The sequence below is a fragment of the Rhizobium sp. CFBP 13726 genome, from assembly GCF_014841925.1.
GTDB classification, from domain to species: domain Bacteria; phylum Pseudomonadota; class Alphaproteobacteria; order Rhizobiales; family Rhizobiaceae; genus Neorhizobium; species Neorhizobium soli.
Map to the genome: position 1 here is coordinate 451,709 of NZ_JACYUU010000003.1, position 115,343 is coordinate 567,051.

Consider the following 115,343-nt stretch of genomic DNA (forward strand, 5'->3'; position numbering starts at 1 on the left):
ACTGGGCCGGCGGCGGCGTCTGGGGCAACACCAACCAGCAAACCGTCGATCCCCCACGCGACAGTCCGGGCGTCATGAGTGAGCAGATGAACCTGCTGCTGCCGTATGTTGGGTGTCGTGGCTAGGCGGGGAGGGGGAGGTGGCCTTCTACGACTTCAGGTTCTCCGGCGAACCAAAGTGGTCGCACGCGAAATCGACAATGAAACGGCTGGTAGTTTGCGCACGCGACGAAGCGAAACTTCGCGTCGCGCTAGGTCGTACGACTGTCCGAAAATTACTGGCAGACTAATTATAATGGATGGAAGGAAAAGTGGTGCTGCTAGAGAGATTTGAACTCTCGGCCTCTCCCTTACCAAGGGAGTGCTCTACCCCTGAGCTATAGCAGCATCTGCGGACGTTCGGGTTCGTGTCGTCAGCGAGGGGGCTATTGCCATAGGTTCGGGGCAAGTGCAAGCAGCAAAATCTAACTTCTTGGAGAACCATCCGGGAAAACGCCCGGGGCGCTTTCGTGTGTCGGGCTTTTTCTTTAAGGAGAAGCCATGTCTAAAAAACCAGAAACCTTGGATAGCCAGGCGCCGGCCGCACCGTTGAGCGAAGCCGAGCGGCGTGAGCTGGATCGCAAGCAGCGTGCCGCTGCGAAATTGCGGGAAAACCTGATGCGGCGGAAAGGTCAGTCGCGCGCGCGGCGCGCCGGCGAGGCGGACGAGACGCAAGGTTTGCTGGCGTCTTCGCCCTCTGCCGCAAAAACGGACGAATCATCATAGTCTTTGCAGTGCATAAACGGGTTGTGGCACGATTTGCTCTCATCCGCAGTTTTCATCACGGATTGAAGCGGGACAAGGTTTGGTCTAGAGACGCAAACCCGGCCGCTTGAGAGAAAGAGTTACCACACCATGGATCGCATCAGAATTTCCGGCGGCAACGAGCTTCACGGCACGATCCCGATCTCGGGCGCCAAGAACGCCGCGCTGCCGCTGATGATTGCGTCGCTTCTGACCAGCGATACGCTGACGCTCGAAAACGTGCCGCATCTGGCCGATGTCGAACAGCTGTTGCGCATCCTCGGCAATCATGGCGTTGATGTCTCCGTCAACGGCCGCCGCGAAAGCCAGGCCGAGAGCTATTCGCGCACGATCAATTTCACCTGCCGCACCATCGTCGATACGACCGCTCCTTACGAGCTGGTCTCCAAGATGCGCGCCTCGTTCTGGGTGATCGGCCCGCTGCTGGCGCGTGAAGGCAAGGCCCGCGTGTCGCTTCCGGGCGGTTGCGCCATCGGCACGCGTCCGGTCGATCTGTTCCTGGAAGGCCTGCAGGCGCTCGGCGCCATCCTCGAGGTCGATGCCGGCTATATCAACGCGTCGGCCCCCAAGGGTGGCCTTGTCGGCGCACATTACACTTTCCCCAAGGTTTCGGTCGGCGCCACGCACGTCATGCTGATGGCGGCAACCCTTGCCCGCGGCACCACCGTCATCGACAACGCCGCCCGCGAACCGGAAGTGGTCGATCTCGCAAAATGCCTGACGGCCATGGGCGCCAAGATCAGTGGCGCCGGCACGCGCACCATCACCATCGAAGGCGTGGCCTCACTGTCGGGCGCCCGTCACCGCGTCCTGCCGGACCGGATCGAGACCGGCACCTATGCGATGGCGGTTGCCATGACCGGCGGCGATGTGGTGCTCGAAGGCACGCAGGCCTCGCTGCTTGAAAATGCGCTCGATACGCTGCGCCTTGCCGGTGCCGAGATCACCGAAACCGAAAGCGGTCTGCGTGTCGTCAGGAACGGCAACCGGATCCAGCCGGTCGATATCGTCACCGAACCCTTCCCGGGCTTCCCGACGGACCTGCAGGCACAGTTCATGGCGCTGATGACCATGTCGTCAGGCGTTTCGCATGTCACCGAAACCATCTTCGAAAACCGCTTCATGCACGTGCAGGAACTGGCCCGTCTCGGTGCGCGCATTTCGCTGTCCGGGCAGATGGCGCGGATCGAAGGCGTTTCGCAGCTGAAGGGTGCGCCAGTGATGGCAACAGACCTTCGCGCATCGGTGTCGCTCGTCATTGCCGGCCTTGCGGCCGAAGGCGAAACGATCGTCAGCCGCGTCTACCATCTTGATCGTGGTTTCGAGCGTCTTGAAGAAAAGCTGACACGCTGCGGCGCCATCGTCGAACGCGTCAGCGACTGAGCAATATGGCCTGAAGAGGCCGCATGTTTCGAGGGATGAGGGGCGGCCAGGGGGATACCTTGCCGTCCCTTTTTTCATGCCTATGTCAGGTATTGTCATCCAACACGCCCCGCCTCATTTTCATGATCCGGCTTTTCCATCGGAGATATTTTTATGACTGATGCATCTTCCAACGTCTGGTTCATCACCGGCTGCTCCTCCGGCTTCGGCTTGGAACTCGCCAAGCTGACAATTGCAAAGGGCTTTCCGACCGTCGTCACGGCCCGCGACAAGGCGAGGCTTGCTGATCTCGTTGCAGGCCACGACAATGCGCTCGCCGTTGATCTCGACGTGACCGACGAAGGCCAGATCGCAGCTGCTGTCAGCGCTGCCGAGGAAAAGTTCGGGCGCATCGACGTCCTCGTCAACAATGCCGGTTACGGCTACCAGGCCTCGATCGAGGAAGGCGAGGAAGACGAGATCCGCGGCATGTTCGATGCCAATGTCTTCGGCCTTTTCGCCATGACGCGGGCGGTGCTGCCCGGCATGCGCGCCCGTCGCAAGGGCCACATTCTCAACATCACCTCCCAGGCCGGCTTTATCGGCTTCCCGGGCTCCGGTTATTATGCGGCAAGCAAGCACGCCGTTGAAGGCTTTTCTGATGCGCTGTCCGCCGAAGTTGCAGCGCTTGGCATCAAGGTCACTTGCGTCGCACCGGGTCCGTTCCGGACGGATTGGGCCGGCCGTTCGCTGAAACAGACGCCTGTCAAGATCGACGAGTATCAGGATACCGCAGGCGCCCGTCTGTCGCAGACGGCAGGCTATAGCGGCCAGCAGCCGGGCGATCCTGTCCGTGCTGGCGAAGCCATGATCAAGGTCGTCGAGGCGTCCAACCCTCCGCGGCATCTCGTGCTCGGCGAAATTGCCTATACCGGCATCACCGCCAAGCTTTCGGAACGCCGCGACGAGATCGTTGCCTGGAAGGACACGACGCTCTCTGCCGACTTCCCGAAATAGTTGCTTCTTGCCATGCGCCATCCTATCTCCAGACCATCAAACAACGGGGCCCACATCGCGGCCCAGGAACGGAATGGACGCGCATGACCGAGCTCAAGCTTCTGGCTCTCGATACCGACGATCTGGGGATCGTGTCTGCCCATATGCAGGATGCGGTGTTCAAGCTGTCCGACGTGCAGTGGTCGGCGTCGGAAAAGATATTCTCGCTGGCTGCCAACAGGTTTGATTGGGAAAAGGCCGGCGAGAAGAAAAAGGGGTTCGAGCGGCACCGTGCAGCGCTCGTCCTCAAGCGCGTGGAAGCAGTCCGTTCGACCGGTATCGACCGCAACCGCAAGGATGATGTCCTGTCGCTTCTCGCCGTGCGCTTCATGGCCAAGGGCGAGGGGCCTGATGGCACCGTGGAACTGATGCTTTCCGGCGGCGGCACCATTGCTCTCGATGTCGAATGCATCGAAGTTGCTCTTGCAGATATCGGCGGCGCATGGGAAACCGCAACGAGGCCGCGCCATCCTTGACCGGCCTTGTGATCATGGCATGGAACGGGAAGGAATATCCGCTTGGCACTCTGGCTTGAGCAGACAGCACCGGACTTCGAGACACGCTTTTCCGCTTTTCTTTCGACCAAGCGGGAAGTCTCCGAGGATGTGAACGCCGTCGTGCACGCCATCATCGATGACGTGCGCGCCCGCGGCGACGCGGCACTTGTCGACTATTCAAAACGCTTCGACGGCATCGATCTTGCAGCGACCGGCATCCGCGTGACCGATGAGGAGGTCGACAAGGCCTTCGCCGAAACGGACCGCAAGGTGATCGACGCGCTGAAGTTCGCAGCCGAGCGGATCGAAAAGCATCATGCCCGCCAGATGCCGAAGGACGATATCTACGAAGACGCGATCGGCGTTGGCCTCGGCTCCCGCTGGACAGCGATCGAAGCCGTCGGCCTCTACGTGCCGGGCGGCACGGCATCCTATCCAAGCTCCGTGCTGATGAATGCGGTGCCGGCAAAGGTTGCCGGCGTGCCGCGCGTCGTCATGGTCGTGCCGGCCGGTGGCGGCACCATCAACCCGGCCGTCCTTGCCGCGGCACGCATCTCGGGCGTTACGGAAATCTACCGCGTCGGCGGTGCGCAGGCCGTAGCAGCGCTTGCCTATGGTACCGATACGATTGCGCCGGTCGCCAAGATCGTCGGTCCCGGCAACGCCTATGTGGCGGCCGCCAAGCGCCAGGTCTTCGGCATCGTCGGCATCGACATGATCGCCGGCCCATCCGAAGTGCTGATTCTGGCCGACAAGGACAACGACCCCGACTGGATCGCCGCCGACCTTCTGGCGCAGGCCGAACACGATGCCGGTGCCCAGTCGATCCTGATCACCGACGATGCCGAATTCGGAAAATCGGTCGAGGCAGCCGTCGAGCGACAATTGAAGACACTGTCGCGCGCAGAAACGGCCGCCGCGAGCTGGCGCGATTTCGGCGCTGTGATCCTGGTCGAGAATTTCGAAGCCGCGTTGCCGCTGGCAAACCGCATTGCCGCCGAACATCTGGAATTGGCCGTTGCCGATCCGGATGCGCTCATGGCCGGCATCCGCAATGCCGGCGCCATCTTCATCGGTCGCCACACGCCTGAAGTCATCGGCGATTATGTCGGCGGCTCCAACCACGTTCTGCCGACGGCACGCTCGGCACGCTTTTCGTCCGGCCTCGGTGTGCTCGATTTCGTCAAGCGCACGTCGATCCTCAGGCTCGGACCCGATCAGCTGCGGCAACTGGCGCCGGCCGCCATCACGCTCGCCCATTCGGAAGGGCTCGATGCACACGCCCGTTCGGTCGCCATCCGCATGAACGCCCATCCTCCGCAAGACGAGGGCTAGGGATGGGACAAGGGCACTTCCGGCTCTCGGATGTCGTCCTCGACGACTCGATCGGGCGCTCGACGCCCGATGTCGAACATGAGCGGGCAGTTGCCATCTTCGACCTTGTCGAGGAAAACGCCTTCGAGCCGGTCGGCCATGCAGGCGGCCCCTACACGTTGAAGCTTTCGCTGGTCGAGGCAAAGCTGATGCTCACCATCACGGGCGAAGCGGGCGAGGGGGTTGCGGTCCACATCCTGTCGCTGACGCCGTTCCGGCGGATCATCAAGGACTACTTCATGATCTGCGAAAGCTATTACGAGGCGATCAAGACCTCCACGCCATCGCGCATCGAGGCGATCGACATGGGCCGCCGCGGCATTCACAACGAGGGCTCGCAAACCCTGATGGATCGTCTCGACGGCAAGATCCGCATCGACTTCGATACCGCAAGACGGCTGTTCACGCTCGTCTGCGTGCTCTACTGGCGCGGCTGAAGACCATGGCGGCCGATGACGAACCGACAAGGAAGCAGACGATCGGCATTCCGACCGCGATCCTCTTCATGTGCGGTTTCAACTCCATCCGTTCGCCGATGGCGGAGGCCATTGCAAAAAGCCTGCTGCAGCCCGATATCTACATCCAGTCGGCGGGCGTCCGTTCCGGCGAGCACGATCCCTTCGTCGATGTCGTTCTGGAAGAGGTGGGCCTTTCGCTCAACCGCAACCGGCAGCACAAGCCGCGGACGATGGATGACCTTGAGGATGATTTCTTCGATTTGATAGTGACGCTGACGCCGGAGGCCCATCACGCGGCGCTGGAACTCACCCGTTCGAACGCCGTCGATGTGGTCTATTGGCCGACCATGGATCCGACGGCTGCGACCGGCACGCGCGAGCAGGTTCTCGACGCTTATCGCGAGGTGCGAGAGCATCTGTGGAAGCTGATTGACCGACGGATGAGGCCCATTCGCAGGCCACCTCCGGCAGGCGATTGACGGTCTTCAAGAATCGCTGTCAAGCGAGGTTCACAAACCGGACGCGATTGTGTAGTTTCCGCGCAAATTTCGAGGCGGCTGATCAGATTTCGGCCTGCCCGACCTTCAACACAGAAAGAAAACCAATACATGGCTAAAGAAGAAGTTCTTGAATTCCCGGGCATTGTCGTCGAACTGTTGCCGAACGCGACCTTTCGCGTGAAGCTTGAGAACGAACACGAAATCATCGCCCACACCGCGGGCCGCATGCGCAAGAACCGTATCCGCGTTCTGGCAGGCGACAAGGTTCTTGTCGAAATGACCCCTTACGACCTGACCAAGGGTCGCATCACCTACCGCTTCAAGTAAGAATTTCTCGCGGCAAAGACGGGTCCCCATGGCGATCGAACAAAAGCTCATCCTGGCCTCAGGCTCGCCGCGTCGTCTCGATCTTCTCAATCAGGTCGGCATCGAACCGGCCCGGCTGATGCCGATGGATATCGACGAGACACCCAAGCGGGTGGAGCATCCGCGTTCGCTTGCGCGTCGTCTTTCGACGGAAAAGGCGGAGGCCGCCTTCGCCGCCGTCAACAACGATCCCGCCTGGCGCCACAGCTATATCCTGTCTGCCGATACGGTCGTGGCGGTCGGACGCCGCATCCTGGAAAAGACGGAGTATACGCAGGACGCCAGTGCCGCCCTGCATCTTCTGTCGGGCCGCGGCCACTGGGTCTATACCGGCATCTGTCTTGTCACGCCGGGCGGCCAGTTCCGCCAGAAGGTGGTTGAGACCAAGGTGCGCTTCAAGCGACTGTCGACCCGCGAGATCGAGAACTATATCGCATCGGGCCAGTGGCGGGGAAAAGCCGGGGCTTACGCGATCCAGGGCATCGCCGGCGCCTTCGTGCAGAAACTCGTCGGTTCCTATTCCAACGTCGTCGGCCTGCCGCTTCATGAAGTGACGGGTCTGCTGGCTGGCGAAGGTTTTGACGTCGCCGGCGCATGGCCGCAAGGCTGAAGACCTAAGAAGGAGGCCTGATATGGCTGAAACTTCAAACAAGGACATCACGACAGGCGGCAAGGTGGAGCCTTTGCGCAAGGCAAGGCCCTGTCCCGAATGCAGCCGCCCTTCCGCGCGCGAACACTATCCCTTCTGCTCGGACCGCTGCCGCAATCTGGATCTCTCCCGCTGGCTGCAGGGCAGCTACGCCATCCCCGTGGCCGACGATGAAAGCAAAGCCGACAACTACGAGGACTAGATCCTCGTCCGGTTCGGCCTTTGATTTCGCTCATGAAATCAGGTTTTTCACAAACCTTTCAAAAAAGTCGTCCGGGGTGCTGGACATGGCCGAACAAGATGTTATAACCCCGCTCGCTTCCCGGGGATACAAACCCCGGCCGGTCAACCAAGGACCGGAACGGCTTGCATAAAGCCCGGATGCCCGGATAGCTCAGTTGGTAGAGCAGCGGATTGAAAATCCGCGTGTCGGTGGTTCAAATCCGCCTCCGGGCACCATTATTTCTTCGAGAAATACAGTGTCTTAATGTAAGTTTGACATTCAGCTCGGTGTCTACTCATGTTGCGCACTGTTGCGCGCCAATTCCCTTGATTTCCGGGCAGTTTCCTCCACACTTGGCTAGTCCACGCAACATGGACGCAACACGCCATGCGAGGAATAATGGCTGACCATCTCGGTATCCAATGAAAGTCTCCGATCAGTTCCTGAGCAGAGAGGAAGCGTCCGCCGCAAGATCGGATCACCAGAGGCAAGCGGACGACTGGCTATCGAAAATCATAACTTCGGTCTCCACCGGGTCTGGCGCTGGGCTCATAACGCTTTCGACGTACATTGCGACGAAGTCTCCTTCATTTTGGGCGCAGTGGCTGTTGCTAGTGTCAGCGACCGCGTTCCTAGTCGCACTAGGCTTCGCAGCATCTACGATGGCTGCAATGTTCAACCACGAGACCTACAAAGCACACGCATACCAAAGTCTCGTAGACCGCTTTGACTTTGATAAACATTTCAAGGCTGCCGTTCCTGAAAAAGACGCGAATGTTTTCCTCAATGGTCACAGCAATCAGGAGCACGCGGGCCACAACTATGCAGACCGAGCGCACGAAAGCGCCTCGCGTAGCCTTATAAGGGGCGTCCTCTTCCTGTTGTTCGGTATAGTCACGACACTAGCTGCCATTGTTAGCGACAACGCCGATTTTTCGGCCATCTCCGGCGCAGTTAGCTGGATTTTCCGCCGGATGTCATGCTGATGGACAAAGCGCAGCACGAGGCGCGCTGGAACGCGTTCATGAAATCAATAAACAACGAGGCAGCCTCTGGTACCGACAGAGGCTTGGTACTCGTGTGCGGGTTTGCATGAGCGGCATATGGGATCGGTTTGTGAGCGCCGCATGCAGCACTGGCGTAGCCCATTGGCCGGCTTGTGCGCCAACGTGGCAAACATACATTTCTCCAGAAGCTTTAACCAATATCTTTGCGGCCGTCTTCGGTGCTCTTATCGGAGCCATCGTCGGCGGCATAGCAAGCTTTCTCGTACAGAAGCTCTCTCTTCAAGAACAACGGGAAGATAGAGCGAGCGAGGAAGAAAAGCTTCTAAAGGACAGACTTAAACTGACCATCATGACTACCATGCGCATCATGGCAGACATGCAAAATGTGCAGCAACAACTCATCAATTACCGGAATATGAATCCGCCTGATTTCAAGCTATGGCAGGCTGCGCACACGCTACAATTCACACCCGCTTTTCGTCCAGAACTGACGCAACTCGAAGCGCTCATGCGTCTGAACTCGCAGGAGTTGATTAATGTTTCTATGTGGCTTTACAGTGAATACGGGTCGATGTTTTCGCTGGTTGAGCGCTACAACCACCTGCGCGAGGATTATATCGAACGACGGTGGTCGCTCCCCAGCGATAGAGTCGATGCGATGATTAGCAATCTGCAGAACCTCGCCTCTTTTATAGACAGCAATTCACAACATATTATCGTGCAGACGAGCTACCTTCAGCAGCTAATCGGAGAAAAATCGAAGCTCTATTTCGGAGATCTCGATTTTCTTAAATTAGAGAAGTGACGCCAAAAGAACTGCAATAACCGTTTCTACTGGCTACGGTTTTGAGAACTAGGCAGTACAACGGTGTTTGTGTAGCCATCAGCTTGTCGCCGTATGATCTTCAGGTCCCCCGAGATCCGCGCAAGTTCGAGCGTCAAGCGCACTGTTCCTTTGCCGAAGCCGGCCAGTTTGGCCACCTCCGGGCACCCTTTTTTTTCGAGAAAATGCCTGTGTTGATCGAGTCCAGTTGAAGGCGATTTTTCTCGTCTTTGCAGATCCGGGCATCTCTACCACTCCGCTGTTGTTCGTCAAAAACGCGACTCCACAAGGATCGGCCGACTTCTTTGGTGAGCGGCCTCCCGTTCCCCACCACTGGCCACGAGATCAGGCGCTGCAAAAACACGTTTCGTTAACAATTTCAATTAGCTACTTTAGTAACAAACATTTGAAACGGTGGGAGCTGATCGAATGCTCTGATCGAACTGCAGCATGATGCCGCTATAAAAAACTAAAAGGCAGATTGCGGTTTATGCTTGCAAAATTGAGGTCTATTTTTTCCTGCACCCGGGGCAATTTCGGGGTGCTCACCGGCCTTATCATGGTTCCTTTGATCGGTAGTGTCGGTTTGGCAATCGATTTCGGACGCGCTTTGGAGGCAAAATCCTATCTCGATGCCGCTGCGGATGCTGCGGTACTTGCTGCAGTCTCCGAAAAATCCGCAGCGGTCGCAAAAGCCATGAAAATGGCCGAGGATGGTACTGTCGCCATCGCGGACACCGAAGCCAAGAAAATCTTCAAATCTCAGTTGTCGGCCAGATATGGGGACAACATGGAAGGTTTGTCGAGCCTGCTGATCGACGTCAAGCTGGAGCTGGTAAAGTCCGACGGTGTCGTCACATCGAGACTGAAATACGCCGCCACTCTACCCACGACCTTTACGCGGATCCTCGGCAATGACGAGATGGCGATTTCGGGGCAAGCGACCGCAGCCTACCTGATACCGAGTTTTCTGGATTTCTACATGCTGCTGGACAACACGCCATCGATGGGGGTCGGCGCGACTGCCGAAGACGTGGCGAAACTGGAAGCTGCAACGAAGAATGGATCGGATGGGAAAGGCAAGGACGCCAACTGCGCTTTTGCATGCCACATCGTTTCGACGAGCGGTGTCGCCGACAAAAACAGCTATTACTATCTCGCCAAAGAAGTTGGCGCGACCATCCGCATCGACGTTGTCGCGGAGGCGGTCTCCGCGCTCATGACAACGGCGCAGGAGACTCAGACCGTTTCAGGCCAATTCAAGATCGGTGCCTATACGTTCGGACAAACCTCTGCCGATGCCCAGTTATACACCGTTTCCGAGCCGACGAGCAATTTCACCTCAGTGGCAAAGGCCACGAAGATGATTGAGCTGATGAGCGTTCCGAGCCATTCGTCGCCGAACGGGCAGACCGACTACAATGAAATACTGTCCAAGATCGGCCAAAAGATCAAAACCGTCGGTGACGGGAGCAGTTCGGCGGATAGACAGCCAATCGTTTTCCTTGTCGCGGACGGCGTTGGAGACGCATACCGTTCCGATTGTACAAAGAAGCTCTCGTCATCCAACGGCGATCGTTGCATGGAGCCGTTGAATGCCAGTCATTGCAACGCCCTGAAGGCGCGCGGAATAAAGGTCGCAGTCCTGTACACGACCTATCTGCCTCTGCCCAAAGACGGTTTCTACAAGAAGTGGATCGCACCCTTTCAGAAGGAAATTCCAACGCAGATGCAATCTTGCGCCACGGAAGGCTACTATTTCGAGGTCAGTCCGACCGATGGCATAAGCGAGGCAATGGATGTCTTGTTTCGCAAGATCGTGGGCCGTGTACGGCTGACAAGCTGACGGGCCTGATCATTCCGATCTCGGTCCGGTTCACTCCTGGCCTAACCCGCCCTCACTCCACGAACACCCGCACGGTTGCAGCCCGGCCGGCGGAATCGATCACCGTCAGTGTCGAGAAGCCCGCGCCTTCGGGTAACCAGTTGTTGGTGCGGCGGCGGGAAAGATCGGTGAGGGGTTTTCCGTTGGCCAGCCAGCGGAACGGCGGGCGGCCGCCCTGCAGTTTCAGCACCAGCGGCGAGATCTCGCCGGTTTGGGCGCCGAGATCCACTTTGGCACCCTCGGGCGGATAGACGATCTGCGGAGCGGCCTCGCGGGTCGAGGCGCTGATCAGACCGCTTGCTGTCATCGAGAAGCGCCGCTGGCCCATCGGCAGGTCCGATTGCGCCAGCCGGGCCGTGGCTGATGGTGGCGATGGATGCGGTGTGATCGCGACGCCGGAGCGGGCGAATGCCTCAAACAGGATCGGCGCCGCTGTCTGGTAGCCGGCAATGCCCGGCACGGCACCATTGTCCGGCCGGCCGACCCAGACACCCAGTACGTGGCGTCCATCATAACCCACCGACCAGGCGTCGCGGTATCCGTAACTCGTGCCGGTCTTGTAGGCGATGCCGAGGCGGCGGCTTCCGGTTGGCGGCAGCACATCCGAAAGGATGTCCGTTACATTCCAGATCGCCTGAGGCTCCAGCAATGGCTCGCTGTCCAGCCGTGCCGCGATGGTGTCGATACCGTTGCCGAGGCGAACCGGCTGGCCGCCATTGGCGAGAGCAGCATAGGCCTGGACCAGATCCCTCAGCGTGATGCCGACCCCGCCAAGCCCGATGGCAAGGCCCGGCGCCTCGTTCGGCGGAAGCACCGGATGCACCGCTGCCCGTCTGAAGCGGATCATCAGGCGCGACGGGCCGACGGCATCGAGCAGTCGGATCGCCGGAACGTTGAGCGACAGCTGCAAGGCCTGGCGCACCGTGACATCGCCCTGATAGCTCATGTCGAAATTCTTCGGCCGATAGCCGAAGAAATCCGCCGGCCGATCCTCGATCATCGTTTCTTGCGCCACCAACCCCTGTTCGAAGGCAAGTCCGTAGATGAAGGGCTTCAGGGTCGACCCCGGCGACCGCAGCACCCGTGTCATGTCGATCCAGCCGGCGCGGCTGGCATCGAAATAGTCGGCCGAACCGACCTGGGCGACAATTTCGCCCGTCACTGCATCCGCCATCACCATGGCGAGCGATGCTTTCGGTTCGAGCTTCGCCGAAGCTTCCCTCGCGACGTCTTCCAGCTTCTGCTGAATGCCGCGTTGCAACGTGCTCTGGTATCGCGGCACCCCGGGCTGTTTGCGGATTGCGGCTTCCGCCATATGCGCGGCGAGCGCCGGCAATTGCAGTCTTCGCCGGGGGAGGCCGTCATGGGATGCCCGTTCCGCTTCCCCTTCACCCGTCAGCGACGCAACGGCCGGCCTTGAGAGAACGCCTTGACGGGCCCGCATGGCCGATTGCGGGTGCCGGTCCGGCCGCCGCGTTTCCGGCGATTGCGGCAGGGCGACAAGCAGAGCGGCTTCCGCCACCGTCAGTCTCCCCGGCTCCTTGCCGAAATAGGCAAGGCTTGCAGCCCTCACGCCCTCGAGATTGCCGCCATAGGGCGCGTAGGTGAGATAGAGCTCGAGGATCTCCTGCTTGTCGAGGCGGCGCTCGATCTGGATGGCGCGGGCGATCTGCAAGAGCTTTGCCGAATAGGACCGGGCTTCCCGGGGCTCGATCAGACGCGCGACCTGCATGGATAGCGTCGAGGCGCCGGAAACGATCCGCCCGTTGACGAGAAGCTGGAACGCCGCGCGGCCCATCGCCTTCAGGTCAATGCCGCCATGCTGGTAAAACCGCTGGTCCTCATAGGCGACAAGCATCTTCAGGAAGCGCGGATCGACATCCGCGATCGAGGTCTTCAGACGCCAGCGGCTTTCGGATGTGGCAAATGCACGGAGCAGCAGCCCGTCCGCGTCAAGCACCTCTGCCGATACGGTTTGCGCCTTGTCGAGCGGCGGCGGATAGGCGCGGTCTGCAGCGTCAAGCCCGATCGCCAGCCCCGCCGCGAGCGCGACGCAAAGACCAAGGCCCAACGAATACGTCCATCTGCGTCTCATGGCATTCTTCTTGTCGTCCTGCCGCTGACTGCCTCGACTTCACTCTGCAAGGTGATCATCATTCGAGGCTCCCCGGTCGCAATCTAATGCTGCAAGCTGCCGCCCGATGAGGCGGACGGCAGCCACCTGCCTGTCGTCTCTCACGGCGCTGCCACCACCTCCATCTTGCCCATCGCCGTCCTTGCGGAAAGCTGCGGGCGGTACATGTCATCCACCTGTGCCGCCGGATGATCGTAGGTGCCGGGTGTCACGGCGCGCACCACATAGGCGAGCGTGATCTTGCGGTTGTCACCCTCGGCGCGGTTGAAGGCTGCAACGAAACGGTCGTTGCGGAACTCCGTATGCGCGGCCTGCACCTCCTCGATCCAATCGAAATTGGCAAGGCTGGCGCTGTTGACGATGCTTGGGTTATCGATCTCGAAACCCGCCGGCAGGAGATCGGTCACGACAATGCGCGACGGCCAGTCGTTTGTCTCCGTGACGTTGAGAACGACGACATAACGCGTGTTCTGCTGCGCCGTGCTGACATTCGCCTCCTCGCCGTCCATCGTGTAGTAGGTGCGCGTGATCTCGAACCCATCGCCGCCGGCAGCTAGCGGCTGCGCCGGGGCGGCAACCGTGGTGATGGCGGCAGACAGCTTGTCCTTGCTGTCGTTGCGAACCGTCAGCGGATGGTCGAGCAGCACGTCGCCTGGCATCTGCGACATCAGCGTCCCGATGTGGGCCGCGCCGTTGACGCTGAGACGCAGGTCTTCGTCGCCGTTCTGCAAGGCCCGGGCCGCCAGCAGCATCCAGGTCTGTTCCTGCGTGCTTGTATGTTTCTTCGCCACCCATTCCTTGGCAACGACATTGGCAAGTGCAGGCACGATCGGCGGCACCGGCCGACTTTCGGCGGCCAGCGCCAGAACCGCTGCACCATCTCGCAGCGAGGAGCCGTAATCCGAACGGCTGAGGCTGACTTTCTTGATCTGCGCATCTTCCGACATCTGCAGCGCGTCGTTGAAGATGGTGCGCGAGCGCTGGGCATCGCCGTAAAGCGAAAGCGCTGCAGCGATATGCGCCTTGGCAAGCGGTGTCGGGAAGTCGCCGAGCATCGTATCGGCATAATAGCGCAGGTCGCTGATCGCAGCCTTTCGGTTGCGCGCCAGCACGTAGAGCGCATAGGCGATCTGATTGCCCTGGTCGGCGACATTGGTTGTGTAGGCCAGAGTGTTCTGCAGATTTTCAAGCGCCTGGACGAGCGGCTTTTCAGGCACGTCGAAACCCTGTTCGCGGGCCCGCGACAGGAAGTCGGTAACATAGGCATCCAGCCAGAGATCGGTGCCGGCACCATCAGGTCCCCAAAGCCCGAAACTGCCAGCCGATGCCTGGAAGGAGAGCACGCGGAAGATCGCATCCTGCACGCGCTTCTTGACCTCGGCATCATCGGCAAGCCCGTTCTGAACTGCCATCTGGCTCAGATAGAGAAGCGGAAGTGCCCGGCTTGTCGTCTGCTCGGCGCAGCCATAGGGATAGCGGTCGAGGCTCATCAGCAGCGCCGGAATATCGAACGCGTTGGAGCGGCTGACATTGACGCTGACCGAGGCGCCCTGAAGCACGCTGTCGGCAAGAAGGTTGGAATCCACCGTTACGCTTGCGCCGGGCTTCAGATCCACCAGCCGGCGCTCCGTCACCGGCATGGCCGCCGGGCGAACCGGGATGTTGAGAACCTGATCGACCGACAGGCCGGAAGCATTCGAGACCCGGATCGAAACAGTGCCGTCACCCGGCCCGATGCCCACCAGCGGCAGCGTCACACTCGTTTTTCCGCCGGCCGCCAGTTCGACCGGCTTGATCGCGCTCTGGCCGACCGCAACAGGGTCGTTTGTCGTAACGCCGAGATCATAGGTGCCTGCGGGTCCGTCGGTGTTGACGATGTCCAGTCTGAGGTTGCTGTCGTCTCCCGGCGCAAGAAAGCGCGGCAGGCTGGCGGTCACGACGATCGGATCGCGGATGATGACGTCTTTCACCCCATGACCGACCCCGGATTTCGACCAGGCGACGGCCATCACCCGGGCAGTACCGTTGAACTGCGGGATGTCGAAGGAGACGTTCGCCTTGCCTTCTGCATCAAGCTTCACCGGGCCCGAGAAGAACGCGACAAGCTTTTCCTTCGGCGGGCTTGCCTGCAGTGCCATGCTGCCGCCATCACCACCGGTGCGCAGGCGACCGGTAGCACCAAGCGAGCCATCGATCAGCCGGCCGTAGATGTCACGGATTTCGAGCCCGAGGCGGCGCTGGCCGAAATACCAGTCGTCCGGCGCCGGTGGCGCGTATCGGGTGAGATTGAGGATGCCGACGTCGACGGCTGCAATCGTCACATAGGCATTTTCGTTGGCGCCGGCACCGGTTACGGCCACGGAAATATCCAATGGCTGACGCGGCAGGGTCTTGTCCGGTGCCGTGATCGCGACCGCGAGATCGCGCGCTTCCGGATCAACCTTCAGCCAGGTGATGCCGATTGCCCGCATCGGCATGCGGTTTTCACGCGCCGCGCCGGGGCGGTACAGCGTCGCAGTCACGTAGGAACCGGCCCCCCATTCGGCCGTGACGGGGATCTCGATCTCTCCGCCGGTCTCCGCAAGGCTTGCCGTCTTCACCGCAATCAGCTGCTCGGAGCCTGCCAAGATCATCAGTTCGCCGGCATAGCGCGAGGAAACCTTGAGCTTGGCTGTGTCGCCGACCTTGTAGCTCGGCTTGTCGAGGGCGATCTCCAGCGCGTCGGGGGTCTCGGTCGAGGTGGCGGTCACGAACCAGCCGGCATCGAACTCGGTGCTTGTGGCCGGGCCGCCGACATCGGCTGTCTCGACTTCCAGCCGGTAACGGCCCCACGCGACCGGAACCGAAATCCGGCCACCGTCGGCAGACACGTCGACGCTGCCATTGGCGACCTGCTTGGTGCGGGTGATCGGCTCGTAGCGCCAGGAACTGCCCTCACGATACCACTGATAGTCCTGCTCGACTTTGACCAGCTTCCAGGCCAAGCCTTTCGCGGCCTGTTTCGCTCCGGTCTCGTCCACGAGAATGACGTTGAAACTGCCGACAGCGCCCTCGGGTAGGTCGCCTGAGAACTCCGGCTTGATGCCGATCCGCGGTCCATCCGCCTTGACCGGCAGCGACAGGGTGCGCTCGATCGCACGGCCACCGGTTTCCTGCATGCGCACGACGATATCGGCATTTACAAGCTTGGTGGTCGAGGGAAGCTCCGCGACATCTGCTGCAAACGATGCCTTGCCGTCTTCATCGGTATCGTCGAGTGCCTCGAGCGGAATGCGGACGGTTTCCGCCTGTTCCTCATCTGCAAGGCCGAACTGGTAGCCGGGGAACGCGGCGTTTTCGCGGGTCGGCTTGAGGGCGATCTCGCCTTCAAGGCCAAGTCCCGCCGCCGGTGCGCCATAGAGGAAACGTCCGTCAATCTCGACCGTAGCGGGTTCGCCGACCACGATTTCCTTCGCCGCGCTGGTCATGTCGAACTCGATGCGATCGGGCACGAAATCATCGACCAGAAACGTCTTTTCGCCGATCGCCGAGCCTTTGGGATCGGTAAAGACCTGCATTGTCCAGGTCCCGCGCATGGACGTGTCCTGCAGCGCGAGATCGAGCGTATAGCCACCGAGCGCGCCTGTTTTCACCACGCGGCGATCCTCAACGCCGTCAGGGCGCAGGAAGACGAAGGTGAGCGGCAGGTTGTCGATCGCGGTCGCATCCACATTGCGGGCAAGGGCGCTTGCATGCACCGTCTCGCCCGGCCGGTATATGCCGCGTTCCGTCCAAGGCAAGAGATCGATCGCGCCGGGTGCCGGCCGGCCGGTGACGCCGCGATCGGAGAGATCGAAACCGGCGCGGGTCATGTCGAGAAACACGTAGTCCTGGCCGCTGTTTTGCGCCGTCAGCACCGCCGGCACCATGGCCGCCGTCCCGCGCATCAGGCCGGCCGTAAACTCGGCACGGCCATCGCCATCGGTCTTTGCGGTACCGAGCACTTCGTTATTCTTGGCAAGAAGCTGCAGATCGACGCCGGCAATCGGCTTGGCCGAACCGAGCGAGCGGGCAAACACACTGAGGCCGTCGGTGCCGGCATATGTGGTCAGCCCGATATCGGAAACGACGAACCATTGGGTCGCCTTGTTATCCCACTCCTGCGAAATGGCGTTGGCGGCCGATGCGGTCAGCACATAGACGCCGGGCTTGCGGTTCGGCAGCGCCTCGTCGACCGGGAAACTGGTTGCCACATCCTTGTTGAGTTCGCGGTTGGTTTCGGGCCCAAGATCGATCGTGCCCTGCCAGACGAGTTCGCCGTTTTCCTGCTCGATGCGGTCGGCGGTGTAACCGCTCATCTGGGTCAAAAATTCCGAATCCGTCAAAAGCGGCGCGATATTGCGGTCGCCGATCCGGTAGAGCTTGAGAGCGGCCTTTTCGGTATTCACCGAGACGATTGGAATGCCACGCCGGGCCGTGGATGGCAGCACGAAACTGTCGCCGGTAAACCGCACCGTAGGCGAACGATCCTTCACGTAGAGGTCGAGATCGACCTGCGCTGGAAGCGGTTCATCGACGGAGGAGGGAAGGCCGCGCCGCAGCGACAGCTTGTAACGCTGGCCGTGGGTCAGACCCTCGACGCAGATCTGGCTGTCCTTTGCCTCCATCGCCTTCGGCGCCTTGCCGTCCAGCGTGACGAAGGGCGCATAGTCGACGCCCGCCTTCACCAGAGGATCGGAAAACTGGACGCAGGCACGCGGATTGGCGCTGTCTGCATCGACCGTGTTGCCGGTCACGCGAAAACCGTGGCGCTCGCGAAGGTCGTTATAGGAAGCCTGCACCGTGCGGGCGCTGACCAGCGCGAGGCTCTGCTTGTAGGCGGAAAGCGCCTGGCGGTAATTCTGCTGCTTGGCAAGCGCTGCGCCGAGAACGGCAAGCGCATCGGCTCTTGCCTGGGTCGTGCGGGTAAGAAGATAGCCGTTGATGGCGCCAAGGGTCGCATCGCCGTCTGCAGAGCTGTTGCCATTGGCAGTGGAGGCGGCGCGGGCAAATTCGATCCAGAGTGCGCCATCATCCGGCGTCAGCGACAGGGCGCCTTTGTAATTATAGATCGCATTATCGAAGCGGCCTGCCAGAAGTTCGGCCTGCGCGTCGGTCTTCAGTCTTTCGACATCCCGGCCCTGCTGGTTGTCGCCAAGCGTCAGGCCATCCTTCTGCTCGCGGGCCTGCTGAAGCAGTTCTTCCGTCAGAAAGGAGAGCCGCGGCGCCGCTCCGATATCCGGTTCCGCCGCCACTTCGACGATCTTGCCGGCGACCGCGCCTATAAACGGATTGAGCTGAGCGTGGTCGGACTTGAGAAAGCACCACTTGGCTTTGACATTATAGGTAAAGGCGCGGCACTGGTTGTCGCCGATACAGGCGGTTTCGCACTGACCCTGGCTGACATTCTTGACGGTCCGCAGATCAAAACCCGAATAGTCCCCATCCGCCGTGGTCTCTATCCGCCGCTCCGCCGCCGAAAGAGGCAGCGCCAGAACGAAAGACGAAAACAACAATGCGGAAAGTCCGAAGATCGCGCGCCTAGACATCAAAAGTCCCCCCGGTGGCTGTCGTCCAAGTTATGTTGTCGGATCTGAGTAAGCACTTGTCAACGGAAGTAAAGCCAACCAGCAGATGCAGTTTTGACTAATTCTACGCTGATCGATTCGACAACGTTTGATCCGAGGTTGAGGCTATCGAGATGACAGCACACGGTTTTCCTCGTCGCGACAATCTACGCCTCGGTATCCGGCCGCATAGCCCTGAGCGGGGGAGGCATTTCCACCAGATTGACATCCGCTTTCGGAGCCCACTCCCGCACGAGATGCACCCCCACCACAAAAAGACTTGTTCGCCACCGAAAAATCCGTGACATCTACCCTATCGAACAGGAGGCTTTCATGGACCACGCCAGCAAGACGAACGCGCTCAATCTTGACAATTTCTGGATGCCGTTTACGGCAAACCGCCAGTTCAAGGCGACGCCGCGTCTGCTCGCGCAGGCGGATGGCATGTATTACACCGATGTCGACGGCAACAAGGTTCTCGACGGCACGGCGGGGCTGTGGTGCTGCAATGCCGGCCATGGTCGCAAGAAGATCGCACAGGCCGTCGAACGCCAGCTCACCACCATGGATTTTGCCCCGACCTTCCAGATGGGTCATCCCATCGCGTTCGATTTCGCTACGAAACTGGCGGAGCATGCGCCGGGTGGTGCCGCCGCCAAGCTGGATCGTGTCTTCTTTACCGGTTCCGGTTCCGAATCTGTCGATACCGCACTCAAGATCGCCATTGCCTATCAGCGGTCGATCGGGCAGGGGACCCGCACCCGTTTCATCGGTCGCGAGAAGGGCTATCACGGCGTCGGCTTCGGCGGCATTTCGGTCGGCGGTCTCGTCAACAATCGCCGTGTCTTTCCGCAGATCCCGGCAGACCATATGCGTCACACGCTCGATATCGAGCGCAACGCCTTCTCGAAGGGATTGCCGGCGCATGGCATCGAGCTTGCCGACGATCTCGAACGTCTCGTCGGACTGCACGGGGCGGAAACCATCGCAGCCGTGATCGTGGAGCCGATGTCAGGCTCCGCCGGCGTCATCCTGCCGCCCAAGGGCTATCTCGAAAAGCTGCGCGCAACGGCCACGAAACACGGCATTCTTCTGATTTTCGACGAAGTCATCACCGGCTTTGGCCGTCTCGGCATGCCGTTTGGCACGGACTACTTCGGTGTCGTGCCGGATCTCGTCACCACCGCCAAGGGCATTACCAACGGGACGATCCCGATGGGCGCGGTGTTTGCCAGCCGCACCATCTATGACGGACTGATGGCAGGGCCTGAGAACGCGATCGAGCTGTTCCACGGCTATACCTATTCCGGCCATCCGGTCGCCTGCGCCGCCGGTCTGGCGACCATGGAAATTTACGAGGAAGAGGGCCTGTTGACCCGCGCTGCCGGTCTTGCCGGCGAATGGGAAGCGGCGCTGCACTCGCTGAAGGGCTTGCCCAACGTCATCGACATCAGAAACCTCGGCCTGGTCGGCGCTGTGGAGCTGTCATCGCGCGAAGGTGCGATGGGCACGCGGGCCTACGATGTCTTTGTCGATTGCTTCCAGAAGGGACTGCTGGTCCGCGTGACCGGCGATACGATCGCGCTGTCGCCGCCGCTGATCATCGAAAAGGAGCAGATCGGCACCATCGTTTCGATGCTGGGCGATGCGCTGAAGCGCGCGGCCTGACGGTCAGCTGCAAAAAATGCAGCCGGTGGGTTTCACCGGCTGCACTTGATTTCATGTGTCTAACATCGACGCACGCTAGACCGTTTACGGTTCAGGGCCTTGCTGCTGGCGCGATGTCGGTCTGCGACGGCTGCAGCGTATCGCTCTTGCCCGACACTGGGGCCTGGCCGGTCAGCCGCTCTTCCGCGGGAGCGGTTGGTGCGGCAAGCGCCGGTTCTGTCGAACCCGCCGGCTGCGTACCCACTGCCGCGACCGGTGCCCGATCCGTCTTGTCGGTGGTCGCGGCCTGCTGTGCGGTTGCCGCGGTCTGGTCGGTGCCGATCGGCTGCGGAATGACCGTGCCGTCGGCATTGGCGACCCGCCAGACCGCGTTGCCGGAATCGTCGGCAACCAGAAGCGCCCCCGTTCCATCGATCCCGACACCGACAGGTCTGCCGCGCGCCTGATCGTTCTCGATAAAGCCTGTCACGACGTCCTGTGCCTTGCCAACAGGCTTGCCGTTTTCGAAGGGCACATAGACGACCTTGTAGCCGTTGAAGTGATCCCGGTTCCAGCTTCCATGTTCGCCGATGAAGGCACCGCTTGCGAAGGCGGACGGCATGGCGGAATTGGCCGAAAATGTCAGGCCGAGTGCTGCGACATGGCTGGACAGCGCGTAGTCCGGCGCGATCGCCCTTTCGACCATGTCCGGCCGTGGCGGGTGAACGCGAACGTCGACATGGTTGCCGTAGTAGCTCCACGGCCAGCCGTAGAAGCCATCTTCCTTCACCGACGTCATGTAGTCCGGCACCAGGTTCGGACCGAGTTCATCACGCTCGTTGACGACGGTGTAGAGAACGCCCGTATCCGGGTTGAAGGCAAGACCATTCGGGTTGCGTAGGCCGGATGCGAAGACGCGTGCCGCCCCCGTCTGACGATCGACTTGCCAGATCGCGGCGCGGCCCTTTTCAGCCTCGAGCCCGTTCTCCACGATATTGGAGTTCGAGCCGACCGAGACGTAGAGCATCTTGCCATCGGGGCTGAGCGCCAGATCCTTAGTCCAATGGTGGTTGATTGGCCCGCCAGGAAGCGGGGTCAGCACCTTTGGCGGCGCGGTAATCTCGTTCTGGCCGAGTTCATAAGGGTAGGCGATCACGGCGCTGGCCGAGGCCACGTAGAGCGTATTGTCCACCCAAGCCAGGCCAAACGGGGAATCGAGCTTGGTCAGAAGGTCGTGCCGTTCATCGACCGTGCCATCGCGATTGGTATCGCGCAGCAGAGTGATGATATTGGTTTCCTTCTCAGCGCCAATATCGCCGTGGGCGATCGACATGATCCAGCCGCGGATGAAATCCTTCGGCCTCGAGGTCGGCTCGCCTGCCGGTGCCTTGGATTGCACGACAAGCACATCGCCGTTCGGAAGCGTGTGGACGGTGCGCGGGCTCGAAAGATCCTTGGCGTAAACGGTAACCTTTAGGCCTTCAGGAACCTTCGGCGTTTCGCCATCCTTCCAGCCGATCACTTCCGCGACTTTCAGGTCGGGGATGAGCGGGTGCGATGGTTCCGGCAGGACAGGATCGAAGCCAATCTGCGAGTTGACGTCGAAGTCATTGCTTTGGGAAAAGGCCGGCAAGGCGGTGCCGAGCGACAGCGAAAGCGCGGAGGCAAAGAGAATGCGGGACGGCTTCATGGATCAGATCCTCCAGGCCAGGCGGGAATACTTGCGGGCGGAAATCGCGGCGGCGAAAACCGAGAGAACGAATGTGACGACAGAAATCGCCAGTCCGTAAGGCACAACGGCCGTCCAGCCGTCGCCGGCGTGAACAAGGCTGTTGAGGAAAGCCAGCGCCAGAATGACGATATAGATGACGATGGTGAGAAATGCCGGGCGCAGCGGCCGCGTTCTTGGACGAAGCATATCCAGCAGGCCAGCGACGATTGCAACGCCGCCGAAGACAAGGCCGGCAAACAGAAGCCAGGAGGAAAAGTTCTGCCACATCAGGTGACCATCGCTTAGCCAGAAGGCCAGGTCGGTCCCGAATGTCAGGGTGAAGCAGACGAAAGGAAAGGGAACGAAGAGGGACTGCAGCGGATAGGCCGCAGAGTCTCTGTTATCGGAAGAAAAAACAGTCATGAAAACGCTCCGGGAGGCAAAGAGCCAGGGAATGGACGCCAACCCGTGACGAGGCCCTTTGTTCCCTTGGCGCTATCGAGTGGTTAGGTTGGATCATGAACCGCAGAAATGGTGAGGCACGACATGGCACTGGCAGCCGGATTTTTCACGCGGTCCGCGGTGGATGTGGCGCGCGACCTGATCGGCGCTGAATTCGAGCTTTCGGGCGTCGGCGGCGTCATCGTCGAGACCGAGGCCTACCAGCCGGATGATCCGGCATCCCACAGCTTTCGCGGGCCGACGCCCCGCAACCTTGCCATGTTCGGGCCGGCCGGTCATGCCTATGTTTACCGTTCCTACGGCATACACTGGTGCGTGAATTTCGTTTGCACGCCGGGCAGCGCGGTGCTGATCCGGGCCTTGCAGCCCGTGAACGGCATTGCCGAGATGGAACACCGGCGGGGCAGGGCGGAGCCCCTGCTGTTATGCTCCGGCCCCGGACGCGTCTGCCAGGCGCTGGGAATCGGTATCGAGCATGACGGCCTGTCGCTCATGGAAGCGCCTTTCCGGCTTGCACCGCCGGTAACGCCGCCCTTGGTGGTCGCGGGACGGCGGATCGGCATCTCGCGTGGTATCGACCAGCCCTGGCGGTTCGGCCTTCAGGGATCGCTGCATGTCAGCCGACGCTTTACCGGCAAGGGAGGGCTGCCGGGGGACCCGACAGCCGCACGGGATTGACCTGCGGTGCCTATTTCCGACCGAGCCGGGTCAGCAGTCCACCGGTTGCCAGCCCCACGAGAATTGCACTCGCGACGAGAAGCAGTCCGTAGGACATGATGTTGTCCGACAGCCAGTTCGTTGCGATCAACCGTGCATTCGAGAGTGAAAAGTTTGCAGTCGGCGTGAAGTGGAACCAGTTGACCGGAACAATCACCGGATCTGCTTCGGAAACATCGTGCACGGACACGCGTCCGTCGAGCTGGTTCCACGCTTCGCGTGCCGAAAAGGCCTCCATCCCGGCGGAAAGCTCATCGCCCGTCGCGCCGATCACCGCCGTCCAGGTGCCGGTCTGGGTCGGATCGTTTTCCTGTGCGATGATCATTCCGGCGGTTTTCGGGGGCACATAGATCGCGTCACCGGCCGGCGCAAACCGCAGCATCGGTGCGGAGAGGTCAAAGTTCCGCTTGGCCCAATCCGCCACGGAAGAAAGCTGCCGGCCGAAGAAGTTGTTGCCGTTGCGATCCTGCCAGTCCTGGAGCGTCAATGACGCCCGGTCGGCCGGGACGTGATCGCTGTTCTCACCCCAGCTACCGCGGCTTTTCTGCTCGATGCCGAGATCCGTCAGGATATTGGCTGGAAATTCGGAGATCGCGCCGACAAACAGCGCATTGCGCCCGGCTATACGCGCCGTTGAAATCGTCACCGAGACCGGTATTGCCCGATGTGACGCGGTCGCGATCTTGCCAAGGAAAGTCGCCGCAGATCCGAGGGTCTTTTCATCGATCCGGCCGAGGAACAAAGGAACGGACTCGGTGCCGGTCGAGTAAGGAAAGCCGGTGCCCGACGTAGCGCCGAGATTGGGGACGCGGGCAATGCGGGCGAAATCCGGCATCTCGAACTGTGAAGTACCGAAGAGAGCAAACCGCGTGCTTTCATTCGCAGTGGCGCCCGGCGCGCAGGCCTTGTCCGACGCGGTCAGCAGCGCAGCTTCGAGCGTGATCGTGTTGACCCCAGGCTTGAAGTGACGCAGCGTCAGCTTGATCGGCAGGTGGCGCAGAATGGCGCCTCCGTCCGAGGTGATCGGAACGGTTGAGGCAATATTCCCATTGACGAAGACGTCGATGTGACTGCCCGGAAGAACGTCCGACACATAGGCGGCATCCAGCAGGATGCGCGCTTCGCCATAGGCGTTCGCGTAGAAATCCGCCGGAACGCCGATTGTGAACTCGGTACGGTAAAGCCGCCCGGAAAACTCTTCGCTGCTGACCCCGAGAGAATTGAAATCAATCGATTTCTCGGCAAACAGGAATGGCGTATCGATGCCGCGCCAGCTCGAGGTCGCCAGTGTATCGCGGCGCTGGATGCTGCCGCCATCGGTGGAGGCAACGAAACTGTCGATAAGGCCCTGAAGCGCCGGCCAGCTGGGTCCCGACAGGACCAGAGCGGAGGATCCGTGCCCGGGGTAATCGGTAAAGCTTGCAACGGCTGCACTGGAAGCGGCTGCCGCCAGGTTCGGAAGGATCGGTCGAAGCTCGTCCGGTGTCCCCACGAAGACCGCAAGTTCGCCGGGCCTCAGATCGGGCGTGATGGTTTTCTGGAAGGAAAACGACTGGTTCGGCATGCCGCCCACCAGCGATAGTCCCTGCGCAAGCCGCATCAGAACATCCGTCGCGCCCAGCTGGTCGAGCGCCGGCACGATCAAGCGGAACCGTGTCTTACCGCTGCCGTCGACGCCGACTGCCCTGACATCGTCCAGTCGGTTGAACCGGTCGCTACGCTCGTCGTCGAACGCCAGGAACGTCCGCTTCGGGTCGATGTCGGTCCAGAGTTCGAACGTGGATTCGACCGTGCAGTCGGTGCGGTGACGCTGATTGGCCGCGAACCGTACCATATTGCCGCCCGCCTTCAGAACGCCCGGCGGTATGTCGAGCACCCTTTCGAACGGCTGGTCGGGCGATGCAATCTTGTCGCCATAGATCTCGACGTCGTTGATCGTCACGGAAAGGCGCGAGGCCTCCGGCGCGACGACGATCGAGTTCTGGTACGTGAGGTGCAGCTTTGCACCCGTCGCCGCCTGCTCCTCGGTCAGGTAGACGGACCAGGAACGCTGCTGGACCTCGCCGTTCAGGCGCAGCGACGGGGCAGGGATGAGGTAGCGCCGCGCCGTTTCGGTCGAAGCCTTGGCTGCCGCCTGAGGAGCAGGGGCCGTTACCGGAGAGGGAGAAGCGGTGGCCGCCGGTGCCGGTGCCGCGGGCGTTTTCGGAGCGGCTGGAATGGGCCGTTGAACCTGTGGCACAGGTGCCGGAGCCGGGGTCTGCGGTGAAGGCGGCGCGGTCGGGGTTACACCTTGGCGGGATCGCTCCGGACCCATGTCGAATGGCGATGATGCGGGTGCTGGCGATTGAGCGGGTTGCTGCGCAAGCGACGAGACCGACAGGGCGCCGGTCGATGCCAGCATGGCCGCGACGAAGAGAAGGCGGGGGAAGCGTGTATTGGTGATCATGTCGCTCAACCTTCCTTCGTCGTCTGGCTCTTGCCCAGATCCTTCAACAGGTAGCCGAGGCCGCGGGTCGTCTGATAGGCGGCAAGACCCAGGAACCAGATCGTGCCGCGCAAGAGACCGGGGTTGTAACGTCGCGAGGTCTGGAATTGTGTCCACTGGCTGGAATTGGCGAATATGAGATCGGCGATCAAACGGTGATCGGTGGATTTCTGGGGCATGTAGCGGCACCCCGCCGTTGTCACGTCGCCGACCGTATCGAAGTTGCGGATTTCGATCGGCAAATCGCTGATCGGCAGGTCGCTGAACGGCTGGAACCGGAGCACACCCATGGCACCGTTCGCGATGTCCCTGGCGCCTTCCGTATAGATCTGCAGTGCTGCACCATTGACCGAAACATCCTCGATCGTCGCCGTGAACCAGCGGTCGCCGATCCCGAATTCGCAACGCCGGCTGACGCGGATACGGCGGGACGACTGCTTCTCTCCACGTTCGGAAACAACGCCGAGCGCACAGCCCGCAATGATGATGTTGAGAAGATTCCAGCCGCCCACGACCAGCGTCACGTCCGCCTTGAACGGCTCGGTATAGACCCGGTAGATGCTGATGAAGAAGGCAATGACGAGAACGCAGAAGATCACGAAGAACGGCCGGCTGATCTCCGAAAGTCGGCTGACGGACACGGACTCGTCCTTCGCCGTCACCTTGAAGGTCGGCTTGCGCGGATTGAGCATGACCGAAACGACAGCCGGCAGCAGGTGCACGGTCTGGACGTATTCGTAGAGCTCCGAAATCCACGGCCAGCGGAACGACCCATAGAGGTAGTTCTGCATCAGCATGTTTACGATCATGTAGGTCAGCGAGTAGACGAGGAACTCGCCGCCGGACGAGGTGAAGATCTGCAGATCGAAGAACAGATAAAACAGCGGCGCAAACAGGAAGATCGTCCGCGGGAAGGGAAACAGCCAGAATAGCGTCGAGGACATGTAGCAGAGGCGCTGCGGGAAGGAGAGCCCGCGCTTGAGCGGCGGGAAGCGGAACCGCAGGATCTGCATCATCCCTTGCGCCCAGCGCGAGCGCTGGCCGATGAAGCTGGCGAAGGTCGCCGGCTGCAGGCCGGCAATCAGTGGGCGGTCGACATAGATGCTGTGCCAGCCGAGACCGTGCAGATCGAGCGCGGTTTCACAGTCTTCCGTGATGCTGACGCCGCTGAAACCGTTGGAGACTTCGAGCGCCTTGCGATTGAGAACGGCCGCGGAGCCGCAGAAAAAGGCGGCATTCCACTTGTCGAGACCACGCTGGATGATGCCGTAGAACATCTCGTTCTCGCTCGGCATCTTCTCGAATGTGCGCAGGTTGCGCTCGACGGGATCAGGATTGAGGAAGAAGTGCGGTGTCTGCACGAGGAAGAGTTTCGGCTCCTTCTCGAAATAGTGGACGGTTTCCAAGAGGAAGTCGCGCGTCGGAGCGTGATCGGCGTCGAACACGGCGATCAGATCGCCGCTCGAATGGGCAAGCCCGTTGTTGAGATTGCCTGCCTTGGCGTGTTCGTTGCGCTCGCGGGTCAGGTATTTGACGCCGAGGTCTTCGCAAAGCTGGTTGAGGGCCTTGTAGCGCGCATCCGCAGCCCGTGCATCCGCCACGTTGTCGGCGCGGCGCTTCTGCAGCGTGCTGCCGTCATCGAGCAGCCAGACGGTCAACTTGTCGGCCGGGTAATCCATGTTGCGGCAGGCTGCAAGCGTGTTGGCAAGCAGCGTCTCGTCCTCGTTGTAAGACGGCACGAAGACGTCGACGCTCGGAAGCGGTCCTTCCGTGCGGCCATGCGGCTTTCGCGCCGGCAGCGGCATGGCAACGACGAAGAGGCTGAGCGCCAGCATCATCACGCTGTACATCTCGGCCAAGTAGACGAGCATGCCGGGAATGAAGTTCTCCAGCTGGTTCACCGGCGGCAGCGTGCTCGTCGTGCGCCAGTAGACGTAGCGCATCACCATCGCGGTGCCGAAGGCGAGAGCCACGAGACGCCATTTGCCGTCGGCGTTGAGCATCTTGATGATGATCATCACCGTGACGATCAGGACGCTCGCGATCAACTGGGTGCGCGTGTTGATCGGCAGGGTGACCAGGGTCACGATCATGATCGTGGCGAGAACCCACACGATGGCAGAAATAAAAGTACGCATCGCCGGATTACCTTTGCGGTTCGATCGACCGGATTACGGTTGGCAGGATCACGACGGGATTGCCGGCCTGACGCTCAGCGACATACGACATTGGCACCCTCCGCCTGTGTCGAGCAGGAAGGCGAAGGAACCGTGACGCGCGGAGCGGCTGCGGGTGTCAGTGACCTCGGGGACGCAGCAGCGTCCGAGGGTGCTGACGGACTGAGGCCTGCGGGAGAAAGGGCGGAAACGCTGGGGATCCTTGGCCCCACCGGCTGCATGACAGGCTCCATCATGCTGCTGGCAACCGGTGCTACGGCTGGCCGGACCGGCGCCGCAGGGGCTGCGCGGCGGATCATCGGCGCAGCTTGTCGTTGCGGCAGGACCGGAACGATAGCTTCCGTCGAGGCAGGACGCGGGTAGGTCGGAGCGCCGGTTCGTCCGATTTCAGGCGAAAGCGGGCTCGCATCGCCATAGGGATTCCAGCCGAGCGAGTCGACGGAGGCGTTGATAGTGAAATTGTACATGAAGGCGAGAAGCGCCTGCTCCGTCGCGCCGGCCTCGCAGATCCGCACGCGGATCTGGATCGAGCCGTAATTATCGACCGGCGACATCTTCTGCGCCTGCGAGCGGATCTGCTGCCATCCGTAGAGGCAAAGATCGCTGCCCCTGCCGCGCCCGAACGCATAGCCGAACGGGCCATAGCTGTTCTGGACGTAAAATTGCGACCGCACCATCCTTACACCGGGAAACCCGGATGCCATTTCGCGGGCCGTGCCGCTTTGCGAGACCATTTTCGACGTCAGCCGGTTCGAGCTATAGCTGAACGCGCTCTTCGTGCCGAAGAACTGCGCCTTGATGAAGTTCTGGCCGGGCGTGAGTGCGGATGTGAAGAGCGGAATTTCCTGCTCGATGGCGTTGTCGTAGCGCCGCTCGATGACGCCGACGATACCGGGGCCGGATGGCGGGGGCATGACCATGGCTTCTTCCGCCTGCACGGTCTTCACCAGGGCGCCCGGCTGGATCGGAGCTCCGCCGCAACTTGCCAGGACGAGAGGCAGCAATCCTGCGATGGCAATTGCGAAGCTTCGGCGGTCGCTGCGTACGAACCGGCGAACTTCGGCAAATGATCTTTTCGTCATGGGCACTCGCATATAATGGCGCATCTACTGGACAGTCATCGTCCGATCGCTTCCGTCTCGATTTCCGCTTCCACAAAAGTCTACGCAACGAAGCGAATCGCGAGTCTTGCTTACAATTTGCTAAACAAATCTAAATTGTTCGTTAACCATATCAGCTCATTCTTACACATCATGGCGTTCATGCCATTGATACGCCTCGTTGCGGGGCAACAGGTCGGGGTTAGGATCGGGATCGGAAGTCCATGAAGGTTATGATGATCTCATTGACGGTGGTAGGTATCGCCGCTGTTGGATTCTGGAGCCTCGATAGACAATCCTCCAATGTCGACATGACGCAGCTGACCGGCGCCATCAGTCCCGACGCGCCCGCATGGGCAGACGGTATGCAGCCGCGTCCCAAGACCGAGCGGCTTACGGCTCAACTGCTCTCCTCCGACGAACCTTCCGCGCAGTCTCCGGGTGCAGCAGCGCTTGTGATCACGCAAACGCTGCCGAACGGATCCGCCACCGAACCGGCCGATACGCCTTCCCCGGCGCGTTCGGGCATGCCCTTGATCGCACAGTCCCCGGCCGCATCGTCGCCACCACCCTTGCAGCGTCCCGAAAACTTGACGGCGCAGCGCGGCAACACGCCGCCTCCGGTCGTCGTGGATGAAAGCGCCTTGCGATATTTTGCTGCCCGTGGCGACACGGCACGGCTTCAGGCCGAGATCTCGCGCCTGCGCGCGCTCTATCCGACCTGGTCGCCGCCCGCTGATCCGCTGGCTGTGCGCGCAAGCGGTGATCCACAGCTCGAAAACATGTGGCAACTCTATGCACAGTCGCGCTTTGCCGACGTGCGTAAGGCAATCGCCGACCGTCAGACTGCCGAGAGCGGCTGGCAGGCACCGGACGATCTCCTCGACCGGCTAAAGCTTGCCGAGGCACGTGTCAGCCTGACCGGCGCCTCCGACAGCAAGGATTACGACGTCGTCATCCGCATGGCGGCCGAAAACCCGAGCCTTCTCACCTGCAGCGAAATCGACGTCTTGTGGCGGGTGGCGGAAGCCTTTGCCGAGACCGAGCGACAGGGTCGCGCCCGGGATGCCTATCTCTACGTCCTGGACAATTGCGAGGACACCGCCGCGCGTGTCGCCACGGTGCAGAAGGCGAGTGAACTTCTTTCCTCCACCATGCTGGAAGATCTCCTCGCCAAGGAAAAAACTCCCGCCGGTGGTCAGCCGGAATTCGAGGGTCTGAGAAACGATCTCGCGCGCCGGTTTGTCAACGAAGCCGGCGACGATGCGAAACTGGTCGTCGGCCAGCAGTATGTCACGCGTCTCGAACAACTCGCGGAACGCGAGGGGCTCGCCTCGGACGCGCTGCTGCTGGGCTGGTATGCCTATCGCAGAGACAATCTCGGCGGTGCCGAGCGCTGGTTCCGGCGCGCCTATGGCAAGGAAGAGACGGCCTCCGCTGCTGAGGGGCTGGCGCTCACCCTGGTCCGCCAGAAGTCGCCGCTCGAAGCGGAAAACGTTCTCTATCGTTTCCGGGAAAGTTCCGAAGGCACCAAGGCGGCCTATCTTTCCGCCGTCGCCAATCTTCTTGCACTCGATCCTCCGCCCATGCTGCAGGAAGAGGTTCTGGCCCGCATGGCGCCTGTCGTGATCGCCGCCCGCGATGCCGACGCGGCACAACAGTTCGGCTGGTATGCAAGAGCAATGCGGCAGCTTCGCACAGCCGCCGAGTGGTTCGGGGCAGCACTCGCCTGGAAGCCGGATGACGAGCCCTCCGCCTACGGTCTGGCGCTGACCCGCAACGACCTGGGCGACCGGGCCGGTGTAGCTTCTCTCCAGCGTGCCTGGGGCGATCGTTCAGAGCGCATAGCAAATCTCGGCAGACCATCGGTAGCGGGCGTCGACGACCGGACAGGTTACCGTCGCCAACCGCCGCTGCCGAGCGTCAGGCCCGAGGATCGCACTGCAGAAGCCTATTCGCAGCAGGACGGACAACCCTATCAGCAACCGTCGCAACGCAGCGTTCAGCAACCCAACCCGCAGCGTGCCGCTGCAACCCGGCAGCCTGTTGCCGTGCAGCCGTCGGTCCGCCAGGCAACCAGATCCGCTCAGGCAAGCTCCGGGCCGCCATCGCGCGGTTGTGCTCTGACGGAACTCCGCCAGACCAATCCGGACCAGGCGCTATCGCGCGGCTGGTGCCTGATGGATCTGAACAGGCCGCTCGAAGCCGTCAAGGCTTTCGAGGTCGCGCAAAACAGTGCGTCCGACGTGGTCCGCTCCGATGCGTCCTATGGTCGAAGCCTTGCCTATCTGCGGGCAGGCCTGACGGATCAGGCATCTGTTGCCGCCGCCGCCGCCAAGCAGACCAACTCCCGCGCCGTGGAGCTTCAGAGCGCCATTCTTGCCAATCGCGCCCAAAGCTCCTTCAACCTCGGTCGCTACCGGGAGGCGCTCATCGCGCTCGATCAGCGCGCCCAGATCACGCCGGAACAGACGGATCTGATGATCCTGCGCGGCTACGCCTACCTCAATGTCGGTCGCAAGCCCGATGCGCGCAGAATTTTTCAGGCTCTTGCATCGACCGGAAGCAAGGACGGCCAACGAGCGCTGGCCGAACTGATCTGGCCGCCGGATAATTGAAACACCGCCGCAAGGTGAACTTCCAGATTAGATCCATTTGATTTTACTGCAAGTTTTAAAGCTTTTGGTTGAGCTGTTCTGCGCCTCTGTTTGTTGTCACCTTTGCGGACAGTCCGAGCGATGGCCGGTTTCTGACTTTGCTTGAAAGAGCATTTCACACCGCCCGTGTTAACCTTCGGGCAAGGAATTAACCATACATATTAGATAGACGGCGAATGGGATGTCCCGAGGGCTCCCAACAGGCATGAAGCCGCCAAGCCGTACCGGTCTGAATCCGGTATTTCTCATCGACAGATTACGAAATGCTTCGCGGTATAAGCGTCGCCACCGCAGACAGGTCATGGCCTGTCCCGGCACGCTCCCGCCCGTTTCGGATTTGCCTCGCTGGGCGGCAATACACCAACTCGTCGGGTTGGTCTGACTTTCATGCGGGGACGGTTTTGGTGCAGGACACGCCGACAGAACAGGGGCGACGGAGCCAGGCGGGCAGCCTGAGCGAACGCTTGGCCTTTGCTGGCCTCGACGGGGACCTACGCGACTTGCTGCGCCGGTGCCGGCCGCAGCTCGAACCGCATCTCAAAGCCGGATTGCGCGACTATTTTCACCGGCTGCAGTCCGTTCCCGAGGCTGCCGGTATCTTCGAAAGCGAACAGCAGATCGAACGCCTGCATGACCTCCAGGCGTCTCACTGGAGCGTGCTCAGCGACGCGCGCTTCGATGCACTGTACGCCGAACGGGTCAAACTCCTCTCCGATACCGAAAGCCGCATGGGTCTTGATCCGCGCTGGCACCTCGCCGGTCATTCGGTGATGCTAGAGCATCTGATCACCGGTGCGGTCGCCGGCATGTCATCCCGCTCCATTCTTCCGGCAAGTCGCAAGCGCGAACAGGAACTCAACGATCTCGTCAGCGCAATCGTGCGTCTCGTCATGGTCGACGCGGAGATCGCGGTGTCGTTGCGCTTTAACGAATTGCGCCTCAAGCACCAGCGTGCCCTGACCGAGCAGCGCCAGGCCGATCAGGCGCAGGCCGTTGAGACGTTCCTCTCCGTGGTTTCAGCGCTGGCCGATCGCGATCTGACCGCCAAGGTTCCGGACGACATGCCGGACGCCTATCGCGAACTCGGCGACATCCTCAACAGCGCCATCGGCGACCTCCGCACGACATTCGAGACCGTCGGAGAGACCGGAATCCAGGCGGACATGCTGACCGACGCTCTTTCCGAGAGCGCACGCACGTTCGCCAGAACTTCCGAGAATCAGTCCGCCCGCTTGCAAAAGTCCGGCGAAACGCTTTCGTCGATCGCTGCCGGTGTCCGCCAGAGTGCCGCCGGCACGGCTGCCGCCGAAAAGGCAACGGCCGCCACACGCCGGTCAGCGGAAGACAGCGGCAAGGTCGTAGGTCAGGCGATCAGCGCGATGGCGGATATCGAAGCGTCAGCCGAAAAGATCGGCCAGATCATCGGCACGATCGACGAGATCGCATTCCAGACCAATCTCCTCGCCCTCAATGCCGGCATCGAAGCCGCCCGCGCCGGCGACAGTGGCCGCGGCTTTGCGGTCGTCGCGCAGGAGGTGAGGGCGCTCGCCCAGCGTTCCGCCGAAGCCGCCCGCGAGATCAAGACGCTCGTCAACGGCACCAAGACGCAGGTCGATGCGGGTGTCGAAATGGTTCACCGCACGCAGGGCGCCATCGATGGCATCGTCCAGCAGGTGTCGGCCATCAACGACACGATTGCGGGCATAGCTCGCGATACCGGGGTCCAGGCGGAAGGCCTCGACGTCGTCACGGCACATGTCAGTGATCTCAGCCAAGAAGTCGCATCCAATGCCGTTCTTGCGCGTCGCTCGGGCGAAGGCGCGGACGAATTGCAGACGGTGATCCTGGAGCTTGGACGCACGGTTCGCGAATTCCGGATTGCGCGACAGGGCCGTTACGATGACGACCGCTCAAGACCGGCTGCACGCCGGCCGGAAATTGCCACCGACATCTCCCCGCGGGCCGCGGCGGAACGCATCGGTTCCTCAGAGACATTTTACTCCAAACGACAAGGAATAAGCTGATGGCGGCCAAGAAAGCCGGTCCGGGAAGTTTGAAACTGTCTTCCGTGCTGGACCTCAACGAGGCGTCCGCGCTGCACGCCAAACTGCTGTCCATGCGCGGTAGCGACATCGTCATCGATGCGTCCGGTGTCGAGCGTCTCGGCGTCCAGTGCGTCCAGGTCCTCGTCGCCGGCGCAAACGCCTGGGATGACGACAAGAAGTCCTTTGCCGTCCAAAAGCCTTCCGATGCCTTCGTCAAGACGATGCAGCTCATCGGCCTCGATACACAGAATTTGGTTGCTAAGGAGATTTAGCGATGAAGAAAAAAGTCCTGACCGTGGACGATTCACGGACGATCCGGAACATGCTTCTGGTCACTCTCAACAACGCCGGTTTCGAAACCATCCAGGCTGAAGACGGCATCGAAGGTCTCGAAGTCCTCGAAGGCTGCAACCCCGATGTGATCGTCACCGACATCAACATGCCGCGCCTCGACGGCTTCGGTTTCATCGAAGGCGTTCGCCGCAACGACAAGTACCGCGCCATCCCGATCCTGGTCCTGACCACGGAAAGCGACGCGGAGAAGAAGAACCGCGCCCGCCAGGCCGGTGCCACAGGTTGGATCGTCAAGCCGTTCGATCCCGCCAAACTGATCGATGCCATCGAGCGTGTAACCGCCTGAGCCAGGAAATCCTCCCATGGATATGAACGAAATCAAAGAGATCTTCTTTCAGGAATGCGAAGAACAGCTCGCTGAACTGGAATCTGGTCTGCTGAAGCTGAACGACGGGGACCGCGACCCCGAAACGGTCAACGCCGTCTTCCGCGCCGTTCATTCCATCAAGGGTGGAGCAGGCGCCTTCGGCCTCGATGATCTCGTGGGCTTTGCCCACGTCTTCGAGACGACGCTCGACTGCGTCCGGTCCAACAAGCTCGAGCCGAACCAGGACGTTCTGAAGGTGATGCTGAAATCGGCCGACGTGCTCGCCGATCTCGTCACCGCGTCCCGTGACGGCGGTGGTGTGGACGAGGCGCGATCACGCGGCCTCGTCAAGGAACTGGAAGCCCTTGCCCATGGCGAAATGCCTTCGGCCCATGCCGAAGTCGCAAAGCCTGCAAAGGCCGAGGCACCGAAGCCGAGCGATGACAGCGGTTTCCAGCCGATCCCTTTCACCTTCGATGGTTTCGACGACGACGTCCCGGCAGCAAAAGGGTCGGTCTACGAGATCGGCTTCAAGCCGCGCCACGATCTCTATGCCAAGGGCAACGAAGCAGCCCTCCTGCTGCGCGACCTGTCCAAGCTCGGCGAGATGAGCGTCGGCTGCGACATGGAGCAGCTGCCGACCCTCGACAAGCTGGATCCGGAAGCCTCCTATTTCAGCTGGAAAATCTCCCTGACGACCGAAAAGACCGAAGCCGATATTCGCTCGGTGTTCGAATTCGCCGAGTGGGACTGTGATCTCGACGTCAAGCTGGCCGCAGCAAAGCCAAGCGACGAAGAACTGCCGATGGTTCCGGTACCATTCGATCTCTCGTCGCTCGACGATGAGCTCGGCTCCGACACGAAGGCTGCCGACGAAGCAGCCGCCGTCGTGGCGACTGAAGCTGCCGCCAACGTCAGCAAGATGGCTGCCGCCGCGGCACGCGTCGAAAAGAAGGAAGCCGCAGCACCCGCGCCGGCTCCGGCCCAGGCCGCTGCCACAGCGGCCGCCGGCCAGACGATCCGCGTCGATCTCGATCGCGTCGATCGCCTGATCAACCTGGTCGGCGAGCTTGTCATCAACCAGGCGATGCTCTCGCAGAGCGTCATCGAAAACGATGCCAGCGGCACCTCCGCCGTCAATATGGGTCTCGAAGAGCTGCAGCAGCTGACGCGCGAGATCCAGGACTCGGTCATGGCGATCCGCGCGCAGCCGGTCAAGCCGGTCTTCCAGCGCATGTCGCGTATCGTCCGCGAAGTCGCAGACATGGTCGGCAAGCAGATCCGTCTGGTCACCGAAGGCGAGAACACCGAAGTCGACAAGACGGTTATCGACAAGATCGCCGAGCCGTTGACCCACATGATCCGAAACGCTGTCGACCACGGCATCGAAAGCCCCGAAAAGCGCGAAGCCGCCGGCAAGGATCCGGAAGGCACGATCAAGCTTTCGGCCAAGCATCGTTCGGGCCGCATCCTGATCGAACTGATCGACGACGGTGGCGGCATCAACCGTGAGCGCGTCAAGCAGAAGGCAATCGACAACGACCTGATTTCGCCGGATGCCAATCTGTCGGACGAGGAAATCGACAACCTCATCTTCGCGCCTGGCTTCTCGACGGCAGACACGATCTCCGACATTTCCGGCCGCGGCGTCGGCATGGATGTGGTCAAACGTTCGATCCAGGCACTTGGCGGCCGTATCTCGATCTCCTCGCGCCCGGGTCTGGGCTCGACCTTCACCATGAGCCTGCCGCTCACGCTCGCCGTCCTTGACGGCATGGTGGTAACGGTTGCCGGCCAGACGCTTGTCGTGCCGTTGACGGCGATCGTGGAGACATTGCAGCCGGAAGCGTCTGCCATCCACTCGTTTGGCGCAACGCAGCGGCTCATCTCGATCCGCAACTCGTTCTGCCCGCTGGTCGATGTCGGCCGCATCCTCAACTTCCGCGCCACACAGGCAAATCCGGTCGAGGGCGTGGCACTTCTGGTCGAATCCGAAGGCGGCGGTCAGCGCGCGCTGATGGTCGATGCCATCCAGGGTCAGCGTCAGGTCGTCATCAAGTCGCTGGAAGCCAACTACACCCATGTTCCGGGCATTGCCGCCGCCACCATCCTTGGTGATGGCCGCGTCGCTCTCATCCTGGATGTTGACGCAGTGGTCGCCGCGTCCCGCGGGCAGTCGCTCAGTCCGGAGATGTCGCTCGCTGCGACAGGTTGAACACAATGTCCTACGCTGTGAAAAATCTGACGCAGGCAAGCCGGGAGCTGATCGCTTTCCGGATCGGCGATCAGGAATTCAGCGTCAACATCATGTCTGTCCGCGAAATCCGCGGGTGGACGCCGGCAATGCAGCTGCCGCACGCTCCCGCCGATGTGCGCGGCGTGATCAATCTGCGCGGCGCCGTGCTGCCGATCGTCGATCTGTCGGCGCGGCTTGGAATTAAGGATGCCGAACCGACGGCGCGTCACGTCATCATCGTTGCGCAGGTCGGGAAACGGATTGTCGGCCTGCTGGTCGAGGCCGTTTCCGATATCCTTACGATTACAGACGAGAATATCCAGCCTGTGCCGGAGATTTCCTCCGACCTGGCGAAACAATACGCGAAGGGCATTCTGGCGTTCGATAAGCGGATGATCTGCATGATCGAGCTGGATCATCTCTTCCCCGAGACGTACCTCGAAAAGGAAAGCGAAGCCGCATGATGCCCCTGGGCGCCATAGAAGCCAGACAGTCGCCGGACGAAGTCCTCGCCAGCGGGGAATACCCGTTGACGCGCCGCGACCTGTCGGAGATAGCGGCGATGATCTACGCCGATGCCGGGATCTACCTCAACGATTCCAAGGCGTCGCTCGTCTATTCCCGCTTGTCCAAGCATATCCGCAACCTCGGACTGCGGGGCTTTCGGGAATACTGTACCCTGGTCGCCTCCGTCGAGGGCGCTCCGGCACGCCGGGAGATGCTGTCGCATCTGACGACAAACTTCACGCGTTTCTTTCGAGAGAACCACCACTTCGAGCACCTTCGGGACGAAGTCCTGCCCGGGCTGATCCAGCGTGCCCGCAATGGCGGACGTGTGCGCATATGGTCGGCGGCCTGTTCCGATGGGCAGGAGCCCTATTCGATCGCGCTGACGGTGCTGGGCCTTCTTCCCAACGCTGCCGACTATGATTTCCGCATCCTGGCAACCGATATCGACCCTAAGATCCTGGCTGCCGCGCGGGCAGGAGCCTATGACGAAGGTGCCCTCGAAACTGTTTCCCCGGCCATGCGCAAGCAGTGGTTCCGCGAGGTCGACGTCGGTGGCCGCCGCAAGTTCCAGGTCGATGATCGCGTCAAGAAGCTTATCACCTTCAACGAACTGAACCTGATGGCGCAATGGCCCTTCAAGGGCGGTTTCGACATCATCTTCTGCCGCAACGTCGTGATCTATTTCGACGAACCGACCCAGGTGAAAATCTGGTCACGCTTCTCCCAGCTTCTGCCGGAAGGCGGCCATCTCTATATCGGCCATTCGGAGCGGGTATCGGGCGAAGCGAAGAACACGTTCGATAATATCGGCATCACGACCTACAAATATATGGGCAAGAATGCCGGGAGGAAGGCATGATCGCACCGGCCAGAGTTCTCGTCGTCGACGATAGCCCGACCATGCGAGGCCTGATCACGGCCGTCCTCAATTCCGATCCCGATGTCAGCGTCGTCGGGCAGGCCAGCGATGCGATGGAAGCGCGTAGCGCCATCAAGCAGCTCAATCCTGATGTCGTGACGCTGGACATCGAGATGCCGAACATGAACGGCCTCGACTTCCTCGAAAAGATCATGCGTCTGCGTCCGATGCCGGTCATCATGGTCTCGACCATGACCCAGCGCGGCGCCGACGCAACGCTTGCCGCGCTCGAAATCGGTGCGTTCGACTGCGTCGGAAAGCCGGTGCCGGGAGACGTTCGCCCGTTCATGGATCTGGCTGAAAAGGTAAAGGCCGCGGCACGCTCTGCACGCCGACAGGTCAGTGCTCCGGTCTCAATGGTCCCGACGCCGGCATCAGATTACCGCAACGGTCGCAAGGTTGTGGCGATCGGATCTTCTACCGGTGGCGTTGAAGCGTTGATCGCAGTGCTGCAAAAGTTTCCGCTGAACTGCCCACCGACTGTAATCACTCAACATATGCCGTCCACGTTTACGAAAAGTTTTGCTGAACGGCTTAATCGTATCTGCGCTCCTGTGGTGCAGGAAGCGACCGATGGTGCGCGTCTTGAGATCGGCAAGATCTATCTCGCGCCTGGTGGCGACCGGCACCTTCAGGTGGTCAATCCGTCGGCGCCATGCTGCCGGCTGGTCGAACGCGATCCGGTGAACGGCCACAGGCCCTCGGTCGATGTCCTGTTTGATTCGGTCGCGGAGTTGGCTGGTCGCAATGCGGTCGGGGCTATCCTGACGGGCATGGGTCGCGACGGGGCTTCGGGACTGTTGAGGATGCGTAGCGCAGGCGCTCGCACGATCGGCCAGAACGAAAAGACATGTGTGGTCTACGGCATGCCGAGGGTCGCCTACGAAATTGGTGCAGTCGAGCAGCAGCTGCCGCTCGGCTCCATCGGAGACGAAATACTGAAACTAACTGCCGCCCGAAAAGAAGGTACCGAATAATGTCCCTCGCTGAAAAAATCAAAGTTCTGATCGTCGACGATCAGGTCACCAGCCGACTGCTGCTCAGCGACGCTCTGACACAGCTCGGTTTCAAGCAGATCACTGCCGCCGGCGATGGTGTGCAGGGCATGAAGATCATGGCCGAGCAGCCGCATCACCTGGTGATCTCGGACTTCAACATGCCGAACATGGACGGTCTGGGCCTGCTGCAGGCAGTGCGCACCAACCCGAACACCAAGAAGGCAGCGTTTATCATTCTGACGGCGCAGGGCGATCGCGCTCTGGTTCAGAAGGCTGCTCAGCTCGGCGCCAACAACGTGCTCGCCAAGCCATTCACAATCGAAAAGATGAAAGCTGCTATCGAGGCGGTGTTCGGAGCCCTTAAATGAACGACCCGGCAGGTGCCAAACGCGTCCATATTATCCAGGGCGAATTCAAGGTCGAAAGCGATCCCAATGTGGTTTTGTCGACGATTCTTGGCTCGTGCGTGGCTGCCTGCCTTCGTGATCCTGTCGCCGGTGTCGGCGGCATGAACCACTTCCTGCTTCCGGGCTCGGGCGGGGCAGCGTCGTCGGGGGGCGACGCGACCCGCTACGGCGTGCACCTGATGGAGTTGCTGATCAACGGTCTCCTGAAAAAGGGTGCCCGTCGTGACCGGCTCGAGGCAAAAATCTTCGGCGGCGCAAAGACGATTGCCAGTTTCTCCAATGTCGGCGAACAGAATGCGGCCTTCGCCGTGGAGTTCCTGCGTGACGAAGGCATTCCGGTGGTGGGGTCCTCGACCGGAGGCGATCACGGCCGCAAGCTGGAATTCTGGCCGGTCAGCGGCCGTGCCCGGCAATATCCTCTCACAGGCGCCGAAACGCAAAAGACGGTTGCGCTGGAGCAGCGTCCTGTCCGTACGCCACCAAAGCCCGTCGAAAGCTCGATCGAATTCTTTTAATTCTTACGCCTGGGTAAAGACGAGGAAATTCATGACTGAAATCACCGCCCCGATACGCGATTCCCTTGAGGAATCTCTGCCCGAGGTACTGATGCGCCTCGTCTCGGAGCTGCACGATGTCGCCTATCTGATCGAGCGTATCGAACCGCAGGTGTTGGAACTGGGCGGCCCGGGCCTGCTTCATTCACCCGACAGCGTGAAAGTGCTGCAGGGCATCGATCTCGCGGTGCAGAAAACGCGGGGTCTCGCAGAGTTCATCGATACCGTCACCGCGAGCATTCCGAGCGACTGGATGGTGGATCTGTCGACGGCTCTCAGCCTCGTCAAACTTGCCGACATGCAGAAGGCGCTGGCCAACGGGATGCGCCACGGCCACTCCCAGCCGCTCAACAAGGCCGCCGGAGACTTCGATTTCTTCTGACGTCACAGACTGTCTCTGACCCTGCTGCCAGGCCGCGCAATCATCATGCGGCAACCAGACACGACGTTTCGAAACGCTCGCGCAAGCTTCGCTCCCTAGGGTGATGCTGGGCATAGGCTCGAGATGTTATCTGGCGGCGTGGGACAGAATGAATCTGTTATCTCAATTTCCAACAATATTCAAAAATCTGGCCAGTCTTGGCCAGACACGATTGATCGCGCTGGGCGCCGTCGGCGTCGTTTCGATAGCGATCGTTCTGGCCGCTGCCCTTTATGTGAACAAGCCCTCCTATGAGGGACTGTATGTCGGTCTGGAAACAGCCGATCTCAATCAGATCAGCATCGCCCTTGCGGAAGCCAACATGCCCTTTGAGGTTGGCTCTGATGGCGCAAGCATCCAGGTGCCTGTCGGTATGACCGGCAAGGCGCGTCTGATGCTTGCAGAACGCGGTCTGCCCAACAGCGCCAATGCCGGCTACGAGCTGTTTGACAATGTCGGTTCGCTCGGTCTGACCTCCTTCATGCAGGAAGTCACGCGGGTGAGGGCGCTCGAAGGCGAAATCGGCCGTTCGATCCAGCAGATCTCCGGCGTGTCGGCCGCACGCGTCCACATCGTCATGCCTGATGCCGGCAACTTCCGTCGCGGCGAGCAGAAGCCGACGGCGTCCGTGATGATCCGTGCGAACGCATCCGCCGGTCGCAAAGCCGCTGCGTCTATCCGCCATCTCGTCGCCTCGGCCGTCCCGGGCCTCGAAGTCGACGACGTCACGATCCTCGATTCAACCGGCCAGCTTCTCGCCTCGGGTGACGATGGCAGCAACAGCCAGATCAGCCGTTCGCTCGGTGTGGTCCAGTCGGTCCAGCAGGAAATCGAAAACAACATCGACAAGGCGTTGGCACCCTTTCTCGGAATGGATAACTTCCGCTCCAGCGTGACTGCCGCCCTCAACACCGACAGCCAGCAGATCCAGGAAACCGTTTTCGACCCGAACTCCCGCGTTGAACGGTCGGTGCGCTCCACCAAGGAAGCTTCCAAGTCGCAGCAGGCCCAGAACGACAGCGCGACAACGGTCGAGCAGAACGTTCCCCAGGCCGCTCCTCAGGCCGGCGGCGACGGCGCTCCTAAATCCTCCGACCAGTCGGACAAGAAGGAAGAGCAGACCAACTACGAAATCAATCAGAAGACCACGGCGACAGTTCGCAACGGCTATCAGATTGAAAAGATTTCGATCGCCGTCGTCGTCAACAAGGGCCGTATTGCCAAGATGGTGGGCGAGCCCGCGGATCAGGCAAAGGTCGACGCCTATCTTGCCGAAATGCAGAAGATCGTGTCTTCGGCTGCCGGCATCAGCAGCGACCGCGGCGATGTCGTCACACTCACGGCCATGGATTTCGTCGAAACCCAGCTTCTCGACGAGGCCGCTTCGTCTGGTCCGGGTATGATGGAAGTGCTCAACCGTAATATCGGCGGCATCATCAACTCGCTTGCGTTCGTTCTTGTCGCCTTCCTCGTGGTCTGGCTTGGCCTTCGTCCTCTGGTGCGCACCGTCGGTGGCAACACCAGCGTCCCGGCCGGAGAGCTTACCGCCGATGCGGCCGGCCTCGAACTTCCCGACTTCTCACCGGGTGGCGCAAGCCCGGCGCTCATGGATGGCTTCGGCGCCGACTTCGGTTTCGACAGCTCGGACGATCTTATGGGCGGTGCCGACGACGGCGGCTTCAACCGCCGGGTCAAGGAAGGTCCGGAAAAACGTCTCTCCCGCATTGTCGAGATCTCCGAAGAGCGGGCCGCGAAAATCCTGCGCAAGTGGGCGATCGACAAAGCAGCCTAAACTGCCTTCACAAACATATGATCACAACAGGCCGGGCTCGTCCCGGCCTTGCTGCGTGGGCATTGCCATACAGTTGGCGCATTTTAGCCTCATTGATGAAGCCTTTATGGATGGAAGTGGGCAAAATCGGCGCTCGCGGCATAGCATTTCCAAAAGCGATTCCTACAATGGCCCTGATTCGTACGGCAACGTCTAGGCTTTGCACATGTGAAGTCTGATTCGGAATGGACCGGTCACGCCAGGGTATCGGCACCCGGAACTGCCTTAATTCTGGAAGCGGATGCCATACGTCGTTTGAACATACCGGTGTCGCCCTTCGGGGAGAGGAGCCGGTGGGGAGCAGATAACGGTGGAGTTGCCTGAAGCAGAGATGACGATCGACCAGCGCGCGTATCACGATGGACCTGGGTCGAAAATTATCTCCCGTGAACAACTGGTAAGACGGCTTTCGATCTTGTCGAGATCGAACAACGTTCAGGCTATCATGCGGCTGCTCGCAGACTACGTTGGCGCTTCGCATTTTCTTCTCGCCCGCTACGACCTCGTCCAGGAACACGGTCTCGATTTCATCGTAACCTCCAACTGGCCATTCGATCTCGTCCGACGGCTCGGGGCGGATCTGGCGAGTGGTTATGCGCGTTCGACGGAACTCGAAAAGTGTCTGTCGCTGCTGACCCCGAGCTTCGCGCTCCTGCCCGATGACATCACGCCGCCGGACGACATCAGCCGCCAATACTGTTCGCTGACATTCTGCGTCGGCAAAACCCGTTTCTCTCTGATGCTGCTTTTCCTGGAAGGCATCATCCTGTCACAGGAAAGACTTCGCGAAGTCGGACTGTTTGCATCCTATGGCGCAAGCTTTGCCGAGGCGCGCGATGCCAAGGCCGAACGCGACTTCGAACTGACGGAACGCGAGCTGGAATGCCTGTTCTGGATCGCCGAGGGCAAGACCAGCGATGAGATAGCGGTGATCCTCGGGATCTCCCGCAATACGATCAACAACTACATCACCAGCGTGATGCGTAAGACGGCAACCAAAACGCGGTCGGAAGCGATCGCTTATGCCGTACGCAACAATCTGGTTTAGGAAGGCTTGGGGCAACAATGGGCTTTTCCCGCGGTGGAACGTCAGATGGACCGGGCAGCATCCAGTATCTGCGTCTTCAGCGTGCCTCCAGTCGTTCGGACATATTTCCCAAACTCGTCGCCATGCAGAGGAACCTCAAGGCGCGGCACTTTGCTGTGTTTCGTGTTACCGGCGCCGGGCTTCCCAACAAGCGCAAGCTGGTCTGCGAGCTGGACAACTGGGGCGCCGGAAGCGGGGAGCATCAGGGCGTACTCGTGAGCTCCTACGGCGATATGTTTCTCGATCATATCGAAATGTCGATCCTGCCGATCGTGTGGACCGGCACGGAAAAAGGGGCCTATAGCGAGGCCGGCGATTTTTCCTCGCTCGTGCGCAAGATCGACGACCGGATCATGCCATCGTCAGGAATTGCATTCCCGGTGCGGTTGGGTGCTCTCGGGAATGGCTACGTCACGTTTTTGTCGGGCTCGCTGGAGCTGGGCAGCAATCTGATCATCGACCAGCACGTCAGAAGTTGTCAGGTCATGATGGACCTTCTGGCACTCGATGAGCGTCGAAGCGTGCCGGCCGAATCCTTGAGCGAACGGGAAGTGGCGTGTCTTCAACTGGCCGGCGACGGTCGTATCAGCGAAGAGATCGCCGAGAAGCTTGGCCTCTCCGTTCACACCGTCAACGCCTATCTCGGCTCCGCGACGATCAAGCTCAATTCCGTGAACCGCATCCAGGCGATCGCCAAGGCGATCCGCCTCGGCTACATCCACTGAAGTCTCTATTTCGATGAAAGCTGGGCGACGGCAAGCAGCGTATCGGAGCTGATGCGTGTCGTGCCGGTGGTTGTGAGCAGCGTCAGCGCCGGCGATGTCGTCGAACTGTTCTCGGAATCGTAGAGCGCCGTGTATTGCTTGATCAACTTGGTCACGTAGTCCGGATCCTGAAGCTTCGAGATGTCGACGTATTTCTCGATCATGCTCGCCTGCTGATCCGTATCCATGTTGGATATGTAGTCGGACATGCTGAACGTCGTCTTGAAGAACTCGAAAAGCGCCGTGTCACCAAGGATCGTATAAGCGCTCGTAACGTCCGCCGCCTTGCGCTCGAAATACAGCGCCAGCCGCACGCCCTCGTTGGATTCCCCCTCCTGCTCTTCAAGCGTCTGTTGCTTGTAGTTATTGACGGTCGCCAGCACGTCGCCGCGCTGCTGGATCGTGCCCACGGGCTGCGCAGAAAGGTTGCCTTCGCTATCGAAGTTGAACGATGCGACGATCTCAGCAAACACGCCGTTGGCAAGACTGTTCACATAGCTTTTGGGATTGTCGAGATCGGACGAGAACATGTTCTTCAGCTCGTCCTTGGTGACCGATTTGGGATCGATCCCCTTCGATTCGAGCACGAAGGACACCAGGCGGTCGTCGGCAATTAGCTCGGCGGCCGTGGTGATCGTCTGCATCTGGGTATTGTAGTAGTCGATTTCCTTGTCGGCAGCTTCCTCAGCCTTCTCGCGAGCGCTGCCCTTGAGAAGTTTGAGCTGTTCCGTCTTGTAGTCTGTCGCGAAATTGCTGATGACGCTGGCTGACTGGACGAGGAGAGGCGTGTCGATATCGCCTTCCGCGTCGAAGTTGAACGCCTTGACCAGATTGACGTACCGGTCGTCTTTCAGCTGGTTGACATAGCTCTTCGGGTCGTTGGGATCACTTGCCAGAATATCCTTGAGCCGGCTCTTGCTGACATCGGCCGGATCGATCCCGTAGGCGCGCAGCGCGACGTCCCAGATCTCCGTCACATCGTCATTGGTATCGTCGTCGTCGTCTTTATTCGAACTTAGAAAGTCATCGACGCTTTTCACCTCGGCGATGCGCGTCTGATAGTTGGTGACCGCATTGGTGACCGCATCTTCCTGGTTGGCCTTGAAGGCCGTCTGGTAGGAGGTGCTGGTAGACGCCAGCTGGGTCTGGTTCTGAGCGGTCTCGCCAGCGGCGATCGAACCGTCGCTCTGGAAATTGAACATCGCCTTGACGCCCGTATAGCCGAGCGTCGCTGCAGCCGAATCGCTGGTCAGCAGCGACCGGATCGTGGAGGTGAACTGCACTTTGACGCTGAAGGCCGTGGTCAGATACTCGACCATCCGGGGGTCGTCGACCAACTCGTCGACACTGGTCATCGAGGCAATATTGGTTTCCCAATAGGTCTGGTTGGCGGCCGCGAGCGTATCGGATGGGAACGTCGATTTGTTGTAGACGTAATCGAGCCTCAGCGATTCGATCTGGCCGCTCGTCTGGGCGCTGTCGCCGTCTGCGACCGTGCCGTCAGCCTGGAAGTTGAACGCTTCGGCTAGCGCCACGAACTTGTCGCTGCCGGTCTGGTTGGCAAAGCTGTTCGGGTCTTCGAGATCGCTGGTCAACACCTGCTTCAGATAGCTGGTGGACGTGTACTTGGCATCGAGCCCGAATGAATCGAGCACATATGTCTTCAGCCGGCTGTTCGACAGGAGGTCGTCGACATCGGTGATATTAGCGATGGCCTTGCTGTAATAGTCGACCTCGGACTGGATATCCTTTTCTTCCTGATCGAAGGAATCCTGATACGCCTTGACGAGATTATCTTCCTGAACCGAAGTCTGCGCCTCGGCGGTCTTCGTGCCGAAGTTGAAAGCTGCCGCCATGGTCGCATAGCGCTTGTCGGTCAGCGAATTGGCAAAGCTTGCAGTATCGCTGAGATCGCTCTCCAGGACCTTCTTCATGAAGGCCTTTCCGTACGTCATTTCCTCAAGGCCATAGGCCTTCATCGCATAGGAATACAGTCGATAGTCATCGACGAATTCGTCGGCTGTCGTCACCTTGTCGATATTGGCTTCGTAATATTCGGTATCGCGAGCGACCGTGCCCTGGTTGGCGACGCGGTCAAGCGACGACTTCATGTCGCGGTTGACGATCAGATAGCTCGTATAGGTCGACAGCGTCGTCGAAGTCATGGTCTTCACCCTTAAAGATCGGGCTTCATTCCCGGGCATCGCCGCTTGATTCGGCAGTCAAATGCCGAATCAAGCATATGTACCAGAGACCCGGTTAAGCGGAGCTTTACGATCCGCGGTACGACGCCTTTTAGTTCGCCGTGGCGGCCATGCCGGCCAAACCGCGCATGGACGGTACGAAGGCTGCGTCCTGAAGACTGCGCTCAAGAAACCGGGTGTTCTCGTCAGGATTGGCCGAGGGCGAAAGGAAGCTGATGTAGTTGATTTCGACGCTCGCCTTTTCGGCCTGAAGCGTCAGCTGAGCATGGATCGTCACGCCACGCGGCTTGATCTCCAGGTCCAGCGTGACCGATGGGTGCGTATCCCAGTCGAGATGATAGTCGCCACCGACGCCGAAATTCACGGTGCCGGGATGGAAATACAGCTCGGCCGCCGAAGAGACGAGGTCCGAGATATTGGCATGATACTCAAGCCGCAAAAGCGAAATGAGATCGGCCGCATCGATGAGCCGTAATTCGGATGCAAGCGGGCCGATGGCCTTTGCGAGAATTTCTTCACGTACGGCGGAATAGGAGCATTTTTTCATTCTGTCAGCGCATCCGTTTGTTCTGACGACGTCCCGCATAGATCCGATGGATCAGTTCAGCGACCGCCTTATAAAAAACCGATGGGATGACGCTATCAACCGAGACTTGCGCAAACATGGAACGGGCGAGCGGTGGGTCTTCAAAAATCGGTATTCCGTGCTCCTGAGCAATTTCGCGGATTCGCATCGCAATCAGATCCTGGCCCTTGGCAACCACGACCGGAGCTTCCGATTCCTGCGCGACATAGCGCAATGCGATCGCATAATGGGTCGGGTTGGTGATGATCAGTGTGGCGCGCGGAACGCTGTTGATCATGCGCCGACGGGCGCGATCACGGGCAATCGAACGCTGCCGGGCCTTGACGAAAGGGTCGCCCTGCGACTGCTTCATCTCGTCCTTGATTTCCTGCTTGGTCATCCGAAGCTCGGTAAACCAGTGGAACCGCGTCCAGGCGATATCCAGTGCAGCAACCAGAAACGTGCAGGCCAGGACGACGATGATCATCTTCTTGATGATTCGCGCCAGAATTGGGAACAGCGTCTGCGGGTCGGAAAAGATCGAATCGAGCAGTTTGAAATACTCGTTGCGCAGCGACAGGTACATGATGATGCCGGCGGCGACGATCTTGATCAGCGACTTGCCGAAATGGACCATGCCCTGCATCGAGAAAAGCCGCTTGAACCCGGACATCGGCGAGATCCGGTTCCACTGCGGCCTGATTCGTTCGAGAATGAACGACGGCATGTGCTGACCTGCCGACGCAAGCAACCCGAAGCCCATGAACAGGACGGCTGCCGGAAGCATGAAATAGGCGCTCTGAAGCAGCACATAGGCGCAAAGCGACACCAGGTCCGCGCTCGAATCGATGCGCCACTGTTCGGGGCGTTCGACCAGATCTTTAAGAACCTCAGCCAGATGCGCGGTATTTTGCGGGAGGAAGAAGATCAGGTAGATGTAGAAGGCAAGCGTCGAGGCGAAGATCGCCACCTCGGACGAGATCGCGATGTTGCCCTTGTCCATCGCGTCCTGGATTTTTTTACCAGTCGGGTCTTCGGTTTTGCTGTCTTTATCCTGATCGTCGGACAAGAGCCAACTCCTGCTTCATCGGCAGCAAGCTTAGCAGAAGCACGGCGCGGTGGCATCTGTCCGCCCGTGCCGCGCCGCAAGGTTTACCGGTTTCTCACAGATGCTTTGAACTCAACGGCCGTCGAGCGGTTCACCGCGACGCGGTGAACCTTACTTATGCGACATAGCGGGCGATCACGGCGGAGATCTGGTCCGGGCTCAACGATCCCATCTGCGTATCGATCAACGCCGCAAGCTGGTCGCTCGTCAGATGCGAGATGTCTGCCGTCGAGATGCCGGAGATCCCCGAGGCACTGATGAGCGAGATGTCTTCGGCCGAGAATGTCGCAAGGCCCGCATCCGTCAGTGCGGAAATCTGTGCCGACGTCATTGCGTTGACCTGCAGCGGTGTGAGGGCCTCTGCCTGTGCCGTGGTGAGCGACGCGATGACCAGCGTGCTCAAGCTTGAGATCGCACCGGTGCTGAAGGCGGCAATCTCCTCGGTGGTGAAGCCGAGAATGTCGTCGGCGCCGATGCCCGATGCCTGAAGCGCGCCCAGCGCCCCGACCTGATCGACCGACAATGCGGCGAGCTGATCGGTGTTCATGGCGACGATCTGGTTGTAGCCGAGGCCGGCCACCTGGCTGGTCGTCAGCGCGCCGATCTGGATCGTGGAAAGACCTGCGATGATGCTGACCGGCAGTCCCTTGATCGAAGTCGGGTTGAGAACGGCCAGCTCTTCGAGTGTGAACGTGCCGAAATCGTCTGCCGAAATCCCCCCAAGTCCGTTGGCGCTGAGGCCCGCAAGCTGTTCGGTCGAAAGCGCGTCGATCTGCTGCGAACTCATGGCGTCGATCTGCAGGCTTGTCAGGCCGCCGACGCTGCCGGCACTCAAGGATGCAATCTGATCGTTAGAAAGCGCGGCAATAAAGCCGGTCGAAAGGCCCTTGATTGCGGATGAGCTGATCGCTGCCAGATCCGCCGTCGAGAAGGTTTCAAAATCTTCCGACGAGAGCCCCATCAGCGCGCCGGAACTCAGCGCCGCGATCTGGCTTGTCGTGAACGCGTCGATCTGCTCGGTATTGAGAGCCGCGATCTGAAAACTGCCGAGACCGGAAATGCCGCCGGCACCGATCGCTGCGATCTGTTCGACCGAAAGTGCTGCGATATAGTCTGTGCCGAGCGAGGCCATCTGCTTGGAGGTCAGGGCGCCGACCTGGTCGGTCGTCAGCGCTTCCAGGTGATCGACGCTGATGGCGTTGATCTGGCTGGTGGAGAGACCCGAGATCGCAGCCGGGCTCAAGGCCGCGATCTGCTCCGTCGTGAAGGCGCCGATCGTTGCCGTCGAAAGTCCGCCGACGCTGGCCGAGCTGATGGCCGCGAGTTGCTGGCTCGAGAGAACGGCGAGATCGCCGGTGTCGAGCGCTGCAATCTGCTTGGACGTGAAGACCGCGATCTGCGTGGTCGTCAAAGCTTCGATCTGCATCGAACTCAGGACGGCGATCTGCGCCGTCGAAAGTCCTGCAATGCCGCCGGTACCGAGCACGGAGATCTGCTCGACCGAAAACGCCGACAGCATTGCTGTGGAAAGGCCAGGCATCGCCTTCGAACTGATCGCGGCAATGTCACTGGTCGAGAACGCTTCGATATCGTCCTGGCCAAGCGCGGCAAGCTGTGTGGATGTGAGCATGCCCACCTGATCGGAGGTGAATGCCTCCACCTGATCGACCGTCAAGGCGGCAATCTGGGTCGCCGAGAGGCCTGATATCGCGCCTGTGTTGAGCGCCGCGATATCGTTCGGCGACAGCATCGCCAGATCGTCCGTGCCGAGCACCGCAAGCTGGCGGGACGTCATCACCGAGAACTGTGCAGTCGTCAGGGCTTCCACCTGCAACACGCTCAGGGCATTGATCTGGGCGGTCGACAGGCCTGCAATGCCGTCGGCGCTGAGAGCCGCGATACGGTCGGTCGAAAGTGCCGCAATCATCGACGTCGACAGGCCGGGCACGGCCTTGGACGTGATGGCGGCGATGTCTGCAGTCGAGAATGTCTCGATGTCGTCAAGTCCGAAGGCTGCGATCTGGCCTGAGCTCAAGGTGGCGATCTGGCTGGATGTCAGTGCCTCCGACTGGCTCGTGCTGAGCGCTGCGATCTGGACCGTCGAGAAAGCGGCGATCACCGACGGGTTGAGCGCCGAAATGTGATCGGCCGAGATGGCAAGAATGTCGTCGGTGCCGAGCGCTGCCACCTGCCTCGATGTCAGGGCCGAAAGCTGGCCGGTGGTGAGTGCGCCGACTTGATCGGTGCTGAGGACATTGATCTGGGCCGTTGTCAGCCCGGCAATGCCGCCGGTGCCGAGTGCAGAGATCTGATCGGCGGAGAAGCCTGCAATCGTCGCTGTCGAGATCCCCTGCATGGCCGACGAACTGATCGCCGAAAGATCGCCAGTGCTGAATGTCGCCAGATCGTCCGTGCCAAGCGATGCGATCTGCGTCGAACTCAGCATGGCAACCTGAACGGACGTCAGAGCTTCGATCTGATCGCTGCTCATGCTGCTCATCTGGGCCGTTGTCAGCCCCGCGATGGCGGCCGTGTTGAGCGCTTCGATCTGATCGTGGGAGAAGGCAGCGATCCCGGATGTGCCGAGCGCCGAAATCTGCCGCGAGTTCAGGTTCTTGATTTGGCTCGTGGTCAGCGCAGACAGCTGATCCGTGCTCATCGCCCCGACCTGAGCCGTCGTCAGGCCGGCGATATTGGCGGTGCCTAGCGCTTCGATCTGGTCTGCCGAAAAGCCCGCGATGGTCGCGGTCGACAGACCCTGCATCGCAGCCGAGCTGATCGCGGCGATATCAGCTTCCGAGAAGGTCGAAAGATCGTCGGCGCCAAGCGCTGCAATCTGCGATGAACTGAAGGCGCCAACCTGGGTCGCAGTGAAGGCCTCGACCTGAGCGGTGCTAAGGACGCTGATCTGTGCGCTCGAAAGCCCCGTAACGCCGCTCGAACTCAGAGCGGCGATCTGGCCGGCCGAAAGGGCCGCGACATCTTCCGTATCCAGCGCTGCGATCTGCTTGGAGTTGAGAACCGCAATCTGGGACGATGAGAGCGATCCGATCTGGTCGCTTGTCAGAGACTGGATCTGCTTCGTCGACAGCCCGGACAGTCCGGCTGCACTCAGCGCTGCGACCTGATCGGTGGTCAGTGCTGCGATCACGGCGGTCGAAAGCCCGACGATGAGGTCGGAGCCGATCGCTGCAATATCCTGCGTCGAGAATTTGCCGATATCGGCAGTGTCGAGCGCCGTCGCCTGCCGGGAATTGAGGGCCGCGACCTGCTTGCTTGTCAGCGCCTCGATCTGCGCCGAGTCCATGGCGTCGATCTGCCGGGTGCTGAGACCGGCAATGCCGGCTGTGCTGAGCGAATCGACCTGGTCGACCGACAGTGCCGCGATCATGTCGGTGGAGAGGCCGGCAATGGCGTCCGAGCCGATCGCGGCGATATCTGCGGTGGAGAATGTGGCGATGTCGTCGGTGCCGAGCGCTCCAAGCTGCTTGGAGCTGAGCGCGCCGACCTGCGAGGCCGTCATGGCTTCGACCTGCGCCGTGCTCAACGCACTCAGCTGGCCGGTCGAAAGCCCGGCGACACCCGCCGCGCTAAGCGCCGCGATCTGGGACGTCGTCAGTACGGTCACGTCGCTGGGGCCGAGAGCACCGACCTGCGCCGAGGTCAGTGTCGCGAGCTGCTTCGTGGTGAGGACCGAAACCTGGTCGGATGTCAGCGCATCCACCTGCTTCGTCGTCAGTCCGGAAATGCCGTTCGTGCTGAGCGCCGCGATGGCTGCGGTCGAAAGAGCAGCGATCACCGATGTTGAAAGCCCGGCAACCGCGCTGGAGCTGATCACGCCGAGGTTCTTGGCGGAAAACGCCTCGATATTGTTGGAGATGATCGCCACGATCTGCGACGAGCTCAGAACCGCAGCCTGGCGGGTGGATAGCGCTGCGATCTGATCCGAGGAGAGCGCGGCAATCTGGCTCGTGGTCAGTCCGACAACACCGGTGGAACTGAGTGCGTTCACCTGGCTCGAGGAAAGAGCGGCAATATCTGTAGTCTCAAGAACAGAGACCTGCAGCGAGGTCAGCGCCGACATCTGCTTGGTGGAAAGGATCGCGATCTGACCAGCGCTCAGGGCATCGACCTGCCGTGTCGTCATGCCGGAGATACCGGCTGTGCTGATCGCCACGATCTTCTCGCTCGACAGGCTGGCGATCGTTGACGTGGACAGACCCGAAATTGCGCCCGAACCGATCGCCGAAATCTCCTTGGTCGAGAATGTCGCGATGTCGTCGGTCCCGAGTGCAGCAAGCTGCGAGGATGTGAGTGCACCGATCTGATTGGAATTCAGCGCTTCGGCCTGATCGACCGACAGAACGGCGAGCTGTCTGGTGCTGAGACCCCCAACGCCGGAGGCGCTTAGGGCTGCGACCTGCATGGAAGATAGCCGTGCGATGTCGGCGGTATCAAGCGCTGCGACCTGCGTCGATGTCAGGGCCGCCATCTGCTTGGAGCCGAGCACCGTGATCTGTGCGGATGTGAGAGCCTCGACCTGATCGACGCCAAGCGCTGCCACTGCGGAGGCGCTCAGTGCGGCGACCTGCGCCGTGGAGAGAACCGCAATGTCGCTCGCGCCGAGCGCTGCGATCTGTGTCGGTTTCAGGGCGGCGATCTGCTGGGTGCTCAACGCTCCGATCTGGGATGTCGCAAAAGCTGCGATCTGGCCTGTACCAAGTGCCGCCAGGGCACCTGTCCCAAGCGCTGCGATCTGGCTTGCGGAGAGCGACGAGATCGCATCCTCCGACAGCCCGCCAACCGCGCTCGATCCGATTGCTGCAATATCGAGCGTCGAGAAGGTGGCGATGTGATCATCGTCGAACGCCGAGAGCTGTTTCGACGACAGGGCGCCGACCTGTGCCGACGTCAGGCTTTCGGCCTGCCGGGTCGACATTGCACCGATCTGGTCCGCGACCAAGCCCTTGATGGCACCTGTTGACAGTGCTGCCACCTGGTTCGTCGACAGTGTCGCGATACCGTCTTCCGTCAGCGCAGAAACCTGCTTGGAAGACAGGACCTTTACCTGAGCCGCCGAAAGCGTAGCCACCTGATCCGTCGACAGTGCCGCAATCTGCTGCGTGCCGAGGTTGGCAATCGCGCTCGTCCCGAGAGCGGCGATCTGCGCTGTCGTGAGTGCCGCAATGATATCGGTGCTGAGGCCGCCGATGCTCTTGTTGGTGAGCGTCGCGATTTCTGCGGCCGTAAACGTCGCGATTGCCTCGGGGGAAAGCGCTGAAAGCTGTTTCGAGGTCAGTGCCGCGATCTGCAGGGTGGATAGGATATCCGCCTGCTCGGCCGAAAGGCTGGCGATCTGGGTTGTCGAAAGCTTGGCGATCGCACCCGTGCCGAGAGCCGCGACCTGGCTGATGGAAAGTCCTGCGATCGCATCCGAACTGAGGCCGCCGATACCCTTGCTGCTGATCGCGGCGATTTCGGCGGTGGTAAAGGTCGCGACTGCCTCCGGCGACAGTGCGGCAAGCTGCTTCGAGCTCAGCGCCTTGATCTGGACCGAAGACAAGGCCTCGGCCTGTTCGACCGAAAGGGCGGCAATCTGGTCCGTGCCGAGGTTGGAAATGGCGGACGTGCTGAGCGAAGCGATCTGTCCGGTTGTCAGCGCGGCAATGTTCTCGACGGTCAGCCCCGCAATGCCACGATTGCTGATGGCAGCGATATCGTCGGTCGAGAAGGTGGCGATTGCCGAATCGCTGAAGGCTGCGATCTGCGACGAGGTCAGGGCCTTTACCTGGACCGAGGAGAGCGCTTCCGCTTGATCTTCGGAAAGTGCTGCAATCTGCACCGTCGAAAGCTTGGCAACGGTCGCGGTTCCGAGTGCTGCAATCTGCTGCGTGGAAAATTCGGCTATGGTGCCCGTGCTGATGGCGGTGATCTGCGTTGCGCTGAGCGCTGCAATCTGTGCTGTCGCCATGGCAGTGAACTGATCGACCGAGAGCGCTGCCACCTGCGTTGCCGAAAGCTTCGCAACCGTCCCCACGGTCAGGGCGGCGATCTGCTGTTCGGACAGGGCTGAGATCACGTCGGTTGTCAGACCGGAGACCGCCTTGCTGCTGATCGATGCAATGTCCGCCGTCGAAAACGTTTCGATCGCTTCTGCGCTCAGAACCGCGAGCTGGATCGAGGTCAGCGCTTTTACCTGGACCGAGGATAGCGCTTCGGCCTGGTCGATGGACAGAGCAGCAATCTGATCGGTGTTGAGACCGACGATCGCCCTTGTGTTGAGCGCCGCAACCTGATCCGTCGACAGCGCCGCGATATCGTTGCTGGTCAATGCGCCCATTTGCGACCCGCCGAGAGCGGCAATCTGGATTGTCTTCAGCGCTGCAAGGTGATCGGCGGAAAAGGCATCGATCTGGCTCGTGGCCAGATTGGAAATCGCCGCTGTGTTGAGCGCTGCAACCTGTTCTTCCGACAGTGCGGCGATCAGCGTCGATGTCAGGCCGCGCACACCTTTCGCGCTGATCGCAGCCATGTCGGCGGTCGAAAATGTTGCGATCTCGTCGGGTGTAAGGGCCGCGATTTGTTCCGAGGTGAGGGCGCCGACCTGGACGGAGGTCAGAGCCTCGGCCTGATCGTCCGAAAGGCTGCTGATCTGTGCGGTCGACAGTGAGGAAACCTGTCTCGTGCTCAGGCTGGCGATTTCGTTCCCGTTGAGAATGGACAACTGGTCCAGCGTCAGGCCGATGATCGCATTTTGCGAAATGGCATTGAGCTGCACCGTGTTCATCACGTCGACGTCTTCGACATCAAGGGCCGCAATCTGCGAGGACGACATCGCAGCGATCTGCTTGGTCGAAAGCGATGCGACATCTTCCGTGGTCCACGCAGCGACGCTTGCCGTTGAGAGGGACCTGACCTGAGAGGCACTCAGGGAGGAAATGGTCGAGGTCATACGCTATGATCCTTGATGCGGCATTTGATTTTAAAAATGGATTTTGAGCCTTTGAGACTGCCGAAAACCCGGACGCTCTCGATCGAGAACAGCCGGGTCAGGACAGTTCAGCCCTTGTTTTGTTTCCAGAAACGGTCGTCGTAGGGAATCGGCGCATATTCGTTCTGATATGCCAGCTTCGATGTGTAGCGCTTCCGGTAGGCATCGGCAGTTTCGAACTCGATCCCCTCGAGAACGAGCTCCGCGCCGACTTCGTAATAGATGTCGAGATTGCGAAGATCAGGCACCGGCGTCTCCCCACGCTCGGCCTCGCCCTGCATCTGCCAGTAGAGTTCTTCCAGCCGACGCGCGAGGCCGGGCATGTCCCGAAGCGCGCTCGTGTCGCGCTTGTCCCAGAGCGACGTTCTGATCGCGCGCAGGCTCTCGCGGTCATGCGCAAAGCCGATGGCGCGCGCGACATACTCCTCCGGTGTGGCGCAGATCATCTCCGGAATGCCGGCGGCGGCAACAATGCTGCCGCAGAACCGCGAGGCAAAGCCGTTGCCCGAAACGGTGAGGATCGGAAGACCCATGGTGATGGCGTCCGAGGCCGTCGAATGCGCGCCGTAGGGGAATGTATCGAGGAAGAGATCGGCACAGGCGATGCGGGCAAGGTGATTGGCGTTCGGCGCTTTCGGCGCGAAGATCAGCCGTTCTGCCGCGATGCCCTGCTTTTCTGCCAACTGACGCAGCCGCACATTGGCATCCTCGTCCCCCGCGAGCAGCCAGAGGACGCTGCCGGGCGTTGCAGACAGGATCTTCATCCAGCGATTGAAGCAGTCCGATGTGATCTTCTGCATGCCGTTGAAGCAGGCATAGACGAAGGCGCCGTCCGGCAGTCCGGCATCGATGCGGCTCGGCGTCGGGGCGATTACGCGCTTGCGGTCGATCGGCTGGTTGCAGGCGATCCGCAGCACTTTCTCGGTGTAGAAGATCTCGTTTTCCGGCGGCACGATGTGACCGTCGGCAATCATGTACTCGTGGAACGGGCTGCCGATCGATCCCGGATAGCCGCAGAAATTGACGATGACCGGTGCCGGACGGTAGGCGAAGATTTTCGCACGGGCCATTTTCGTATAGCCGTTGACGTCGATCAGGATATCGATCTCGTCGGCGCGGATCGTCTTCGCCGCTTCCGCATCGCCAAGTGCCGCAATATCGCGCCACTGGTCGGCGACCGCCTTGATCCGGTCCTGCGTCGCGTCATTGGTGCGGGCCTCGCCGCAATAGTAGGCGTAGATCTCGACGTTGTCCTTGTCGTGCAACTCGAGCACTTCGCGCAATGCAAAACCGACGGCATGGTCGCGAAGGTCTGATGACAGGTAACCGATGCGCAGGCGCTGCCCGGTTCCGGTCTTTTTCTTGGCCGCCTTGCGCGGGAAGGCGCTGAGGTCGAACGGCCCGCCGATAAGCTGCTTGCTGTAGCGATAGGCCTTGGCCAGCTGGAACATCGGATCGTCCGAATAACACGACAGCGTCAGGGGCGACATGGCGTCGAGAAGCTGGCGCGGCGTCACATGCGGCGATGTCGTAGTCAGAACCGGCCATTTGCACTGGCGCTGGCGAATCGAACTCCAGTGCTGGCCGGCCTCCGTCTTGTTTGGCTGCAGTTCGATCGCCTGCCACAGGATGGATTCCGCATCATCCAGCCGACCTGCGTTTTCGAGCACGCGGCCGGTATGCTGCATGGCCATCAGGCGGTTGTTGATGCGGTCAGGAATGACTTCGTCGGTCAGATCGATATAGGTGCGCCATTTCTGGAGTGCCTGATTGATGAGGCCGGAATCTTCGAGCGTACGTCCCAGATTGATATGGGCCGGGCCGAAAAGCGGATCGAGCCTGTTGGCCGCCTGCAAGGCGAGAATGGCGCCGGCATTGTCGCCCTGCTGTCGCAGCGTCACGGAGTAGTTGAAATAGGCGACATGCAAAAGCGGGTGGGTTTCGTTGAAGGCGGTCCACACCTTGTAGACCTCGACGGCGCGCGCCTGCTGGCCGCTGGAATTGAGCGCTTCTGCAACCTGGAACAGATCGCCGAGCGAGAGTTGCTGGTTCTGCGCCTTCTCCAGAATACTGGCGAAGGGCGAAGCCTGGGCAGTTGCAGGTGCGATATTGGCGTTCATGACCATCCCGTTCCAAGGCAGCGATGCTGACGATTGACGCACTCCACGCGTCTTATCCTTGTAATTATCGGGGTTAGCTTGCGTCGGGCTTGTTATTGCGGTCGCGAAGCAGGGTGAGGGCAATCCAGACTTGCATGCCCTGCGGTCAACCAAAAAGGCGGCGCAGTCTAAGCTGCGCCGCCTTTGATGATGGAGCGTATCGCCTTCGCTGGTCGTCAGACCGACGAGTATGCGGCAATGACAGCTGCGACCTGTTCGTCGCTCAGGGCCTGGATCTGACGCGAGTTCAGGGCATTGAGCTGTGTCGAGGCCAAGCCGGCAATGTCTTCTGTAGACAGGCCGGAGATGGACTTGGTGCTGATCGCGGCGATCTCGTCAGTCGAGAAGGCTGCAATTTCGTCGGTCGACATTGCGGCGATGCCGCCAGAGGTCAGACCGGCAATCTGCGAGCTGGTCAGTGCAGTAACCTGATCCAGGCTGAGCGCTGCAACCTGATCGGTTGACATGGCCGAGAGCACCTTGGAGCTCAGCGAACCGATGTCGGCCGTTTCGATTGCACCGATCGCGGCGGTGGACAGTGCCGAGATCTGCCTGGAGGTCAGCGCGCCGATCTGGGTGGAGCTGAGGGCTGCAACCGTATCAGTGCTTAGAGACGCGACCTGGTCGGTGGACAGGGCCGCAATCTGCTTGGAGCTCAGCGAACCAACGTTAGCGCTGAGAGCAGCAAGCTGATCCGTGGAGAGACCGGAGATTGCCTTCGTGCTGATGGCCGCGACTTCGTCAGTGGAGAAGGCTGCGATTTCGTCGGTCGACATGGCAGCGATGGCACCCGAGCTCAAGCCGGCGATCTGCGAGCTGGAGAGAGCCGTTACTTGATCGATACCGAGAGCTGCGACCTGGTCTGTCGACATAGCCGAAAGCTGCTTGGAGGTGAGGGCAACGACACTGGCGGTCGAGATTGCGCCGATCGCGTTGGTGGACAGAGCCGCGATCTGAGTGGACGTCAGTGCGCCGATCTGGTTGCTGCCGAGCGAAGCGATGACATCCGTGCTCATCGATGCAATCTGGGCAGTCGACATCGCCGAGATCTGCTTGGAAGTCAGGACAGTCACATCGGTCCCGAGGGCAGCCAGCTGATCCGTGGACAGGCCGGAGATTGCCTTGCTGCTGATGGCGGCGACTTCGTCAGTCGAGAAGGCTGCGATTTCGTCGGTCGACATGACAGCCATGGCACCCGAGCTCAGGCCGGCGATCTGCGAGCTGGTCAGGGCAGTTACCTGATCGACACTAAGAGCTGCGACCTGGTCTGTCGACATGGCCGACAGCTGCTTGGAGGAAAGGGCAACGATGTTGTCTGTCGCGATTGCGGCGATTGCGGCAGTGGACAGAACGCCGACCTGCGTGGACGTCATTGCGCCGATCTGGCTGCTGCCGAGTCCGGCGATGACGTCGGTGCTCAGCGATGCGATCTGCGCGGTCGACATCGCCGAGATCTGCTTGGACGTCATGGACGTGACGTCGGTGCCGAGGGCAGTAAGCTGATCCGTGGACAGGCCGGAGATTGCCTTGCTGCTGATCGCGGCAAGTTCGTCAGTGGAGAAGGCTGCAATTTCGTCGGTCGACATGACAGCGATGGCACCCGAGGTCAGCCCTGCGATCTGCGAGCTGGACAGAGCCGTCACCTGGTCGACATCAAGAGCTGCGACCTGGTCTGTCGACATGGCCGAAAGCTGCTTGGAGGTGAGAGCAACGATACTGTCGGTAGCAATCGCTGCGATGGAGCCGGTCGACAGAACCGCAATCTGAGTGGACGTCAATGCGCCGATCTGGCTGCTGCCGAGCGATGCGATGACATCCGTGCTCAGCGATGCGATCTGGGTGGTCGACATTGCCGAGATCTGCTTGGAGGTCAGGACAGTCACGTCGGTTCCGAGGGCAGCGATCTGGTCGCTGGACAGGCCGGAGATTGCCTTGCTGCTGATGGCGGCGACTTCGTCAGTCGAGAAGGCTGCGATTTCGTCGGTCGACATGACAGCCATGGCACCCGAGCTCAGGCCGGCGATCTGCGAGCTGGAGAGAGCCGTCACCTGGTCGACATCCAGAGCTGCAACCTGGTCCGTCGACATGGCCGAGAGCTGCTTGGAGGTCAGGGCGGCGATGTTGTCTGTCGCGATTGCGGCGATAGCGGCGGTGGACAGAACTGCGACCTGAGTGGATGTCAGCGCGCCGATCTGGCTGCTGCCGAGTCCGGCGATGACGTCGGTGCTCAGCGATGCGATCTGGGCGGTCGACAGTGCCGAGATCTGCTTGGACGTCAAGGAGGTGACGTTGGTGCCGAGAGCGGTCAAGTCGTCAGTGGAAAGGCCTGCAATGGCCTTGGTGCTGATAGCGGCGAGTTCGTCGGTCGTGAAGGCTGCGATTTCGTCCGTCGTCATTGCGCCGATTGCGTCGGAGCCGAGGCCGGAGATCTGAGAGCTGGTCAGCGCGGTGGTCCGGTCGAGATCAAGTGCGGCGATCTGGTCGGAGGACATCGCGGAGAGCTGCTTGGACGTCAGCGAGGAGATGGTGTCGGTCGCGATTGCGGCGATCGCGGCGGTCGACATAACGCCGATCTGGCTGGATGTCAGCGCAGCGACCTGGTCGGAACCGAATGCAGCGATCGTGGTGGTGCTAAAAAGTGCGATCTGGTCCGTGCTGAGCGCCGAGACCTGCTTGGAGGTGAGGGCCGACACGTTGCTGCCAAATGCAGCGAAATCGTCGGCGTCGAGAGCGACGATAGCCTTGGTGCTGATGGCGGCAATTTCGTCGGTCGTGAAGCTCGCAAGTTCATCCGTCGACATCACGGCGAGCGACGCGGAGCCGAGAGCCGCGATCTGCGTGCTGCTGAGCGCGGTTACCTGATCGGCATCGAGAGCTTCGATCTGGGTGGAGTACATCGCGGCGAGCTGCGAGGTCGACAGACCCTGCACATTGCCGGTCGAAAGGACACCAAGCTGGTCGGTCGACATGCCCAGCACCGCAGCGGCCGAGATGGCGCTGATCTGTGCGGACGACATGACCTCGAAGTCGCCGGTTTCGATCGCAGCGATCTGCGACGATGAAAGTGCTGCGATCTGAGTGGAGCTCAGAGCGGCGACGTCATCCGTGCTCAGCGACGCAATCGTCGTCGTGGACATCGCCTTGATCTGGTTTACGCTTAGAGATGATACGATAGAAGTCATTATGTGCGCCCTCGGAGTTGGTTGATCACGTACGCATTCCCCTGTCCCTGGCTGCGTAATGAACGAACAGTTCCTACAGCGACCCAGGCGCGCAAAGGCGCCTGCCGGCAATCATGCCCACGTAGCCGGGCGCACTCAGCGACCACAACTCGGACCTCATGACGGACGAAACAATATCAAGTGAGACATGGCTCCTGCGAGCCTGCGTATTGGAAGGGCATCATGCTTCCAGAGCTGTTCGACAGCTCTGACCCCCTACGCCGGTGGCCGAGAAAGATTCCATACAAAGCCTCCCCGCGTTGCGTCTGACGCATGGGGGAATGGGACCTGTGTTTGAACTTTCGCGATCACTAAAGATGTAATGGAGTACCGCTTAATTTTGGGTTAATGCCGAGCGAGACTTCAGGAGTTTACTACGCCCGGCAAGAACTCAATGGAACCTGATTTGCCGGTTCACTGTCGCAGGAAGCAGCGACCTAAAGTTCCACTGAATTGGCGGTCTTTTCGTCAGCGACGAACAGCATCGCGCAATCGAACCGCAAGATATTGTCGACGCGACAAAGTATAGCGCGGCCATTTTCACCAATTCCGGTGCAGCCATCCGTTTCCCGCAAATCCGGGCAACCCTTCTTGCAGACTATGCCACTGTTACATCGGCTCTACGGATTAACGAAAAACGCTCCGAGCGCGCCTTTCCCCTGCAGGGCGTTGATATAGGCGTCCCCCGTGTCCAGGGCCTCGCGGATCGTCACGTCCATGTCGAGGTAACGATAGGTGCCGAGCCTGCCGACGAATGTCACGTTCTGCTGCGTCCGGGCCAGCTCGACATAGCGCTCGAGCAAGGCCTTTTCGTCGGCCATGCGGATCGGATAGTAGGGGATGTCGCTTGGTCCGCAGGCGCGCGAATATTCCCGGTAGCAGATGCTCTTCTCATGGGTTTCCCAAGGCGAGAAATGCTTGTGCTCGGTAATCCGGGTATAGGGAATGTCGAGATCGCCGTAGTTCATCACGGCGCAGCCCTGGTAGTCGCCGTTGTAGCTGAAGCGATCGAAATCCAGCGTCCGATAGCCTAGCCGACCCAGTTCGAAGTCGAAGTAACCGTCAAGCGGTCCCGAATAGAAGACATGGTCGAATGACGCGGCATCTGGCCGGGTGAAACGGGTTCCGAGCCTGACCTCGATGCGCTCGTGATTGAGAATGCGTTCAACCATTTCCGTATAGCCGTTCTCAGGCATGCCCTGAAAACGATGGAAAAAGTAGTTGTCGTCATAGTTGAAACGGACGGGCAGACGCTTCAAAATGCTGGCCGGCAGCTGGCTTGGCTCGCAGCCCCATTGCTTGACCGTGTAGCCCTTCAGGAACGCCTCATAGAGATCACGGCCGACGAATTTCAAAGCCTGCTCTTCGAACGTCTTCGGCTCACCGATGGACGTATCGGCCAGCGACGCGATAAACTGTCTTGCCTCGTCGGGTCGCAGCGTCTTGCCGAAGAACTGGTTGATCGTGTGCAGGTTGATCGGCAGCAGGAACACGCGCCCGCCACTGGTCGTCTTCACGCGGTTGACATAGGGCATGAAGGTCTGGAACTGGTTGACATAATCCCAGACCGGCTCATCGTCCGTATGAAAGATGTGCGGTCCGTAGACATGCACCATCACGCCCGTATCGCTGTCACGCTCGGTAAAACAGTTGCCGGCGATGTGGGCGCGCTCGTCGAGAACGACAGCGGAATGACCGGCCTCCGCAAGTTTCCTGGCGATGACGGCGCCCGACAATCCGGCTCCGACCAGCAATATGCGCTTATTCGACATCGATCTCTCCCAGTGGCATTCAGCATGTCGGCCCACGAAAGCGCGACATCTCCCCATACTCGTCCAGCTCGGCGAGCGCGAAAGCCTTAACCGATTCGCGGCGCTGCGAGCATAGTTTCCATCGTGTCTCGGCTATGCTTGACCGCATCCGAGATGGCGAAGGATAACAAAATGCCCGCACGAGGCGGGCATTTCGGTGTTGGATGCGTCCGGCAGCGGAGGCAATCAGGCCGCTTCGCTTGCCGGTGCTTCTTTTTCCTTGAGTTCGATCTGGCCGGAATTGGCAAGCCGGATCGCTTCCTGCGAGATCGCGCGGCGGGCAAGCGCCACTTCGCGCGGGTTGATCGTACCGCCGGCGGCAAGATCCGATTCGACCATGCGGCGCTGGCGTGGGCTGAGGCAGACGAGCACGGATTCGCGCATCGGTGCCGACGAACCTTTCAGCGCCATCGTCAGGATGTCGCCCGCGATATCGTTGAGCAGGATGACACGGCTGCGCTGCGGCATGACCATGAGATCTTCGAACAGGAAGATCTTCGGGCGAACCTTCTGGGCTGCTTCCTGGCTGACCTGTTCCAGTGATTCGAGCAGGGAATCGACCTGTGGCTTTTCGAGCTGGTTCATCAGGTCTGCGACCTTGACCGGGCCGGTCGAGTTCCGCTCGGCATCGATTTCGTTGACGAGATCGGCGATCCGCTTTTCGATGATCTGCACCGCCTGCGGATTGACGTTCTTTAGGTTCACCGCACGCTTCATGATGTCGGCACGCAGGCTTTCCGGCAGTTCGACCAGGATCTTCGCACCAAAGGCGGAAGGCAGCATCGAAAGGATGTAGGCGATCGTCTGCGGATGTTCGCGGCCGAGATACTTGCAGATGAACACCGGATCGGCGTCCTGAAGACGGTCCCAGAGACTGTCCTCGTAGGTCTGGAACGCGGTGCGTCTTCCCAGCAGTCCGTCGACCTCTTCCGGCGTCAGGCCTTCGTCGAGAATCTTTTCCATCGCCATGGCGTTGTCCATCAAACCTGTTCCTTCGGTGAACAGGTCTTCGAACTCGTTGACGAGAGTGGTCAGTTCGTCTGGCGGAATGGCGCGCAGGCTCTGCGCGGAGGCAATGATTGTCTGCAGTTCGGCTTGGGTAAAATACTTCAGCAGCTTACCTGCAACGCCCGTTCCCATTGCGAGCAGAACCGCAGCCGCTTTCTCTGCCTGAGAAAGCGGCTGGCCGGGCAGGTTGTCACTAAAGGTATCGAAGTCCATCATGGGCTTGTCCTAAAACGCTAAATTCATTTTAGCTCTTGGGAGCTCCTGACAATTCAGTGAGCTTTACGCCGAAGCGTGTATCGTCGTCTTCGAGAAGCGTGATTTCGCCGCGGGCGATCAGGCGACCGTTCACGGTGATATCGACCGGCTCGCCGATTTTCTTGTCGAGCGTGATCGTCGTGCCTTCCTTGAGGCTCATCAGACCCTTGACCGGCATGCGGCTTGAACCGAGCACGATCTGGACATCGATCGGAATGTCCAAGATGAGGTCATGATTGGCCTCGAGGCTTTCACCATGCGTGTCGGATCCGAAGCTCGGCATCGCACTTGCGCCACCACCAAAGCTGCTGGCTCCGAAGTCGGACTTGCCAAGGTCGCCACCACCAAAGTCGCTGCCGCCGAAATCGGTCGAGCCAAAGTCGCTCGTTCCGAAATCCGTCGAACCGAAGCTGTCGCTGCCGAAATCGGAGGCCGGTGACGCGAACGGATCGGCCGACAGCAGCGTGCCGTCCTCGTCCGCCTTCAATGCGCCACGTAGGTCGTCGATCGCGTGTTCCAGATCCAGGCTGCTCGAGGCGATCGGATCTTCAGTCAGTTCGTTTTTGACGGTCGTTTTTCTAGCCATGATCTATTATCCACATCGAAACTTGTCTGAAGCTGCCGGGCGCGGAGGCGCCGCGTCAATTATCGAGAATTTTTTTGAGTATATTGCCGTCTGGAGAGACGTTGGATTTTATCTTTACGGAATAGCTGTCGCCGGACCGGCCGAACTCGCAGCGGTAGATCAGTTTCCCGTTCGCATCCATATCGACCCCAATGTCGCCGATGTCTTCGAACGGTATGGTATCACCAGGCTTCAATCTGGCAATTGAGCCAAGCTTGAGCGGCGTGAGCTTGATGCGCGCGCAAAGATCGATCTGCGAGCGCAGCACGTGATCGGCAACGGCGTCGGCCGGCGCCGGAAGACTGTTTGCCAGTTGTCCGGAAGGACGGGTGATCGTCGTCTTCAGCAACACGCTTTGCGGAATGACGATCACGACCTCACCCGTCAGCGATCCAAGCTTGACCTGAAGCCGGACCGCGGCTGCGAAACAGTCGGGGATCTCCAGCGACTGCCGGGCGTAGTCGGTGATCGGATAGCATGGCGACAGCACCGGCTCGAACTCCCCCTTGGGGCCGAGGCCGAGGCGAAGCACGCCCGCGATCCGCGAAACGAGCAGCGATGCGATATCGCCCTCGATAGACGTCAACGTGCGCGTGTCATCAGAAGGCTGGTCGGTATCGCCGAGCAGCTGCGCGATCATGGCGATCGGCAGGCTGTTCCGGGTGGCGATCACGAAATGGGTACACCAGTTGCGCTGACTGGCGCTGACAAGCGTGTAACCCGAGCCAAGCCCCGCGATGACCTGAGAGCGCAGACCGGAGACGTGGCCAGCATACTCGACGCCGATGTCGAGCTGCATTTCCTCCTGGACGACATCGCCGAGAAGCTGGCATTGCAGGGCCGCAACATCGCTGCAGCAATGGGCAATCGTCTTCACGTCACCCAGGCTGCCTGTCAGCCGCGCAAGGACGATCGGGTCGATCGGCTTAGTGACTTCGCTCGACGGATTGTTCATCGTTAGGCCGCCTTGCTCTCACCACCGGGGTTCATCATCTCCTGCTCGACGGCGTCGATCGAAGGACGATCGCCGTTGCCGATGGTCTTGCGACCGTATTCGAGAGCGACCTGCGGTACGGAGCCGTTCATGTAGGCGATGAGCGTCTGCTTGACGATCGTGTAGAGGCGATGCTGCTTTGTGCGGACGACCTTGATCTGCGAGGTCAGCGGATTGCAAACGCAGTAGGAGAGAATGATACCGAGCATGGTGCCGACCAGTGCGGCGCCGATCAGTCCGCCCAGGACCTCAGGCGACTCGTTGATCTTGCCCATGGCCTTGATGACACCGAGAACGGCGGCGACGATACCGATGGCCGGGAACGAGTCACCCATTGCGGTAATCGCATGATAGGGCTTGAGCTTGTCGGACAGCATCGTCTCCAGCTCTTCGTCCATCAGCGCTTCGATCTCGTGGCTGCGGGCGTTGCCGATGATGATCAGGCGAACATAGTCGCAGATGAACACGGTCAGCTGCTTGTTTTTCAGAACCGTCGGAGCCGTCTGGAAGATCGACGATTCCTGCGGATTGTCGATATGCGCTTCGATCTCGTTGCGCGGCTTGGTTCTTAGGTCGCGCATCAGTGCGTAGAGAACGCCGAGGATGTCGAGATATTCGCGCTCCTTGGGAACCGCGAACTTGAAGGCTTCACCCAGTGCCTTGCCGCTGTCTTTCACGACCTTGATCGGGTTGGCCATGATAAAGCCGCCCAGGCCTGCGCCGCCGATGATCACCAGCTCGAAAGGCTGGAACAGAACATTGAGATGGCCGCCCATGGCCATGAAGCCACCAAGCACGCAGCCAATAGTGATTATGAAACCCACAATGATCATCATTTTGATGTGTATCCGCCGTCATTAATGCAGCGGAACATCTAGGCGGGTAGCCTTGCGTGAAGCTGGCTATCGCAGCCTCTCCGCCGTTTCGCATTTTCGATCAGCTTCACACAAGCAACCCCTGTTTGAATGCGCACGAAGGCCGGTTCAGGCCGCTCGGCGATTCCTCGATGGTAGGAGCCGCTTCATCTCAGGAGATCCATCGATGCAATCTGGTATTTATGTTGGCCTGTCGGCCCAAATGGCGCTTGAGCGGCGGTTGACGACCGTCGCGGACAACATGGCCAACATGAACACCGTCGGCTTCCGGGCGACCGAAGTAAAGTTCGACCAGATGCTCGCCAAGATCGATAACAACATCTCCGCGTCGGTTTCCTTCGTGTCGCAGGGCAACGACTACCTCTCCACGAGATCGGGAGAACTGCAGCAGACCGGCAACCCTCTCGACTTTGCGGTCAAGGGTGACGCATGGATGGCGATCGATACGCCGGCGGGCCAGGTCTTGACCCGTGACGGACGCTTCACCATGGCAGACACGGGCGAACTCCAGTCGATCCGCGGCTATCCGGTTCTCGATGCCGGCGGTGGCGCCATCCAGCTCGACCGCAACGGCGGCCCGCCCTCGGTCGGCACCGATGGTCGCATCATGCAGGACGGCAGGATTGTCGCTTCGCTCGGCCTCTTCCAGGCCGATCTTTCCAAGGGCTATCTGCGCTATGAAAACAGCGGCGTCCTGCCGTCGTCACCGGCACAGCCGGTCGTCGACAACAGCGACGTCGGCGTCATGCAGGGCTTTATCGAGCAGTCGAACGTCAACGGCATCGGCCAGATGACCGAGCTGATCTCGATCAGCCGCAATTTTGAAAGCATTTCCTCGCTTCTCAGCTCCACAGACAGCAGCTTCACCGAGGCCATCAAGACCTTGGGCGGTAGCCAGTAAGCCGGAAAACGATCCCTCATGACCGCAAGTCAGACAGTTCACGGCCCGGCAAACAAGCTCGATCTCTTGGCAGCCCTTGTTGGGCGCCACACCGGGCCGGCCTTTGCGTTTGCACCGGGCGGCGTGGTCACCGCAATTTCCGCGACCTATTACACCGTCAGCGGCCTTTCGAAACATGTCAGGCTGGGCGACTTCGTCGAGCATTGCAGCAGTGTTGGTACGCATCTCGGCCAGGTGATCAAGGTCGAGTCCGACCAGGTTCATATCTGCCCGATCGAACCGGGCGAGCCGATCGGCATCCGTGACAGTGTTCTGCGCATCGGTGAGTTCAAGGTATCCCCGCATGACAGCTGGTGTGGTCGCGCCATCGATGCGCTGTGCCGGCCGATCGACGACCGCGGCCCGCTCGTGCAGGGCGACGTGGCGCGGTCGATCATGAGTACCGCGCCGCCATCCATGTCCCGCCGCCGTGTCGAGGAAGGTTTCCGTACCGGCGTCAAGGCGATCGATATCTTCACGCCGCTCTGCTTCGGCCAGCGCCTTGGCATTTTCGCAGGCTCGGGCGTCGGCAAGTCGACGCTCCTGTCCATGATGGCCGGCGCCGATGCGTTCGACCGCGTTGTGATTGCCCTCGTCGGGGAACGCGGCCGCGAGGTGCGCGAATTCATCGAAGACACGATGGGCGAGAACATGAAGAAATCCATCGCCGTGGTGGCCACCAGCGATGAAAGCCCGATGCTGCGCAAGATGGCGCCGCTGATCGCCATGACTATTGCCGAGCACTTTCGCGACAAGGGCGAAAACGTGCTGTTCATCGCAGACAGCGTGACGCGCTTTGCGCATGCGGTGCGTGAAGTCGCGATCGCCGGCGGCGAGTTGCCGATTTCGCGTGGCTATCCGGCTTCGGTATTTACCGAACTGCCCAAACTGTTGGAACGGGCAGGGCCGGGCCTCGAAGACAGCGGTACGATCACCGCCATCATTTCCGTCCTCGTCGACGGCGATAACCACAACGATCCGGTCTCCGACTCCGCCCGCGGCATTCTCGACGGCCACATTGTGCTGGAGCGCGGTCTCGCCGACGAAGGTCGCTACCCGCCGATCAATCCCCTGTCGTCGATCTCGCGTCTCGCCCGAAAGGCCTGGACGCCCGACCAGGAGAAACTGGTCATGCGGTTGAAAACACTGATGCATCGCTTCGAGGAAACCCGCGATCTGCGCCTGATCGGCGGCTACCGGCAAGGGACCGATGCCGATCTCGACATGGCGGTGAGGCAGGTGCCCGCGATCTATGAAGTGCTGAAGCAGACGCCCGGCGACAAGCGCGTTGCCGACGCCTACGCGGAGCTGGCCATCGCGCTGCGCAATGTCGCGGCCCAGGGCCAGATGCCGGCTCTCAAGAGGGGTTGATGAGGATTGGGGATGAAATTCACGCAACGGCAGAAACTGGCAAAACGCTTCAAGAAGAAGTCGGACGAAAAGACCACGGCGGCAGACATCACGCTGAAGGGCGGCACGTTGTTGCTCGCCGTCGCCGCCGCCATGTTCCCGTGGTACGTCTTCCTCAACGAAGATAAGTTCGGCGTCAACGTTTCGGGTTGGGAGCAACTGCGCGACCTGCGCAGCTTCCGTCAGCGCGACGTGGTCGAAGTGCCGCCGATGTCGGTGGCCCGCAAACCGCCCGAGGACCCGACCGACCTGCTTGTAACGGCAACAGTTCCCAAGGCGGGCGCGGCCGATGCGAAAGGCGAGGACACGGGCACTCAGCAGCCGTTCCCTGGACGCTCCAGCTTCCGTCTTCTTCACGTCGCCAACGGACGCGCGATGATCGAGGACGATCGGGGAATGTACATTGTTCAGACGGGTTCGGTCCTGCCGGACAACAGCCGCCTGGCCGCGCTTACCCAGAAGAACGGCAAATGGGTGATCGTCACCTCCACCGGAGAAATGTACGAAAGCGCCCAGTAAGCAACTGGCAGCACAACAAAAAGCTTCGGCACGTCCGTACGCTGCCCATCAAAGCTGTATCCAGCTTTGATGGGGTCAGTTCACCGGCGTCCGAGGCTTTTTATTGCGATAATTTCAGAGCCGTGACGCTGAAGAGGGCCGCCCTACCTAAAGAGGGTCGCGAGGCTCTGCAGATGGGTATTGGCCATGCCAAGGATTTGGGACGAAAGCTCCTGCTGGGCCTGATAGGCGCTGACCTTGGTCGACTCCGCCTCCATGTCCGCATCGATGAGGTGCGAGATGCTCTTGTCAAACACGTCCGCCAGGCTCGAAACGAAGCTCGACTGGGTATCGATCCGGTTCGACATCGTCCCAAGCGTTGAACCGAGCGTCGTCAGCTTCTGCTGAATGTAGTTCATGACGTTGATCATGTCGTCGATGTCTTCGGACGTCGTCTCGTCGGTCAGTTCGATCGGCGAACCATCCGTGGCGATCTCCGACCCTGCGTCCAACAGATAATACTGTTTGCCCGAGCCGCTTCCGTTCGAGGCAAGAGTGCTCGGATCGATCGAGCTCGTTAGAAGCCCGCGGTTTGCATCGCCGGTATCGATCAGCGTGGAATTGCTTGCATCGAATGTCGCGTAGGACAGCGATACTGAACCCGACACACTGCGCTGGAAATAGGCCGGAACGGTTTTCGCGCCAGCGTCGGCCTCCGACGAGTTGTAAAGCCAGTTATCACTCCCGAACGATGCGGATTTGATCAGTGACGAGAGGCTGGCCTTGAGATCGCTGATTGTGGCGTTGACGGCGCTCTGGTCGACACCGTCTTCCTTGGCGGTGGTGAGGTTGGCCACGATCTGGTCGGCAATATCGATCGACGATTCGACCGCGGAATAGGCGGCATCGACCTTTGCGGCGCCAAGACCGAGCGCATCGTTCACACTGCTCAGAATTTTCGTGTCCGACGTCATCGAATTTGCGACCGACCAGTAGCTCGCATTATCTGCCGGGGAATTGATCTTGTAGCCGCTGGAGGTACGCTTCTGTGCCTCTTCCAGCGAATCACTGGTGAACAGCAGAGTCTGCAACGCACTCTGGATATAGCTGACGGAGATAGCGTCGGACATCAGGCATGATCCTTGAAAACTAAGGGATTTTGCCAAAACATCTGGCTGCGATCGAATGGCTTCATGCCCGCCTGGTCGAAGACGCAGGCCCATCGCTTTTGCAGCAATTTGTAAGCTTATGTTTAACAGAAAGTTAATTAGGCCTCAACGGTCGACCCGCAAAACCTCGTGCAACGGGTCCGCACCCACGCAGCATTCATCTTTGTTGCCGGGCTCGCCGCGGGTCTGCGGGCATCAGCACAAGTCCCACGCAAGTTTCTAATCTTACTCCTTTGTCGAGAAGACGGAGAAGACGTGATGCAACAGATCCAATTGTTTGAGCTTGCCTCCAGGCAGGCGGAGTGGCTGTCGATCCGGCAACAAGTCGTCAGCACCAACATCGCCAACGCGAATACACCACAATACCGGGCACAGGACGTGACGCCGTTCCAATCGGTACTCGACGCCTCGAACATCCCGATGGCGCGCACCAATTCGGCCCATTTCGCCAGCGTCGGCCTTGGCTCGGACAATGTCGACGTCAGGGACGAAGATCTCAACAACGAGATCGGCAACCAGGAGTCGGGCAACACGGTTGCTGTTGCCAGCGAACTCTCCAAGAGCGGGGAGATCAAGCGCCAGTACGAGCTGAATACGCAGCTGGTGAAGGCGTTCCACAACATGATGTTGACCGCAGTCGGCAAGTGAGCCCAATGGATCCTTTATCAGCAGCCCTCAAGATTTCTGGCAGCGGCATGGAAGCGGAAGCGACCAGGCTCCGCATCGTGTCGGAAAACATCGCCAACGCCCGCACCACCGGCGATACGCCGGGTGCCGATCCCTATCGCCGCAAGACGGTGACGTTCGGCGCCGAACTCGACCGGGCAACAGGGGTCAGGACCGTCGGCGTCCAGAAGATCGGTGTCGACAAGGGTGACTTCGTTGAAGAACTCGACCCCAGCAATCCGGCAGCGGACGCAAACGGCGTCGTCAAGATGCCGAACGTCAACATGCTGATCGAAATGGCAGACCTGCGTGAAGCAAACCGCAGCTACGAGGCAAATCTCCAGAGCATTCGCCAGTCCCGCGATCTGATCTCGGCGACCATCGATCTCTTGAAAGGTTAAAGATGATCAATCCTATTGAGGGCCTTGGCCTGTTCACAAAGCAGACCGACGGCGTCTCCGGCGACAATACGGCAGCAAATGTTCTCGGCACCGCGGTCAACGCGGCAACGACGGCCGTTGCAGGACCGGGCTTCGGTGATGTCCTGGGCAGCATGGCAACAGACGCGATCAACGCCGTCAAGGGCGGTGAAACTGCATCGTTTGCCGGCATCCAGGGTAAGGCGAACACGCGTGAAGTGGTCGATGCCGTTCTCCAGGCCGAACAGGCGCTGAAGACGGCAACGGCGTTCCGCGACAAGATCGTGTCCGCCTACCTCGACATCACCAAGATGCAGATCTAGAGACTGGAGTAGAGACCATGAGAGCACTAGCAATTGCCGCCACCGGCATGGATGCGCAGCAGACCAATCTCGAAGTCATCGCAAACAACATCGCCAACATCAACACGACCGGCTTCAAGCGGTCGCGTGCCGAGTTTACCGACCTTCTCTATCAGACCGAGCGCGCTTCGGGCGTCGCCAACCGCGCCGATCAGTCCGCTGTGCCGGAAGGTGCCAATATCGGTCTCGGTGTTCAGACGCAGTCCGTCCGCAAGCTCCACATCCAGGGCGAAATCACCCAGACGAGCAACGATCTCGACATGGCGATCGTCGGGCGTGGTTGGTTCATGGTCGAAGGCACCAACGGTGAGACCCTATACACCCGCGCCGGGTCCTTCAACAAGGATGCCAACGGAAGACTGGTGACTGCCGACGGTTACGGTGTCATCCCGCAAATCACCATTCCGACTGACGCGACGTCGGTCAGCGTCAGCGAAGACGGGATCGTCAATGCGACGATCGGGACATCGACGACCCCGACGGAACTCGGCCAGATCACTCTGACCAACTTCGTCAACGATGCCGGTCTGAAGCCTTTGGGCGACAACCTGTTTTCTGAAACGGCGGCATCCGGGCAGCCGGTGGTCGCCAACCCGCAGGAGACTGGCTTCGGCTACCTCAAGCAGGGCTATCTCGAGAACTCCAACGTCGATTCAGTCAAGGAGATCACCGATCTGATCTCCGCTCAGCGTGCGTATGAAATGAACTCGAAGGTGATCACCACCGCCGACGAGATGGCGCAGATCGTCAGCCAGAACCTCAAGTAGCGGAAGATAGAAGGCGGACCGAGCATGATGCTTTGGCAAGAGAACGTCCGGAAAACCGGTCGGGCAAGCAGCTGGAAAACCGGAATGAAGACCTGGCTGGCCGGGGCGCTTTTGAGCGCGCTCATCCTGCCGGGGGCGGCATTCGCGGAGCCGCGCAATGCCGTCGTGCCCAGCACCACGATCTATCCGGGCGATACGATCGGCGAAGCGTTCGTCAGCGAGGTGGCCGTCACCAATCCGAATATCGCGCCGGGTTATGCCAGTTCGCTGGATCAGGTAGTCGGCAAGGTCACGCGCAAGACGCTGCTTGCCGGCCGCACCATTCCTTTGAACGTTCTCCGCGATCCTTTCACGGTCAAGCGCGGCACAAGTGTTAGGCTTACCTTCTCGTCGCAGCGCATGGTCATCGCCGCCCGCGGCGCGCCCATGGACGATGCGATGACAGGCGAGGTCATCAAGGTCAGGAACCTCGATACGGGCGTCATGGTCAACGGCACGGTGATGGCGGACGGCAGCGTCGAGGTGGTTCAAAAATGAGTATGGTCCGGAAACTGATGATTGCGGCGATCGCGGTCATCACGATGCTGCCCGTCACCGATGCCACGGCCACGTCGTCCCGCATCAAGGATATCGCTTCGCTGCAGTCCGGTCGCGAGAACCAGTTGATCGGCTATGGCCTGGTCGTGGGTCTGCAGGGAACCGGCGACAGCCTGCGTTCGTCTCCGTTCACCGATCAGTCGCTGCGCGCCATGCTGCAGAACCTCGGCATCTCGACGCAGGGCGGTCAGTCCAGCGCCAAGAACATCGCCGCAGTCATGGTCACCGCCAACCTTCCCTCGTTTGCAAGCCCCGGCAGCCGCATCGACGTCAATGTCAGCTCGCTCGGCGACGCCACCTCGTTGCGCGGCGGCACGCTGATCATGACATCGCTCACCGGCGCCGACGGACAGATCTATGCCGTCGCGCAAGGGTCGGTGATCGTCTCCGGCTTCAATGCACAGGGTGCGGCTGCGACACTGACCGAAGGCGTCACCACAGCCGGTCGTGTGCCGTCGGGAGCGATCATCGAGCGCGAGCTTCCGTCCAAGTTCAAGGATTCGGTCAATCTGGTGCTGCAGCTTCGCAACCCGGATTTCTCGACATCGGTTCGTATCGCCGATGTCGTCAACGCCTATGCCCGCCGCACCTTTGGCGATCCGATCGCCGAAGCGCGCGACAGCCAGGAAGTGGTTGTCCAGAAACCGCGCTCAGCCGACCTGACCCGCCTGATGGGCGACATCGAAAATCTCGTGGTCCAGACCGACGCCCCCGCACGCGTGGTGATCAACGAGCGCACCGGTACGATCGTCATCGGCGCCGATGTCCGGGTCGCCCGGGTTGCAGTCAGCTACGGCACGTTGACTGTTCAGGTCACCGAGACGCCGCAGGTCATCCAGCCCGAACCGTTCTCTAGGGGAGAAACGGCGGTGCAGCCGCAGACCGACATCATGGCCGAAAAGACCGGCGGACCGATTGCCGTCATCGACGGACCTGATCTGAAGACGCTGGTCGCCGGCCTGAACAATATCGGCGTCAAGCCGGACGGCATCATCTCGATCCTCCAGGCGATTAAGTCTGCCGGAGCCCTGCAAGCGGAGCTCGTTCTGCAATGACCAACACAGTTTCAGGCAGGTTCCCGGTTCTCGCTACTCGCAGCTCGGTCTATCTGATCGCCGCCGCTCTCTCGCTCTGCCTCCTACCGGGCGCCCGCGCGCAGCAGCAGCCGCAACTTCTTGGCGCCGCACAGGAAGCCGGAGGCAGCCAGCAGGAAGTCCAGCAGTTCTGCGGCAACATTGTCGATTCGGCCCGCGACCAGCGTTATCTCCTGCAGAAGCAGGAACTGGAAAAGCTGCAGGGCGACATCAACACGCGCATCACCGAGCTCGAAAATCGGCGCGCCGAATATCAGGATTGGCTGAAGAAACGCAACGCGTTCCTGGCCAGCGCCAAGGCCAGTCTGGTCGAAATCTACAAGACGGCAAAGGCTGACGAAGTCGCGCCGCAGTTCGACCAGATGAACATCAACATTGCAGCCGCCATCATCATGCAGCTGCCACCGCGGCAATCGGGCCTGATCCTTGCCGAAATGGACGCCCAGAAGGCTGCCATGGTCGCAATGATCATGGCGAGCGCCGCAGACCCCAATACCTCCAAGGACCCGTCATGAAAAAGCAACTCACGGCTCTTCTTGCGATGACATCGCTGATCGCCGGATGTCAGAACGGGCAGATGACGACCATCAAGGAAATCGGCAATGCGCCGGCCATGAGCCCGATCGGCAGCGGCCTGCAATATGGCCAGACGCAGCAGATGTCGATGTATCCGAAGCAGCCGCGCCACATGGCGAGCGGCTTCTCGCTGTGGAGCGACAGCCAGGGCGCCCTGTTCAAGGATGCCCGTGCGCTGAACGTTGGCGACATCCTGACGGTCAATATCTCGATGAACGACAAGGCGAGCTTTGACAACGAGACGGATCGCAGCCGCAAGAATTCCAAGACCACCAACTGGCAGGCCGCCGCGGAAATCCTTGGCTGGAAGCCGGAGGCAGATTCGACGGCGGGCTTTGATTCCGACAGCCAGTCGAACGGCAAGGGCTCCATCAGCCGCGCCGAGAAGCTGACGCTTCTCGTGGCCGCGGTCGTCACCGGCGTTCTCGAAAACGGAAATCTCATCATCAGCGGCTCGCAGGAAGTGCGCGTCAACCATGAGATCCGCATCCTCAACGTTGCCGGCATCGTGCGCCCTCAGGACGTGAATGCCGAGAACACGATATCCTATGAGAAGATCGCCGAAGCCCGCATTTCCTACGGTGGCCGCGGTCGCCTGATGGAAGTCCAGCAGCCGCCGGTCGGCCAGCAGATCAGCGACATCTTCTCGCCGATCTGACCGGGCGCGATTCGATGTCCCTTACTACTAGCGGAGTTTAGCCACCATGACCGACGCCAGCCTCACGGCGGATCAACCAGCGAAGAAAAAGTCTTCCCTGGTGATGACTGCGGCGGCCGTACTGGGACTGACGGTCGTCGGCGTGGGCGGAGGCTGGGTTGTCGGCAAGATGATCGTCCCGTCGCCGGTCGTGGAGGAGGCACCTGCCGCCGGTCATGGCGCAGCCGCGGCTCCTGCCGGGGGAGGGGAACACGGCGCCGCTGCCGGTGCGAGCCACGTCCGGCCGCTGGAACCGATCATTGCCAACCTCGCCTATCCTTCGGACAGCATGGTCCGCCTCGAGGTTTCGTTAATATTCGGTGAAAACATCGATGAAGCGGTGGCGGCTTCCATTCAGGAAGATATACTCGCCTATATGCGGACCTTGTCGCTGCAGCAAATTCAGGGGCCACGCGGCTTCGGTTATCTCCGAGATGACCTGAAGGAACGCGCCAAGCTGAGGTCTCAGGGCAAGGTTGCTGATCTGGTGTTCAGGACTTTCATCATCGAATGATTCGTTTTTTAGCCGTTCTTGCTCTCTTCGCTGCGTTACCTGACGCGGCGAATGCGCAACAGTCTGCCCTGGACATGCTGAACCTGCCGGTCGACGGCTCGGTCTCCGCCTGGATCATCCGCACCTTCGGCCTGCTGACGGTTCTATCCATCGCGCCCGGCATCCTGATCATGGTGACGAGCTTCCCGCGCTTCATTATCGCGTTCTCGATCTTGCGGTCCGGCATGGGCCTTTCGACCACACCGTCCAACATGATCCTCACCAGCATGGCGTTGTTCATGACCTTCTACGTCATGGCACCGACAATGGACCGTGCCTGGCAGGATGGCGCACAGCCGCTTTTGCAGAACCAGATCAACGAGGCCGAAGCGATACAGCGCATCGCGCAGCCGTTCCGCGAATTCATGATTGCCAACGTCCGCGACAAGGATGTGGCGCTGTTCGTCGACATCGCCCGGGAACGCGGCCAGACGGTCACGCTCGGCGCGCAGACGGACTACCGCGTGCTGATCCCGGCATTCATGCTGTCGGAAATCCGCCGCGGCTTCGAAATCGGCTTTCTCATCGTCCTGCCATTCCTCGTCATCGACATGATCGTTGCCAGCATCACGATGGCGATGGGCATGATGATGCTGCCGCCAACCTCGATCTCGCTGCCGTTCAAGATCCTTTTCTTCGTCCTCATCGACGGCTGGAACCTTCTCGTCGGCTCGCTGGTCAGATCGTTCTCGTAACGCGCGGGTCGTCTCGCAGGCGAAGCTGCAATCCCAACCAAACCAACGAAAAAAGGCCGCGCATTGAGCGCGGCCTTTCTTTCGTATGTTGAACCAAACGCGTCTTACTGGAAGAGCGTGAGGATGTTTTCCGAGCTGGAATTCGCAATCGACAGCGACTGGACAGCGAGCTGCTGCTGCGTCTGCAGGGCAGACAGCTTGGCAGACTCTTCTTCCATGTCAGCGTCTACGAGACGGCTGATGCCCTCATCGATGGCGTCCGAAAGCTGGTTGGAATAGTCTGTCTGGAGATCGATACGTGTAGTCAGAGCACCGAGAGCGGCGCCGCCGATGGTCATCGTGGCGAGAGCATCTTCAACCGTGGTGAGCATCGCCGCGATTTCAGTTTCGTCAGCGATCGTGGACAGATCGATGTCCATGACCTCGCCGAGGATGCCGTCGGTGCCGACGCCGCCGGTAACGTCGTCGAACAGTGCAAAGGTGGAGATGCTGTAGGTGGCGGACGTTACCTTGACGGTGCCGTCGTCACTGCGGACGAAGCCGTCTACGACCGTACCGTCGGTCTGGTCGCCGGTGACCATCCAGTTCTCGCCGCTGAAGGATGCACCCTGCGCGATCGACGACAGCTGTTCCTGCAGCTTGTCGATTTCGAGCTGGATCTGTTCCTTGTCGGTCGAGGTTTCCGTTGCCGTAACGAGCTTGGACTTGATCTCGTTGACGACGTCGATGGCACTTTCCATCGCGGCGTAGGCAGTGTCGACCTTTGCAGCGCCAACGCCAAGTGCGTCGGTAGCGGCATTGAGCGCCTTCTGGTCGGAATTCATTGTGGTGGAGATCGACCAGTAAGCAACGTTGTCCGATGCTTTGCTGACCTTGTAGCCGGAAGAAACGCGGTCCTGAGTGTCTTCCAGGCCCTTGTTGATGCTGCTGAGCGTCTGGAGTGCAGCATTGGCTGCGCTGTTGGTAAGGATACTCGTCATGTTACTAAACCCCTAGGCAAAACAAAAAAGAGGGGACATTCCGGAAGCACCGGAAAGCGGCCTGAGTGCATCATGCCAGTCGGAAAATACTCACTCATTCCGGCCCGCCGCTTAGATGAGCTTAGATAACAGCATTAACGTTAATGAAGTCCGAAGGTAGACGGTCTTTGACGAGAAAAAAGATCTTTCTTTACCATGGCCGGATCGAAGGTACGAAAAAAGCCCCGGGGATGACCCGGGGCTTTCCTTGAACAAACCAGACGTGAAGGCTGGTCTTCTTACTGGAACAGCGAGAGCACGTTCTGCGAAGAGGAGTTCGCGATCGACAGCGACTGGATGGCGAGCTGCTGCTGGGTCTGCAGGGCAGACAGCTTGGCAGATTCTTCTTCCATGTCGGCGTCGACCAGGCGGCTTACGCCTTCTTCGATCGCGTCAGAAAGCTGGCCGGAATATTCCGACTGCAGGTCGATACGGGTGGTCAGAGCACCAAGTGCGCCGCCAGCGATCGTCATGCTGGAAAGAGCCGTTTCAACGGTTTCGAGGTAGGTCGCGATTTCCGCGTCCGTCGTCGCGTCCGTGAGGTCTGCGGTTTCCATCAGGTCGCCGAGGATGCCGCCCGCGCCGACGCCGGCGTCAACAGACTCGAACAATGCATTGTTGGTGATGTCGTAGGTTGCCGTCGTAACCTTGACCGCACCTTCGGAGTCGCGAACGAAGCCGTCGACAACGCTTGCAGTTGTCTGGTCGCCCTGGACGATCCAGTTTTCACCGCTGAACGAAGCGCCTTCGGCGATCGAGGACAGCTGTTCTTTCAGCTTGCCGACTTCGAGCTGGATCTGAGCCTTGTCGGTCGAGCTTTCCGAAGCGGTAACAAGCTTGGCCTTGATTTCGTTGACGACGTCGATGGCGCTTTCCATGGCGGCATAGGCGGTATCAACCTTGGCAGCGCCAACGCCCAGAGCGTCGGAAGCAGCGTTGAGGGCGCCCTTGTCGGAATTCATCGTGGTCGAGATCGACCAGTAGGCAACGTTATCCGAAGCCTTGCTCACCTTGTAGCCGGTCGAAACGCTGTTCTGCGTCTGCTCCAGGCTCTTGTTGATGGTGCTCAGTGTCTGAAGAGCGGACGAAGCAGAAGAATTAAAGTTGATGCTAGTCATGGATTGTCCCCTTGGACTCTATACAAAAAAGGAGGACATACCGGGTTCGGTAGTGTCACCGGCAAATGACGGCCCGGCTTCATGCCTCTTGTTCCTTACCGGATCCAAGCCCGTCATCTAGGCTGCAATTTCGCAGCCATTCCTTGCCAAGGTATTAAATCTGGTGGCATTGCTAAAACAGCTTCCAGCGTGGTTAATGACTTCAAAACAAAAGCAAATTCATGCCATTGCAGGTTGGTTCAGAAGGCTGTCCGAAGGTGGAACGCGCTGCGGCGTCGGAGCCGCGTTGCAGCTGCGGTGCAACGATGGGATCCTTTCCACCTCTATCCTGCGAGCAGACCGTGGAGGCAGTCATTCAGGGTCCCCTAAAACCTACCGCCCATTAATCTTCGTTCGCGAAAGCTAAAAATGTTCCAGCCCGCGTTAACTTTTGTTCCCGCTTTAACCCTCCATTAACCATAAGATGATTTTCTGTGTCCATCGCAACGGCGAGCCGAATGCAAGGGCGCGGCAGGCATGAAGCTGATCGTCGTTACCGGAACACCCGGGATGCCCTCCCATCCAATGCCATAAGGGGCAGTTTTAATGACCAGCATCTTGACCAACAACGCCGCAAACTCTGCACTTCAGACGTTGAGGGGTATCAACGATAGCCTGGAGCAGGCGCAGAGCCGTGTATCCTCGGGCTATCGCGTATCCGAGGCCTCCGACAACGTTGCCTACTGGTCGATCTCGACCACGATGGGTTCCGACAAGGACGCTTTGGTGGCTGCGACCGACGCTCTGGGAGTTGGTGCTGCAAAGGTCGATACGGCCTACGCCGCCATGGAAAGCGCTATCGACGTCGTCAACGAAATCAAGTCGAAGATCGTCACCGCGAACGAAAATTCGACCGACAAGGCACAGATCCAGCTTGAAATCACCAAGCTGCAGGAACAGCTGTCCTCGATCGCCCAAGGTGCTTCGTTCAGCGGTGAGAACTGGATGGTTGCAGAAGACGGCGCCGAGCCAGAATCGGTCGTCGACGGCTTTATCCGCAACGACGACGGTACGGTCGAAGTCACGACGGCATCCTATGACGTTTCAACCAACGCCATGTTCGAAGTTATCACTGACGGTGTCGGCTCGGGCGGTCTCCTCGGCGATGTCATGGACATTGCGCTGACGGCCGACACCACGGACACAGAACTCGCAGAATATCTCGACAATGTCGAACTGGCTCTCTCCAGCCTCACGGATGCTGGTGCTGCCCTCGGCGCGCTGACCACCCGTATCGACCTTCAGACCAGCTATGCCGGGACTCTGACGGATGCGATCGAAGAAGGCATCAGCCGCCTCGTCGATGCCGACATGGAAGAAGAGTCTGCCAGACTGTCTGCTCTGCAGACGCAGCAGCAGCTGGCCGTCCAGTCGCTGTCGATTGCAAACTCCAGCTCCGAAAACATTCTTACGCTTTTCCAGCAGTAAGATTGAACATACCAGCGAAATTATGCCGGCCGCGCTTTCGAGCGCGGCCGATTGCATTTGCGGCACGGCTCTTGCGGCGTAGGTGTCAGGTATCTTGGTGTCGTCGCACCTTGTCGTTCAGGTTCACGAGGACTGCATCATCCTCGCACAAGTTTAACTTCCTAATTTCTGATCTATTCCCATGGCGAACTCCGCCGCCCCGGCGATCGGGCGCGGGCCGGAGGCCGGTGTGGAGCATCACAGAACGGGCGATGCGTGAGACGTTGCGGCCTTGTTCCGCAAACGACGTTGATGGAGTGCGTTGATGAATTCCCCACTTGCGCGGTATCTCAGAGATTTCGGCGCCGAGGCTGCGCTGCTTGCGGCCCCGATAGAAACGCCCTCTCACTTTGCGTCGCCCGCCGAGATGCCGGCGCTGGAAAGCTTTGCGCAGACCGTAGAAGTCGATCTCGAGGCCGAGCGTCGCGAAGCCTATGATGAAGGTCATCTTGCGGCGACCCAATCCTTGACGGCGCAGCATGCCGAAGAGCTCGAAGCGCTGAAGGAACAGCATGCGCAGGAGATCGAACAGCAGCGTCTCCAGTTCGAGGACGGGTTGGCCGATTATCTCTCGAAGGCTCTTCCGGATCTCGCGTCGCGGGTCTCTGCCGAACTGTCCGAGGCGACGGCCCGCGTTCTGTCTCCCTTGCTCAAAGAACAGGTGATGCGCGGCGCTATCAACGAGCTTGTCGAGGAGCTGAAACCGACGCTCGCCAAGGAAATTCTGGAGCAGATTACGGTTTTCGGACCGGAGCACCTCTGCGATCTTCTCAAAGCCCAGCTTGAGGAGAAAGGCGATGCGGTGTCGTTCGTCCACACAGATGACACCGACATCCGCGTCGAGATCGGTGATTCGCTTCTCGTGACGCGCCTTTCTGCCTTTGCCGCCGACCTTGAGAGGGTGCTGGCATGAGCGAAGCTGAGAACCATCATCACGGCAAAAACGAAATCATCATCATCAAGCGTCACCGCGGCGATCACGACAGCCATCACGGCGGTGCGTGGAAGATTGCGTTCGCCGACTTCATGACCGCCATGATGGCCTTCTTTCTCGTCATGTGGCTGGTCAACGCCGCCAATGAGGAAACGAAGGCATCGCTCGCGAGCTATTTCAATCCCGTGCCGCTGTCTGACGACACGCCCGCATCCAAGGGCATCAAGAAGCCGTCGGATCAGGCCAAGGGCGAAGATTCCGACAAGAAGTCCACCGTGGAGAACGACAAGACGGGCGGCGGCAAGGCGGGCATGGATGGCGAGTCCATTTCCGCCTCTGGCGACGACATGACCTTTTCCGAAGCAGCTCTGTTCCAGAATCCCTATTCCGTGCTTGCCAGCATCGCTCAGGAAGTAGGCCAACAGGCCAATGTCAGCACGAAGGGCGAGGGCGGCGCGAGCGATTCCGGTCCGTCCACCGGTGCGGATGGCGGAGAAGCCTATCGCGATCCTTTCGATCCGGATTTCTGGAGCAAGCAGCTCGACACACCGGCGCAAGCCAAGCTCGCTTCGGACACGAGTCTGCCGGGCGAGCAGGCGAGCGCCTTTTCCCAGCCGCCCGCCGTGGAAACTGTCCCAGTATCGGTTAAGCCCGATGCCGTCTCAGCGCCCGATGCTTCCGATGCATCGGTCAAGAAGGTAAAGGCTGAACTCGACGCCGCCGGGCAGGACAAGGCCGAAGAGCTTCAGAAGGAAATTCAGGCGCAGGTCGCGGGGATTGCCGGCAAGCTGGCCGAGGGCATCGTGGTGCAGCCGGCCGAAGGCGGCACGCTGATCACGATCTCGGACGAAGCAAATACCGCGATGTTCAATGTCGGATCCGCATTGCCCGGCAAGGAGCTCGTGCTCGCCATGGAAAAGATCGGCAAACTCCTGGCCGCGCGTCCAGGGTCGGTGATCATTCGTGGCCACACGGACGGACGGCCCTTCAAGGGACGCACCGGAGACAATTGGAGCCTGTCAATGTCCCGCGCGCATGCGGCCTATTACATGCTCGTGCGGGGCGGCTTGAACGAGGAGAGGGTAAAGCAGGTCTCTGGATTTGCCGACCGGCGACTTCAAAACGTCGATGATCCGATGAGCGGCGCCAACCGCCGTATCGAAATCCTGCTGGGCAACGGATAAATCGAGATGATGCGTTCGCGCGATCGCCATAACTTGCTGCGCTCACTGGTCGCCGGGGTTTTTCTCGCCGCTGCGGGCAACGCCGTGGCCAGTGAGGATCTTGAGCCATACAAGATGATCCGCTCCCTGCAATATCTGCAGGACGCGATCGTCGCGGGCGATCATTCCGCCAACGAAATGCAGCGCTTCCTTCTCAAGACACTCGACCAGCGGCTACGCACGGCATCACCTGATGTGTTCAAGGATCCCCGCAACGTCGATGCGGTTTTCGTATTCGCCATGAGTGGCGGCAATCCGCAGACGCTGGATTTTCTTGCGGCACGCGATGTCGACGGTGAATTCGATGGCCGGTTGGCGCGCGTTCTCCGTCGCTATTTCCAGGGGCAGGGCCTGACGGCGGTCGCTGCATTCGAGGGGTTGGTCAAGGAGTATGGCACAAGCCCGGTTGGCCCCTATCTGGCGCTCGTCGCCGGCAACATCACGGCGAATGCCGACCCCGCCAAGGCGATCGGCTATTTCGATCAGGTTCGGCTGCTCGCACCCGGGACCAATCTGGAAGAGGCAGCGCTCAGACGGTCGCTTGCCGTGATCCTACCGACGGAGCCGGGCAGGGGCTTCGATCTGGCGGCGAAATACGTCCGTCGTTTTCTCTATTCTCCCTATGCCAGCCAGTTTATCGACATGTTCGTGCAACTTGCCACTGACGATGATGGGAAGGGTGACCGGAGCCGCTGGACCGACGTCGTCTCAATGATGGACGATCCGCGCGCGCACGAATTCTACCTCCGGGTATCCAGGCGCGCCTTGCTCGCGGGCAACAAGGATCTGGCTCGCTTTGCGGCATTGAACGCGGAACGTCTCTCCCCCAGTCCCGGTTCGGAGAACAATGCGATCGGGCAGCTGTATGGCGATCTTGCCAGCATTTCGTCCAGTAACGTTGTGGAAGCGGCAAAGAGTCTGTCGCAGATCCCCGATGGCGCGCTTTCCGAACGCGACAGGAACCTGCGTGCAGCGGCGCAAAAGGTCGTCGAACAGATCCTGATGGCACCCGAAACCTCGAGCGTATCGGCAGAGCCGGTGGTGATGCCCGCGGGCGAAGCGGGTCAGGCTGCGACGGCGTCCGCCACCATTCCTTCGGCGCCGGCACCGACCACCTCTGTGGCCAAGCCCGCAGCAAAGACCGAGAATCCGGAAATGGAGGCAAGCCTCCAGACCTATGTAGAGCAGAACAGAATGAAGCTGAAGCAGATCGACGACCTGCTCAGCGATGAGGCATATGAATGACGAACGTAGCAGGCGCTTCGGTTAAGGCAGTATCAGACGGGCAGGTCGGGACTCTTTTCGGAAAGGCATCGCCGCAGAACGGCGAAGCCGGCGAATTTGCCCAGGTGCTGACAGACGCGGACGCCGATGCCGGGAAATCGACAGAGAACGGCACGGCGGTTGCCGAGGACGGATCCGGGACGGGAAAGATTTCGCTCGGCAGTTCCCGCTTCAAGACGCTTACCGACCTGACGTCGCTTGCCGCAAACTTCAAGCCGACGGAACCTGCGGATACCGCTGCTCCATCCGCTGCAACGCTTGTCCAGGCTGCAGCCGAGCTTCCGGTCGCAGCCCCGCAGGTGGTCGTGCCGCACCCGGTCGCCCAGCCGGTTCCGGCGCCGTCTGTAGACGAGGCGGTCAAAGAAGAGCTCGTCGGACAAGCCTTGCCGGAAGAGATTCCGGGTCAGGACCAGAGTGACAGCCTCAACCAAACAGGCAACATCAAACAGACCGGTAGCCCGGACAAGGCCGGCGGCCAGATCGACGTTACCCAGATGGTTGCTACTGCAACCAAGCGCGTCACGACTGTTGCTGGCGACGATGGAAAGGCGAAGATCGCCGATGTGCTTTCGAAGGACGTGCCGGACGATGAAAGCCAAGGAGCGGCCCTCGCGACCGCTGTGCCAGATTCAACGGCTGCACTCTCAACAGCGGCACTGCTCAATCTGACGGCCAGCGTCGAGACCGGTAACCCGGCCCAGTCCGCGGATATAGCCGCACTGTCGGCCATGATCTCCGTGACCGAGACGGGGATGTCGAACGATAAGACGGACGCCAGCATGCCGTCCGACGACACGGATGCTGCCACGTCGTTCGATTTCCTCGATACGGGCGAGGCAGAACCCCAGACAGACGTTAAATCCTACCGCTTCCAGAAAGCCGGAGATGCGATTGCGGCTGTCAGCCTGTCGATCGTCACAGGCGCGGACGGCGGATCCGACCTGCAGGACAGCCTTCCAGGCACAGCCAACACCGAAACCGTCACGGTTCTCGACTCGCGGCGCTATCTCGGCTTTGGCGTCGGCGAAAATGCCAGCAATCTTTTGAGTGCCGCCTCCAGCAACAGGGAATGGACCGCGGCCATGCAGCCGTCTTCCGCGCTGACCGATCCGACCCGCACATCCGGCACCGGCAGCGTGGTCAATACGCTCAAGCTCCAGCTGACGCCCGACAATCTCGGTACCGTGACCGCGCATATGCGGCTGGTGGGAGATCAGCTGAGCATCCATCTTACCGTCCACAGCAGCATGGCCTATCGCGAGCTCAGCGACGACAGCAAGCCGATGCTCGATGCCTTGCGGGCCCAGGGCTTCAACGTCGACCAGGTGACCGTCAGCATGGCGCCGTCGACCGACAGCTCGAACTCGTCTGCAGACCAGCAGCAGGGCGGCAGCGGCGCCCAGACACAGCAGCAGCTCGCCCGCGACGGCGAGGCAGCTCGCCAGCAGGGACAGGCTCAGGGTGGCCGCTCCAACGACGGCAATCGCAACGACATGGAGAAGCGCAATGAGACTGTCGTTGAAACTGACATCGGCAGCACTGGCACTGGCGACATTTACCTGTAGCGCGCTCGAAGCCCGCGCCTGGCAGCTCTACGCCACCCAGCAGCCTCCTCAGCAGGCAGACGTGCCCAACGCCGCGCAGCCCGGGACGCAGAAGCGCGCCGGCGCGCCGCAGCGGCGCGATCAGGCCCGAACCGCCGAGCCAGGGACTGGCCAGACTGGAAACGGCAAGATCACCTCGGAACAGGTCAGCATCTGCGAGGCCCAGATCCAAGCCGCAGCGCGAAAATACGGCGTCCCTGAAGGCATCCTTTACTCGGTGGGACTGACCGAGACCGGCCGCAAGGGATCGCTCAGTCCCTATGCGCTGAATATCGAAGGCAAGGCCTATTTCGCGTCGTCTGTGCAGGAGGCGATGCAGCTCTTTACCCAGGCGAAGAGCACGGGCGCCAAGCTGATCGATCTCGGCTGCATGCAGATCAATCACCACTTCCATGGCGAGGAGTTTGCCTCGGTTCCGGACATGCTCGACCCGAGAAAGAACGTCGAATATGCGGCGCTATTTCTGAAACGGCTGCACGACAAGCACGAGACATGGACGATGGCAGTCGCCAGATATCATGCCGGTCCCAACAACAATCCGGCGCAGCAGCGCTATGTGTGCCGGGTGATCGCCAATCTTGTTGCCACCGACTTCGGAAAATGGACGCGGAACGCGACGAATTTTTGTGGTCCGAGCGCAACCTGAAATAGAAATTAGTGAAATCTAATATCTGTTTACGGCTGCCGATGAGAGAATGCGTTCAAACTGCGTTTTCAAGTGAGCATTTTCTCAAAAATTAATTTTCCACCGCGCATTATGGGGAGGCCACCCTTTTTCCACTAGATCTAGTACCAAATCGGCGCGACATGGTTAATCAATTATTAGCAAGCCCCTGTTACTTCCTCTAGTTGCCCAGATTCCTGACGATTCGTATCACTCTCTCACAGAGATGCGATATTGATTCGGAGGCGGACGAATGATCGTAGTGGTTGATGAACGAGAAATAGTGAAAGACGGTTACACGTCTTTGTTTGGGCGCGAAGGCGTTCCTTCTACCGGGTTTGATCCGGAAGAATTTACAGATTGGGTGAATTCGGCAGCGGAAGCCGATATTGCTGCAATCGAGGCGTTTTTGATTGGTCAGGGCGACCTGATCCATGATTTGCCACGGGCAATCCGTGGACGCAGCAGTGCACCGGTAATCGCTGTCAGCGATCAGCCGTCCCTGGAATCCACGCTTGCGCTTTTCGACTGCGGTGTCGATGACGTTGTGCGCAAGCCGGTTCATCCAAGGGAAATTCTGGCACGGGCAGCGGCTATCCGCCGCCGCCTGAACGCGGTTGCCAATCACACCGACATCGGCGCGATCCGGGTTTTCTCCGATGGCCGCGATCCCGAAGTCGAAGGCGAAGCGTTTGCACTTCCACGGCGCGAACGCCGTATCCTGGAATACTTGATTGCCAATCGCGGCCGTCGGGTTTCCAAGTCGCAGATCTTCAACGCCATCTACGGCGTGTTCGACGAGGACGTCGAAGAGAACGTGGTCGAAAGCCACATCAGCAAGCTTCGCAAGAAGCTTCGCAAGAAACTAGGCTTCGATCCCATCGATTCGAAGCGGTTCCTAGGATACTGCATCGACTGGAACTAACCCTGAAAATGGCACCCAAATATGAGGTGCCATTTTTTTTGCGTGCTCGATTTGTCTTTTTTCTCAGACAGATAAGGCCCTCGACTTCGACGCAGATCAGCGCTCGATGCAAGCACGCAGACAGCTTCACGCAAGGCCCATCCCCTAAAGTCATAAGCCTAAGTGCAACGAGGATTGCTATGAGCCTTTTCGGAACTATGAAAACCGCCGTATCGGGCATGAATGCGCAGGCAAACCGCTTGGGCACCGTTGGCGATAACATTGCTAACTCGTCAACGACTGCCTACAAAAAGTCGTCCACGCAGTTTTCGTCGCTAGTGCTGCCATCGACGGCCGGCTCATACAATTCCGGTGGTGTCGAAACCAGCGTGAAGTATTCGATTTCTGAGCAGGGTGCTCTCGAATACACCACGTCAGGATCCGATCTTGCCATCCAGGGCGACGGATTTTTCGTCGTACAGAATTCAGCGGGCGAGACCTTTCTGACCCGTTCCGGCGATTTTACGCCGAACGAGCAGGGCAACCTGGTCAACTCTGCCGGCTATACGCTCCTCGGTTACTCCTACGATTCCGGAACCCCGACGACCGTCGTCAACAGCTATGACGGCCTGGTCCCGATCAATGTCGGCGGCTCGGAACTGAGTGCGGTCGCGTCGACCTCCGGGTCGCTCTCCGGCAACCTCAACAGTGCATCCGATGTCGTCGCCGCCGACCTGCCGTCCGACAACACCGAAGATGTCGACGTCGACATGGACAGCACGTTGAAGACGTCGCTGACCAGCTACGACAGCCTCGGCAACCCGATTGTCTACGACTTCTATTTCTCGAAGACGGCTGCAGGCGAATGGCAGCTCAGCGTCTATAACGCAGCTGACGCAAGCACGACCGGCACCGGCAGCTTCCCCTATGGCGGTGATGGCGAACTCGCCAACCTGTCGCTCGCGTTCAATTCGTCCGGCAAGCTTGAAGCAGTTGACGGTGCCGAGGAGCTTTCTGTCACGGTCAACGGGATCAAGTTCGATCTCGCCGGCATGACGCAGCTGTCGGCCAAGTCGAACATCTCGAGCGGCAGCGTCAACGGCAGCGCGCCGAGCTCCATCTCCAGCGTCAAGATCGAATCAGACGGCACGATCAACGCGGTCTATGCGGACGGTTCGTCGAAGTCGCTGTACCAGATCGCCATGGCGACGGTCGAAAGCCCCGACAACCTCGAAGTCTCCTCCGGTAACGTCTACCGCACGACGAGCAGCTCCGGCGTGGTCACCCTCGGCTTTGCCGGCTCCAGCGGATTTGGCGAGATCGTTTCGGGCGCGCTCGAAACCTCCAACGTCGATCTGGCCAACGAACTGACCGAGATGATCGAAGCGCAGCGCAGCTATAGCGCCAATTCCAAAGTGTTCCAGACCGGTTCCGATCTGATGGACGTACTGATTAATCTGGTCCGGTAGTTTCAGGAGTTAAGCGATGTCACTCGCATCGGCACTGAGTACGACAAAGAATATCTTGAACAACACCGCCACGCAGACGGGGGTGTTGTCGACAAACGTTCAAAACGTCGGGAACAGCGATTACAACCGCCGTTCCGCAGCGACTGTCACGAACGCCTATACCGGTGCCACGACCGTTCAGACAGCGCGGACGGAAGACGCCGCGCTGCTGAAGCAGACACTCTCGTCTACGGCCGACGATGCTGGACAGCAGACATTGCTGGCCGGACTGGAATCCGTCTACACAATCATGGGCGGGGACGGGTATTCGCTTGCTCCGTCCACGGCACTGTCCGAACTGCGGGACGCGCTGCAGACCTACGCGGCGACCCCCGGAGACGTGACGCTGGCTTCGGCTGCGGTCAACTCGGCGGTCGATGTTGCGACGGCTCTCAATACCAGCACCACCGAAGTGCAGCAGCTTCGGGCTGGCACCGACGCCCAGATTTCCGGCCAGGTTGACAAGCTCAATAAGCTGCTTGCGCAGTTCGAGCAGGCCAACAAGGCGGTTGTGACGGCGGCTGCGGCCGGCACCGACGGCAACAACGCTCTCGATACCCGCGAAAGCCTGCTCAAGCAGATTTCCGGCATCGTCGGCATCAGCACCGCGACGCGCGACAACAACGACATGTCGATCTATACGAATGGCGGCATCACGCTGTTCGAAAGCACGGCACGGCCTGTAACGTTCGATTCGACTGCGGGTTACGATGCAACGACAGTCGGCGGCGCAGTCTATATCGACGGCGTGGAGCTGAAGGCCGGCCAGAGCAGCGACACGACGGCGCAAGGGTCGCTTCAGGCACTCGTCCAGCTGCGTGACGAGGTCTATCCAACGTACCAGGACCAGCTCGACGAAATCGCCCGCGGCCTGATTTCCCTGTTTTCCGAAACAGATGGCGCAAGCCAGATCGCCGGTCTTTTCACGACGGCCACGGGCGACGAAGTCGATTTCGAAACGGCTGAGATCATCACCGGCCTGGCTGGGATCATCACGGTCAATGCCGAGGCGGTCGCCGACCCCACCAAGCTCAGGGACGGCTCGATTTCGGGTGCCAGCGTCAACACCGAAAGCGCGAGCGGCTTTTCCACGTTGCTCAGCGAATATGTCTCGGGCTTCGAGACTTCCATGGAATTTGATCCTGCCGCCAAGATCGGCGACAAGGCCACATTGCTGGATTACTCAACGGATTCCGTCGGCTGGGTCGAGGAATACCGGAGCGGAGCCACAAATGCTGCGGAAACCACGACGGCCATGCTGTCGCGTTCAACCGAGGCCTATTCCAACGCAACGGGCGTCAATCTCGATGAGGAACTGATCCTCCTCCTCGATGTCGAACAATCCTACAAGGCGGCCTCAAAGCTCTTGTCGACCATCGACGAGATGCTGGCGGCGCTGATGGAGGCTGCGAACTAAGTCATGAAGACGACATCCATCTCAACCCTGTCCGTCAGCCAGACAATGCAGCTGACCGTACAGAACTCGCAGACCGAGATCGCCAAGCTGCAGAAGGAATCGGTCAACGGTACCTATGCGGATACGGGTCTGGAACTCGGTACGCGGACGTCTGCAAGCCTCGATTACGGCCGCGAGTCATCACGGCTGCAGGCAATCATCGATTCCAATTCGCTGACCAATCAGCGAATGGATTCCTCGCAGCTTGCGATGGAGCAGATGTCCGACTCCGGCCAGACGCTGCTGGATTCGCTGGTCGCGCTCTCCGGCAGCAGCGACAAGACGAGCTTGCAGGTTTCTGCCGATACGGCGACGTCCGTGCTCGAGAATTTCGTCAGCTACGCAAACGTCTCGGTCAATGGCGAGTATCTGTTTTCCGGCATCAACACCGATGCCGCGCCTCTGGACGACAGCTTCATCACCGACCTGACGGACGACTTCAACACGCAGTTTTCGAGCTTCATGTCGGCCAACGGTATCTCCAGCGCATCGGATATATCGTCCAGCCAGATGGCGACCTTCCTAGACGACTATACGTCGTCCTTCGACTGGTCCGGCTGGACAAACGCGTCCGACACCAAGATGACCGGTCGTGTCAGCACGTCTGAGACCGTCACCACTTCGACGAGCTTGAATGCCGATGGCTTCAAGAACCTCGTTCTCGGCAGCCTGATCACGTCCCAGTTGGCGACGGCCGGCCTGTCCGCCGATGCACTGAACAAGGTCAACGCGACCGTTACCAATCTTGCCGGCCTATCGGTGTCCGGCATCGATGCTGAGCGCTCTTCCATGGGTCTTTCCCAGGAGCGCGTCGAAAAGGCCAATACCGCCATGTCGGCGCAAATGGATATCATCAACACCCAACTGACAGATCTCGTCGGCGTGGATACTTATGATGCTTCGGTGCGTCTCAACACGTTGTTGACGCAAGTAGAGACCTCATACACCATCACCTCCAAGATCCAGGGACTGAGCCTCGTCAACTATCTATAATGGGTAGTTGCCCCGCGGCATTTGGTTTGCAACATGAAGGAAGCAAGCATGTTCCAGTTTGCGTATGCCGAGGTAATCAAGGATGACCTCGCAAGCGCTAGAGAGAGAGAACGCCAGGTTCTGGCCCGCTCCATTGAGCTCCTCTCTGCAGTCCCGAACAAATCGCATTATGGACGCGAGGCCGTCGAGGCCATCCATTATACGCGCAGGGTCTGGACCCGGTTTATCGAAGACCTCAACCAGCCCGACAACGAGCTCGGCATCGAGCTGCGCGCAAAGCTGATCTCCATCGCCCTTTGGATACTGAAGGAATGCGAACGCATTCGTAAGAAGCAGTCCGACAATTACCAGGGCATTATCGACGTGACTACCATCATCAGGGATGGCCTAAGATGAAAAGCACACTGCGTATCTCGCTGAAGTCCGGCGAAAAGATCTTCATCAACGGCGCAGTCCTGCGTGTTGATCGCAAGGTTTCTCTCGAATTCCTCAACAACGTTACGTTCCTGCTGGAAAACCATGTTCTCCAGCCCGAGGATACGACGACCCCGCTTCGTCAGCTGTACTTCATCGCGCAGATGATGCTGATCAATCCGGAAGGCAAGGACCAGGCCGTGACCATGTTCCGCCGGTCGGTCATGATGCTGCTCGCATGCTTCCGCAATCCGGAAATCATCGACGAGCTCAAGCAGATCGATGCGCTTGTTGCCTCCGATCGCGCTTTTGAAGCACTGAAGGCAATCCGCGCGCTCTATCCTGTCGAAGAGCGCATCCTGAACAGCAAGGAAGTCGCGCCGGCTGCTATCGCCGGTCTGCGCAAGGAGATGGGGCTATGGCAGTAGATACGGTATCGTCCGCAACCTCGACGACTGCAACCAGTTCGTCGAAGGCTTCATCCGCTGCGGCAAGCGCTTCGCTCGATTACGACGCTTTCCTGCAGCTTCTGATCGCCCAGATGCAGAACCAGGATCCGACCGATCCGCTGGATGCCAGCGAACAGATCTCGCAGCTTGCAACCTTCTCGCAGGTCGAACAGTCGATCCAGACGAACACCAACCTGGAAAGCCTGATCGCACAGTCGTCGCTGTCGAACGCCTCGTCCTATATCGGCAAGACGATCACCAGCAGTGATGGCAAGACCAGCGGTGTGGTCGAATCGATCGAAGTCACGTCCGACGGTCTGGTTGCAACGACCGAGGCTGGCAAGGAGATCACGATCGGCGACGGGATCACGATATCTGCGACGAAGTCCTCGGAGTCCTGATCCGACTGAATTCCTGAAATTGCAGGCGAGCCTGCGGTTTTGCCGGGGGCAGTACCGGTCGCTCAATTGCATTGGCGGTCGGTGGCTGTCATCATCCGCATGCGATTCGCGCCAGATGATGATGGCCACGACACCAATGCCCCGGATGATCCTGCAATGAATGAAGCCGATGCTCTCGACATGATGCACTCGGCGATATGGACGATTCTCATCGCCTCAAGCCCGGCAGTGCTGACCGCGATGATTGTCGGCATGGTCGTGGCGCTCATTCAGGCGCTGACCCAGATCCAGGAAATGACACTGACATTCGTGCCCAAGATCGTCGCCGTCATGCTGGCGCTCGGGATTGCCGCTCCCTTCATCGGCGGCCAGATCTCGCTTTTCACCGATCTCGTCTTTTCGCGCGTCCAGTCCGGTTTCTAGCGCACGGCTGCCAAGGCTGCGAGGCTTGCTCGCACGCTTCGCCTGCGATGATGGCGGACACCCTCACACAAGCTTCGCTGCCTAGAAGGGATCTGTCGCAACAGGTCCGGGCATTATCATGTCTTGCTTTTTGCGCGATCCATGGGCGCAGCACGCGCCTTTCTAATCTCATGAAGAGATACCGCATATGGCAATGACGAAGACGTCCATTACCCCCGTGAAGGCCGCGCCGAATGGCCGCGATATCGGCTTTGCCGTCGGTATCATGGCCATCCTGTGCATCCTGTTCCTGCCGGTGCCGGTCTTCATGATCGATATCGGGTTGGCGTTTTCGATCGCCTTTTCCGTCCTGATCCTGATGGTGGCGCTGTGGATCCAGCGGCCGCTGGACTTCTCGTCCTTCCCGACGATCCTGCTGATCGCGACGATGATCCGGCTGGCGCTCAATATTGCCACCACGCGTGTCATTCTTTCGCATGGCCACGAGGGCCATACCGCCGCCGGCGGCGTGATCGCGGGCTTTGCGAACCTCGTCATGTCCGGCGACTTCGTGATCGGTCTGATCGTCTTCCTGATCCTGATCGTCGTCAACTTCATCGTCATCACCAAGGGTGCAACGCGTATCGCCGAAGTCGGCGCGCGCTTCACCCTCGACGCTATTCCCGGCAAGCAGATGTCGATCGACGCGGATCTGTCCGCCGGTATCATCGACGAGAAGGAGGCGCAGCTGCGCCGCCGCGAGCTGGAAGAGGAAAGCTCGTTCTTCGGCGCCATGGACGGTGCCTCCAAATTCGTTCGCGGTGACGCGGTCGCCGGCCTGCTGATCACCACGATCAACGTGTTCGGCGGCATCATCATCGGTTACTTCCGTCACGGCATGGAAATCGGCGAAGCCGCCGACGTCTTCGTCAAGCTGTCGGTCGGCGATGGTATCGTGTCGCAGGTTCCGGCGCTGATCGTGTCGCTCGCAGCCGGCCTTATCGTCACCCGCGGCGGTACCCAGGGTTCCACAGACGCAGCTGTCATCGGCCAGTTGAGCGGCTATCCCCGCGCCCTGTGGGTGGCCGCCGGCATGATGGCAACTTTGGCACTGGTGCCCGGCCTGCCGTTCATGCCGTTCATGACGCTTGCGCTTCTTCTCGCTGGTGCCGGCTGGGTCATTCCGCGGCAGATCGCAGCCGAGAACCAGAGGGTGCGCGAAAGCGAAGAAAAGAAGGTCGTCGAAAACCGCGACGCGGAAAAGGATTCGGTCAAGAACGTCCTCAAGACGGCAGAAATCGAACTGGCGCTCGGCAAGCAGGTATCGCCGCGTCTTCTCGGCGCACACCAGGAACTCGGGTTCCGGGTCGGCAAGATGCGCAAGCGCTTCGCCACGCAATACGGGTTCGTCGTGCCGGAAATCAAGGTCGTCGACGATATCCAGATCCCGGAAAAGTCCTACCAGATCCGCATTCACGGGACGACGGTCGCCAGCAGCACGCTGCGACTGGGCGAAGTCCTCGTCATCGTCGGCAAGGATCGCAAGCCGTCGGTTCCCGGCGACGAGGTTCGCGAACCCACGTTCGGCATGCCGGCCGTATCGGTGCTCGAGCATTTCGTCGAGGATCTGAAGCGCGAAGGCTTCCACCCGATCGACAACGTCTCGGTGCTTCTGACCCATGTCAGCGAAGTCATCCGCAACAACCTGCCGCAGCTTCTATCCTACAAGGACGTCAAGATCCTCATCGAGCGTCTCGATCCGGAATACAAGAAGCTGGCCGATGAGATGTGCTCGTCGCACATGTCCTACTCGGGACTGCAGGCGGTTCTGAAGCTTCTGCTCGCCGAACGCGTCTCGATCCGCAACCTGCACCTCATTCTCGAGGCCCTCGCCGAACTCGCGCCGCATGTCCGCAAGACCGAGCAGCTCGTCGAGCACGTGCGCGTCCGCATGGCCCAGCAGATCTGCGGCGATCTTGCCGACAACGGCATCCTGCGCGTCCTGCGTCTCGGCTCCAAATGGGACCTTCTGTTCCACCAGGCAATCAAGCGCGATCCCAAGGGCGACATCATCGATTTCGACATCGATCCGCGCTCGCTCGAAGAGTTCAGCGAACAGGCGGGCAAAGTCATCCGTGAATACATGGACAAGGGTATGCCCTTCGTACTTGTCACGTCGCCGGAGACACGCTCTTATGTGCGCATGATCATCGAGCGGCTGTTCGCAACCCTTCCCGTCCTGTCGCATGTCGAGCTGGCAAAGGGCACCGAGATCAAGGTACTTGGATCGATCTCATGATAACGGACCCGCAGGGCACGGTCATCGCTCTCTTTCTTGCATTCTGTCGAATCGGCGGCTGCATCATGATCATGCCCGGGTTCTCGTCTGCCAGATTGCCCATGGAAGTCAGACTGTTTCTGTCGGTCGCACTGTCCATGGCGGTGCTGCCCATGGTCTGGGATACGATCTACCCCAGGGTTTCCGGTGATGCTGCGGGTCTTGGCCTGCTGATTGCGTCTGAAACCCTGGTCGGGGCCGTATTCGGCCTGATCGCCCGCCTTTATGCCTCGGGCCTGCAGTTTGCAGGCGCCGCCATCGCCATGTCGATCTCGTTCAGTGGTCCGCCCGGATCCGACGTGCTGGAAGATTCGTCGGAAAGCCAGCTGACCAGTCTTCTGACTCTGTCCGGCCTGCTCGTCCTGTTCATGCTGAACTTCCATCACATCGTCATCAGATCGCTGGTCGATTCCTACACGACCATTCCGCTCGCCGAAGGTCTCAATCCACGCCGCATTCTGATCACCCTGACGGATACGTTGTCGGCGACGTTCATGATCGTCTTGAGGCTGATGAGCCCCTTCCTCGTCTACGGAATCATGTTCAACGTCGCTGTCGGAATGATCAACAAGATGGCGCCGCAGATCCCGGTCTACTTCATCTCGACGCCTTATGCGCTGATGGGTGGTATCTTCCTTCTCTATCTCGGCATCGCCTCCATGATCGAGGAATTCGTGCGCGGGTTTCCGCTTGTATTCACCGGGCTGTAGGCAAGGCTTCCAAGGAGGACGCGCGTGGCAGGCAACAAGAAATCCGACAAGTTGCGGCGTCTGGTCGATGTCCAGCGCCAACTTGAAAAGCTCGCCGAGTTCGAGCTCAGCACCACGGTGCAGCGCAAGGCGGAAATCGATCAATCCATCGACACGACTGTTGATGCGCTGTCATCGACCGATCCCGTCCACCAGCAGTTCTCCAAGAATTACGCCGACCGGCTGACACGCCTGTTTTCGCGAAGCCAGCAGATCGTTGCCCAGCAGAAAGCGCAGGAACAGCGGGTCCTGCGCGAAAAGACCAAGGGCGACCGGCTGGAGGAGCGCATGGACGACGCAAAGGAGCTGGAAGGCCGGCTTGCTGAGGACGAGCGCATGTACGATCTCGTTGATCTCGGCCTGATGGTCTCTACACCAGCTTCCAGCAAGCTTGATAAGGGATGATCCAGTTCGCTAAATAATGAGGAACTGGAATTGGCTATTTCCCCCCCGAGCGATCTTGTCCTGGATGTTGTCCAGGCCGCAGATCCGGGCCTGCTTCAGGCCGCACGTGAAAAGCTGAAGGCAAACGAAGCAACGGCGCAATCCGTCATGCTGGCCTCCAACGGTGTGGGTTTCGCCCAGGCCGTAAGCCAGACTGCCAAGTCCGCAGAGTCCGCCGGGTCCGACGCCACGGTCGAAAACGTCCGTGTTTCGCGCCACAAGGATATTCCGGAGACCTACCGGAAGTTCGAGGCAAGCGTTGCCTCCACGTTTATCCAGAACATGCTTCCATCCGAGAGCGAAGAAGTCTTCGGCAAAGGTTCCGCCGGCGATTTCTGGAAGGGCATGATGGCGGAACAGATTGCTGATGCCGTCTCCAAGCAGGGCGGTTTCGGTATTGCCGAAAAACTGTTCTCGCAGTCGGTTCAGCATGCACGTGGCACGGCACCGAATGCCAAGACCGATGAAGGCGATCGCCAGATGGCGGTGGGCATGATCACTGATTTCCAGCGGCAGATCCTGTCTCCGTCGGAAAACGCCGGCGCAGCCAAGAAATCAAATTAATTAACATTAGAAGGTTGATATGGACGTCGTTTCCACTGACTACCGCATCAAGACAGTGCTTTCCCGTCTTGAGATGATCATCGATAACGAGAATGATCGGATCGGCCGCGACTCCGGCTTCGACCTCAAAGTGTCGAACGCCCACAAGAGCCGCTGCCTCTATGAACTGACGACCCTGTTCCGCGGACCGGACGTCAAGGAAACGTCGGCACCTTATCTTGGTCAGTTGCAGGGCCTGAAGAAGAAGCTGAAGCTCAACGCCCAGCGCGTCGAAGCGCATCTCGAGGCCGTCCGCGCCGTTGCCGACATCCTCAAGAACGCCGTCAAGGACATGGACGCCGACGGCACCTATTCGGAACATCAGTTCCGGTTCGGCACGTCCTGATGATCAAGGTTCTGCTGATCGGGCTCTGGGTCTGCATCGCCACGATCGGTGGCGTGTATGTCTCTGCGCAGATGTCGAAGGCGCCCGTGGCGACCGAGGCGGAAGCCGCGGTCGTGACCACGATCGTGCGAGGCAACCCGGTCAGCCTGCCGGTCATCAACAATGGTACGGTTCAGGGCTATTTCCTTGGCCGCATCTCGCTTTCGGTCGACAGCATGAAGTCCAAGCACGTTCAGCTTCCGATGGAAGTCGTTCTGACGGACCAACTGTTCTCGCTTCTGATGGGCGAAAAGATGATCGACCTGAAAAGCGTCGGCACCTTCGATCCGGAAAGCTTCCGCACGAAGATCAAGGACGGCATCAACGCCAAGCTCGGCGATACGGTCGTCGCCAACGTGTTGATCGAACAGCTCGACTATATGTCGAAGGAGACGATCGACACGAACACGGCGAGACGCGGCAGCAACCCCATTCCGGCCCAGAAAATCGTCGAGGGCGTCAAGGTCGAGGCACCGGCGGCAGCTCCGGCGCACTAAGCATCCGTCGCTCCGGATCAGGCATGCCGCTTCAACGGCCATGTCTTTTCGACACATCACTCGCATTTTAACGGTCGGCTTCAAAGCCGGTTCAGCGCTTTCCGCTAGGCTCCAGGACGACTGGATTTTCGAGCGGAGAGCACACGTGAACGCCTCGGTACACATCAACGCCTTCAAGGCAGTCCCGCAGGGTCTCGGCAACGGCATCGAAGAGCTGAGCTGGACTGCCGCATTCGAGCGTGCTGAGGCCATGCTTAACGATCCACATCCATTGTCGACCATAACGTTTTCACGCGGTCTCGTCGAATATCGGACCCTTTCAGAAACGGGTGAGAGCGTTGCGCGCGCGCGGCTTCCGGTTCGTGGCAGCGTACGTCTGGCCGGCATATCGGCACGCCTGTTCGGCCCCGGCCTGCGTGACCGCTTCACCGCCTCAGCCTTCGTCCCGGCGTTCCTGACATTTTCCGAGAAGAACCGTCGCATCGGCCTGGTTGGCAACGACGTGGCGGTTCTCAAGCCCCTCCGCACCGCGTTCTCCCGCCATGCGCCCTGGCACCGTTTCGAGACTGTCGATCCGTCGTCGGTTCTCGAAGGCGGCTTTGATCTCGTGATCGCCGATCTTCGCCGTCCACAGGATCTCGATCGCCTCGTCCATCTGCCGGCCATTGCCTCCGCAGCTCTGACGATTGCCGCAAACGATGATCTCTTCCGGCTGCCGGGTCAGATTTCGCGTCGTTAACGCTTTCTTTGCCATGGAAATTTAGACTGTCTTAAGAAAATCGGAGCGCTTCGGTGCTGCCCGCGAAACAAGACGGTCTTTCCATGGATAATTCTGAGATCGAAAAGCCCGACAGCCTGCTCGAGGATAGCGCCCGGGACAACCTCCCGGCGCGGCGCGCACTCCCGTCCGCGCTGCTCGGGATCGGTCTGATGACGGCCCTCGGAGGCGTGGCGCCGCTCGTCCTCCTCGGCAGCAGCGAGGCGACGTTTACCGCCCAGACGCAGCTGAAGGTCGGGGCCGTCAGTGAGCAGACCGTATCTGCTGCGACGGGGCAGCTTCTCGCCAGAACCACGATCGACAATCTCATCCGTGCCCTGAACCTTGGCAAGGACAGCAGTTTTGCGACCGAACCCCAGAGCGTGACCGGCCTTCTCTACGAAATCCTGTCCGGCACCGGGACGACGACCCTGCAGGACGAAGCGGGTCTGCGCGACCGCCTGACCCGCGCAATCACCATTTCATACGACCGCAGCAGCACGGATCTGCGCATTGCGGCGACGGCAGGAAAGCCTGAAGAGGCCCGCCAGATCGTCGGCATGCTGGGCAATGCCGTGCCGACAGCCCTGTCTGTCGGCGCCTTCGATGGCCGCGACCCGGCCGTCGAAGCCCTTCGCGACACGCTTGGCCGCGCAGAAGCGGCGCTTTCAGGGTTTGTCAGCCGAACCGGCAAGGACAAGGTTGCCGAACTGAAAAGCCGGGCCTCCGAAATGCGCGACCTGAGCCGCGATGTCGAGCAGGCCGAGAGCGATCTCGTCGCTCTGAACGACAGGCTGAGCCAGGCCTCCGCCATGAAGGTCGCCGACGTTCTGAACAAGCCTTTGCCGGACAGTCTGGACTATACCGGCCTCGAATATCAGCGCCAGCGGCATGTGGAAGCACAGCTTGCCGTCGATCAGCTTTCCAGCGATCTCGGCCCGCTTCATCCGCGTTTCCAGGCTGCCGAAGCAGTGCTTTCACAGGCGCGCCTCTCGATCCAGGACGCGTTGAAGCAACTGGTGAAGTCGCTGAACAGCCAGCAGGTGCATGCCGCCGCGCAGCTTGCGGAACTTCGCGCCAAGCTGGAACAGCTTTCCGCAGACAAGACGGTGTCTGACGAGATCGCAGCGCTCTCGGGGCTGGAAACGGCCGTTGCGGAAGCGCGCGACAATTACTCAAGCGGTCGGTTCAACAGCCCAGGTTCTTCCAAGCTGGTCGCCGCCCCACGGGTGCAGATATCAAAGCCTCTGACCGTCACCCCCAACGAAGCACCAGCGACCGTCTGGCTCGGCTTGCCCTGGTACGCGCTGAGCGGTCTTGGCGCCTTGGCTGGCCTGCTTCTCGGTGCTGCCGGCACAATGCTGATGGGACGCCGTTCGTCGCCGGAGCCCGCGATCGACCATCTCGAGGCAGAGCACGCGCCGATTGAAATGGACGGTGTCGAGGACATCGCCGCGCTGCCGATGGATGCGCGTTGGGCCGCCCATCTGGATCTTACCGATGATTCCGAAGAGATCGCAGCCGCCTACGAATATGACCACGGTCCAGGCTCCGACGCCTGGGCGCAGGACGTCGAGACCGATGCCGTGTCCGAGGATTACAGACACGAAATGGAGGAGCGCGAGGCCGCCAATGGCCTGCCGCTGTCCGCTCAGCTTCGCGAACTGCTGATGGCAAACAGACAGCCTTACGATCAGGCCGCCGTTCCACCGCTTCTCGCGGTCGCAATTTCGGATCCGCACCGGCATGCGATGCGGGAGGAAGAGCTTGCCTATTCCGAACTCTCGCATGAGGATCGCCGGGCGATCGAGGAATTGCAGCTCCTGCGACAGGAAATGATAGAACTGCGCGACCGGGTGCAGACCTACTCCGAACTGCGCACCGCGTCGGGACGATAGGGCAGGCACGGGTCACCCGGATCAAGATTTGACCTTGCTTTTGTTTGCTCCCGACAGCATTAGGCGCAGGTGAGCCAGTTGAGGCGGTAGCCTCCGGCTTAGATCTGTTCGGTCAACGGGAGATGGCACGTGGTCACGGTAATCGACGGCAAGCAGGCGGCAGCATCGGTCATTTCGGCAGTCACGGAGGCAGCGGAAGGTCTCGAACGGGCCGGCGGCGCAAAGCCCGGCCTCGCAGTCGTCATCGTCGGCAACGATCCGGCCAGCCACGCCTATGTCAGCTCCAAGAGCCGGATGGCGAAGCAGTGCGGCTTCAACTCGATCCAGCACACGTTGCCGGAAGAGACGACGCAGGAGGCGCTTCAGTCTCTCGTCGATACGCTCAACGCCGATCCGGCGATCCATGGCATTCTCGTCCAGCTGCCGCTTCCGAGACATCTCGATCAGGAGCCGGTGATCCAGTCCATCCTGCCGGAAAAGGATGTCGACGGCCTCAACATCGCCAATGCCGGCAAGATCGCCACCGGTGACCTGACGACGGGCATGATCTCCTGCACGCCGGCCGGCTCCATGCTGCTGGTCAAGCGCATCCATGGCGAAGACCTGTCCGGGTTGAACGCCGTGGTGATTGGCCGGTCCAACCTGTTCGGCAAGCCGATGGGCCTGTTGCTTCTGGCCGCAAACGCCACCGTCACCATGGCGCATTCGAAGACGAAGGATCTCGCCGCCGTCTGCCGCAACGCCGATATCCTGGTTGCCGCCGTCGGTCGGCCCGAAATGGTCAAGGCGGATTGGGTCAAGCCCGGCGCGACCGTGATCGATGTCGGCATCAACCGGGTGCCGGCACCGGAAAAGGGCGAGGGCAAGACCCGTCTCGTCGGCGACGTTGCTTTTGACGAGGCCTCAGAGGTCGCCGCAGCCATCACACCGGTTCCAGGCGGCGTCGGTCCGATGACCATCGCCATGCTGATGGCGAACACCGTAATCGCCGCCCATCGCGCCGCCGGGCTGCCTGCGCCAAAGTTCTGATTTCGGACCATTCATCACATTCAAGGCGCTTTGCTTGCACTGGCGCCCTTGAAACCTCTGGCTCTGCCTTAAATCCCCCTGTAGATTATGCTTCAAAGGGGAGGATATTTTGATGAAGAAATCGTTTTGGATCGGCACGGCTTTCGTCGCACTGCTGGCTGGTGCCGCAGGTGCGCAGGAACTGAAGTTCGCGCCCGGCGAAGATGCCAAGTTCAACTGGAAAAGCTACGAGGATTTCAAATCCGCGCATGGTGACCTGAAGGGCCAGAGCCTGACCCTGTTCGGTCCTTGGCGTGGTGAGGACGAGGTGCTGTTCAACAGCGTGCTCGCCTATTTCAATGCCGCGACGGGTGCGAACGGTAAATACTCGTCGTCCGAGAACTACGAGCAGCAGATCGTCATCGATACCCAGGCAGGCTCGCCGCCCAACATTGCCATCATCCCGCAGCCGGGTCTTCTGGCCGATCTCGCGACCAAGGGCTTTCTGACGCCGCTCGGCCAGGAAAATGCCGACTGGATCAAGACCAACTACGGCTCCGGCGAGGACTGGATCCGCTACGGGACCTACAAGGGCAAGGACGGCAAAGAGGCCTATTTCGGTTTCCCGTTCAAGGCCGACCTGAAATCGCTCGTGTGGTTCGTGCCGGAGAATTTCGAGGAAGCCGGTTACGAAGTCCCAAAGACGATGGAAGACCTGATCAAGCTCTCCGACCAGATCGTCGAGGATGGCGGCGTGCCGTGGTGCATCGGTCTCGGATCGGGCGGCGCGACTGGCTGGCCTGCGACTGACTGGGTCGAGGACATGATGCTGCGGACGTCGTCGGCTGAAACCTACGACAAGTGGGTGTCGAACGAGATCAAGTTCGACGATCCGGCAGTGGTTGGCGCCATCGAGGAATTCGGCAAGTTCGCCCGCAATGACAAATACGTCGCGGGCGGCGTTGCAGCGGTCGCCTCGACCGACTTCCGCGACAGCCCGAAGGGCCTCTTCGACATCCCGCCGAAGTGCTACATGCATCACCAGGCCTCCTTCGTGCCATCCTTCTTCCCTGCGGACAAGGAACTGGGCGTCGATGCGGACTTCTTCTACCTGCCGACCTATGCCTCCAAGCCTGAACTCGGCACCCCGGTCCTCGGTGCCGGCACGATGTTTGCCATCACCAAGGATTCGCCTGCGGCAAAGGCCTTCATCGAATTCCTGAAGACGCCGATCGCCCATGAAGTCTGGATGGCGCAGGCCTCCTTCCTCACGCCGTTCAAGGGCGCCAAGACGGAAGCCTATGCCAACGACACACTGCGCAAGCAGGGCGAACTGCTGACCACCGCCACCACCTTCCGCTTCGATGCATCCGACATGATGCCCGGCAAGATCGGCGCGGGCGCCTTCTGGACCGGCATGATCGATTATGTCGGCGGCAAGGATGCAAAGGCTGTGGGCGGCGATATCCAGAAGGCCTGGGACGGCCTGAAATAGTCATTCGCGTCGAAGGCTGTGCTCGCGACTGCTCTTCTCCCTCGACCACAGGGAGAAGGGTGGATGCGGGGGCGAGGGGCATTTCCAGGGTTGGCATTTCCCGGATATGACGACGGAAGACCTGCTTAGCACTGCAGAAAAGGGGGAGGGCCTATGTTAGCTCAGATTGCATCTGCCATGGGTGTCGTCGTTGCCGGCGTTTTTGCCTGCGCGCTCTACTACTGGCTTTCCGACAAGCTGCTATCAGTGGCACTTCCGGTGCCGGAAGGCGATGCCCGCAAGGCTTCGGCCAATCTCAACCGTAGAGCCACGATCCGCCCCTGGCTGTTTCTCGGACCCGCACTCCTGCTGCTCGCGGTCTATCTCGTCTATCCCGTCATCGCGACCTTCATCCTGTCCTTCTACGATCGTTCCGGCGGCAATTTCGTCGGCTTTGCCAATTACCGCTGGGCCTTCTTCGACGCGCAGTTCCGCCAGTCGATCTTCAACAACATCCTCTGGCTCGCCGTCGTGCCGGCAGCCTGCACCTTCCTCGGCCTGGTCATCGCGGTGCTCACCGACCGTATCTGGTGGGGAAATCTCGCCAAGAGCCTGATCTTCATGCCGATGGCGATCTCGTTCGTCGGCGCTTCGGTGATCTGGAAATTCATCTACGAATTTCGTGGCGGCAACGAAACGCAGATCGGCCTCCTGAACGCCATCGTCCGGGCAATCGGCGGCGATCCGCAGGTGTGGATCTCGCTGCCCTTCTGGAACAACTTCTTCCTGATGGCGATCCTGATCTGGATCCAGACCGGTTTTGCGATGGTCATCCTGTCGGCAGCGCTACGCGGGATTCCTGAGGAAACCGTCGAGGCAGCCGTCATCGATGGCGCCAATGGCTGGCAGATCTTCTGGAAAATCATGGTGCCGCAGATCTGGGGCACGATCGCTGTGGTCTGGACCACGATCACTATTCTCGTTCTCAAGGTGTTCGACATCGTTCTGACCATGACCAATGGCCAGTGGAACACGATGGTGCTGGCCAACCTGATGTTCGACTGGATGTTCCGCGGCGGCGGCGATAGCGGTCGAAGTGCCGTCATCGCGCTGGTCATCATGGCGGCGGTGACGCCGATCATGATCTGGAACATCCGTCAGGCGAACCGCGATATGGGAGACCATTGAGATGAGCGCTGCCGCAAGCCTTCGCCGCATCGGCGTTCCAAGACTGATCCTGCATGCCTCGGTTCTGATCATCTGCATCATCTGGCTGATCCCGACGCTCGGCATCCTCGTCACCTCGTTCCGCGATGCCGGCCAGATCACCTCCTCGGGCTGGTGGACGGCGCTGACGGGTGCTGCTGAAACCAGCGCCGCACGCCTTGGCGATCCCGCAAGCGCCCGGCAGGACGGCCCCAACTACAACATATCAGGCTCCGTCTTCGATGGCGGCGACGTCAAGAGCGGCAGTGTGGTCGCCTTCGGCACCAGGGTCGCTGCACCGACAGAATTCGAGGCCGGCAAGGAAGCGGATCTGGGAGACGGCGAGAAGCTCACCGTCAACACGGATGGCAGCTATTCCTACGTGAAGAGCGGCCCGTTCGACGACAAGCGCGGCAAGCGCATCTATCTCTCGATCACCCAACCGCCGAACTTCACCCTCAACAATTACCGCACGGTACTGACGTCCGCCGGCATCGGCCAGTCCTTTATCAATTCGCTGACGGTCGCAATACCCGCTACCATCATCCCGATCCTGATTGCAGCCTTCGCAGCCTATGCCCTGTCCTGGATGCAGTTTCCCGGCCGGTCGCTGATCATCGCGCTCGTGGTCGGGCTGATCGTCGTGCCGCTGCAAATGACGTTGATCCCGTTGCTGACGCTCTATAACGACATCGGCAACCTGTTCGGCGTGTCGTCGCGCTCCTATGTCGGGATATGGCTTGCGCATGCGGCCTTCGGCATGCCGCTCGCGATCTATCTCCTGCGAAACTACATTGCAGGTCTTCCCAAGGAGATCATCGAATCCGCCCGTGTCGATGGCGCCAGCGATTTCGAGATCTTCGTCAAGATCGTCCTTCCGCTGTCGTTTCCGGCACTCGCCTCCTTCTCGATCTTCCAGTTCCTGTGGACGTGGAACGACCTTCTCGTCGCCATGGTATTTCTCGGTACCGGCAAGGATCAGCTGGTCCTGACCGGCTCTCTCAACGCGCTGTTGGGGTCGATGGGCGGCAAATGGGAAATTCTCACCGCTTCGGCCTTCATAACCATCATCGTCCCGATTATCGTCTTTTTTGCACTGCAGCGATACCTCGTCCGCGGCCTGCTCGCCGGGTCGGTCAAGGGCGGATGATGTCTGTGAACCAACAGGGATAGTGGATGACAAGTTCGGCGGAAGTCTCCGGAGCAACGGACGCAGCAAAGGATCGGGACTGGTGGCGTGGCGCCGTCATTTACCAGATCTATCCCCGCTCGTTCCAGGACAGCAACGGCGACGGCATCGGTGACCTGAAGGGCATTTCCGCGCGCCTGCCGCATATCGCAGCGCTTGGTGCCGACGCCATCTGGATCTCGCCGTTCTTTCCGTCGCCGATGAAGGACTTCGGCTATGACGTCGCCAATTATTCCGATGTCGATCCGATGTTCGGCACGCTTTCGGATTTCGATGGCCTGATCGCGGAAGCCCATCGCCTTGGCCTCAAGGTGATGATCGATCTCGTCATGTCGCATTCGTCGGATCAGCATTCGTGGTTCATCGAAAGCCGTTCCTCGCGCTACAATCCCAAGGCCGACTGGTATGTCTGGGCAGACGCGAAGCCCGACGGCACGCCGCCCTGCAACTGGCTGTCGATCTTTGGCGGTTCGGCCTGGCACTGGGATCCGACCCGCATGCAATATTACATGCACAACTTCCTCACCTCGCAGCCGGATCTCAACCTGCACAATGCCGAGGTTCAGGATGCGTTGCTGGACATGACGCGCTTCTGGTTGAACCGCGGCGTCGATGGCTTCCGCCTCGATACGATCAACTTCTACTTCCACGACAAGCAATTGCGCGACAATCCGGCGCTCGATCCCTCGCGCCGCAACGCGTCGACGGCGCCCGCCGTGAACCCCTACAATTTCCAGGAACACATCTACGACAAGAACCGGCCGGAAAATATCGCGTTCCTGAAGCGCTTCCGCGCCGTTCTCGACGAATTCCCGGCAATCGCTGCCGTCGGCGAAGTGGGCGACAGTCAGCGCGGATTGGAAATCGTCGGCGAATATACTTCCGGCGATGACAAGATGCAGATGTGCTACGCCTTCGAATTCCTGGCGCCCGACGCTCTGACACCCGCCCGCGTGGCCGAAGTGCAGACCGCCTTTTCCGAGGCCGCGCCTGAGGGCTGGGCATGCTGGGCGTTTTCCAACCACGACGTCGTGCGCCATGTCAGCCGCTGGGGCATGGACGTGCTCGACCGTGAAGCCTACGCAAAAATGCTCTCGGCCATTCTTTTGACCCAGCGCGGCTCCGTCTGCATCTATCAGGGCGAGGAACTGGGCCTGACCGAGGCCGATATCGCCTATGCCGACCTGCGCGATCCCTACGGCATTCAGTTCTGGCCGGAATTCAAGGGCCGCGACGGCTGCCGCACGCCGATGGCCTGGGATGCTCAGGCGCTTCAGGCCGGCTTTTCGACGGCCGAAAAGACATGGTTGCCGATCCCGGTCGAACACCAGCTGAAAGCCGTCGGCGCCCAGTATGGCGATCCGGCTTCGGTGCTGGAGCAATACCGCCGCTTTCTCGCCTTCCGCAAACTGCATCCGGCCCTGAGCAAGGGGCAATTCATGTCTCTTCCGGTCGATGACACGGTGCTGGGCTACAAACGCCAATACGGCAATGAGACGCTGCTCTGCCTATTCAACATGAGTGCGGGCGAGGTCGCGACCGACCTGCCGATCGGTCAGTGGGACATGCTCGTCGGCCACGGTTTTGACAGCCGTGTCGAAGGCAATCGTGTCGAGCTGCCACCTTGGGGGGCGTATTTCGCTCGCCACACGTAAGAGACAACAAAGGGTAACGGGGAGGATCACGTCATGACCGGTGTCGTACTGAAGGATATCCGCAAGTCCTATGGCCAGGTGAAGGTGCTGCACGGCATCGACCTGGACATTGCGCAGGGCGAGTTCGTGGTGTTTGTCGGCCCGTCCGGCTGCGGCAAGTCCACGCTGCTGCGGATGATCTCCGGGCTCGAGACGATCACCGGCGGCGAGATGCTCATCGATGGTCAGGTGGTGAATGACGTTCCGCCATCGCGCCGTGGCATCGCCATGGTGTTCCAGTCCTACGCGCTTTATCCGCATATGACCGTCTACGACAACATGGCCTTCGGCATGCGGATCGCCAAGGAAAGCAAGGAGGAGATCGACCGCCGTGTCCGCGCGGCCGCCGATATCCTTCAACTGACGCCCTATCTCGACCGCCTGCCGAAAGCGCTCTCGGGCGGCCAGCGCCAGCGCGTGGCGATTGGCCGGGCGATCTGCCGTGACCCGAAAGTCTTTCTGTTCGATGAGCCGCTGTCCAACCTCGACGCAGCTCTCCGCGTCGCGACCCGCATTGAGATTGCCCGGCTCAAGGAGCAGATGCCGGACACCACGATGATCTACGTCACCCACGATCAGGTGGAGGCGATGACGCTCGCCGACCGGATCGTCGTGCTATCGGCCGGCCGCATCGAACAGGTCGGGCCACCGCTCGAACTCTATGAGCGCCCCAAAAACCTCTTTGTCGCGCGCTTCATCGGCTCGCCGGCGATGAACATCATGCCCGTCACCGTCAAGGAAACCGGCGCCGTGACCACCGTTTCGCTTGTCGACGGAAAGTCGGTCATCGTACCGATCTCGACCGAAACCGGGGCGAACGGCAAGAGCGCAAGCTTCGGCGTCCGGCCGGAAGATCTGACCATCGCGACCGGCGAGGATTATCTCTTCGAAGGCAAGGTCTCCATCGTCGAGGCGCTCGGGGAGGTCACGCTCCTCTACATCGAAGGCTTGTCGGCCAAGGAGCCGATCATCGCCAAACTGCCTGGGATCATCGACGTGAAAAGAGGCGACACCATGCGTTTTTCAGCCGATCCGCAGAAGCTGCATCTCTTTGACGCGGACGGGCAAACCTATCGCCGCTGACGGGTCGGTATAACTTTACATTTACCGGAATTTTGTGACTAATGCTCCGATTCGGGCCGGATATGAAATTCCAACGCTCTGTTAAACTTCAGGCCCTACTCTTTTGACATTGGAATAGGAGACACTGTCGTGACCGCGGCCCCCATTGGAAAAAGCCATTTTCTGAATAAGGAAGAGTCGTTCATGTACGACCGCGAAGCGCGGTTCAAGATGCATGACACGATGAACGCAGCCCGCATCGAGTATACCGAAAACGGCGTGATGAACATGGCGCAGCGCCGCTGCGACGTTCTGCAGATATCCGAAACCGAAGCGGTTCTCGGGATCATCACCCAGTACCACCTGCCCAAGCAATTTTATCTCGACATCCCGGACGCCCGCATCTCCAAGGTCGGCTGCATCCTGATGCGGGTCAACACCAACAACACCATTCAGGTTCGCTTCCTGAAGATGCTGACGAAGAAGGAGATGAACCGCATCTTCGTCTTCTCGACGCATCCGAACCACCGCGACATGACGATCGATCTCCGGGCCTGGTAAATCCACCGGTCCAAGGACCGCGGGCACTGTCGGAGTTCTTGAAAGGGCGGCTCAAGGCCGCCCTTTGTTATTTCAGGAAAACACGCTGGCGCCGTGCTCGGCACGGCCGACATTGCGGCGGAAGGCGGTGAAGAGTTCGCGGCCCATGCCGAATTCGTTTTCGGAAAGGTCGGCCGTGGCAGGCAGGCGTGCGTCGAATTCGGCGGAGTCCACCAGAACCTCCAGCGTGCCTGCCACCGCGTCGAGACGGATCATGTCGCCGTTCTGGATCTTGGCGATCGCCCCGCCATCGCAGGCTTCCGGCGTCATGTGGATGGCGGCCGGCACCTTGCCGGATGCGCCGGACATGCGCCCGTCGGTAAGCAGCGCCACCTTGAAGCCGCGGTCCTGCAAAACGCCGAGTGCCGGCGTCAGGCGGTGCAGTTCCGGCATGCCGTTCGCCTGCGGTCCCTGGAAGCGCACGACGGCGATGAAGTCGCGGTTCAGATCGCCGCGCTTGAACGCATCCTGCAATTCTTGCTGGCCGTGGAACACGATAGCCGGCGCCTCGATGATATGGCGCTCCGGCTTCACGGCGGAAATCTTGATGACGCCCTTGCCGATATTGCCGGTCAGCATCTTCAGGCCACCGGTCGGCTGGAACGGGGTTTCGATCTGCGCCAGAACCTTCGGGTCGCCACTTGTCTGCGGAACCGTATGGCGTGCCACAAGGCCCTTTTCGTCGAGCTTGGCTTCCACCGTATAGGCCTCGAGCCCGTGGCCGAACACGGTACGCACGTCATCATGCACCATGCCGGTCTTCAAGAGCTCGCGGATGAGGAAACCCATGCCGCCGGCTGCGTGAAAATGGTTCACGTCGGCCAGTCCGTTCGGATAGACGCGGGCCAGCAGCGGAACGATGTCGGAAAGCTCCGAAATATCTTCCCAAGTCAGATGGATGCCAGCGGCGCGCGCCATCGCGACGATATGCATCGTGTGGTTCGTGGAGCCGCCGGTCGCATGCAGGCCGACGACGCCGTTGACGATCGAGCGTTCGTCGATCATCTCGCCCGCCGGCGTGAACTCGTTGCCGAGTGCGGTGATGGCCAGCGCCCGCTTGACGGCCTCGCGTGTCAGCGCTTCGCGAAGCGGCGTGCCCGGATTGACGAAGGAGGCGCCGGGCATGTGGAAGCCCATGATCTCCATCAGCATCTGGTTGGAGTTGGCTGTGCCATAGAAGGTGCAGGTGCCCGGGCCGTGATAGGACTTGGATTCCGCTTCCAGAAGTTCGGCGCGGCCGACCTTGCCTTCTGCGTAGAGCTGGCGAATGCGCGACTTCTCGTCGTTGGGCAGACCCGTCGTCATCGGTCCGGCCGGAATGAACACCGCCGGCAGATGTCCGAACGAGAGGGCCGCGATTACGAGGCCCGGCACGATCTTGTCGCAGATGCCGAGATAGACGGCGGCGTCGAACATGTTGTGCGACAGGCCGATACCGGCCGACATGGCAATCGCATCGCGCGAAAACAGCGAAAGCTCCATGCCCGGCTGCCCCTGCGTGACGCCGTCGCACATAGCCGGAACGCCTCCGGCAACCTGGGCGATGCCGCCCGCCGCACGCGCCGCCTCGCGGATGATCGCGGGAAAGGTCTCGTAAGGCTGGTGAGCCGAGAGCATGTCGTTATAGGAGGTGATGATGCCGAGGTTCGGAACGACGTCGCCTGCGAGCGCATCCTTCTCGGCGGGGGAACAGACCGCAAACCCGTGGGCAAGGTTGCCGCAGGAGAGCGTGGTGCGATGTGGCCCGCGCGATGCGGCGCGGCGCACCCGGTCGATATAGGCCTCACGATGCGGTTTCGATCGTTCGACGATGCGGGCGGTGATCGCCTCGATGCCGGAATGGGCGCCCATGGTTCATCCTCCTTGGGTCGATCCCGGTCTGGGAGAGTGCCGGGATCGCTGGTGTTACTGCTCCGACCCCTCAAAAGGAGCCGCCAGGTAAGACGCGTGTTACGGCGCCCAGTAGATGTCGAGTGGCGAGGCGGCACGGTTCAAGACCGCACGGACCGGCATTTCGGTCTCGTCGGATCCGGCGATCGCCTTTTCCAGCACGTCCTTCTTGCCCTGTCCCTCAATATGCAGGGCCAGGAACCTTGCATCCGAAAGGCTGGAGAAGGAGAAGGTCAACCGCTCTTCGCCGGCCCCTTCCGCTTCCATCGTCATGACGCGGCAAAGACCGGTGAGGTCGAGCGCCTGTTCCAGATTGTTGCCATGCGGGAAGAACGAGGCAGTGTGCCCGTCTCCACCCATGCCGAGGATCACGACGTCGAACGGCTTGTCGAGCGCAGCCGTTGCCTTCGTGGCAATGACGGCCGCATCCTCGATCGAGGGCGCATCGTAATAGAGTGGCACGAAGGTTGCCGCCGCCGCATTGTTCGCCAAAAGATGCTTGGCGACCAGAAGATGGTTGGAGCGCTCGTTATCGGCGGGCACGAAGCGCTCGTCGACCAGCGTCACCTTCACCTTGTCCCAGGCAAGCTCGCGCTTCGAAAGCTCCTCGAAGAATTTCTTCGGCGTGGAGCCGCCCGAAACCGCGATGCAGGCGGAATCGCGTGCGTAGATCGCTGCGGCGAGGCGGCTTGCCACCTCGTCGGCAAGCGCGGCTGCCAGAGCCGCGCCGTCAGAATAGTCGTGGGTCGTATAGGTCATGGCTACCTCAGGTCTCGTGCCACGTGCGACCGTCGCGCTCGATCAGGGCAATCGCCTGGCTCGGTCCCCAGGTTCCGGCCGTATAGCCCTGAACCTGCTGGCCGGCGGCTTCCCAACCCTTGAGGATCGGGTCGACCCAGCGCCATGCGGCTTCCACTTCGTCGCGACGCATGAACAGCGTCTGGTTGGAACGGATCGTGTCCATCAGAAGACGCTCGTAGGCATCCGGGTTGCGCACGTTGAAGGCAGCAGCAAAGCTCATGTCCAGCGACACTTCGCGCAGGCGCATGCCGCCCGGACCCGGGTCCTTGATCATCAGGGACTGCTTGACGCCTTCGTCCGGCTGCAGGCGGATGATCAGCTGGTTGGCTGCAATCCGGCCAGCGCTCGCATCGAAGATATTGTGCGGGATCGGCTTGAAGGTGATGACGATTTCCGACATGCGGCTCGCAAGGCGCTTGCCGGTGCGGATGTAGAAGGGAACGCCGGCCCAGCGCCAGTTGCCGATTTCGGCCTTGATGGCAACGAAGGTCTCGGTGTTGGAAACGCCGCCTTCCAGCTCTTCCAGATAGCCTTTGACGGCGCCGCCTGCCGAAGCGCCGGCGCGGTACTGGCCCCGCACCGTCATCTGCTGAACGTTGGATTCGTTGATCGGCTTCAGCGCACGCAGCACTTTCAGCTTTTCGTCGCGAACGGCTTCCTGGTCCATCGACGATGGGACTTCCATCGCCACAAGGCACACGAGCTGCATGATGTGGTTCTGCACCATGTCGCGCAGAGCACCCGCCGTATCGTAGTAACCCGCGCGACCTTCGAGGCCCACCGCTTCGGCAACGGTGATTTGCACGTGGTCGATATGGTTGGCGTTCCACAGCGGCTCATAGAGCGCGTTGGCAAACCGCAGCGCCATCAGGTTCTGCACGGTTTCCTTGCCGAGGTAGTGGTCGATGCGGAAGATCTGTTCTTCCGGGAAGACCTTGCCGATCTGGTCGTTGAGCGCCAGCGCTGACGCAAGGTCGCGGCCGATCGGCTTTTCGACGACGATACGGGTCTGCTTGGTGATCATCTTGTGATCGCGGATTTTTTCGGAAATGGCACCGAAAATTCCAGGCGCGACGGCGAGATAGAACACGCGGACGCGGTCCTTGCCCTCGTCGAGCAGCTTCTTCAGCTCGGCCCATCCGCCTTCCGATTTCGCATCGACGGACACGTAATAGAGACGCTTGCAGAACTTCTCGACTTCCGCCTCGTCGTATTCACCCTTCTTGAGATGCTCCTTGAGGGCGTCCTGGGCGAACTTGCGGTAGTCGTCGTGCGAAAGCGCGCTGCGCGATGCGCCGATGATTCGGGTTGGTTCGGTGAAATGGCCTTCGATCTGACGATGGTAGAGGGCCGGCAGAAGCTTGCGCTCCGCAAGGTCGCCGGTGCCGCCGAAAACGACGCAATCAAACGGCTCGACTGGGATGATCTGGCTGCTCATCGCTATTCTTTCATCTCGCATAGTTGGTGGAACACATATTCTAATCGATTTAAAAACGCTAGCCCGAAATCGCAACTGGGCGGTAGGGGAGGCGTCTCACATCCTGTCTCTGAGCGCAAACCAAGTCAGCGCGAGGAACAGAAGAGGGCTTCGCATGCGCCGCCCGCCGGGGAAGGACGGTATGTCGAGGTCCCGCAGACAATCGAGCTCGGTGCGATTTCCCAGGACCATATCGGCGTAGAGTTTGCCGCAATAATTCGACAGCATCACGCCATGACCGGAATAGCCGCCGATCGATGTGACGCCCGGCATCACCTCGCGAACGAACGGATGCCGCGGCAGGGTAATCCCGACATTGCCGCCCCAGGCATGGGTGATCTGGACATCCTTCAGCGCCGGATAGGTATCGACGATCTGGCGGCGGATGGCCTCGGCCGTGTCCTTCGGATTGCTCGACGTGTAGACCTCGCGGCCACCGAACAACAGCCGGTTGTCCAGCGACTTGCGGAAGTAGCGCACCACGAAACGGCTGTCGCAGACGGCCTCGCCACCGGGAATGACCTGCGGAAACTCGTCGAGCGGTTCGGTTGCCGCGATAAAGGATCCGATCGGCATGATATGCGCGCCGGTCACCGGTTCGAGATTGCCGATATAGGCGTTGGTGGCAAGCAGAACCCGAGCGGCCGAAATCGTGCCGCGCGGCGTCTCGATCAGCGTCTTGCCGCCGGACTGCGTGATCCTGGTTGCCGGCGTTCCCTCGTGGATCGCAGCGCCTGCGTCATGCGCCACCCGTGCCAGTCCGATCAGGAGCTTCAGCGGATGGATATGGCCGGTTCCCATGTCGCGCACGCCGCAATGGTAGTCGGTCGTGCCGACCCGCTCGGCGGTTTCCTCCGCGCCCATGAACGTCACATGCGGATAGCCGTAGCGCTCGGCCGCGATTGCGGCATTGGCCTGGTAATATCGCTCGTATCCCCGCTTGTGGGCAACGTTCAGCTGTCCCGGCACGTATTCCATGTCGATGCCGTGGGCGGACGCGAAATCCATCAGATAGCGCTTGGCGCCCTCGGCCATGTCGAACAGCGCTTTCGAGCGCTCGAAACCCAGCTTTTCCTCGATCTCTTCCGGCCATGAGCGCTGGCCGGTGCCCAACTGTCCGCCATTGCGTCCCGATGCGCCATCGCCAAAATGCGCGGCCTCGATCAGCACCACCGACGTGCCGGCTTTCGCCAGCGTGTAGGCGGCCTGGAGCCCGGTATAGCCGCCGCCGATGATGGCAACGTCAACGCTCTTCGAGCCGTCGAGGGGAGGGTAGGTCGCCCGGTCGCCAACGCTTGCCTGATACCAAGAAATGCCCGAGGCGATGGGGCTCTGCCAATTGTCCAAGATACCTTTTCCCTCACACGTTGAGGAGCAGGAATTCCCGTTCCCAAGGGCTGATCACCTGCATGAACGTCTCGAACTCCCCACGCTTCACGCCGGCATAAAGGCCGATGAATTCCTTGCTGAACACTTCCGCAAGCGCCGGCTCGTCCTCGAGCAGCGAGACGGCCTTCAGAAGGTCGCGCGGCAGGTCGATCTCGCCTTCATTGGCGGAATCTTCCGTGGGCGGTGTCGGATCGAGCCTGTTTTTGATGCCGAGCAGGCCGCAGCCGAGAGAGGCAGCAAGCGCAAGATACGGATTTGCATCGGAGCTCGGCAACCGGTTCTCGACACGCCGCGAGTTCGCGTCCGAAACCGGTACGCGAAAGGCCGTGGTGCGGTTGTCGTAACCCCAGGCGGAGTTGACGGGTGCCGCCATATCCGGCGTCAGGCGCCGGTAGGAATTCACGTAAGGCGCCATCATCACCAGCGCCTTCGGAATGAAGGCCTGCATGCCGCCGATAAAGTGGAAGAATTCCTCCGATGCCGAACCGTCGGCATTTGAGAAGACGTTCTTTCCGGTCTCGATCTCCACCACCGACTGGTGGATGTGCATCGCCGATCCCGCCTGGCCCTGCATCGGCTTTGCCATGAAGGTTGCGTAGATGCCGTGTTTCAGTGCCGCCTCGCGAATGGTGCGCTTGAACATGAACACCTGGTCGGCCAGTTCCACCGGATCGCCGTGGCGAAGGTTGATTTCCAGCTGCGCCGGGCCTTCCTCGTGGATCAGCGTATCGATCTCGAGGCCCTGCTTTTCGGAGAAATGGTAGATGTCGTCGATCAGTTCGTCGAACTCGTTGATGCCGGCAATCGAATAGCTCTGTCCACCGAGGATCGACCGACCGGAGCGGCCCTTCGGTGGATGCAGTGGGTAATCCGGGTCGTCGTTCTTGGCGACCAGATAGAACTCGATCTCCGGCGCCACGACCGGCTTCCATCCGCGGTCGTTATAGAGCTTGACGATGTTCTTCAAAACGTTGCGCGGCGTATAGGACACCGCCTGGCCGTCGGTATCGACGATGTCGCAGATGACCTGCGCCGTCGGGTCGCTTTCCCAGGGCACGACGGCAAGCGTCGAAAGGTCAGGCATCAGCTTGAGATCGCTGTCGCGCGGCTCATAGCGGAAGTTTGCCGTCTCGTCGGGATATTCACCGGAGATCGTATGACGATAGAGCGCCGAAGGCAGCGCCAGCGAGGTGTTGGAGGTGAACTTCGACGAGGGCATCATCTTGCCGCGCGGCACACCGGCAAGATCGGGCGTGATGCATTCGATGTCTTCGATCCCGCGTGCCCGAAGCCAAGCGGCCGCCTCGCGCCAGTCTGCAACGCCGCGAAGCGAAGTCAGCGTCGGCTGGGCTGTCGCGGCTTTCGCCACGGTTCCGGTTGCCAGGACAGGGGAAGATTTCTTGCGCGGCATAACACACCGGGGTCATGTTGATCGGAGCCCCATCATAGCCATGGAATGATGTTTGGGAACACTCTTTGGCAATGATCGAGCCGACTTCGCTATTCTAGCGCCGCCATCTTGACTTGGTGGCCCCAATCGAAAACAGCAAGTCGATGACGAGAGGATGACCTTTGGCACAGAAATTCGATGTGATCGTGTTGGGCGCCGGTGCCGCCGGCATGATGTGCGCCA

General features: G+C 60.3%; 99 protein-coding genes and 2 tRNA genes (2 of these 101 running past the window's edge). 74 read left to right on the forward strand and 27 right to left on the reverse strand.

The features are described 5' to 3' along the window. On the forward strand, positions 1-125 hold the final stretch of the coding sequence (locus IFT66_RS16195; protein WP_192078222.1) for a glycoside hydrolase family 5 protein. Its footprint begins 760 nt before the window's first position; 125 of the gene's 885 nt are visible here — the last part of the coding sequence; its start codon lies off the left edge, out of view; the stop codon is at positions 123-125. A 186-nt stretch (positions 126-311) separates the two neighbouring features. On the opposite strand, the gene IFT66_RS16200 is transcribed toward IFT66_RS16195, so the two are convergent. Further along, positions 312-386: transfer RNA gene (locus IFT66_RS16200), tRNA-Thr, on the reverse strand. Positions 387-539: 153 nt separating this feature from the next. Between IFT66_RS16200 and IFT66_RS16205 the strand changes: the two genes are divergently transcribed. The 14 genes from IFT66_RS16205 to IFT66_RS16270 all read left to right on the forward strand — a co-directional run bounded on the left by IFT66_RS16205 (position 540) and on the right by IFT66_RS16270 (position 10,964). Continuing rightward, positions 540-764, forward strand: a complete 225-nt coding sequence (locus tag IFT66_RS16205) for a hypothetical protein (protein ID WP_192078223.1) — start codon at positions 540-542, stop codon at positions 762-764. A 129-nt stretch (positions 765-893) separates the two neighbouring features. Next, complete coding sequence (gene murA, locus IFT66_RS16210) at positions 894-2,186, forward strand: UDP-N-acetylglucosamine 1-carboxyvinyltransferase (protein WP_192078224.1); 1,293 nt, start codon at positions 894-896, stop codon at positions 2,184-2,186. Positions 2,187-2,339: 153 nt separating this feature from the next. Further along, positions 2,340-3,182, forward strand: a complete 843-nt coding sequence (locus IFT66_RS16215; protein WP_174195605.1) for an oxidoreductase — start codon at positions 2,340-2,342, stop codon at positions 3,180-3,182. A gap of 83 nt (positions 3,183-3,265) precedes the next feature. Next, positions 3,266-3,697, forward strand: coding sequence for a DUF2948 family protein (locus IFT66_RS16220; RefSeq protein WP_174195606.1), 432 nt, complete (start codon positions 3,266-3,268; stop codon positions 3,695-3,697). A gap of 42 nt (positions 3,698-3,739) precedes the next feature. Beyond that, entirely contained in the window at positions 3,740-5,053 is a 1,314-nt protein-coding gene (gene hisD, locus IFT66_RS16225) for a histidinol dehydrogenase (RefSeq protein WP_192078225.1), read from the forward strand. A 2-nt stretch (positions 5,054-5,055) separates the two neighbouring features. Then, positions 5,056-5,529: a UPF0262 family protein gene (locus tag IFT66_RS16230; RefSeq protein WP_062453857.1), complete on the forward strand. Its 474-nt coding sequence runs from the start codon at positions 5,056-5,058 to the stop codon at positions 5,527-5,529. A 68-nt stretch (positions 5,530-5,597) separates the two neighbouring features. Then, entirely contained in the window at positions 5,598-6,029 is a 432-nt protein-coding gene (locus IFT66_RS16235; protein WP_062454876.1) for an arsenate-mycothiol transferase ArsC, read from the forward strand. A gap of 129 nt (positions 6,030-6,158) precedes the next feature. Then, positions 6,159-6,377 carry a translation initiation factor IF-1 gene (gene infA / locus IFT66_RS16240; protein WP_062453856.1) on the forward strand — a complete coding sequence of 73 codons (219 nt, stop codon included), beginning with the start codon at positions 6,159-6,161 and terminating at the stop codon, positions 6,375-6,377. A gap of 28 nt (positions 6,378-6,405) precedes the next feature. Beyond that, positions 6,406-7,026, forward strand: coding sequence for a Maf-like protein (locus tag IFT66_RS16245; RefSeq protein ID WP_062453855.1), 621 nt, complete (start codon positions 6,406-6,408; stop codon positions 7,024-7,026). A gap of 22 nt (positions 7,027-7,048) precedes the next feature. Next, a complete protein-coding gene (gene yacG / locus IFT66_RS16250) occupies positions 7,049-7,267 on the forward strand; it encodes a DNA gyrase inhibitor YacG (protein ID WP_062579059.1) in 219 nt (72 codons plus the stop codon). A 181-nt stretch (positions 7,268-7,448) separates the two neighbouring features. Then, positions 7,449-7,524: transfer RNA gene (locus IFT66_RS16255), tRNA-Phe, on the forward strand. Positions 7,525-7,950: 426 nt separating this feature from the next. Beyond that, entirely contained in the window at positions 7,951-8,274 is a 324-nt protein-coding gene (locus tag IFT66_RS16260) for a hypothetical protein (RefSeq protein ID WP_192078226.1), read from the forward strand. Positions 8,275-8,380: 106 nt separating this feature from the next. Then, positions 8,381-9,100, forward strand: a complete 720-nt coding sequence (locus tag IFT66_RS16265; RefSeq protein ID WP_192078227.1) for a hypothetical protein — start codon at positions 8,381-8,383, stop codon at positions 9,098-9,100. Positions 9,101-9,608: 508 nt separating this feature from the next. After that, positions 9,609-10,964 (forward strand): pilus assembly protein TadG-related protein, encoded by a 1,356-nt coding sequence (locus IFT66_RS16270; RefSeq protein ID WP_192078228.1) that lies wholly within the window; start codon positions 9,609-9,611, stop codon positions 10,962-10,964. Between the two features lie 52 nt (positions 10,965-11,016). Here the strand turns inward: IFT66_RS16270 and pbpC are convergent, their stop codons facing one another. Continuing rightward, entirely contained in the window at positions 11,017-13,098 is a 2,082-nt protein-coding gene (pbpC, locus tag IFT66_RS16275) for a penicillin-binding protein 1C (RefSeq protein WP_192078229.1), read from the reverse strand. Positions 13,099-13,238: 140 nt separating this feature from the next. Continuing rightward, complete coding sequence (locus IFT66_RS16280) at positions 13,239-18,704, reverse strand: alpha-2-macroglobulin family protein (RefSeq protein WP_192078230.1); 5,466 nt, start codon at positions 18,702-18,704, stop codon at positions 13,239-13,241. 351 nt (positions 18,705-19,055) lie between these two features. Here IFT66_RS16280 and IFT66_RS16285 point away from each other — a divergent pair, with 351 nt between their 5' ends. After that, the gene (locus IFT66_RS16285) at positions 19,056-20,390 is read left to right on the forward strand and encodes an aspartate aminotransferase family protein (RefSeq protein WP_192078231.1); all 1,335 of its coding nucleotides are present in this window, start codon (positions 19,056-19,058) and stop codon (positions 20,388-20,390) included. Between the two features lie 91 nt (positions 20,391-20,481). On the opposite strand, the gene IFT66_RS16290 is transcribed toward IFT66_RS16285, so the two are convergent. Both IFT66_RS16290 and IFT66_RS16295 read right to left on the reverse strand, forming a co-directional pair. Further along, the gene (locus tag IFT66_RS16290) at positions 20,482-22,059 is read right to left on the reverse strand and encodes a PQQ-dependent sugar dehydrogenase (RefSeq protein ID WP_192078232.1); all 1,578 of its coding nucleotides are present in this window, start codon (positions 22,057-22,059) and stop codon (positions 20,482-20,484) included. Between the two features lie 3 nt (positions 22,060-22,062). Further along, on the reverse strand, positions 22,063-22,503 hold the full coding sequence (locus tag IFT66_RS16295; protein WP_192078233.1) for a DUF2231 domain-containing protein: 441 nt from the start codon (positions 22,501-22,503) through the stop codon (positions 22,063-22,065). Between the two features lie 123 nt (positions 22,504-22,626). Between IFT66_RS16295 and IFT66_RS16300 the strand changes: the two genes are divergently transcribed. Continuing rightward, entirely contained in the window at positions 22,627-23,220 is a 594-nt protein-coding gene (locus IFT66_RS16300; RefSeq protein ID WP_249406465.1) for a DNA-3-methyladenine glycosylase, read from the forward strand. A gap of 10 nt (positions 23,221-23,230) precedes the next feature. Here IFT66_RS16300 and IFT66_RS16305 read toward each other — a convergent pair whose 3' ends face one another. The 3 genes from IFT66_RS16305 to bcsN form a co-directional block, all read right to left on the reverse strand. Further along, positions 23,231-25,705: a cellulose biosynthesis cyclic di-GMP-binding regulatory protein BcsB gene (locus IFT66_RS16305; protein ID WP_192078235.1), complete on the reverse strand. Its 2,475-nt coding sequence runs from the start codon at positions 25,703-25,705 to the stop codon at positions 23,231-23,233. Between the two features lie 5 nt (positions 25,706-25,710). Next, positions 25,711-27,882, reverse strand: a complete 2,172-nt coding sequence (bcsA, locus tag IFT66_RS16310; protein WP_062453845.1) for a UDP-forming cellulose synthase catalytic subunit — start codon at positions 27,880-27,882, stop codon at positions 25,711-25,713. A gap of 74 nt (positions 27,883-27,956) precedes the next feature. After that, positions 27,957-29,003, reverse strand: a complete 1,047-nt coding sequence (bcsN, locus tag IFT66_RS16315) for a cellulose biosynthesis protein BcsN (RefSeq protein ID WP_162238117.1) — start codon at positions 29,001-29,003, stop codon at positions 27,957-27,959. Between the two features lie 242 nt (positions 29,004-29,245). Here bcsN and IFT66_RS16320 point away from each other — a divergent pair, with 242 nt between their 5' ends. The 14 genes from IFT66_RS16320 to visR all read left to right on the forward strand — a co-directional run bounded on the left by IFT66_RS16320 (position 29,246) and on the right by visR (position 44,072). After that, the gene (locus IFT66_RS16320; protein ID WP_207105888.1) at positions 29,246-31,639 is read left to right on the forward strand and encodes a tetratricopeptide repeat protein; all 2,394 of its coding nucleotides are present in this window, start codon (positions 29,246-29,248) and stop codon (positions 31,637-31,639) included. A 440-nt stretch (positions 31,640-32,079) separates the two neighbouring features. After that, a complete protein-coding gene (locus IFT66_RS16325) occupies positions 32,080-33,702 on the forward strand; it encodes a globin-coupled sensor protein (protein ID WP_174195614.1) in 1,623 nt (540 codons plus the stop codon). Next, positions 33,702-33,995 (forward strand): STAS domain-containing protein, encoded by a 294-nt coding sequence (locus IFT66_RS16330; RefSeq protein ID WP_062453840.1) that lies wholly within the window; start codon positions 33,702-33,704, stop codon positions 33,993-33,995. Before IFT66_RS16325 ends, IFT66_RS16330 begins: the two co-directional genes overlap by 1 nt. Before the next feature lie 2 nt (positions 33,996-33,997). After that, complete coding sequence (gene cheY1 / locus IFT66_RS16335) at positions 33,998-34,363, forward strand: chemotaxis response regulator CheY1 (RefSeq protein ID WP_062453839.1); 366 nt, start codon at positions 33,998-34,000, stop codon at positions 34,361-34,363. Between the two features lie 16 nt (positions 34,364-34,379). After that, entirely contained in the window at positions 34,380-36,599 is a 2,220-nt protein-coding gene (locus tag IFT66_RS16340; RefSeq protein ID WP_062453838.1) for a chemotaxis protein CheA, read from the forward strand. Between the two features lie 5 nt (positions 36,600-36,604). Then, complete coding sequence (locus tag IFT66_RS16345; RefSeq protein WP_192078237.1) at positions 36,605-37,084, forward strand: chemotaxis protein CheW; 480 nt, start codon at positions 36,605-36,607, stop codon at positions 37,082-37,084. Continuing rightward, the gene (gene cheR, locus IFT66_RS16350) at positions 37,081-37,989 is read left to right on the forward strand and encodes a protein-glutamate O-methyltransferase CheR (protein WP_062453836.1); all 909 of its coding nucleotides are present in this window, start codon (positions 37,081-37,083) and stop codon (positions 37,987-37,989) included. The genes IFT66_RS16345 and cheR overlap by 4 nt, the downstream gene beginning before the upstream one ends. Continuing rightward, positions 37,986-39,026, forward strand: coding sequence for a protein-glutamate O-methylesterase CheB (cheB, locus tag IFT66_RS16355; protein WP_062453835.1), 1,041 nt, complete (start codon positions 37,986-37,988; stop codon positions 39,024-39,026). Before cheR ends, cheB begins: the two co-directional genes overlap by 4 nt. Then, complete coding sequence (locus tag IFT66_RS16360; protein ID WP_062453834.1) at positions 39,026-39,415, forward strand: response regulator; 390 nt, start codon at positions 39,026-39,028, stop codon at positions 39,413-39,415. Before cheB ends, IFT66_RS16360 begins: the two co-directional genes overlap by 1 nt. Beyond that, on the forward strand, positions 39,412-39,969 hold the full coding sequence (gene cheD / locus IFT66_RS16365; RefSeq protein WP_062453833.1) for a chemoreceptor glutamine deamidase CheD: 558 nt from the start codon (positions 39,412-39,414) through the stop codon (positions 39,967-39,969). The genes IFT66_RS16360 and cheD overlap by 4 nt, the downstream gene beginning before the upstream one ends. A 31-nt stretch (positions 39,970-40,000) precedes the next feature. Continuing rightward, a complete protein-coding gene (gene cheT / locus IFT66_RS16370; protein WP_062453832.1) occupies positions 40,001-40,390 on the forward strand; it encodes a chemotaxis protein CheT in 390 nt (129 codons plus the stop codon). Positions 40,391-40,538: 148 nt separating this feature from the next. After that, the gene (fliF, locus tag IFT66_RS16375) at positions 40,539-42,221 is read left to right on the forward strand and encodes a flagellar basal-body MS-ring/collar protein FliF (protein WP_192078238.1); all 1,683 of its coding nucleotides are present in this window, start codon (positions 40,539-40,541) and stop codon (positions 42,219-42,221) included. A 370-nt stretch (positions 42,222-42,591) separates the two neighbouring features. Further along, the gene (visN, locus tag IFT66_RS16380) at positions 42,592-43,308 is read left to right on the forward strand and encodes a transcriptional regulator VisN (protein ID WP_082471832.1); all 717 of its coding nucleotides are present in this window, start codon (positions 42,592-42,594) and stop codon (positions 43,306-43,308) included. Positions 43,309-43,325: 17 nt separating this feature from the next. Then, the gene (gene visR, locus IFT66_RS16385; RefSeq protein ID WP_062453829.1) at positions 43,326-44,072 is read left to right on the forward strand and encodes a transcriptional regulator VisR; all 747 of its coding nucleotides are present in this window, start codon (positions 43,326-43,328) and stop codon (positions 44,070-44,072) included. Positions 44,073-44,077: 5 nt separating this feature from the next. On the opposite strand, the gene IFT66_RS16390 is transcribed toward visR, so the two are convergent. From IFT66_RS16390 to motA, 11 genes are all read right to left on the reverse strand, one after another. Continuing rightward, on the reverse strand, positions 44,078-46,276 hold the full coding sequence (locus tag IFT66_RS16390) for a DUF1217 domain-containing protein (RefSeq protein ID WP_092661168.1): 2,199 nt from the start codon (positions 46,274-46,276) through the stop codon (positions 44,078-44,080). A 130-nt stretch (positions 46,277-46,406) separates the two neighbouring features. Then, positions 46,407-46,862, reverse strand: coding sequence for a hypothetical protein (locus IFT66_RS16395; RefSeq protein ID WP_062453827.1), 456 nt, complete (start codon positions 46,860-46,862; stop codon positions 46,407-46,409). A 4-nt stretch (positions 46,863-46,866) separates the two neighbouring features. Further along, a complete protein-coding gene (flhB, locus tag IFT66_RS16400) occupies positions 46,867-47,949 on the reverse strand; it encodes a flagellar biosynthesis protein FlhB (protein WP_062453826.1) in 1,083 nt (360 codons plus the stop codon). A gap of 154 nt (positions 47,950-48,103) precedes the next feature. Beyond that, a complete protein-coding gene (locus IFT66_RS16405; RefSeq protein ID WP_192078239.1) occupies positions 48,104-54,940 on the reverse strand; it encodes a beta strand repeat-containing protein in 6,837 nt (2,278 codons plus the stop codon). Positions 54,941-55,047: 107 nt separating this feature from the next. Next, positions 55,048-57,099, reverse strand: a complete 2,052-nt coding sequence (locus IFT66_RS16410; protein WP_192078240.1) for an O-linked N-acetylglucosamine transferase, SPINDLY family protein — start codon at positions 57,097-57,099, stop codon at positions 55,048-55,050. A 215-nt stretch (positions 57,100-57,314) separates the two neighbouring features. Continuing rightward, on the reverse strand, positions 57,315-60,320 hold the full coding sequence (locus IFT66_RS16415) for a beta strand repeat-containing protein (RefSeq protein ID WP_192078241.1): 3,006 nt from the start codon (positions 60,318-60,320) through the stop codon (positions 57,315-57,317). Positions 60,321-60,979: 659 nt separating this feature from the next. Next, on the reverse strand, positions 60,980-62,131 hold the full coding sequence (gene glf / locus IFT66_RS16420; RefSeq protein WP_174195620.1) for a UDP-galactopyranose mutase: 1,152 nt from the start codon (positions 62,129-62,131) through the stop codon (positions 60,980-60,982). Positions 62,132-62,356: 225 nt separating this feature from the next. Further along, entirely contained in the window at positions 62,357-63,394 is a 1,038-nt protein-coding gene (gene fliG, locus IFT66_RS16425) for a flagellar motor switch protein FliG (RefSeq protein ID WP_062453820.1), read from the reverse strand. Positions 63,395-63,422: 28 nt separating this feature from the next. After that, positions 63,423-64,019: a flagellar motor switch protein FliN gene (gene fliN, locus IFT66_RS16430; RefSeq protein ID WP_062453819.1), complete on the reverse strand. Its 597-nt coding sequence runs from the start codon at positions 64,017-64,019 to the stop codon at positions 63,423-63,425. A 55-nt stretch (positions 64,020-64,074) separates the two neighbouring features. Beyond that, positions 64,075-65,013, reverse strand: a complete 939-nt coding sequence (locus tag IFT66_RS16435) for a FliM/FliN family flagellar motor switch protein (RefSeq protein ID WP_192078242.1) — start codon at positions 65,011-65,013, stop codon at positions 64,075-64,077. A gap of 2 nt (positions 65,014-65,015) precedes the next feature. Further along, a complete protein-coding gene (gene motA / locus IFT66_RS16440; protein WP_062453817.1) occupies positions 65,016-65,888 on the reverse strand; it encodes a flagellar motor stator protein MotA in 873 nt (290 codons plus the stop codon). A 205-nt stretch (positions 65,889-66,093) separates the two neighbouring features. Here motA and flgF point away from each other — a divergent pair, with 205 nt between their 5' ends. The 3 genes from flgF to IFT66_RS16455 are packed head-to-tail and all read left to right on the forward strand — an operon-like array spanning position 66,094 to position 68,796. Further along, a complete protein-coding gene (gene flgF, locus IFT66_RS16445; protein ID WP_062453816.1) occupies positions 66,094-66,828 on the forward strand; it encodes a flagellar basal-body rod protein FlgF in 735 nt (244 codons plus the stop codon). 18 nt (positions 66,829-66,846) lie between these two features. Further along, positions 66,847-68,238, forward strand: coding sequence for a flagellar protein export ATPase FliI (gene fliI, locus IFT66_RS16450; RefSeq protein ID WP_062453815.1), 1,392 nt, complete (start codon positions 66,847-66,849; stop codon positions 68,236-68,238). Positions 68,239-68,250: 12 nt separating this feature from the next. Beyond that, positions 68,251-68,796 carry a flagellar protein gene (locus tag IFT66_RS16455; protein WP_174195621.1) on the forward strand — a complete coding sequence of 182 codons (546 nt, stop codon included), beginning with the start codon at positions 68,251-68,253 and terminating at the stop codon, positions 68,794-68,796. A 143-nt stretch (positions 68,797-68,939) separates the two neighbouring features. Here the strand turns inward: IFT66_RS16455 and IFT66_RS16460 are convergent, their stop codons facing one another. Next, positions 68,940-69,905 (reverse strand): flagellin N-terminal helical domain-containing protein, encoded by a 966-nt coding sequence (locus IFT66_RS16460; protein WP_162759501.1) that lies wholly within the window; start codon positions 69,903-69,905, stop codon positions 68,940-68,942. Positions 69,906-70,202: 297 nt separating this feature from the next. Between IFT66_RS16460 and flgB the strand changes: the two genes are divergently transcribed. The 10 genes from flgB (at position 70,203) to fliP (ending at position 76,370) form a co-directional block, all read left to right on the forward strand. Then, positions 70,203-70,592 carry a flagellar basal body rod protein FlgB gene (flgB, locus tag IFT66_RS16465; RefSeq protein WP_062453812.1) on the forward strand — a complete coding sequence of 130 codons (390 nt, stop codon included), beginning with the start codon at positions 70,203-70,205 and terminating at the stop codon, positions 70,590-70,592. Positions 70,593-70,597: 5 nt separating this feature from the next. Then, complete coding sequence (flgC, locus tag IFT66_RS16470) at positions 70,598-71,011, forward strand: flagellar basal body rod protein FlgC (RefSeq protein ID WP_062453811.1); 414 nt, start codon at positions 70,598-70,600, stop codon at positions 71,009-71,011. Positions 71,012-71,013: 2 nt separating this feature from the next. After that, a complete protein-coding gene (locus IFT66_RS23755; protein ID WP_062453810.1) occupies positions 71,014-71,352 on the forward strand; it encodes a flagellar hook-basal body complex protein FliE in 339 nt (112 codons plus the stop codon). 17 nt (positions 71,353-71,369) lie between these two features. Continuing rightward, complete coding sequence (gene flgG / locus IFT66_RS16480; RefSeq protein ID WP_062453809.1) at positions 71,370-72,158, forward strand: flagellar basal-body rod protein FlgG; 789 nt, start codon at positions 71,370-71,372, stop codon at positions 72,156-72,158. A gap of 84 nt (positions 72,159-72,242) precedes the next feature. Continuing rightward, positions 72,243-72,695 (forward strand): flagellar basal body P-ring formation chaperone FlgA, encoded by a 453-nt coding sequence (gene flgA, locus IFT66_RS16485; protein WP_244473995.1) that lies wholly within the window; start codon positions 72,243-72,245, stop codon positions 72,693-72,695. Positions 72,696-72,712: 17 nt separating this feature from the next. Beyond that, positions 72,713-73,810 (forward strand): flagellar basal body P-ring protein FlgI, encoded by a 1,098-nt coding sequence (locus IFT66_RS16490; RefSeq protein WP_371816134.1) that lies wholly within the window; start codon positions 72,713-72,715, stop codon positions 73,808-73,810. After that, positions 73,807-74,364, forward strand: a complete 558-nt coding sequence (locus IFT66_RS16495) for a MotE family protein (protein WP_062579097.1) — start codon at positions 73,807-73,809, stop codon at positions 74,362-74,364. Before IFT66_RS16490 ends, IFT66_RS16495 begins: the two co-directional genes overlap by 4 nt. Then, a complete protein-coding gene (gene flgH, locus IFT66_RS16500) occupies positions 74,361-75,083 on the forward strand; it encodes a flagellar basal body L-ring protein FlgH (protein ID WP_062453806.1) in 723 nt (240 codons plus the stop codon). Before IFT66_RS16495 ends, flgH begins: the two co-directional genes overlap by 4 nt. A 46-nt stretch (positions 75,084-75,129) precedes the next feature. Beyond that, positions 75,130-75,636 carry a flagellar basal body-associated FliL family protein gene (locus IFT66_RS16505; RefSeq protein WP_092661182.1) on the forward strand — a complete coding sequence of 169 codons (507 nt, stop codon included), beginning with the start codon at positions 75,130-75,132 and terminating at the stop codon, positions 75,634-75,636. Further along, positions 75,633-76,370 carry a flagellar type III secretion system pore protein FliP gene (gene fliP, locus IFT66_RS16510; protein WP_062453804.1) on the forward strand — a complete coding sequence of 246 codons (738 nt, stop codon included), beginning with the start codon at positions 75,633-75,635 and terminating at the stop codon, positions 76,368-76,370. The genes IFT66_RS16505 and fliP overlap by 4 nt, the downstream gene beginning before the upstream one ends. 104 nt (positions 76,371-76,474) lie before the next feature. Here fliP and IFT66_RS16515 read toward each other — a convergent pair whose 3' ends face one another. Together IFT66_RS16515 and IFT66_RS16520 are read right to left on the reverse strand one after the other, a co-directional pair. Next, positions 76,475-77,350: a flagellin N-terminal helical domain-containing protein gene (locus tag IFT66_RS16515; RefSeq protein WP_062453803.1), complete on the reverse strand. Its 876-nt coding sequence runs from the start codon at positions 77,348-77,350 to the stop codon at positions 76,475-76,477. Between the two features lie 278 nt (positions 77,351-77,628). Then, on the reverse strand, positions 77,629-78,507 hold the full coding sequence (locus IFT66_RS16520; RefSeq protein WP_062579100.1) for a flagellin N-terminal helical domain-containing protein: 879 nt from the start codon (positions 78,505-78,507) through the stop codon (positions 77,629-77,631). Positions 78,508-79,092: 585 nt separating this feature from the next. Between IFT66_RS16520 and IFT66_RS16525 the strand changes: the two genes are divergently transcribed. The 29 genes from IFT66_RS16525 (at position 79,093) to IFT66_RS16665 (ending at position 108,114) form a co-directional block, all read left to right on the forward strand. After that, positions 79,093-79,974: a flagellin N-terminal helical domain-containing protein gene (locus IFT66_RS16525; RefSeq protein WP_062453801.1), complete on the forward strand. Its 882-nt coding sequence runs from the start codon at positions 79,093-79,095 to the stop codon at positions 79,972-79,974. Between the two features lie 304 nt (positions 79,975-80,278). Continuing rightward, positions 80,279-80,926 carry a hypothetical protein gene (locus tag IFT66_RS16530; RefSeq protein WP_192078243.1) on the forward strand — a complete coding sequence of 216 codons (648 nt, stop codon included), beginning with the start codon at positions 80,279-80,281 and terminating at the stop codon, positions 80,924-80,926. Continuing rightward, positions 80,923-82,131, forward strand: a complete 1,209-nt coding sequence (locus IFT66_RS16535; protein ID WP_192078244.1) for a MotB family protein — start codon at positions 80,923-80,925, stop codon at positions 82,129-82,131. Before IFT66_RS16530 ends, IFT66_RS16535 begins: the two co-directional genes overlap by 4 nt. Positions 82,132-82,137: 6 nt before the next feature. After that, positions 82,138-83,415, forward strand: a complete 1,278-nt coding sequence (locus IFT66_RS16540; protein ID WP_174195624.1) for a chemotaxis protein — start codon at positions 82,138-82,140, stop codon at positions 83,413-83,415. Continuing rightward, complete coding sequence (gene fliK / locus IFT66_RS16545; RefSeq protein WP_192078245.1) at positions 83,412-85,019, forward strand: flagellar hook-length control protein FliK; 1,608 nt, start codon at positions 83,412-83,414, stop codon at positions 85,017-85,019. The genes IFT66_RS16540 and fliK overlap by 4 nt, the downstream gene beginning before the upstream one ends. A 169-nt stretch (positions 85,020-85,188) precedes the next feature. Then, a complete protein-coding gene (locus tag IFT66_RS16550) occupies positions 85,189-85,704 on the forward strand; it encodes a transglycosylase SLT domain-containing protein (protein ID WP_062454870.1) in 516 nt (171 codons plus the stop codon). A 271-nt stretch (positions 85,705-85,975) separates the two neighbouring features. Then, a complete protein-coding gene (locus IFT66_RS16555; RefSeq protein WP_062579110.1) occupies positions 85,976-86,647 on the forward strand; it encodes a response regulator transcription factor in 672 nt (223 codons plus the stop codon). Between the two features lie 179 nt (positions 86,648-86,826). Further along, on the forward strand, positions 86,827-88,095 hold the full coding sequence (locus IFT66_RS16560) for a flagellar hook protein FlgE (protein WP_192078247.1): 1,269 nt from the start codon (positions 86,827-86,829) through the stop codon (positions 88,093-88,095). A gap of 16 nt (positions 88,096-88,111) precedes the next feature. After that, positions 88,112-89,551 (forward strand): flagellar hook-associated protein FlgK, encoded by a 1,440-nt coding sequence (flgK, locus tag IFT66_RS16565; protein ID WP_192078248.1) that lies wholly within the window; start codon positions 88,112-88,114, stop codon positions 89,549-89,551. Between the two features lie 3 nt (positions 89,552-89,554). Beyond that, positions 89,555-90,583, forward strand: coding sequence for a flagellar hook-associated family protein (locus IFT66_RS16570; protein ID WP_092661200.1), 1,029 nt, complete (start codon positions 89,555-89,557; stop codon positions 90,581-90,583). A 48-nt stretch (positions 90,584-90,631) separates the two neighbouring features. After that, positions 90,632-90,979 carry a flagellar biosynthesis regulator FlaF gene (flaF, locus tag IFT66_RS16575; protein WP_062453792.1) on the forward strand — a complete coding sequence of 116 codons (348 nt, stop codon included), beginning with the start codon at positions 90,632-90,634 and terminating at the stop codon, positions 90,977-90,979. Continuing rightward, on the forward strand, positions 90,976-91,425 hold the full coding sequence (gene flbT, locus IFT66_RS16580) for a flagellar biosynthesis repressor FlbT (RefSeq protein WP_062453791.1): 450 nt from the start codon (positions 90,976-90,978) through the stop codon (positions 91,423-91,425). The genes flaF and flbT overlap by 4 nt, the downstream gene beginning before the upstream one ends. After that, on the forward strand, positions 91,416-91,847 hold the full coding sequence (flgD, locus tag IFT66_RS16585; protein WP_092661202.1) for a flagellar hook assembly protein FlgD: 432 nt from the start codon (positions 91,416-91,418) through the stop codon (positions 91,845-91,847). The genes flbT and flgD overlap by 10 nt, the downstream gene beginning before the upstream one ends. 156 nt (positions 91,848-92,003) lie before the next feature. Beyond that, entirely contained in the window at positions 92,004-92,270 is a 267-nt protein-coding gene (gene fliQ, locus IFT66_RS16590) for a flagellar biosynthesis protein FliQ (RefSeq protein ID WP_062454868.1), read from the forward strand. Between the two features lie 193 nt (positions 92,271-92,463). Then, positions 92,464-94,548, forward strand: coding sequence for a flagellar biosynthesis protein FlhA (flhA, locus tag IFT66_RS16595; RefSeq protein ID WP_192078293.1), 2,085 nt, complete (start codon positions 92,464-92,466; stop codon positions 94,546-94,548). Further along, complete coding sequence (fliR, locus tag IFT66_RS16600; RefSeq protein ID WP_062453789.1) at positions 94,545-95,297, forward strand: flagellar biosynthetic protein FliR; 753 nt, start codon at positions 94,545-94,547, stop codon at positions 95,295-95,297. The genes flhA and fliR overlap by 4 nt, the downstream gene beginning before the upstream one ends. A gap of 24 nt (positions 95,298-95,321) precedes the next feature. Further along, the gene (locus tag IFT66_RS16605; RefSeq protein ID WP_192078249.1) at positions 95,322-95,741 is read left to right on the forward strand and encodes a hypothetical protein; all 420 of its coding nucleotides are present in this window, start codon (positions 95,322-95,324) and stop codon (positions 95,739-95,741) included. Between the two features lie 30 nt (positions 95,742-95,771). Next, positions 95,772-96,344 (forward strand): rod-binding protein, encoded by a 573-nt coding sequence (locus IFT66_RS16610; protein ID WP_062579116.1) that lies wholly within the window; start codon positions 95,772-95,774, stop codon positions 96,342-96,344. Positions 96,345-96,363: 19 nt separating this feature from the next. Then, positions 96,364-96,729, forward strand: coding sequence for a hypothetical protein (locus IFT66_RS16615; RefSeq protein ID WP_062453786.1), 366 nt, complete (start codon positions 96,364-96,366; stop codon positions 96,727-96,729). Beyond that, positions 96,729-97,265: a hypothetical protein gene (locus tag IFT66_RS16620; RefSeq protein WP_113166219.1), complete on the forward strand. Its 537-nt coding sequence runs from the start codon at positions 96,729-96,731 to the stop codon at positions 97,263-97,265. The genes IFT66_RS16615 and IFT66_RS16620 overlap by 1 nt, the downstream gene beginning before the upstream one ends. A gap of 145 nt (positions 97,266-97,410) precedes the next feature. Further along, entirely contained in the window at positions 97,411-98,004 is a 594-nt protein-coding gene (locus tag IFT66_RS16625) for a hypothetical protein (protein ID WP_192078250.1), read from the forward strand. Between the two features lie 83 nt (positions 98,005-98,087). Further along, positions 98,088-99,920: a hypothetical protein gene (locus IFT66_RS16630; protein ID WP_192078251.1), complete on the forward strand. Its 1,833-nt coding sequence runs from the start codon at positions 98,088-98,090 to the stop codon at positions 99,918-99,920. A 129-nt stretch (positions 99,921-100,049) separates the two neighbouring features. Beyond that, positions 100,050-100,949, forward strand: a complete 900-nt coding sequence (gene folD / locus IFT66_RS16635; protein ID WP_092661211.1) for a bifunctional methylenetetrahydrofolate dehydrogenase/methenyltetrahydrofolate cyclohydrolase FolD — start codon at positions 100,050-100,052, stop codon at positions 100,947-100,949. Between the two features lie 112 nt (positions 100,950-101,061). Next, entirely contained in the window at positions 101,062-102,423 is a 1,362-nt protein-coding gene (locus tag IFT66_RS16640) for an ABC transporter substrate-binding protein (protein ID WP_113109506.1), read from the forward strand. Between the two features lie 153 nt (positions 102,424-102,576). Next, positions 102,577-103,590, forward strand: coding sequence for a carbohydrate ABC transporter permease (locus IFT66_RS16645; RefSeq protein ID WP_092661214.1), 1,014 nt, complete (start codon positions 102,577-102,579; stop codon positions 103,588-103,590). Between the two features lies 1 nt (position 103,591). Next, a complete protein-coding gene (locus IFT66_RS16650; RefSeq protein WP_174195634.1) occupies positions 103,592-104,758 on the forward strand; it encodes a carbohydrate ABC transporter permease in 1,167 nt (388 codons plus the stop codon). Between the two features lie 26 nt (positions 104,759-104,784). Next, positions 104,785-106,452: a beta-galactosidase BglA gene (bglA, locus tag IFT66_RS16655; RefSeq protein WP_192078252.1), complete on the forward strand. Its 1,668-nt coding sequence runs from the start codon at positions 104,785-104,787 to the stop codon at positions 106,450-106,452. A 33-nt stretch (positions 106,453-106,485) separates the two neighbouring features. Continuing rightward, complete coding sequence (locus tag IFT66_RS16660) at positions 106,486-107,574, forward strand: ABC transporter ATP-binding protein (RefSeq protein ID WP_062579131.1); 1,089 nt, start codon at positions 106,486-106,488, stop codon at positions 107,572-107,574. A gap of 183 nt (positions 107,575-107,757) precedes the next feature. Further along, a complete protein-coding gene (locus IFT66_RS16665) occupies positions 107,758-108,114 on the forward strand; it encodes a hypothetical protein (RefSeq protein WP_113109509.1) in 357 nt (118 codons plus the stop codon). 72 nt (positions 108,115-108,186) lie between these two features. Here IFT66_RS16665 and edd read toward each other — a convergent pair whose 3' ends face one another. The 5 genes from edd to IFT66_RS16690 all read right to left on the reverse strand — a co-directional run bounded on the left by edd (position 108,187) and on the right by IFT66_RS16690 (position 115,121). Continuing rightward, positions 108,187-110,004 carry a phosphogluconate dehydratase gene (gene edd / locus IFT66_RS16670; protein WP_192078253.1) on the reverse strand — a complete coding sequence of 606 codons (1,818 nt, stop codon included), beginning with the start codon at positions 110,002-110,004 and terminating at the stop codon, positions 108,187-108,189. Positions 110,005-110,103: 99 nt separating this feature from the next. Continuing rightward, positions 110,104-110,802: a 6-phosphogluconolactonase gene (gene pgl, locus IFT66_RS16675; protein ID WP_062579141.1), complete on the reverse strand. Its 699-nt coding sequence runs from the start codon at positions 110,800-110,802 to the stop codon at positions 110,104-110,106. A 7-nt stretch (positions 110,803-110,809) separates the two neighbouring features. Beyond that, positions 110,810-112,282 (reverse strand): glucose-6-phosphate dehydrogenase, encoded by a 1,473-nt coding sequence (gene zwf / locus IFT66_RS16680; protein ID WP_062453773.1) that lies wholly within the window; start codon positions 112,280-112,282, stop codon positions 110,810-110,812. 96 nt (positions 112,283-112,378) lie between these two features. Beyond that, on the reverse strand, positions 112,379-113,668 hold the full coding sequence (locus IFT66_RS16685; RefSeq protein WP_192078254.1) for an NAD(P)/FAD-dependent oxidoreductase: 1,290 nt from the start codon (positions 113,666-113,668) through the stop codon (positions 112,379-112,381). 13 nt (positions 113,669-113,681) lie between these two features. Next, positions 113,682-115,121, reverse strand: a complete 1,440-nt coding sequence (locus tag IFT66_RS16690) for a glutamine synthetase family protein (RefSeq protein WP_062453771.1) — start codon at positions 115,119-115,121, stop codon at positions 113,682-113,684. 161 nt (positions 115,122-115,282) lie between these two features. On the opposite strand from IFT66_RS16690, the gene IFT66_RS16695 reads away from it, so the two are divergent. Then, on the forward strand, positions 115,283-115,343 hold the 5' portion of the coding sequence (locus tag IFT66_RS16695; protein ID WP_192078255.1) for an NAD(P)/FAD-dependent oxidoreductase. It continues 1,121 nt past the right edge of the window; only the first 61 of its 1,182 coding nucleotides appear in the window; it begins with the start codon at positions 115,283-115,285; its stop codon lies beyond the right edge, outside the window.

Excerpts from the sequence above, each read along its gene's own strand:
- IFT66_RS16215 (WP_174195605.1), top strand. The coding sequence starts at position 2,340 with ATGACTGATGCATCTTCCAACGTCTGGTTCATCACCGGCTGCTCCTCC.
- zwf (WP_062453773.1), bottom strand. The coding sequence starts at position 112,282 with ATGAGCAGCCAGATCATCCCAGTCGAGCCGTTTGATTGCGTCGTTTTC.
- IFT66_RS16540 (WP_174195624.1), top strand. The coding sequence starts at position 82,138 with ATGATGCGTTCGCGCGATCGCCATAACTTGCTGCGCTCACTGGTCGCC.
- IFT66_RS16535 (WP_192078244.1), top strand. The coding sequence starts at position 80,923 with ATGAGCGAAGCTGAGAACCATCATCACGGCAAAAACGAAATCATCATC.
- IFT66_RS16520 (WP_062579100.1), bottom strand. The coding sequence starts at position 78,507 with ATGACTAGCATCAACTTTAATTCTTCTGCTTCGTCCGCTCTTCAGACA.
- fliF (WP_192078238.1), top strand. The coding sequence starts at position 40,539 with ATGAATCTGTTATCTCAATTTCCAACAATATTCAAAAATCTGGCCAGT.
- IFT66_RS16320 (WP_207105888.1), top strand. The coding sequence starts at position 29,246 with ATGAAGGTTATGATGATCTCATTGACGGTGGTAGGTATCGCCGCTGTT.
- IFT66_RS16390 (WP_092661168.1), bottom strand. The coding sequence starts at position 46,276 with ATGACTTCGACGACGCTGTCGACCTATACGAGCTATCTGATCGTCAAC.
- IFT66_RS16235 (WP_062454876.1), top strand. The coding sequence starts at position 5,598 with ATGTGCGGTTTCAACTCCATCCGTTCGCCGATGGCGGAGGCCATTGCA.
- flgC (WP_062453811.1), top strand. The coding sequence starts at position 70,598 with ATGGATCCTTTATCAGCAGCCCTCAAGATTTCTGGCAGCGGCATGGAA.
- IFT66_RS16340 (WP_062453838.1), top strand. The coding sequence starts at position 34,380 with ATGGATATGAACGAAATCAAAGAGATCTTCTTTCAGGAATGCGAAGAA.
- fliK (WP_192078245.1), top strand. The coding sequence starts at position 83,412 with ATGACGAACGTAGCAGGCGCTTCGGTTAAGGCAGTATCAGACGGGCAG.
- IFT66_RS16330 (WP_062453840.1), top strand. The coding sequence starts at position 33,702 with ATGGCGGCCAAGAAAGCCGGTCCGGGAAGTTTGAAACTGTCTTCCGTG.
- IFT66_RS16360 (WP_062453834.1), top strand. The coding sequence starts at position 39,026 with ATGTCCCTCGCTGAAAAAATCAAAGTTCTGATCGTCGACGATCAGGTC.
- IFT66_RS16615 (WP_062453786.1), top strand. The coding sequence starts at position 96,364 with ATGGACGTCGTTTCCACTGACTACCGCATCAAGACAGTGCTTTCCCGT.
- IFT66_RS16245 (WP_062453855.1), top strand. The coding sequence starts at position 6,406 with ATGGCGATCGAACAAAAGCTCATCCTGGCCTCAGGCTCGCCGCGTCGT.
- IFT66_RS16665 (WP_113109509.1), top strand. The coding sequence starts at position 107,758 with ATGTACGACCGCGAAGCGCGGTTCAAGATGCATGACACGATGAACGCA.
- IFT66_RS16525 (WP_062453801.1), top strand. The coding sequence starts at position 79,093 with ATGACCAGCATCTTGACCAACAACGCCGCAAACTCTGCACTTCAGACG.
- IFT66_RS16455 (WP_174195621.1), top strand. The coding sequence starts at position 68,251 with ATGAAATTCACGCAACGGCAGAAACTGGCAAAACGCTTCAAGAAGAAG.
- IFT66_RS16265 (WP_192078227.1), top strand. The coding sequence starts at position 8,381 with ATGAGCGGCATATGGGATCGGTTTGTGAGCGCCGCATGCAGCACTGGC.
- IFT66_RS16530 (WP_192078243.1), top strand. The coding sequence starts at position 80,279 with ATGAATTCCCCACTTGCGCGGTATCTCAGAGATTTCGGCGCCGAGGCT.
- flgG (WP_062453809.1), top strand. The coding sequence starts at position 71,370 with ATGAGAGCACTAGCAATTGCCGCCACCGGCATGGATGCGCAGCAGACC.
- visR (WP_062453829.1), top strand. The coding sequence starts at position 43,326 with ATGGGCTTTTCCCGCGGTGGAACGTCAGATGGACCGGGCAGCATCCAG.
- IFT66_RS16505 (WP_092661182.1), top strand. The coding sequence starts at position 75,130 with ATGACCGACGCCAGCCTCACGGCGGATCAACCAGCGAAGAAAAAGTCT.
- IFT66_RS16405 (WP_192078239.1), bottom strand. The coding sequence starts at position 54,940 with ATGACCTCGACCATTTCCTCCCTGAGTGCCTCTCAGGTCAGGTCCCTC.
- flgA (WP_244473995.1), top strand. The coding sequence starts at position 72,243 with ATGAAGACCTGGCTGGCCGGGGCGCTTTTGAGCGCGCTCATCCTGCCG.
- IFT66_RS16560 (WP_192078247.1), top strand. The coding sequence starts at position 86,827 with ATGAGCCTTTTCGGAACTATGAAAACCGCCGTATCGGGCATGAATGCG.
- IFT66_RS16515 (WP_062453803.1), bottom strand. The coding sequence starts at position 77,350 with ATGACGAGTATCCTTACCAACAGCGCAGCCAATGCTGCACTCCAGACG.
- infA (WP_062453856.1), top strand. The coding sequence starts at position 6,159 with ATGGCTAAAGAAGAAGTTCTTGAATTCCCGGGCATTGTCGTCGAACTG.
- bcsA (WP_062453845.1), bottom strand. The coding sequence starts at position 27,882 with ATGCGTACTTTTATTTCTGCCATCGTGTGGGTTCTCGCCACGATCATG.
- IFT66_RS16285 (WP_192078231.1), top strand. The coding sequence starts at position 19,056 with ATGGACCACGCCAGCAAGACGAACGCGCTCAATCTTGACAATTTCTGG.
- flaF (WP_062453792.1), top strand. The coding sequence starts at position 90,632 with ATGTTCCAGTTTGCGTATGCCGAGGTAATCAAGGATGACCTCGCAAGC.
- IFT66_RS16495 (WP_062579097.1), top strand. The coding sequence starts at position 73,807 with ATGACCAACACAGTTTCAGGCAGGTTCCCGGTTCTCGCTACTCGCAGC.
- glf (WP_174195620.1), bottom strand. The coding sequence starts at position 62,131 with ATGTCGAATAAGCGCATATTGCTGGTCGGAGCCGGATTGTCGGGCGCC.
- IFT66_RS16305 (WP_192078235.1), bottom strand. The coding sequence starts at position 25,705 with ATGATCACCAATACACGCTTCCCCCGCCTTCTCTTCGTCGCGGCCATG.
- IFT66_RS16570 (WP_092661200.1), top strand. The coding sequence starts at position 89,555 with ATGAAGACGACATCCATCTCAACCCTGTCCGTCAGCCAGACAATGCAG.
- IFT66_RS16415 (WP_192078241.1), bottom strand. The coding sequence starts at position 60,320 with ATGACTTCTATCGTATCATCTCTAAGCGTAAACCAGATCAAGGCGATG.
- IFT66_RS16270 (WP_192078228.1), top strand. The coding sequence starts at position 9,609 with ATGCTTGCAAAATTGAGGTCTATTTTTTCCTGCACCCGGGGCAATTTC.
- flgF (WP_062453816.1), top strand. The coding sequence starts at position 66,094 with ATGCAATCTGGTATTTATGTTGGCCTGTCGGCCCAAATGGCGCTTGAG.
- IFT66_RS16660 (WP_062579131.1), top strand. The coding sequence starts at position 106,486 with ATGACCGGTGTCGTACTGAAGGATATCCGCAAGTCCTATGGCCAGGTG.
- fliI (WP_062453815.1), top strand. The coding sequence starts at position 66,847 with ATGACCGCAAGTCAGACAGTTCACGGCCCGGCAAACAAGCTCGATCTC.
- yacG (WP_062579059.1), top strand. The coding sequence starts at position 7,049 with ATGGCTGAAACTTCAAACAAGGACATCACGACAGGCGGCAAGGTGGAG.
- IFT66_RS16230 (WP_062453857.1), top strand. The coding sequence starts at position 5,056 with ATGGGACAAGGGCACTTCCGGCTCTCGGATGTCGTCCTCGACGACTCG.
- murA (WP_192078224.1), top strand. The coding sequence starts at position 894 with ATGGATCGCATCAGAATTTCCGGCGGCAACGAGCTTCACGGCACGATC.
- IFT66_RS16345 (WP_192078237.1), top strand. The coding sequence starts at position 36,605 with ATGTCCTACGCTGTGAAAAATCTGACGCAGGCAAGCCGGGAGCTGATC.
- flgH (WP_062453806.1), top strand. The coding sequence starts at position 74,361 with ATGAAAAAGCAACTCACGGCTCTTCTTGCGATGACATCGCTGATCGCC.
- fliR (WP_062453789.1), top strand. The coding sequence starts at position 94,545 with ATGATAACGGACCCGCAGGGCACGGTCATCGCTCTCTTTCTTGCATTC.
- flgK (WP_192078248.1), top strand. The coding sequence starts at position 88,112 with ATGTCACTCGCATCGGCACTGAGTACGACAAAGAATATCTTGAACAAC.
- IFT66_RS16260 (WP_192078226.1), top strand. The coding sequence starts at position 7,951 with ATGGCTGCAATGTTCAACCACGAGACCTACAAAGCACACGCATACCAA.
- fliQ (WP_062454868.1), top strand. The coding sequence starts at position 92,004 with ATGAATGAAGCCGATGCTCTCGACATGATGCACTCGGCGATATGGACG.
- pgl (WP_062579141.1), bottom strand. The coding sequence starts at position 110,802 with ATGACCTATACGACCCACGACTATTCTGACGGCGCGGCTCTGGCAGCC.
- IFT66_RS16690 (WP_062453771.1), bottom strand. The coding sequence starts at position 115,121 with ATGCCGCGCAAGAAATCTTCCCCTGTCCTGGCAACCGGAACCGTGGCG.
- flgD (WP_092661202.1), top strand. The coding sequence starts at position 91,416 with ATGGCAGTAGATACGGTATCGTCCGCAACCTCGACGACTGCAACCAGT.
- flgB (WP_062453812.1), top strand. The coding sequence starts at position 70,203 with ATGCAACAGATCCAATTGTTTGAGCTTGCCTCCAGGCAGGCGGAGTGG.
- IFT66_RS23755 (WP_062453810.1), top strand. The coding sequence starts at position 71,014 with ATGATCAATCCTATTGAGGGCCTTGGCCTGTTCACAAAGCAGACCGAC.
- cheD (WP_062453833.1), top strand. The coding sequence starts at position 39,412 with ATGAACGACCCGGCAGGTGCCAAACGCGTCCATATTATCCAGGGCGAA.
- bcsN (WP_162238117.1), bottom strand. The coding sequence starts at position 29,003 with ATGACGAAAAGATCATTTGCCGAAGTTCGCCGGTTCGTACGCAGCGAC.
- cheB (WP_062453835.1), top strand. The coding sequence starts at position 37,986 with ATGATCGCACCGGCCAGAGTTCTCGTCGTCGACGATAGCCCGACCATG.
- IFT66_RS16280 (WP_192078230.1), bottom strand. The coding sequence starts at position 18,704 with ATGTCTAGGCGCGCGATCTTCGGACTTTCCGCATTGTTGTTTTCGTCT.
- cheR (WP_062453836.1), top strand. The coding sequence starts at position 37,081 with ATGATGCCCCTGGGCGCCATAGAAGCCAGACAGTCGCCGGACGAAGTC.
- pbpC (WP_192078229.1), bottom strand. The coding sequence starts at position 13,098 with ATGAGACGCAGATGGACGTATTCGTTGGGCCTTGGTCTTTGCGTCGCG.
- bglA (WP_192078252.1), top strand. The coding sequence starts at position 104,785 with ATGACAAGTTCGGCGGAAGTCTCCGGAGCAACGGACGCAGCAAAGGAT.
- edd (WP_192078253.1), bottom strand. The coding sequence starts at position 110,004 with ATGGGCGCCCATTCCGGCATCGAGGCGATCACCGCCCGCATCGTCGAA.
- IFT66_RS16220 (WP_174195606.1), top strand. The coding sequence starts at position 3,266 with ATGACCGAGCTCAAGCTTCTGGCTCTCGATACCGACGATCTGGGGATC.
- IFT66_RS16410 (WP_192078240.1), bottom strand. The coding sequence starts at position 57,099 with ATGAACGCCAATATCGCACCTGCAACTGCCCAGGCTTCGCCCTTCGCC.
- visN (WP_082471832.1), top strand. The coding sequence starts at position 42,592 with ATGACGATCGACCAGCGCGCGTATCACGATGGACCTGGGTCGAAAATT.
- IFT66_RS16290 (WP_192078232.1), bottom strand. The coding sequence starts at position 22,059 with ATGAAGCCGTCCCGCATTCTCTTTGCCTCCGCGCTTTCGCTGTCGCTC.
- IFT66_RS16620 (WP_113166219.1), top strand. The coding sequence starts at position 96,729 with ATGATCAAGGTTCTGCTGATCGGGCTCTGGGTCTGCATCGCCACGATC.
- IFT66_RS16395 (WP_062453827.1), bottom strand. The coding sequence starts at position 46,862 with ATGAAAAAATGCTCCTATTCCGCCGTACGTGAAGAAATTCTCGCAAAG.
- IFT66_RS16645 (WP_092661214.1), top strand. The coding sequence starts at position 102,577 with ATGTTAGCTCAGATTGCATCTGCCATGGGTGTCGTCGTTGCCGGCGTT.
- IFT66_RS16205 (WP_192078223.1), top strand. The coding sequence starts at position 540 with ATGTCTAAAAAACCAGAAACCTTGGATAGCCAGGCGCCGGCCGCACCG.
- flhA (WP_192078293.1), top strand. The coding sequence starts at position 92,464 with ATGACGAAGACGTCCATTACCCCCGTGAAGGCCGCGCCGAATGGCCGC.
- IFT66_RS16435 (WP_192078242.1), bottom strand. The coding sequence starts at position 65,013 with ATGAACAATCCGTCGAGCGAAGTCACTAAGCCGATCGACCCGATCGTC.
- IFT66_RS16650 (WP_174195634.1), top strand. The coding sequence starts at position 103,592 with ATGAGCGCTGCCGCAAGCCTTCGCCGCATCGGCGTTCCAAGACTGATC.
- IFT66_RS16295 (WP_192078233.1), bottom strand. The coding sequence starts at position 22,503 with ATGACTGTTTTTTCTTCCGATAACAGAGACTCTGCGGCCTATCCGCTG.
- cheT (WP_062453832.1), top strand. The coding sequence starts at position 40,001 with ATGACTGAAATCACCGCCCCGATACGCGATTCCCTTGAGGAATCTCTG.
- fliP (WP_062453804.1), top strand. The coding sequence starts at position 75,633 with ATGATTCGTTTTTTAGCCGTTCTTGCTCTCTTCGCTGCGTTACCTGAC.
- cheY1 (WP_062453839.1), top strand. The coding sequence starts at position 33,998 with ATGAAGAAAAAAGTCCTGACCGTGGACGATTCACGGACGATCCGGAAC.
- fliG (WP_062453820.1), bottom strand. The coding sequence starts at position 63,394 with ATGATGGACTTCGATACCTTTAGTGACAACCTGCCCGGCCAGCCGCTT.
- IFT66_RS16490 (WP_371816134.1), top strand. The coding sequence starts at position 72,713 with ATGATTGCGGCGATCGCGGTCATCACGATGCTGCCCGTCACCGATGCC.
- IFT66_RS16300 (WP_249406465.1), top strand. The coding sequence starts at position 22,627 with ATGGCACTGGCAGCCGGATTTTTCACGCGGTCCGCGGTGGATGTGGCG.
- flbT (WP_062453791.1), top strand. The coding sequence starts at position 90,976 with ATGAAAAGCACACTGCGTATCTCGCTGAAGTCCGGCGAAAAGATCTTC.
- fliN (WP_062453819.1), bottom strand. The coding sequence starts at position 64,019 with ATGGCTAGAAAAACGACCGTCAAAAACGAACTGACTGAAGATCCGATC.
- IFT66_RS16630 (WP_192078251.1), top strand. The coding sequence starts at position 98,088 with ATGGATAATTCTGAGATCGAAAAGCCCGACAGCCTGCTCGAGGATAGC.
- IFT66_RS16555 (WP_062579110.1), top strand. The coding sequence starts at position 85,976 with ATGATCGTAGTGGTTGATGAACGAGAAATAGTGAAAGACGGTTACACG.
- IFT66_RS16460 (WP_162759501.1), bottom strand. The coding sequence starts at position 69,905 with ATGTCCGACGCTATCTCCGTCAGCTATATCCAGAGTGCGTTGCAGACT.
- IFT66_RS16640 (WP_113109506.1), top strand. The coding sequence starts at position 101,062 with ATGAAGAAATCGTTTTGGATCGGCACGGCTTTCGTCGCACTGCTGGCT.
- motA (WP_062453817.1), bottom strand. The coding sequence starts at position 65,888 with ATGATGATCATTGTGGGTTTCATAATCACTATTGGCTGCGTGCTTGGT.